93 protein-coding genes, 2 pseudogenes and 1 riboswitch are annotated in these 102,778 nt (G+C 72.5%); of the genes and pseudogenes, 43 read left to right on the top strand and 52 right to left on the bottom strand.

Going from position 1 to position 102,778, the window contains the following annotated elements; genetic code table 11:
• Positions 1 to 173: 173 nt before the first annotated feature.
• Entirely contained in the window at positions 174 to 548 is a 375-nt protein-coding gene (locus ITJ40_RS13620; protein ID WP_194667583.1) for a DUF6804 family protein, read from the top strand.
• Here the strand turns inward: ITJ40_RS13620 and ITJ40_RS13615 are convergent.
• Both ITJ40_RS13615 and ITJ40_RS13610 read right to left on the bottom strand, forming a co-directional pair.
• Positions 511 to 1,299 carry an alpha/beta hydrolase gene (locus tag ITJ40_RS13615; RefSeq protein ID WP_194667582.1) on the bottom strand — a complete coding sequence of 263 codons (789 nt, stop codon included), beginning with the start codon at positions 1,297 to 1,299 and terminating at the stop codon, positions 511 to 513. The two genes, ITJ40_RS13620 and ITJ40_RS13615, sit on opposite strands and share 38 nt — an antisense overlap.
• Positions 1,299 to 2,447 (bottom strand): glutathione S-transferase family protein, encoded by a 1,149-nt coding sequence (locus tag ITJ40_RS13610; protein WP_194667581.1) that lies wholly within the window; start codon positions 2,445 to 2,447, stop codon positions 1,299 to 1,301. Before ITJ40_RS13610 ends, ITJ40_RS13615 begins: the two co-directional genes overlap by 1 nt.
• Before the next feature lie 294 nt (positions 2,448 to 2,741).
• Between ITJ40_RS13610 and ITJ40_RS13605 the strand changes: the two genes are divergently transcribed.
• Complete coding sequence (locus ITJ40_RS13605) at positions 2,742 to 4,874, top strand: DEAD/DEAH box helicase (protein ID WP_194667580.1); 2,133 nt, start codon at positions 2,742 to 2,744, stop codon at positions 4,872 to 4,874.
• Between the two features lie 73 nt (positions 4,875 to 4,947).
• Here ITJ40_RS13605 and ITJ40_RS13600 read toward each other — a convergent pair whose 3' ends face one another.
• From ITJ40_RS13600 to ITJ40_RS13520, 17 genes are all read right to left on the bottom strand, one after another.
• Positions 4,948 to 5,154, bottom strand: a complete 207-nt coding sequence (locus ITJ40_RS13600; protein WP_194667579.1) for a hypothetical protein — start codon at positions 5,152 to 5,154, stop codon at positions 4,948 to 4,950.
• Positions 5,155 to 5,208: 54 nt separating this feature from the next.
• Positions 5,209 to 5,385: a hypothetical protein gene (locus ITJ40_RS13595; protein ID WP_194667578.1), complete on the bottom strand. Its 177-nt coding sequence runs from the start codon at positions 5,383 to 5,385 to the stop codon at positions 5,209 to 5,211.
• 50 nt (positions 5,386 to 5,435) lie between these two features.
• The gene (locus tag ITJ40_RS13590) at positions 5,436 to 6,794 is read right to left on the bottom strand and encodes an MFS transporter (RefSeq protein WP_194667577.1); all 1,359 of its coding nucleotides are present in this window, start codon (positions 6,792 to 6,794) and stop codon (positions 5,436 to 5,438) included.
• Between the two features lie 112 nt (positions 6,795 to 6,906).
• Complete coding sequence (locus ITJ40_RS17465; RefSeq protein ID WP_194667576.1) at positions 6,907 to 7,797, bottom strand: cupin domain-containing protein; 891 nt, start codon at positions 7,795 to 7,797, stop codon at positions 6,907 to 6,909.
• A 168-nt stretch (positions 7,798 to 7,965) separates the two neighbouring features.
• Positions 7,966 to 10,242 carry a bifunctional hydroxymethylpyrimidine kinase/phosphomethylpyrimidine kinase gene (locus ITJ40_RS13580; RefSeq protein WP_194667575.1) on the bottom strand — a complete coding sequence of 759 codons (2,277 nt, stop codon included), beginning with the start codon at positions 10,240 to 10,242 and terminating at the stop codon, positions 7,966 to 7,968.
• Positions 10,239 to 11,066, bottom strand: a complete 828-nt coding sequence (gene thiM, locus ITJ40_RS13575) for a hydroxyethylthiazole kinase (protein ID WP_194667574.1) — start codon at positions 11,064 to 11,066, stop codon at positions 10,239 to 10,241. The genes ITJ40_RS13580 and thiM overlap by 4 nt, the downstream gene beginning before the upstream one ends.
• Positions 11,057 to 11,148, bottom strand: a riboswitch (TPP riboswitch). (Overlaps the previous gene by 10 nt.)
• Positions 11,149 to 11,269: 121 nt before the next feature.
• A complete protein-coding gene (locus tag ITJ40_RS13570; protein WP_194667573.1) occupies positions 11,270 to 12,172 on the bottom strand; it encodes an Abi family protein in 903 nt (300 codons plus the stop codon).
• 266 nt (positions 12,173 to 12,438) lie between these two features.
• Positions 12,439 to 14,604 carry a S9 family peptidase gene (locus ITJ40_RS13565; RefSeq protein ID WP_194667572.1) on the bottom strand — a complete coding sequence of 722 codons (2,166 nt, stop codon included), beginning with the start codon at positions 14,602 to 14,604 and terminating at the stop codon, positions 12,439 to 12,441.
• Positions 14,605 to 14,893: 289 nt separating this feature from the next.
• Positions 14,894 to 15,265: a hypothetical protein gene (locus ITJ40_RS13560; protein ID WP_194667571.1), complete on the bottom strand. Its 372-nt coding sequence runs from the start codon at positions 15,263 to 15,265 to the stop codon at positions 14,894 to 14,896.
• Positions 15,266 to 15,402: 137 nt separating this feature from the next.
• Positions 15,403 to 16,872, bottom strand: coding sequence for a phosphotransferase (locus ITJ40_RS13555; RefSeq protein WP_194667570.1), 1,470 nt, complete (start codon positions 16,870 to 16,872; stop codon positions 15,403 to 15,405).
• A gap of 3 nt (positions 16,873 to 16,875) precedes the next feature.
• Positions 16,876 to 17,145: a mycoredoxin gene (locus ITJ40_RS13550; RefSeq protein WP_194667569.1), complete on the bottom strand. Its 270-nt coding sequence runs from the start codon at positions 17,143 to 17,145 to the stop codon at positions 16,876 to 16,878.
• A gap of 113 nt (positions 17,146 to 17,258) precedes the next feature.
• Entirely contained in the window at positions 17,259 to 18,545 is a 1,287-nt protein-coding gene (locus ITJ40_RS13545; RefSeq protein ID WP_194667568.1) for a D-arabinono-1,4-lactone oxidase, read from the bottom strand.
• Positions 18,546 to 18,678: 133 nt separating this feature from the next.
• Positions 18,679 to 21,732 carry a glycoside hydrolase family 2 TIM barrel-domain containing protein gene (locus ITJ40_RS13540; protein ID WP_194667567.1) on the bottom strand — a complete coding sequence of 1,018 codons (3,054 nt, stop codon included), beginning with the start codon at positions 21,730 to 21,732 and terminating at the stop codon, positions 18,679 to 18,681.
• A gap of 136 nt (positions 21,733 to 21,868) precedes the next feature.
• Entirely contained in the window at positions 21,869 to 22,837 is a 969-nt protein-coding gene (locus tag ITJ40_RS13535) for a carbohydrate ABC transporter permease (RefSeq protein ID WP_194667566.1), read from the bottom strand.
• Positions 22,834 to 23,850 (bottom strand): carbohydrate ABC transporter permease, encoded by a 1,017-nt coding sequence (locus ITJ40_RS13530; protein WP_194667565.1) that lies wholly within the window; start codon positions 23,848 to 23,850, stop codon positions 22,834 to 22,836. The genes ITJ40_RS13535 and ITJ40_RS13530 overlap by 4 nt, the downstream gene beginning before the upstream one ends.
• Entirely contained in the window at positions 23,847 to 25,202 is a 1,356-nt protein-coding gene (locus tag ITJ40_RS13525; protein ID WP_194667564.1) for an ABC transporter substrate-binding protein, read from the bottom strand. The genes ITJ40_RS13530 and ITJ40_RS13525 overlap by 4 nt, the downstream gene beginning before the upstream one ends.
• A 162-nt stretch (positions 25,203 to 25,364) precedes the next feature.
• Positions 25,365 to 25,625, bottom strand: a complete 261-nt coding sequence (locus tag ITJ40_RS13520) for a zinc-ribbon domain-containing protein (RefSeq protein WP_194667563.1) — start codon at positions 25,623 to 25,625, stop codon at positions 25,365 to 25,367.
• A 183-nt stretch (positions 25,626 to 25,808) separates the two neighbouring features.
• Here ITJ40_RS13520 and ITJ40_RS13515 point away from each other — a divergent pair, with 183 nt between their 5' ends.
• The 5 genes from ITJ40_RS13515 to ITJ40_RS13495 all read left to right on the top strand — a co-directional run bounded on the left by ITJ40_RS13515 (position 25,809) and on the right by ITJ40_RS13495 (position 30,958).
• Positions 25,809 to 26,297 carry an NfeD family protein gene (locus ITJ40_RS13515; RefSeq protein WP_194667562.1) on the top strand — a complete coding sequence of 163 codons (489 nt, stop codon included), beginning with the start codon at positions 25,809 to 25,811 and terminating at the stop codon, positions 26,295 to 26,297.
• A 31-nt stretch (positions 26,298 to 26,328) separates the two neighbouring features.
• The gene (locus ITJ40_RS13510; RefSeq protein WP_194667561.1) at positions 26,329 to 27,780 is read left to right on the top strand and encodes an SPFH domain-containing protein; all 1,452 of its coding nucleotides are present in this window, start codon (positions 26,329 to 26,331) and stop codon (positions 27,778 to 27,780) included.
• A gap of 58 nt (positions 27,781 to 27,838) precedes the next feature.
• Positions 27,839 to 29,035, top strand: coding sequence for an MFS transporter (locus ITJ40_RS13505; RefSeq protein WP_228512458.1), 1,197 nt, complete (start codon positions 27,839 to 27,841; stop codon positions 29,033 to 29,035).
• Between the two features lie 67 nt (positions 29,036 to 29,102).
• Positions 29,103 to 29,723: a transcriptional regulator gene (locus ITJ40_RS13500; protein ID WP_194667559.1), complete on the top strand. Its 621-nt coding sequence runs from the start codon at positions 29,103 to 29,105 to the stop codon at positions 29,721 to 29,723.
• A 20-nt stretch (positions 29,724 to 29,743) separates the two neighbouring features.
• Positions 29,744 to 30,958: an MFS transporter gene (locus ITJ40_RS13495; RefSeq protein WP_194667558.1), complete on the top strand. Its 1,215-nt coding sequence runs from the start codon at positions 29,744 to 29,746 to the stop codon at positions 30,956 to 30,958.
• Between the two features lie 12 nt (positions 30,959 to 30,970).
• Here the strand turns inward: ITJ40_RS13495 and ITJ40_RS13490 are convergent, their stop codons facing one another.
• A complete protein-coding gene (locus ITJ40_RS13490; protein WP_194667557.1) occupies positions 30,971 to 31,852 on the bottom strand; it encodes a Rieske (2Fe-2S) protein in 882 nt (293 codons plus the stop codon).
• Between the two features lie 235 nt (positions 31,853 to 32,087).
• On the opposite strand from ITJ40_RS13490, the gene ITJ40_RS13485 reads away from it, so the two are divergent.
• Both ITJ40_RS13485 and ITJ40_RS13480 read left to right on the top strand, forming a co-directional pair.
• Complete coding sequence (locus ITJ40_RS13485; protein ID WP_194667556.1) at positions 32,088 to 32,537, top strand: hypothetical protein; 450 nt, start codon at positions 32,088 to 32,090, stop codon at positions 32,535 to 32,537.
• A gap of 213 nt (positions 32,538 to 32,750) precedes the next feature.
• Positions 32,751 to 33,179, top strand: coding sequence for a hypothetical protein (locus ITJ40_RS13480; RefSeq protein WP_194667555.1), 429 nt, complete (start codon positions 32,751 to 32,753; stop codon positions 33,177 to 33,179).
• An 80-nt stretch (positions 33,180 to 33,259) separates the two neighbouring features.
• Here the strand turns inward: ITJ40_RS13480 and ITJ40_RS13475 are convergent, their stop codons facing one another.
• On the bottom strand, positions 33,260 to 33,991 hold the full coding sequence (locus ITJ40_RS13475; RefSeq protein ID WP_194667554.1) for a hypothetical protein: 732 nt from the start codon (positions 33,989 to 33,991) through the stop codon (positions 33,260 to 33,262).
• Between the two features lie 188 nt (positions 33,992 to 34,179).
• Here ITJ40_RS13475 and ITJ40_RS13470 point away from each other — a divergent pair, with 188 nt between their 5' ends.
• Complete coding sequence (locus tag ITJ40_RS13470; protein ID WP_194667553.1) at positions 34,180 to 34,752, top strand: DUF1453 domain-containing protein; 573 nt, start codon at positions 34,180 to 34,182, stop codon at positions 34,750 to 34,752.
• Positions 34,753 to 34,804: 52 nt separating this feature from the next.
• On the opposite strand, the gene ITJ40_RS13465 is transcribed toward ITJ40_RS13470, so the two are convergent.
• The 5 genes from ITJ40_RS13465 to ITJ40_RS13445 form a co-directional block, all read right to left on the bottom strand.
• Positions 34,805 to 35,701 (bottom strand): glucose 1-dehydrogenase, encoded by an 897-nt coding sequence (locus ITJ40_RS13465; RefSeq protein ID WP_304520192.1) that lies wholly within the window; start codon positions 35,699 to 35,701, stop codon positions 34,805 to 34,807.
• A 46-nt stretch (positions 35,702 to 35,747) separates the two neighbouring features.
• The gene (locus ITJ40_RS13460) at positions 35,748 to 36,041 is read right to left on the bottom strand and encodes a hypothetical protein (RefSeq protein ID WP_194667552.1); all 294 of its coding nucleotides are present in this window, start codon (positions 36,039 to 36,041) and stop codon (positions 35,748 to 35,750) included.
• Positions 36,038 to 36,322 (bottom strand): hypothetical protein, encoded by a 285-nt coding sequence (locus ITJ40_RS13455; protein ID WP_043582752.1) that lies wholly within the window; start codon positions 36,320 to 36,322, stop codon positions 36,038 to 36,040. Before ITJ40_RS13455 ends, ITJ40_RS13460 begins: the two co-directional genes overlap by 4 nt.
• A 102-nt stretch (positions 36,323 to 36,424) precedes the next feature.
• Positions 36,425 to 36,580, bottom strand: a complete 156-nt coding sequence (locus ITJ40_RS13450) for a hypothetical protein (RefSeq protein WP_194667551.1) — start codon at positions 36,578 to 36,580, stop codon at positions 36,425 to 36,427.
• Position 36,581: 1 nt separating this feature from the next.
• Positions 36,582 to 36,893: a hypothetical protein gene (locus ITJ40_RS13445; protein ID WP_194667550.1), complete on the bottom strand. Its 312-nt coding sequence runs from the start codon at positions 36,891 to 36,893 to the stop codon at positions 36,582 to 36,584.
• 68 nt (positions 36,894 to 36,961) lie between these two features.
• Here ITJ40_RS13445 and ITJ40_RS13440 point away from each other — a divergent pair, with 68 nt between their 5' ends.
• The 4 genes from ITJ40_RS13440 to ITJ40_RS13425 all read left to right on the top strand — a co-directional run bounded on the left by ITJ40_RS13440 (position 36,962) and on the right by ITJ40_RS13425 (position 43,890).
• On the top strand, positions 36,962 to 38,224 hold the full coding sequence (locus ITJ40_RS13440) for a phosphoribosylaminoimidazolecarboxamide formyltransferase (protein WP_370532060.1): 1,263 nt from the start codon (positions 36,962 to 36,964) through the stop codon (positions 38,222 to 38,224).
• A gap of 211 nt (positions 38,225 to 38,435) precedes the next feature.
• Positions 38,436 to 40,025, top strand: a complete 1,590-nt coding sequence (locus tag ITJ40_RS13435; RefSeq protein WP_194667548.1) for an aspartate aminotransferase family protein — start codon at positions 38,436 to 38,438, stop codon at positions 40,023 to 40,025.
• On the top strand, positions 40,022 to 41,395 hold the full coding sequence (locus ITJ40_RS13430; protein ID WP_194667547.1) for a lysine N(6)-hydroxylase/L-ornithine N(5)-oxygenase family protein: 1,374 nt from the start codon (positions 40,022 to 40,024) through the stop codon (positions 41,393 to 41,395). The genes ITJ40_RS13435 and ITJ40_RS13430 overlap by 4 nt, the downstream gene beginning before the upstream one ends.
• Complete coding sequence (locus ITJ40_RS13425) at positions 41,392 to 43,890, top strand: GNAT family N-acetyltransferase (RefSeq protein WP_370532059.1); 2,499 nt, start codon at positions 41,392 to 41,394, stop codon at positions 43,888 to 43,890. Before ITJ40_RS13430 ends, ITJ40_RS13425 begins: the two co-directional genes overlap by 4 nt.
• 87 nt (positions 43,891 to 43,977) lie before the next feature.
• On the opposite strand, the gene ITJ40_RS13420 is transcribed toward ITJ40_RS13425, so the two are convergent.
• Together ITJ40_RS13420 and ITJ40_RS13415 are read right to left on the bottom strand one after the other, a co-directional pair.
• Positions 43,978 to 44,436: an Hsp20/alpha crystallin family protein gene (locus tag ITJ40_RS13420; protein WP_194667546.1), complete on the bottom strand. Its 459-nt coding sequence runs from the start codon at positions 44,434 to 44,436 to the stop codon at positions 43,978 to 43,980.
• Positions 44,437 to 44,571: 135 nt separating this feature from the next.
• Positions 44,572 to 44,922 (bottom strand): hypothetical protein, encoded by a 351-nt coding sequence (locus ITJ40_RS13415; protein WP_194667545.1) that lies wholly within the window; start codon positions 44,920 to 44,922, stop codon positions 44,572 to 44,574.
• A 135-nt stretch (positions 44,923 to 45,057) separates the two neighbouring features.
• Between ITJ40_RS13415 and ITJ40_RS13410 the strand changes: the two genes are divergently transcribed.
• The 4 genes and pseudogenes from ITJ40_RS13410 to ITJ40_RS13395 all read left to right on the top strand — a co-directional run bounded on the left by ITJ40_RS13410 (position 45,058) and on the right by ITJ40_RS13395 (position 48,552).
• Entirely contained in the window at positions 45,058 to 45,750 is a 693-nt protein-coding gene (locus ITJ40_RS13410; RefSeq protein ID WP_194667543.1) for an SDR family oxidoreductase, read from the top strand.
• 84 nt (positions 45,751 to 45,834) lie between these two features.
• Positions 45,835 to 46,137: pseudogene (locus ITJ40_RS17110) on the top strand (MarR family transcriptional regulator); the annotation flags it as partial.
• A 292-nt stretch (positions 46,138 to 46,429) separates the two neighbouring features.
• Entirely contained in the window at positions 46,430 to 47,377 is a 948-nt protein-coding gene (locus ITJ40_RS13400; RefSeq protein ID WP_194667542.1) for an NmrA family NAD(P)-binding protein, read from the top strand.
• Between the two features lie 155 nt (positions 47,378 to 47,532).
• Positions 47,533 to 48,552, top strand: coding sequence for an NADP-dependent oxidoreductase (locus tag ITJ40_RS13395; protein ID WP_194667541.1), 1,020 nt, complete (start codon positions 47,533 to 47,535; stop codon positions 48,550 to 48,552).
• Here ITJ40_RS13395 and ITJ40_RS13390 read toward each other — a convergent pair.
• Positions 48,497 to 49,684 (bottom strand): YihY/virulence factor BrkB family protein, encoded by a 1,188-nt coding sequence (locus tag ITJ40_RS13390; protein WP_194667540.1) that lies wholly within the window; start codon positions 49,682 to 49,684, stop codon positions 48,497 to 48,499. The two genes, ITJ40_RS13395 and ITJ40_RS13390, sit on opposite strands and share 56 nt — an antisense overlap.
• A 91-nt stretch (positions 49,685 to 49,775) precedes the next feature.
• Between ITJ40_RS13390 and ITJ40_RS13385 the strand changes: the two genes are divergently transcribed.
• The 6 genes from ITJ40_RS13385 to ITJ40_RS13360 all read left to right on the top strand — a co-directional run bounded on the left by ITJ40_RS13385 (position 49,776) and on the right by ITJ40_RS13360 (position 57,539).
• On the top strand, positions 49,776 to 51,359 hold the full coding sequence (locus ITJ40_RS13385) for a CYTH and CHAD domain-containing protein (RefSeq protein ID WP_194667539.1): 1,584 nt from the start codon (positions 49,776 to 49,778) through the stop codon (positions 51,357 to 51,359).
• A 23-nt stretch (positions 51,360 to 51,382) separates the two neighbouring features.
• Positions 51,383 to 53,017 carry a carboxylesterase/lipase family protein gene (locus tag ITJ40_RS13380; protein WP_370532058.1) on the top strand — a complete coding sequence of 545 codons (1,635 nt, stop codon included), beginning with the start codon at positions 51,383 to 51,385 and terminating at the stop codon, positions 53,015 to 53,017.
• A gap of 118 nt (positions 53,018 to 53,135) precedes the next feature.
• Complete coding sequence (locus ITJ40_RS13375; RefSeq protein ID WP_194667537.1) at positions 53,136 to 54,317, top strand: inorganic phosphate transporter; 1,182 nt, start codon at positions 53,136 to 53,138, stop codon at positions 54,315 to 54,317.
• Positions 54,314 to 54,565, top strand: coding sequence for a hypothetical protein (locus tag ITJ40_RS13370; RefSeq protein WP_086522029.1), 252 nt, complete (start codon positions 54,314 to 54,316; stop codon positions 54,563 to 54,565). Before ITJ40_RS13375 ends, ITJ40_RS13370 begins: the two co-directional genes overlap by 4 nt.
• Positions 54,566 to 54,690: 125 nt before the next feature.
• Entirely contained in the window at positions 54,691 to 56,166 is a 1,476-nt protein-coding gene (locus ITJ40_RS13365; protein ID WP_194667536.1) for an NCS2 family permease, read from the top strand.
• 95 nt (positions 56,167 to 56,261) lie between these two features.
• Positions 56,262 to 57,539, top strand: coding sequence for an Nramp family divalent metal transporter (locus ITJ40_RS13360; protein WP_194667535.1), 1,278 nt, complete (start codon positions 56,262 to 56,264; stop codon positions 57,537 to 57,539).
• 18 nt (positions 57,540 to 57,557) lie between these two features.
• Here the strand turns inward: ITJ40_RS13360 and ITJ40_RS13355 are convergent, their stop codons facing one another.
• A complete protein-coding gene (locus ITJ40_RS13355) occupies positions 57,558 to 58,067 on the bottom strand; it encodes a GtrA family protein (RefSeq protein ID WP_194667534.1) in 510 nt (169 codons plus the stop codon).
• 189 nt (positions 58,068 to 58,256) lie between these two features.
• Here ITJ40_RS13355 and ITJ40_RS13350 point away from each other — a divergent pair, with 189 nt between their 5' ends.
• Complete coding sequence (locus ITJ40_RS13350; RefSeq protein ID WP_194667533.1) at positions 58,257 to 59,003, top strand: polyprenol monophosphomannose synthase; 747 nt, start codon at positions 58,257 to 58,259, stop codon at positions 59,001 to 59,003.
• 15 nt (positions 59,004 to 59,018) lie between these two features.
• Here the strand turns inward: ITJ40_RS13350 and ITJ40_RS13345 are convergent, their stop codons facing one another.
• Positions 59,019 to 59,870: a DUF429 domain-containing protein gene (locus tag ITJ40_RS13345; protein ID WP_194667532.1), complete on the bottom strand. Its 852-nt coding sequence runs from the start codon at positions 59,868 to 59,870 to the stop codon at positions 59,019 to 59,021.
• 114 nt (positions 59,871 to 59,984) lie between these two features.
• On the opposite strand from ITJ40_RS13345, the gene ITJ40_RS13340 reads away from it, so the two are divergent.
• Positions 59,985 to 61,502, top strand: a complete 1,518-nt coding sequence (locus tag ITJ40_RS13340; RefSeq protein WP_194635966.1) for an aspartate ammonia-lyase — start codon at positions 59,985 to 59,987, stop codon at positions 61,500 to 61,502.
• Positions 61,503 to 61,578: 76 nt separating this feature from the next.
• Here the strand turns inward: ITJ40_RS13340 and ITJ40_RS13335 are convergent, their stop codons facing one another.
• The 4 genes from ITJ40_RS13335 to ITJ40_RS13320 all read right to left on the bottom strand — a co-directional run bounded on the left by ITJ40_RS13335 (position 61,579) and on the right by ITJ40_RS13320 (position 66,191).
• A complete protein-coding gene (locus ITJ40_RS13335) occupies positions 61,579 to 62,490 on the bottom strand; it encodes an apolipoprotein A1/A4/E family protein (protein WP_194667531.1) in 912 nt (303 codons plus the stop codon).
• A 43-nt stretch (positions 62,491 to 62,533) separates the two neighbouring features.
• Positions 62,534 to 62,671: a hypothetical protein gene (locus tag ITJ40_RS13330; protein ID WP_194667530.1), complete on the bottom strand. Its 138-nt coding sequence runs from the start codon at positions 62,669 to 62,671 to the stop codon at positions 62,534 to 62,536.
• 40 nt (positions 62,672 to 62,711) lie between these two features.
• Entirely contained in the window at positions 62,712 to 63,590 is an 879-nt protein-coding gene (locus ITJ40_RS13325) for a fumarylacetoacetate hydrolase family protein (RefSeq protein ID WP_043582790.1), read from the bottom strand.
• 84 nt (positions 63,591 to 63,674) lie between these two features.
• Positions 63,675 to 66,191 carry an ATP-dependent DNA ligase gene (locus tag ITJ40_RS13320; protein WP_194667529.1) on the bottom strand — a complete coding sequence of 839 codons (2,517 nt, stop codon included), beginning with the start codon at positions 66,189 to 66,191 and terminating at the stop codon, positions 63,675 to 63,677.
• A 36-nt stretch (positions 66,192 to 66,227) separates the two neighbouring features.
• On the opposite strand from ITJ40_RS13320, the gene ITJ40_RS13315 reads away from it, so the two are divergent.
• Entirely contained in the window at positions 66,228 to 67,253 is a 1,026-nt protein-coding gene (locus tag ITJ40_RS13315) for a Ku protein (protein WP_194667528.1), read from the top strand.
• 3 nt (positions 67,254 to 67,256) lie between these two features.
• Here ITJ40_RS13315 and ITJ40_RS13310 read toward each other — a convergent pair whose 3' ends face one another.
• The gene (locus ITJ40_RS13310) at positions 67,257 to 68,192 is read right to left on the bottom strand and encodes a DNA-3-methyladenine glycosylase (RefSeq protein ID WP_194667527.1); all 936 of its coding nucleotides are present in this window, start codon (positions 68,190 to 68,192) and stop codon (positions 67,257 to 67,259) included.
• Between the two features lie 58 nt (positions 68,193 to 68,250).
• Here ITJ40_RS13310 and ITJ40_RS13305 point away from each other — a divergent pair, with 58 nt between their 5' ends.
• The 5 genes from ITJ40_RS13305 to ITJ40_RS13285 all read left to right on the top strand — a co-directional run bounded on the left by ITJ40_RS13305 (position 68,251) and on the right by ITJ40_RS13285 (position 73,605).
• Positions 68,251 to 69,675: an FAD-binding oxidoreductase gene (locus ITJ40_RS13305; RefSeq protein WP_194667526.1), complete on the top strand. Its 1,425-nt coding sequence runs from the start codon at positions 68,251 to 68,253 to the stop codon at positions 69,673 to 69,675.
• Positions 69,676 to 69,798: 123 nt separating this feature from the next.
• Complete coding sequence (locus tag ITJ40_RS13300) at positions 69,799 to 71,004, top strand: PrsW family intramembrane metalloprotease (protein WP_194667525.1); 1,206 nt, start codon at positions 69,799 to 69,801, stop codon at positions 71,002 to 71,004.
• A 128-nt stretch (positions 71,005 to 71,132) separates the two neighbouring features.
• Positions 71,133 to 71,411, top strand: coding sequence for a DUF3072 domain-containing protein (locus ITJ40_RS13295; protein WP_012038756.1), 279 nt, complete (start codon positions 71,133 to 71,135; stop codon positions 71,409 to 71,411).
• A gap of 87 nt (positions 71,412 to 71,498) precedes the next feature.
• Positions 71,499 to 72,110: a recombinase family protein gene (locus tag ITJ40_RS13290; RefSeq protein WP_194667524.1), complete on the top strand. Its 612-nt coding sequence runs from the start codon at positions 71,499 to 71,501 to the stop codon at positions 72,108 to 72,110.
• Positions 72,111 to 72,219: 109 nt separating this feature from the next.
• Positions 72,220 to 73,605, top strand: coding sequence for a D-alanyl-D-alanine carboxypeptidase/D-alanyl-D-alanine-endopeptidase (locus ITJ40_RS13285; protein WP_194667523.1), 1,386 nt, complete (start codon positions 72,220 to 72,222; stop codon positions 73,603 to 73,605).
• A gap of 650 nt (positions 73,606 to 74,255) precedes the next feature.
• On the opposite strand, the gene ITJ40_RS13280 is transcribed toward ITJ40_RS13285, so the two are convergent.
• From ITJ40_RS13280 to ITJ40_RS13230, 11 genes are all read right to left on the bottom strand, one after another.
• Positions 74,256 to 74,984, bottom strand: a complete 729-nt coding sequence (locus ITJ40_RS13280; RefSeq protein ID WP_228512456.1) for a hypothetical protein — start codon at positions 74,982 to 74,984, stop codon at positions 74,256 to 74,258.
• Positions 74,981 to 76,177 (bottom strand): hypothetical protein, encoded by a 1,197-nt coding sequence (locus ITJ40_RS13275; RefSeq protein WP_194667521.1) that lies wholly within the window; start codon positions 76,175 to 76,177, stop codon positions 74,981 to 74,983. Before ITJ40_RS13275 ends, ITJ40_RS13280 begins: the two co-directional genes overlap by 4 nt.
• 53 nt (positions 76,178 to 76,230) lie before the next feature.
• The gene (locus tag ITJ40_RS13270) at positions 76,231 to 76,998 is read right to left on the bottom strand and encodes an ABC transporter ATP-binding protein (protein ID WP_194667520.1); all 768 of its coding nucleotides are present in this window, start codon (positions 76,996 to 76,998) and stop codon (positions 76,231 to 76,233) included.
• Between the two features lie 10 nt (positions 76,999 to 77,008).
• Positions 77,009 to 77,413 (bottom strand): hypothetical protein, encoded by a 405-nt coding sequence (locus tag ITJ40_RS13265; protein ID WP_194667519.1) that lies wholly within the window; start codon positions 77,411 to 77,413, stop codon positions 77,009 to 77,011.
• A 379-nt stretch (positions 77,414 to 77,792) separates the two neighbouring features.
• Positions 77,793 to 78,455, bottom strand: a complete 663-nt coding sequence (locus ITJ40_RS13260; RefSeq protein ID WP_194667518.1) for a response regulator transcription factor — start codon at positions 78,453 to 78,455, stop codon at positions 77,793 to 77,795.
• A complete protein-coding gene (locus ITJ40_RS13255; RefSeq protein WP_194667517.1) occupies positions 78,452 to 79,696 on the bottom strand; it encodes a sensor histidine kinase in 1,245 nt (414 codons plus the stop codon). Before ITJ40_RS13255 ends, ITJ40_RS13260 begins: the two co-directional genes overlap by 4 nt.
• A 77-nt stretch (positions 79,697 to 79,773) precedes the next feature.
• Positions 79,774 to 79,983 (bottom strand): DUF2945 domain-containing protein, encoded by a 210-nt coding sequence (locus tag ITJ40_RS13250; protein ID WP_194667516.1) that lies wholly within the window; start codon positions 79,981 to 79,983, stop codon positions 79,774 to 79,776.
• Positions 79,983 to 80,780 (bottom strand): SDR family NAD(P)-dependent oxidoreductase, encoded by a 798-nt coding sequence (locus tag ITJ40_RS13245; protein WP_194667515.1) that lies wholly within the window; start codon positions 80,778 to 80,780, stop codon positions 79,983 to 79,985. The genes ITJ40_RS13250 and ITJ40_RS13245 overlap by 1 nt, the downstream gene beginning before the upstream one ends.
• Positions 80,781 to 80,889: 109 nt before the next feature.
• Positions 80,890 to 81,447 (bottom strand): Dps family protein, encoded by a 558-nt coding sequence (locus tag ITJ40_RS13240; protein ID WP_194667514.1) that lies wholly within the window; start codon positions 81,445 to 81,447, stop codon positions 80,890 to 80,892.
• Between the two features lie 854 nt (positions 81,448 to 82,301).
• Positions 82,302 to 82,769 (bottom strand): hypothetical protein, encoded by a 468-nt coding sequence (locus tag ITJ40_RS13235; protein WP_194667513.1) that lies wholly within the window; start codon positions 82,767 to 82,769, stop codon positions 82,302 to 82,304.
• A 143-nt stretch (positions 82,770 to 82,912) separates the two neighbouring features.
• Positions 82,913 to 83,053 (bottom strand): hypothetical protein, encoded by a 141-nt coding sequence (locus tag ITJ40_RS13230; RefSeq protein WP_194667512.1) that lies wholly within the window; start codon positions 83,051 to 83,053, stop codon positions 82,913 to 82,915.
• Between the two features lie 770 nt (positions 83,054 to 83,823).
• Here ITJ40_RS13230 and ITJ40_RS13225 point away from each other — a divergent pair.
• The 5 genes and pseudogenes from ITJ40_RS13225 to ITJ40_RS13205 all read left to right on the top strand — a co-directional run bounded on the left by ITJ40_RS13225 (position 83,824) and on the right by ITJ40_RS13205 (position 87,386).
• Positions 83,824 to 84,726 (top strand): SMP-30/gluconolactonase/LRE family protein, encoded by a 903-nt coding sequence (locus ITJ40_RS13225; protein WP_194667511.1) that lies wholly within the window; start codon positions 83,824 to 83,826, stop codon positions 84,724 to 84,726.
• Between the two features lie 53 nt (positions 84,727 to 84,779).
• Positions 84,780 to 85,346, top strand: coding sequence for a type 1 glutamine amidotransferase domain-containing protein (locus ITJ40_RS13220; protein WP_194667510.1), 567 nt, complete (start codon positions 84,780 to 84,782; stop codon positions 85,344 to 85,346).
• Between the two features lie 47 nt (positions 85,347 to 85,393).
• Positions 85,394 to 85,912, top strand: a complete 519-nt coding sequence (locus ITJ40_RS13215) for a hypothetical protein (protein WP_194667509.1) — start codon at positions 85,394 to 85,396, stop codon at positions 85,910 to 85,912.
• A 9-nt stretch (positions 85,913 to 85,921) separates the two neighbouring features.
• Positions 85,922 to 86,530, top strand: a complete 609-nt coding sequence (locus tag ITJ40_RS13210) for a signal peptidase II (RefSeq protein WP_194667508.1) — start codon at positions 85,922 to 85,924, stop codon at positions 86,528 to 86,530.
• Between the two features lie 22 nt (positions 86,531 to 86,552).
• Positions 86,553 to 87,386, top strand: a pseudogene (locus ITJ40_RS13205) (aldo/keto reductase).
• A gap of 60 nt (positions 87,387 to 87,446) precedes the next feature.
• Here the strand turns inward: ITJ40_RS13205 and ITJ40_RS13200 are convergent.
• The gene (locus ITJ40_RS13200; RefSeq protein WP_194667507.1) at positions 87,447 to 88,178 is read right to left on the bottom strand and encodes a M50 family metallopeptidase; all 732 of its coding nucleotides are present in this window, start codon (positions 88,176 to 88,178) and stop codon (positions 87,447 to 87,449) included.
• Positions 88,179 to 88,451: 273 nt separating this feature from the next.
• On the opposite strand from ITJ40_RS13200, the gene ITJ40_RS13195 reads away from it, so the two are divergent.
• On the top strand, positions 88,452 to 88,979 hold the full coding sequence (locus tag ITJ40_RS13195; protein ID WP_194667506.1) for an adenine phosphoribosyltransferase: 528 nt from the start codon (positions 88,452 to 88,454) through the stop codon (positions 88,977 to 88,979).
• Positions 88,980 to 88,992: 13 nt separating this feature from the next.
• Here ITJ40_RS13195 and ITJ40_RS13190 read toward each other — a convergent pair whose 3' ends face one another.
• Positions 88,993 to 90,252 carry a cobalamin-independent methionine synthase II family protein gene (locus ITJ40_RS13190; protein ID WP_194667505.1) on the bottom strand — a complete coding sequence of 420 codons (1,260 nt, stop codon included), beginning with the start codon at positions 90,250 to 90,252 and terminating at the stop codon, positions 88,993 to 88,995.
• Between the two features lie 243 nt (positions 90,253 to 90,495).
• On the opposite strand from ITJ40_RS13190, the gene ITJ40_RS13185 reads away from it, so the two are divergent.
• The 3 genes from ITJ40_RS13185 (at position 90,496) to ITJ40_RS13175 (ending at position 95,055) form a co-directional block, all read left to right on the top strand.
• A complete protein-coding gene (locus ITJ40_RS13185; protein WP_194667504.1) occupies positions 90,496 to 90,984 on the top strand; it encodes a VanZ family protein in 489 nt (162 codons plus the stop codon).
• A gap of 103 nt (positions 90,985 to 91,087) precedes the next feature.
• Positions 91,088 to 93,364, top strand: a complete 2,277-nt coding sequence (locus tag ITJ40_RS13180; RefSeq protein ID WP_194667503.1) for an AAA family ATPase — start codon at positions 91,088 to 91,090, stop codon at positions 93,362 to 93,364.
• Between the two features lie 104 nt (positions 93,365 to 93,468).
• Positions 93,469 to 95,055, top strand: a complete 1,587-nt coding sequence (locus tag ITJ40_RS13175) for a DASS family sodium-coupled anion symporter (RefSeq protein WP_194667502.1) — start codon at positions 93,469 to 93,471, stop codon at positions 95,053 to 95,055.
• A 333-nt stretch (positions 95,056 to 95,388) separates the two neighbouring features.
• On the opposite strand, the gene ITJ40_RS13170 is transcribed toward ITJ40_RS13175, so the two are convergent.
• From ITJ40_RS13170 to ITJ40_RS13160, 3 genes are all read right to left on the bottom strand, one after another.
• Positions 95,389 to 97,263, bottom strand: a complete 1,875-nt coding sequence (locus tag ITJ40_RS13170; RefSeq protein ID WP_194667501.1) for a hypothetical protein — start codon at positions 97,261 to 97,263, stop codon at positions 95,389 to 95,391.
• Between the two features lie 124 nt (positions 97,264 to 97,387).
• The gene (locus ITJ40_RS13165; RefSeq protein WP_370532057.1) at positions 97,388 to 98,020 is read right to left on the bottom strand and encodes an HNH endonuclease family protein; all 633 of its coding nucleotides are present in this window, start codon (positions 98,018 to 98,020) and stop codon (positions 97,388 to 97,390) included.
• Between the two features lie 128 nt (positions 98,021 to 98,148).
• Positions 98,149 to 99,501, bottom strand: coding sequence for an MFS transporter (locus ITJ40_RS13160; protein WP_370532056.1), 1,353 nt, complete (start codon positions 99,499 to 99,501; stop codon positions 98,149 to 98,151).
• Positions 99,502 to 99,707: 206 nt separating this feature from the next.
• Between ITJ40_RS13160 and rpsO the strand changes: the two genes are divergently transcribed.
• Together rpsO and ITJ40_RS13150 are read left to right on the top strand one after the other, a co-directional pair.
• Complete coding sequence (gene rpsO, locus ITJ40_RS13155) at positions 99,708 to 99,977, top strand: 30S ribosomal protein S15 (RefSeq protein WP_012038735.1); 270 nt, start codon at positions 99,708 to 99,710, stop codon at positions 99,975 to 99,977.
• A 477-nt stretch (positions 99,978 to 100,454) separates the two neighbouring features.
• Positions 100,455 to 102,728, top strand: a complete 2,274-nt coding sequence (locus ITJ40_RS13150) for a polyribonucleotide nucleotidyltransferase (RefSeq protein ID WP_194667499.1) — start codon at positions 100,455 to 100,457, stop codon at positions 102,726 to 102,728.
• The last annotated feature ends 50 nt before the right edge of the window (positions 102,729 to 102,778 follow it).

Here is a 102,778-nt window from a genome sequence, read left to right as displayed (position 1 = left end):
CCGCTCCCGGCGCGCGCTGGCAGACCGGGCCCTCCGTGGTGTCCTGCCCGCTCCCGGCGCGCGCTGGCAGACCGGGCCCTCCGTGGTGTCCTGCCCGCTCCCGGCGCGCGCTGGCAGACCGGGCCCTCCGTGGTGTCCTGTCCGCTCCCGGCGCGCGCTGGCAGACTGGCCCGGTGACCCGCACCCCCGCCGCCCCCGCGTTCACCCGTCCGTCGCTCGCGCCCGGGCTGCTCGGCGCCATCGTGCTGCTGGCCGGGTTCGCGGTGATCGACGGCGAGTTCTTCACGGTGGTGCGGTTCGCGGTCGCGATCCTCGCGCTCATCATGATCGTGTTCTCGGTGCGCGCCCGCAGCTGGTGGAGCGCCGCGCTGCTCGCGGCCGTCGCCGTGATGTGGAACCCCGTCGTCGTGATCCCCGTCGAGGCCGTCACGTGGCAGTCGCTGCAGTACGTGGCCGCGATCGTGTTCATCGCCGCGGGCATCCTCGTGAAGGTGCCCGTGGAGGATGCCCCTACGCCGGGCCGACCCCGAACGCGCGCTCCTCGGTGAGCCCGCGCCGCAGGTAGGCGACGATCTCGTCGAGCGACCGGCGGGCGAGCCGGGGGTCGGCCGCCGGGTAGGCGAGCCAGCCCTGGTCGGCCTGCGGGATACGGATGAGCCGCGCCTTCGTCCCCGCGGCCTTGAGCGCCGCGACGCCCGCGACGACGTGGTCGATGCGCGCATCCGCGGCGCCGACGTGCACGAGCGCGTCCGGCAGCGGGTCGCGGGCGTGGCCCGGGCGGTCGGTGGATCCGGCGCTCGGCACGTCCCCGGACGGGCTGACGAGCACGAGCCGCAGCACGGCGGGACCGCCGGCGTCGCGGGCGAGCGCGGTGATGCGCAGCGCGCGGTCGGCGCCCGGGCCGTCACCGAGGATCCCGAGCCGCTCCGCCGTGCCGTTCCAGCCGGCCGCGTGGGAGGCGATCCAGGAGAGGCCCGCGAGCGCCTGCGCGTCGTCGTCGGGCGCCATCGTCACGACGACCGCGCGGAGGTCCTTCGCGAGCGTGGACGGCAGCCAGTCGCCGTCGTGCCGCGCGAGGACGACGAGCACGGGGGATCCGGTCGCCGAGCGGTCGTGCCCGGGCGGCGTCCACACGGCGATGTCGAGCGGCACGCCCTGCTGCCCGGCGGGGAAGCGCGTGACGTGCGTGCCCGCCGCGGGCGTGCCGCGGAGGGAGCGCGCGACGGCGGGGACGTGCCGGATCGCGAGGCCGAGCAGCCGACGACGCGGCGTGACGCGGGCGGCGGTGCGCGTCGCCATCAGGACGTGCTCGCGGATCCGGCGCCGGCCGAGCCGGGCACGGGCGTCCCGGACACCGCGGCGCGCGCCTCGGAGGGACGCGTCTCGCGCCCGCCACGGGGTACCGCACCGTGGCCCTCGGGCACGCGCTCGCCCTCGCGGACCGGTCCGGGAGGGGTGCCGTCGCCGAACGGTCGGCCGCCGAGCTCCTCGCGCCCGTGCGGCTCGAGCCAGCCCCACGTCTCGGGGCCTGCGGGCACGACGCGGGTCGGGTTGATGTCGGTGTGCGTCAGGTAGTAGTGCTGCTTGATCTGCACGAAGTCGATGGTGTCGCCGAACCCGGGCGTCTGGAAGAGGTCCCGCGCGTAGGCCCAGAGCACGGGCATCTCGTCCAGCTTCTGCCGGTTGCACTTGAAGTGCCCGTGGTAGACGGCGTCGAAGCGCGCGAGCGTCGTGAACAGGCGCACGTCGGCCTCGGTGATCGTGTCGCCCACGAGGTAGCGCTGCGTGGACAGCCGGTCGCTCAGCCAGTCGAGCCGGCCGAAGAGGCGGTCGTAGGCCTTCTCGTACGCCTCCTGGGATCCCGCGAAGCCGCAGCGGTAGACGCCGTTGTTCACGTCGCGGAAGACGAGGTCGGCGACCTCGTCGATCTCGGCCCGCAGCGCGACGGGGTAGAGGTCGGGCGCGCCCTCGCGGTGGTGCTCGGTCCACTCGGTGGAGAGGTCGAGCGTGATCTGGGGGTAGTCGTTGGTGACGACCTGGCCGGAGGGGATGTCGACGAGCGCCGGCACCGTGATCCCGCGCGGGTAGTCGGGGAAGCGCGCGAAGAACGACTCCTGCAGGCGCTCGGTGCCGAGCACCGGGTCGCGGCCGTCGGGGTCGAGGTCGAAGGTCCAGCTGCGGGCGTCGTGCGTGGGGCCGGGGAGGCCGAGCGAGATGGCGTCCTCGAGGCCGAGCAGGCGCCGGACGATCACCGAGCGGTTCGCCCAGGGGCACGCGCGCGCCGCGACGAGGCGGTACCGGCCGGCCTCGACGGGCCAGCCCTGCGAGCCGTCGCGGAGGATCCGGTCCTCGATGTAGTTCGTGTCGCGGGTGAACTCGCCCTCCTCGACATAGCGGCCGGGAGCGCCCGCCTCGTTGCTGCCTGCGGGCGTCGCCTGATCCGTCATGCATCCACCCTAGGCCGGGCCGCCCACGGCGACCGGGCCGGGCCGAGCCGCACCGCGCACAGCGGCGCACGGCACCGCCCGCGTGCCCTAAACTCCTCTACGTGCCCGTCCTCCCCGAGGCGGCCGGGCGCAGGCGGCGGACCCTCATCCCATCCCCGACCCGGAACCCCGGTTGCTCGAGGCAGGTCCCCTCGCCACCGTCCGACCGCACGCGTCACCGTGCGCGACGGGCTTACGTCCTTCCGATCCGGGAGCGCAGGCAGCGCCTGGCCCCGGCAGTGAACAAGGAGTTGCATGGCTCGCACCGGCCAGCGGCGGTCCTCCGCCCGCACGCGCACGATCGACAACGAGGGGCTCATCCCCGTGCTGGCGCGCGCCGTGCGCGAGATCGAGCAGGCCGCCCAGCGCGGCAAGCTCAAGCCCGTCAACCGCACGAAGTTCCAGGTCATCGCCGTGCTGATGCGCGAGGAGCGCACGCACGCGAAGGACCCGGCCACGCCGCTCAGCGACCCCGAGCGCGCCGAGACCCTCAAGCGCCTCGACGGCATCGCGAGCATCCTGGCCCGCACGGCCGCGCGCGACACCTCGGTGCTGCCGCTGCTGGATCCCGACGCCAAGCTCTCCGAGACCGCCCGCGCCATGCGCAAGCACATGCTGTTCGACGGCGGCGTGGAGATGGTCGTGGAGGAGGAGCCGGAGCCCGAGCCCGAGGATCCCGCGCTCGCCAAGCTCGTCGAGCGCCAGGTCGTGCCGCCCTCGGTCAAGGCCCGCGTGCTCGCGAACCCGTTCCTCGAGCCCGACCTCGACCGTCCGGCGCCCGCCGCGCCGCCCACCCGCCTCCTGGCGAACTGGGAGCTGCTCGGCCCGCTGTTCAAGTCGTTCGAGTACGGCGCCGGCGGCGGCATCGCGAGCATGGACCTGCCCGAGAGCCCGCGCATCGACCGCCTGTCGCCGCAGAACCTCGAGCTCATGCGCCACCAGGCGCGCTTCCTCGAGAGCGTGCGCCTCGGCCACCGCGAGTTCCTGCTCGCCGACGAGCCCGGCCTCGGCAAGACCGCGCAGGCGCTGCTCGCCGCGTCCGTCGCCGACGCGTACCCGCTGCTCGTCGTCGTCCCGAACGTCGTGAAGATGAACTGGAAGCGCGAGGTCGAGCGGTGGACGCCGCACCGCCGCGCCACCGTGATCCACGGCGACGGCGCGGGGCTCGACGCCTTCGCCGACGTCGTCATCGTCAACTACGAGGTGCTGGATCGGCACATCGGCTGGCTGCGCACGCTCGGCTTCCGCGGCATGGTCGTCGACGAGGCGCACTTCATCAAGAACCTGCAGTCGCAGCGCTCCAAGTTCGTGCTGGCGCTCGCCGAGAGCATCCGGCAGCGCCAGTCGAACCCGCTGCTCATGGCGCTCACGGGCACGCCGCTCATCAACGACATCGACGACTTCCGCGCCATCTGGCAGTTCCTCGGCTGGATCGACGGCGACAAGCCCACGTCGCGCCTCATGGCGGAGCTGGAGGAGGCGGGCCTCACGCCCGCCGACCCCGGCTTCTTCGCCGAGGCGCGGCGCGCGGTCATCGACCTGGGCATCGTGCGGCGGCGCAAGATCGACGTGGCGACCGACCTGCCCTCCAAGCGCATCGCCGACCTGCCCGTCGAGCTCGACGACGACCTGGGCCGGTCCATCCGCCAGGCCGAGCGCGAGCTCGCGGCGCGCCTCGTCAAGCGGTTCACGGCGCTCGTCGGCGCGCGCGGCACCACGGTCGCCGACGTCATGGACGGACCGGCGTCCGAGCGCGCGAGCCTCGTGCGGCTCGTGGCGCAGTCGGAGCTCGACGAGGCCAAGGCGCAGAAGACCGGCGAGAACGTCTTCACGATGGTGCGGCGCATCGGCCAGGCCAAGGCCGTGCTCGCGGCGGACTACGCCGCGCAGCTCGCCCGCTCCGTGGGCAAGGTGGTGTTCTTCGCGAAGCACGTCGACGTGATGGACCAGGCCGAGGCCACGTTCGCGAAGCGCGAGCTGAAGAGCGTCTCCATCCGCGGCGACCAGACCCCGGCCGCGCGCCAGCACGCGATCGACTCCTTCCAGAACGATCCCGAGGTCAAGGTCGTGGTCTGCTCGCTCACCGCGGCGGGCGTCGGCCTCAACCTGCAGGCCGCGTCGAACGTGGTGCTCGCCGAGCTCAGCTGGACGAGCGCGGAGCAGACGCAGGCCATCGACCGCGTGCACCGCATCGGCCAGGAGGAGCCCGTCACCGCGTGGCGGATCATCGCGGCGCAGACCATCGACGCGAAGATCGCGGAGCTCATCGACAGCAAGGCGGGCCTCGCGGCGCGCGCGCTCGACGGCGAGGACTTCGACGAGGCCGGATCCACGTCCGTGCAGCTCGACGCGCTGTCGCACCTCCTCGAGGAGGCGCTGGCCGCGTAGCCGACGCGGTCCGCACGCACGACGCCCCCGCGACCAGCTGGTCGCGGGGGCGTCGTCGTGCGTTCGGCGGGAGCTACTCGTCCCGGCGCCGCCGTTCGGCTGCTCGCCCGACGAGGTACGTGATGGGGAAGACGAGGACGGCGCTCACGAGCGCCGAGGCCAGGTGGTCGTTCGTGGGCGTCCCGCCGACCAGCGGCACCACGACGAGCTGCGACACGAGGACGAACGCGGTGAGGATCGCGGCGTCACGCAGCGCGCGACGGCCGGGGTAGGGGCTCATCCGATCAGGATGCGCGTCCCTGGTCGCCGGTGTGCGGATGCTCCCCAGCGCCGATCAGCCGCGCTCGGCCTTCTTGCGCTCGCGCTCCGCCTTCCGCGCCGCACGGCGCTCGCGGGCCACGGCGTCCTGTGCGTCCTGCGTCGGGTTCGAGCGCTTGGTGCCGATGACGGCGAAGGCGAGCAGGATCACCACGACCACCATCACGGCGGGCAACACGACAGACAGGATCACGGCGTCTCCTCGGCTCGGTGCTCCCGAGCGTACCGACCGGATCCGCCCGCTCAGTCCTCGAGGGCCGCGCCGCGGAGGTCCGGCAGGGTCAGGGCGGCGGCCGCGGCCAGCGCGAACACCGCCGCGAACACCCCGAACGGCAGCGCGACGCCGCCCAGCGCGACCAGCGGCGGCACGCACAGCGGCGCGACGATCGAGGCCAGCCGCCCGAAGCCCGCCGCGCTGCCCGCGCCCGTCGCGCGCACCCGGGTCGGGTAGAGCTCCGGCGTCACGGCGTAGAGCGCGCCCCACGCGCCGAGGTTCGAGAACGACAGGAGGGCGCCGAACACGAGGATCGTCGTCACGTCGTCGGCGGTGCCGAAGAGCCCGGCCGAGACGGCGGATCCGGCGAGGAAGACCGCGAGCGTCACGCGGCGCCCCCACCGCTCGACGAGCCAGGCCGAGACCGCGTAGCCGGGCAGCTGCGCGAGCGTGATCAGCAGCGTGTACTCGAACGAGCGCACGAGCGAGAAGCCCTGCGCGACGAGCAGCGTGGGAAGCCAGATGAAGGCGCCGTAGTAGGCGAAGTTGACGCAGGACCAGACGATCCAGAGGGAGAGCGTGCGCCGGCGGAGGCTCGCGCCGAAGAGGCGCTCGCGGGGCGCGGCGGGGGAGGCGTCGACGCTGTCCGTCGGATCCGGTGCGAGCTCGGCGGGGCTGTCGGCCCCGGGTGCGGGCGTCCTCCCGGCCGCCGCCTCCAGCCCGCGCACGACGCGCTCCGCCTCCGCGTGCCGCCCCTTCCCCTCGAGGAACCGCACCGACTCCGGGAGCCGCAGCCGCACGACGATCGCCCACACGGCGGGCACGGCGCCGAGCGCGAGCGCCCACCGCCAGCCGGCGTCGCTCGCGGGGATCACGAGGTAGCCGATGAGCGCCGCGGCCGTCCAGCCGACCGCCCACGCCGACTCGAGGATCACGATGACGCGTCCCCGGATGCGCGCGGGCGCGAACTCGCTCACGAGCGTCGACGCGACGGGCAGCTCGGCGCCCAGCCCGAGGCCCACCACGAAGCGCAGCGCGATGAGCGCGCCCACCGACATCGCGAGCGCTGAGACGCCCGTGGCCACCCCGTAGACCAGCAGCGTGAGGGCGAACACCTGGCGGCGGCCGATGCGGTCGGCGACCAGCCCGCCGACGCTCGCGCCGATCGCCATGCCGAGGAACCCGGCGGACGCGACGAGGCCGAGCTGCCCCGCATCCGCCTTCCAGACCACCGCGAGCTGCGCGATGACGAGCGAGATGAGGCCGACGTCCATCGCGTCGAGGGCCCAGCCGACGCCGCTGCCGCCGAGGATGCGCGAGTGCGCGCGGGTCCAGGGGAGGCGGTCGAGGCGCTGGGCGCGGCTGGGCCGCGAGGTGGTCGTGGTCATGGTCCTGGCTTCCGGGAGGGCGCTCGGGGATCGCGCGCCTCGCGGGGTGGGAGGAGGCGCTCGCGGTGGATCGAGCGTAGCGCCGGGGCGGGCAGCAGCCCGCCCCGGGACGTCAGAGCTGGCGGACCCGCTCCGCCAGGCGCTCGAACGACGCCGCGTGCGTGACCCGCAGCGCATCCCACGACGCCGTCATGTCGACGCGCTCGGGATCCGCGACCACCTCGGCGAAGCCGTGCTGCGCGCGCGGCACCGCGTCGCCCGGGAGCACGAGCGACTGGATGAAGGCGCCCGTGTCCTCGGAGAAGGTGAGCGTGTGGCTGGCGACGTTGCGGTGCCAGTCGTCCGACGGCCAGGAGAGGAACGCCACGTGGCGGGGCGCGACGCCCGTCTCGGCGGCCGAGACGTAGCTGCCGTAGTGCTCCTCGCCGGGCGAGAGGATCTTGTAGGAGCCGTTGTCGAGGTACACGAGCAGCGCCTCGTCGAAGGGCTTCTCCCCGAACATCGCCGTGTAGCGGAGCGCGTGCACGAGCACGGGCGCGCCGAGCGGCACGTGGAGCGCGGCGGCCGGCGTGGCGCTCGGCGTCGCGACGGACGACGGGACGGCGGGCTGCAGGAACTCCTCGTCGGTCACGTGCGCGCCCCACCCGGTCGCGGCGACGGGGTCGTCGCCGTCCTCCAGCACCGCGATGTGCTCCATCGGCGCGTGCGCGGTGGCGCCGTGCCAGTGCTCCTCGCCGGCCTCGATGTACACGGATCCGCCCGGCGCGACCTCGATCACGCCGCCGTCGCGCGTGCCCACCCGGGCGATGCCGGACGTGACGTGCAGGGTCTGCCCGAGGACGTGCGAGTGCCACACGGTGCGGGCGCCCGGCGCGAAGGCGACGGCCGCGACGACCGCGCGCTGGTCGGCGGTCTGCGGGGTGGAGAGCCAGCGGAGGCGGACCTCGCCCGTGAACTGGTCGGCGGGCATCGTGACGGCGGGGGTCTCGGCCTGGACGCGCATGCGGTGTCCTCTCTGTCGGGCATGCGGGATGCCCGGGTCGTGGAACGGGGAGCCCCGGCGCGGTGGTCGCGTCGGGGCACGGGCATCCTCCCGCGGGTGCGGTGGGGAACGCGGCCGGGCGTCCCCAGGGACGGATCCGCGGCGCGACCACAGCCGGGCGTCCGGCGATCAGCCGAGCGCCTCCGGGGCGCGGAAGAAGTCGCGCTCGTACGCCGCCGACAGGCGGGCGGCAGCGAGCATCGCCGGTCGCCGCAGCGGTCCCGCGAGCACCGCCGCCTCATCCACCAGCTCGCACGCGCGCCGCGTGGCCTCCGCGAACGCCGGATCCGCGTACGTCGCCAGCCACGCGCCGTACGGATGCGCCTCGCCGGCCGCCGTCGCCGCCCGGCCCGCCGCGCGGAGCCGCGTCCCGACGTCCGCGTAGATCGTGTAGCAGGGCAGCACGGCCGCGACCAGGACGGCGTAGTCGCTCGTCGCGGCGTGCGCGAGGAGGTGGTCGACGTACGCGCGCGTCACGGGTCCCGCGACCATCGGCGCCGGATGCCGGGACAGCCACTCCGCGTGCAGCGCCGACTCCGCGGCGATCGCGTCGGCCGCCGCCCGGGCCCACTCCACCTGCGCGTCCGGCGTCGGCGCGAGCTGGCTCGCCCGGGCGAGCACCCGGGAGTACGCGCGCAGGTAGATCGCGTCCTGCGCGAGGTAGTGCGAGAACCACGCCTCGGGGAGCGTGCCGTCGCCGAGGCGGCGGACGAAGGGGAGGTCGTCGATCTCGCGGCGGAGGTCGGCGGATCCCGCCCACATCTCCGCCGAGATCGGCCCGGCGTGGGTGCCGGCCGCGTCCCACAGCGCGCGCAGGTGGTCGAGCGGGCCCGCGCCGGCGCCGACCCGCAGGTCCTCGGCGTGCACGAGGGATCCGGTGAGCCAGGCCTTCGCCTCCGTGAGCGCCTCCCGCCAGCCGGCGCCGCGCGGGCGCAGCGTCGCGAGCGCGCTGGAGAGGGAGCAGCCGGTGCCGTGCGCGCTGGTGGTGGCGATGCGCGGGCCGTCGACGACGTGCACCGTCGGCTCCGCGCCGCCCGCGCCGGGGACGACGAGCGCGTCCGGGCAGTCGTCGACGCGGAGGTGCCCGCCCTTGACGATCACGCGGACGCCGTGGCGCGCCGCGAGCGTCCGCCCCTGCGCGAGCGCCTCCTCCCAGCCCTCGGCCTCGCGCTCGCCGAGGAGCGCCGCGAGCTCGGGCAGGTTCGGGGTGACGACGTCGGCGAGCGGCAGCAGGCGGCGGAGCGCCTCGGTCGCGTCCGCGTCGAGGAGCGCGTCGCCGGACTGCGCGACCATCACCGGATCCAGCACCACGACCGGCGGCCGCGTCGCGCGCAGCCAGTCGGCCACCTCGTCGACCACGGCGGCCGAGCCGAGCATGCCGACCTTCACGGCGTCGATCACGACGTCGTCGGACACCGCGTCGAGCTGCGCGCGCAGGAACGCCACGGGCGGCACGTGGATCTCCCGCACGCCCGCCGTGTTCTGCGCGACGAGCGCGGTGACCACGGCCATGCCGTAGCCGCCGTTCGCCGCGATGGACTTGAGGTCGGCCTGGATGCCGGCGCCGCCCGTGGGATCCGTGCCCGCGATGCTGAGGACGCGGGGGACGCGCGTGCGGTCGGCAGCCGCGGGGGGCGTGACCGGCTCGGGGGTCGCCGCCTCGACCGGATCCGCGCCGGTCGCGCCGGGAGCCGTCGCGGCGTCCGCCCCCGACCGCACCCGTGCCCACGCGTCCGCGAGCTCGCGCGTCGCCGCCTCGGGATCCTCCGCCGCGCAGATCGCCGACACGACGGCCGTGCCCGCTCCGCCCGCCGCGGCGATCGGCTCCACGTCGCCCACGTCCACGCCGCCGATCGCGACGCAGGGGACGGGGGAGAGGCCGGCGATGATCCCGAACCCGTCGTGCCCGAGCGGCGCGGGGTGGTCGGGCTTGGTGGTCGTGGGGCGGATCACGCCGACGCCGAGGTAGTCGACCGTGCCCGCCGCGAGCGCGCGCACCGCCTGGACGTGCTCGGGCGCGTTCGCGGTGAGGCCCACGACGAGGTGGCGGTCCGGGCTGGCCGCGTCGAGCATCCGCCGCACGAGGGCGGCCGGCACGTCCGACTGGCCCACGTGCACGCCGTCGACGCGCACGCCGCCGGCGAGGGCCGCGAGGACGACGTCGACGCGGTCGTCGACGAGCAGCAGCGGCCGGTGGGCGTGGGGGTGCGCGGAGGCGTGCGCGTCGATGGCCGCGGCCGCCTCGGTCACCGTCGCCAGCAGCTCGGCCGCGCTCGCGTGCTTGTCGCGGATCTGCACGGTCGTCGCCCCGCCCGCCACCGCCGCGGCGACGACCGCGGGCACGCCGCGCTCACCGCACAGGGCGGGATCGGTGACGAGGTAGACGGAGAGGTCGAGCGCGCTCACGAGAGGCGCTCGCGCCGGGCGACCAGCTCGGGCGTGACGGCGTCGAGCGCGTCGAGCAGCGCGACCGCGAAGGAGCCCGGCCCGCTCGATCCCTCGGCGGCGACCTCCGCGGCGATCGTGTAGACGCTCGTCGCGGCGACGGCGGCCCGCAGCGGATCCGGATCCAGCGACGCGAACGCCGCCATGACGGCGCCGAGGGCGCAGCCGCCGCCCGTGACCTTCGTCAGCAGCGCGTCGCCCGTGTGCACGCGCACGAGCCGCGTGCCGTCGGTGAGGTGGTCGACCGGTCCGGACACGGCGACGACCGTGCCGTACGTCCGGGCCAGCAGCGTCGCGGCGTCGAGCGCCTGCTCCACGTCGTCCGTCGCGTCGACCCCGCGGCCGCCCGCGCCGCCGGTCGCCAGCGCGATGACCTCCGACGCGTTGCCGCGCACGATGGTCGGCGACAGCGCGACGAGCTCGTGCGCGAGCCGCGTCCGCACGGGGAGGGCGCCGACCGCGACGGGATCCAGCACCCACGGCGTCCCCGCAGCGCGCGCCGCGTGGGCGGCCTCGACGGCCGCCTCCCGCTGCTCCGCGTGCGGCGTCCCGAGGTTGACGAGCAGGCCCGACGCGATCCGCGCGAACGGCCCCGCCTCGGTCGGCACGTCCGTCATGGCGGGCGCGGCGCCCAGCGCGAGGAGGACGTTCGCGGTGAAGCCGGTGACGACGGCGTTCGTGATGCACTGCACGAGCGGCGTGCGCTCCCGCAGCAGGCGGAGGAGGTCCGCCGATGCGGTCCCCGTCCCGGTGGTCTCGTGGGCTGATGGGCGCGCAGCGCTCATGTTGACATCCCTCCGCCGGTGCGAACCGGATCAGGTGCGACGGGTCTCATCTCAGCCCTCGTGGGCACCCCGTGTCAGGGATCCACCCTAGGGGCAGACGCGTCGCACCGCCGGGCCGACCGGCGAGGCCGGGACGCTCCGCGGTCGTGGTGGGGTCGATGCGACATGTGATCTCACGGACGAGGGGGCGACGAATCAGACGTTCATCCCGGAGCGTCTGAGTGGTCTGTCGGCCCTTCGGGTGTGGCCAGACCTCGCCAGAAGCGGCCCTCCCGCTCGTGGGTCTCGACCAGCACGGCTAGGAGAGGGAGGGCGACGTCGGCTCGGGTGAGCATGTCATCGAGCGACGCGATCACGTCAAGCACCGATCGAGGGCCGAACTGGCCCGCGAGCCGTTTGGCCTTGGTCCGAACGTTGTTGGGCGTCGGTCCGGCATCGACGATCGAGTGATTCCACAACCTGTTGTGATGGGCGCAGCGATTGCGGAGGTAGACGAAGGCCCTCACGCGATAAGCGAACCCGGCTTTCGCGACGCCGATGCTCGTCGCTACGGAGTCGGCGAGTGCCCCTTGTGCTCCCCGCTCGATCGCCTTGGACAAGGTCCCGAACGACCACGCTTCCACAGCGGACCACACCGGCAGTCGCCTGTAGTCGGCGTCCTCTCCTGCCTGCCCGCGGTAGCGGAGGATGTGCCGGTCCTTGCTGCGGTCGATGTCCCGGAGACAGGACTCCACGGTCGCCTCCCGACCCCCGACGTCCGTGTAGAAGTCCTGCTCGAGATACGTCTGATACGGGCCGTGCTCACGGCCGATGACATGTGCCACATGCGACCGCAGCAGGAGCTCGACCTGAGCGAGCGGCCGGACGAGAGAATCGCGCAGTGCCTCGTCGGCGACGTAGACCCCGCGGACGTCGTCGAATGCAGTCCCGTTCACGAAGTGATCGTCGCCGAGATGCGGAGCTCTCTGGAAGTAGCGCGCGTACCCCGAGAAGCGGTAGTAGTTGTGCGCCGCCAGGAACCGGGCGCAGTCCGATTCGTCGGGCACTATCAGGCCACGGCCGACCATCAGAGCGGTCTGATCGTGCCAGGACAGATAGGGCTTCATCGCACCCCTCGGAAAGAAAAAGGCCCCTCCCATTTGAGCATCGTGGAGAGGCTTGGGAGGGGGTCGATTGAGTCAATGATAGCCGATCCTTGGAACGGCGCGAGCCCGCCGGCTCGTTCTGGGGAGTCCCCACCAGTGCCCCATCTCGGCCCTCCTCGAAGCCGGACGCAGCGGCAGCCCCGGAGACCAAAATCACGCGGACACCGCCGCGCTGCTCGCGATCAGACAGCGCCCAGCGCGGCGGCAGGAGGTCGCGCCGTCCCGCGCTAGGCGAGCCCCGCCACGTCCAGTACCCACGCGTAGTCGGATGCGCGCTCGCGCCACGCGTCGTACCGGCCCGACTTGCCGCCGTGGCCGGCCTGCATCTCCGTGCGCAGCAGCACGGGCGCGCCGACCTCGCGGAGGCGGGCGGTCCACTTGGCGGGCTCGACGTAGAGCACGCGCGTGTCGTTCAGGCTCGTGACCGCGAGGATCCGCGGGTACTGCACGTCCTCGCGCACGTTCTCGTAGGGCGTGTACGACTTCATGTACGCGTAGACCTCGGGGTCGTGCAGCGGGTCGCCCCACTCGTCCCACTCGATCACGGTGAGCGGCAGCGACGGGTCGAGGATGCTCGTGAGCGCGTCGACGAACGGCACGCCCGCGAGGATCCCCGCGAACCGGTCCGGCGCGATGTTCGCGACCGCGCCCATCAGCAGGCCGCCGGCGCTGCGGCCCTCGGCCACCAGCTTCTCCGGGCTCGTCCACCCGCGCGCGATGAGGTGGTCGGCCGCGGCGACGAAGTCGGTGAACGTGTTCTTCTTGGTGAGCGTCTTGCCCTCGTCGTACCAGCGTCGACCCATCTCGCCGCCCCCGCGCACGTGCGCGATGACGAACGCCATGCCCCGGTCGAGCAGCGACAGCCGGGCGATGGAGAACGACGGGTCGATGCTCGCCTCGTACGATCCGTAGCCGTAGAGCAGGAGGGGCGCGGGCGTGCCGGGGTGCACGAGGCCGCGCTTGTAGACGACGGACAGCGGGATCTCGGTCCCGTCCTCCGCCGTCGCCCACTCGCGGGCCTGCACGTAGTCGTCGGGGTCGTAGCCGCCGCGCACGGGCTGCTGCTTGAGGAGCCGGAGCTCGCGCGTCGCGAGCACGTAGTCGTAGGTGGTGGCCGGGGTCGCGAGGCTCGTGTAGCCGAGGCGGATCGTGGGCTGCGCGAACTCGGGGTTGCCTGCCGTGCCGACCGTGTAGATCGGCTCGTCGAACGCGATCTCGTGCAGCTGCTCGCCGTCGAGGACGCGGTCGAAGGGGATCACGCCCACGCGGGTGAGGCCCTCGCGGCGGTACGAGATCACGAGGTGGTCGGCGAACGCGCTGGCGTCCTCGAGGCGCACCTCGTCGTCGTGGGGGATGACGACCTGGCGGTCGGTCGTGGAGGTCGGGTCGTCGGCGGGCACGTCGATCAGCTCGAAGTTGGTGGCGCCGTCGTTGTGCAGGATGAGGAGCCGGTCGCTGCCGTCGATGACCGCGTGGTCGACGTCGTACTCGACGCCGTGGCGGCGCGGCCACACCGAGCGGAACTGGCCCGTGGGATCCCCGGCGTCGAGCAGCAGCACCTCGGTCGTGATCTTCGAGCCGACGTAGATGGTGAGGTACTGGCGGCTGCGCGTCATGCCGAAGCCGACGAAGTAGCTCTCGTCGGGCTCGGTGAACACCTTCACGTCCTGCGACGCGGGGGTGCCGACGCGGTGGCGCCACACGGTGTCGGGGCGCCAGGCGTCGTCGACCGTGACGTAGAAGAGGTGGTCGCCGTGCGCCGAGAACGTGGCGCCGTGGCTGGTGCCGGGGATCTCGTCGGCGAGGTCCTCGCCCGTGGCCAGGTCGCGGATCTTGAGCGTGAACCGCTCGTCGCCCTCGGTGTCGGTGGAGTAGGCGAGGAGGGATCCGTCGGGGCTGACCTCGAACGCGCCGAGGGAGAAGAACTCGTGGCCGTCCGCCTCGGCGTTGGAGTCGAGGAGCACCTGCTCGCCGGGGATCGCGGCGCCGTCGGCCGCGGGCTCGATGGCGGGCGGCGTCCAGTCGTCGGGACCCGCGATGGGGCGGCGGCAGCGGATCGCGTACTGCGACCCCTCGACCGTGCGGGCGTAGTACCACCAGTCGCCCTCGCGGACGGGCACCGAGAGGTCGGTCTCCTGCGTGCGGTCCTTGATCTCTGTGAAGATCCGCTCGCGCAGCGGCTCCAGGTGCGCGGTCTGCCCCTCCGTGTACGCGTTCTCGTCCTCGAGGTGCGCGATGACCCGCGCGTCGTCCTTGTCGCGCAGCCACTCGTAGCGGTCCACGAACGTGTCGCCGTGGAAGGTGCGCTCGAACGGGCGCTGCTCCGCGACGGGAGGGGTGGCGGGGGAGTCGGATGCGGGGGAGGAGACGGCCGGGATGGCGGGGTCGGTCATCCCGTCAGCCTACCGACGGGGGCATGCGCACCTTCGATGAGTTCCGAAGGTGCGCATGCCCCCTGTCCTGCCCTCTGCTGCCGTCCGAAGCTCGTGCGCGCTTCAGTCCTCCGGTCGTGGACGTCGCCTTCGGATTGCGACGACCACGGCACCCACGACGATGAGCGCGCCACCGAGCACACCCCACCAGCTGCCAGCCCCATCAGTGGCTCCGTACGGGATCGACAAGAAGATCAATCCGATGCCCACGAGGGCGAGGAGGATCTGTCCGAACATCTGCCCCTTCCCCTCAGTGCCTAAATCTCGACGTCGCGTTCCAGAAATCACTGCACACCCCCTCGAGCGCTTCTCCTCCGTTGAACGCTGCCCCGAGGACAGCGAGCCAGTTCCCCGTCATCACACCACCGGCACCGGCGAATCCGGTTCCCGCGAGCCGCAGGTAGCAGCGCCGCTGACGGGCCTGCTCGTGCAACGTCAGGTGCGGGCCGTAGGTGGTGTGCACCGGGCGGCCGTGATCCATGTAGCAACCCACGGACGACGAGCAGTAGGTGGTCGGCTGCTCTCCCCACTGGTCGAGGACCTCGGCCTGTGCGGGGGCCGCAAGTCCGAACGTGAGCAGGCCGACCGCACTGATGCTCAGGATGACGCGTCTTGCACGCACAACTACCTCTTCTCGACGATCACGGATCGCCGTTCACTGCACCCTCATTGCCGCGGGTGAAAGATAAAAGGCATTTCGGTGTTGGCGTCGGAGAAGTGCACAGACCCGGCGCAGCACGCGCCCTGCATCCCAGAGGATCAGGAGGTGAGCGGCCCGGCCTCGCGCGGACCGGTCGCGCCCGGCGTCGTCACCGCGCCGAGCGTGCTCGAGCGGGTGGCGAGGCGCGCGACGGCCTGCAGCGGGATCGACAGCCAGCCGGGCCGGTTGCGCACCTCGTAGATCGCCTCGTAGACGGCCTTGTCGATCTCGAACGCGTCGAGCAGGGCCCGGTTCGCGCGGAGGTCGGTGCCGGAGCGGGCGATGTAGCCGTCGACGAACGCGCGGCGCGCGGCGGACGCCCACGCGGCGGCGGACTTGCCGGGGTGCGCGAGCGCGTAGGAGCCGGCGACGTAGTCGAACGAGCGGAGCATGCCGGCGACGTCGCGGAGCGTGACGTCGGGCAGCGAGCGCTCGTGCATCGGCCGCAGCGGCTCGCCCTCGAAGTCGAGGAGCACCCAGCCGCGGTTCGGCACCGAGAGCACCTGGCCGAGGTGGTAGTCGCCGTGGATGCGCTGCAGCTTCGGCCACTCGCCCTTCTCGGCGGCGTCGTACACGCTCGAGATGGCGTCGTGGAAGGCGGCGATCTCGGGGACCTCGCGCTCGGCCGTCGCGTGGCGGCGGCGGAAGCTGACCATGATCCCCTCGATGACGTCGGGCGTGGCCTCGACGGTGGGGAGCGCGGCGGCGAGCGTGGCGTGCACGTCGGCGGTCGCCTCGCCGAGCGCGCGGGCCTCGGCCTGGAAGTCGGCGTCGGCCTCGGCGGCGCGGAGCGCGACGCGCCAGGCGTCGGTCACGCCGGGGAGGAACTCCTGCGCGAAGGCGACGTGCCCGACGGCGCGTCCCTCCTCGCGGCCGGAGTCACTCCACTCGGCGAGCACGCTGCCCATGGTCTGCGGCACGAGCCGGGATCCGGCGCCCGCGATGGCCGACTGGAGCACGACGTCGGGGTTCTCGCCGTGGTGCAGCGCGCGGAAGACCTTCACGATCATCGGGTTCACGGCGTGGCCGTCCGCCGAGACCATGTCGTAGATGATCGACGTGTTCGACTGCTCGCCCGAGAGCACATGGGATCCGACGACCGTCGCGATCTCGACGCCCGGCTGGCGCTGGCCGCGCGCGGTCGCGCCGAGCGACGTCTCGTCGACGTCGGCGTCGCGGTCGTCGAGGATGGTGCGGATGAGCGCCCATGCGTACGCGGGGTCGTGCGGGCCGTCGTAGACGTGCAGCTCGACGCCGTCGTCCTCGACGGTGGTGCCGATGTGGAAGGGCTTCAGCTCCTCCAGCGGCGCCTGCCGGTAGGTGAGCGGCACCTGGTACAGGACGGGCTTGGCGCTGCCGTGGTCGATGATCAGATGCGTCTCGATGCGGGCGAACCAGCCCTCGTCGCTGAAGCTCCAGCCGCCGATGCGCTCGAGGCGCGGCTCGGTGCCCTTGGAGGCGAACCAGCGCTGCTCGCGCATCCACGCCGCGAGGAAGTCGGGGATGACGCTGAGGTCGTGGTGCTGCATGGCTCAGACCACCTTCGCGGTCACGTCGGCGAGCGACGGGTTGGTGGCGGAGGAGCCGTCGGGGAACAGCACCGTCGGCACGGTCTGGTTGCCGCCGTTGATGGCCTCCACGAGCTCCGCGGTGCCGGGCACCTGCTCGATGTCCACCTCGTCGTAGCCGATGCCCGCGCTATCGAGCTGGGCCTTCAGCCGGCGGCAGTAGCCGCACCAGGTGGTGGAGAACATCGTGATCCGCCCGGGGGCAGGTACGTAGGAGGAGGTCTCGGGCGCCATGGTCCTCACCCTACGCGCCGTTCTCGACGCCGACCCGGGATCCGCGGCGCGCGAGCGGGTGCTCGGCGCGTCGCGGATCCCCTGGTGCGGTCCCGGTCAGCGGCGGATGCGGCTCAGCCGAGGAGCGAGCGCTGGAACCACGCGTTGCGGAACTTGCCCGCGGGATCGAGGCGCTCGGCGAGGGCGAGGAAGTCGCCGGATCGCGGGTACAGCGGGGCGATGTCGGCGGCCTGGGCGGTGAAGACCTTGCCCCAGTGCGGGCGGGCGCCGAACGGCCGGATCGCCGTCTCGACGTCCACGAGCAGCGCCTCGACAGCCGCCTGGTCGCGCTTCCACGTGAAGTGCAGGCCGATGGTCGTCTGCCCGAACTGGGGGCTCAGCCACAGCCGGTCCTCGGCGACGGCGCGCAGCTCGCACACGAGGAGGATCGGGCGGATCCGGTCGCCCATGTCGCGGAGCGCCCGCACGGCCTCGACGGCGCGGTCGAGCGGCACGTGGAACTCCGACTGGATCTCCTCGCCGTCGCTCGGCGTGAAGCCCATCTTGAAGTGCGAGAGGCGGTCGGACCAGAGCCCGACGACCCCGAGCTGCGACGTGCTGTTCACCGGATCGATGCCGAGGATCGGGTGGCGCTCCTCGGTGGCGGCGGGCGCCCCGAAGTAGTCGGCCACGACGACTTCGTCCTCGGGCTGGCCGTCGACGTCGAGCTGCACGCGGCTCTTCAGCCACACCTGGTCGGTGGCCTCGCCGAAGCGCGTGAAGACGCTGACGCTGTACGCGCCGCCGAACACGTCCTCGAGGTTGGCGTCGAAGGCGTCCCACGAGAGGCCCTCGAACACGCGCTGGCGCACGAGGTAGGCGGGCTCGACGTCGAGCGTCACGCGCGTGACGACGCCGAGCGCGCCGAGGCCCACCACGACGCCGTCGAAGTCGTCGTCCCCGCGGCGGTACGTGACGGTCTCGCCGTCGCCCGTGATCAGCTCGAGCGCGGCGACGGCGGTGCCGAGGTTGCCGTTGCCGATGCCGGATCCGTGGGTCGCGGTCGCGATGGCGCCGCCGACCGAGATGTGCGGCAGCGACGCGAGGTTGTGGATCGCGAGGCCCTCCTCGCCGAGGAGCTCGGCGAGCTTCCCGTAGGCGAGGCCCGCGGAGAAGGTGGCGGTGCTGGCGTCGCGGTCGATCACGAGGTCGGCCGGCAGCTCGGCGAGCGAGACCAGCACGTCGGAGTCGGCGATGTCGTTGAACGAGTGGCGGGATCCGAGGACGCGGATGCGCGTCGCCTCGCGGACGATCGTCCGCAGCTCCTCGACGCTCGTCGGCGTGCGGACCTCGCGGGCCGTGTACGCGTAGTTGCCGGCCCAGTTGGTGCCCGCGGTGCCCTGCTCGATGGTGTCGGTCATGCGTCCTCCTCGCGCCCGCCATCGGACGCCGTCATCTCCAGCTTGCTCGCCCTCCGGCCGGAGGGTCCGCGATCGTGCACGGTCCGGCCGCGCCTGGCGGCGGCGGACGCGGGGAGCGCCCGCCGCCGGTCCGTCAGCGGCTGCGGATGGTGAGCTCCAGCGTGCGGGCCGAGGGCCACAGCTGGTGCTCGGGCAGCACGTCGAGCCCGCACGCGCGCGAGCCCAGCCCGTGCTGCGCGGCGTCGATGTGGAGGTGCACCGCCTCGCTCGCGGGCAGCTCGTGCGGGTGCGTCGCGCGGTCGAGCTCCTGCGGCGTGTGCCGCGAGGCCGTGAAGCCGGGGCGGCGACCGGCGCTGTCGGGCCGGGCCCGGATCACGATGCCGCCCTCGCCGTCGAACGTGCCGAGCTCCAGCTCCCGCAGGTCGCTGCGGTGGCCGGTCTCCTGGGGCATCGAGTAGACGGCGCCCAGGTCGTCGACGAGCGACGAGAACCGGCCGACGAGCGCCGCGCGGCGCGAGTCGGGGTACGACTCGAAGGGGCCGGTGCCGAACCACTCCGCGTTGGTGACGCTCGCGGGCAGGTCGAACAGGATCCCGACGCGCGGCCACGTGATGGCCCAGCCGGCGCTCGGCACGATGTCGACGCGCACGTCGAGCGCGCCGTCGGCGCCCTCGGTCCAGCAGTACGTCGTGTCGACCGAGTCGAAGGACTGCGCCGCGCTCGTGCGCACGACGACCGTGAGCGAGCCGGAGCCGACCTTCACCGAGCGGACCCGGTGCGTCAGCCGGTCGAGGCCCGCCCCGCGCCAGCGCGCCTCGCTCGACGGGCCGGGGACGCCCTTGCCGAAGGTGAGGCGCGGATCCGCGAGCTCGTAGGAGCCGCTGCTGTCGCTGCGGTCGTTGTCGGTGGGCGCGCGCCACAGCTCGAGGCGGGGGCCGTCGACCTCGAGCGAGCCGAGGCGCACGAGGCGGCCGGTGGCGAGGTCGAACTCGCCGTCGCCGAGGGTCAGGCGCGTGGCGCCGGATGCGGGGTAGGTCTCCTCGTCGGCGTCGACCCAGCGCGCGGGCACTGCCGGGCGGGGTGCGGGCGTGAGGTCGAACTGCTGGACGGCGACCACGTGGCCGGCCTCGGCCCACGGCTCGTCGTCGCGGAGGATCGCCTGCACGGTCAGCCACACCTCGGCGCCCTCGGTCGCGAGGTCGCCCGCGTCGAGCGCGTCGGCGGGCAGCGGGATCCGGACGGTGCCGCCGGCGACGACGGGCTCGACGTCGAGGACGCCGGTCGCCACGTCGTCGCCGTCGACCGCGAGCACCCAGACGAGGCTCGCGTGCGCGGTGGAGATCGAGTGGTACCGGTTCTCGACCACGAGGGACGCGGATCCGCCGTCGCGCTCGAGCCCGAACGCGATCGGCTGCACGACGGCCTTGTACTCGGCGAGGCCGGGCGTGGGGGTGTCGTCGGGCAGCACGAGGCCGTCCATCACGAAGTTGCCGTCGTGCACGACCTCGCCGAAGTCGCCGCCGTAGGCGTAGAACGCCTCGCCGTCCGCGGTCTCGGTGAGGATGCCGTGGTCGCGCCACTCCCACACGAAGCCGCCGTGCAGGCGCGGGTAGCGGAGCACGAGGTCCTCGTACTCGCCGATCTGGCCCGGGCCGTTGCCCATCGCGTGCACGTACTCGCAGAGGATGAAGGGCTTGGTGCGCTGGCGCATGCCCTCGCCGGGCGTGCAGCCGAGCAGGTCGCCCGGGATCACGTCGCTGCCGATGGACTCGGTCTCCTGCAGGTTCGAGTACATGCGCGAGTAGACGTCGGTGTACTCGCCCGTGTAGTCGCCCTCGTAGTGCACGGGGCGGCCGGGGTCGCGGCGGTGGACCCACGCCGACATGGCGGCGAGGTTGCGTCCCGTGCCCGACTCGTTGCCGAGGGACCACATCACGATGGAGGGGTGGTTCTTGTCGCGCTCGATCGTGCGCTCGATGCGGTCGAGGTAGTGGTCGGCGAAGCGCGGGTCGTCGCTGGGGTTGCCGACCCAGCCGCCGAACTCGAAGCCGTGGGTCTCGAGGTCGCACTCGTCGATGACCCAGAAGCCGAGCTCGTCGGCGAGGTCGAGGACGCGCGGGTGCGGCGGGTAGTGGCTCGTGCGGATCGCGTTGACGTTGTGCTGCTTCATGAGGAGCATGTCGGCGCGCGCGTGCTCCTCGTCGAAGACGCGGCCGCGCTCGGGGTGGGCCTCGTGCCGGTTGACGCCGTGGAAGACCACGCGGCGGCCGTTGACGAGGAACAGGTCGCCCTCGATGCGCACGGTGCGGAACCCGAGGCGGATGGAGAGCGCCTCGACGTTCGTGCGGAGGAAGCCCTGGTACTGCGTGGGGCTCTCGGCGCTCCACGGCGCGACGTGGTCGACGTGCACGGGCGCGACGTCGGCGGGGGTGTCCCACGTGACGTGGATCCCCAGGTCCTCGACCTCGAACGTGACGGGGTACGCGCTGGGCTCGGCGTCGACCTCGACGTGCACCGTGCCGGCGCCCGTCTCGTGGTCGTACTCGGCACGCGTCCACGCGTCGTCGATGCCGCCCGTGGGGCGCCCGAGGAGGGTGACGTCGCGGAAGATGCCGGGCATCCACCACTGGTCCTGGTCCTCGAGGTAGCTGGCGATCGACCACTGGTGCACGCGCACGGCGAGCACGTTGGATCCGGGGCGCAGCGACGCGGTGACGTCGAACTCGTGCGAGAGGCGGGATCCCATCGCGGTGCCGACCTCGTCGCCGTTCAGCCACACCTTGAAGGCCGACTCGACGCCCTCGAAGCGGAGCACGACGCGCTCGAGCGACTGCCAGTCCGTGGGCACGTCGATATCGACGCGGTAGTCGCCCGTGGGGTTCTCATCCGGCACGAACGGCGGCTCGACGGGGAAGGGATACTGCACGTTCGTGTAGGCGGGCAGGCCGAAGCGGCCGTCCTGGCCGAGCACCCAGTGGCTCGGCACGGGGATCTCGTCCCAACCGGAGTCGTCGAACGCCGGGTCGGCCATCTCCTCGGAGAGGCCGCGGGGGGTGGGGGAGAGGCGGAACCGCCAGTCGCCGTTCAGCACGATGCGCGGGGCATCCGAGTGCAGGCAGGACCGGGGGCGGCGGGCCGCGCCCGTCGTGGGGGCGAAGTCCTCGAAGTAGGGGAGGGCGTGCGTCATGGGCTTCCTTGCGCGTGGGCGGGGGCGGCGACGTGCCGCGCATCCATCATCGTGGGTCCGGGGGCGACGCGCCGAATGCGCGGACGGCCGGGCAGGTCGCCCCGCCCGGCCGTCCGCGATCGGTCGCGTCGGGGGATCAGCCCTTGACCGCTCCGTCGGTCAGGCCGCCGCGCCAGAACCGCTGCAGCACGATCATCGCCGCGATGAGCGGGATGATCGAGACGAGCACGCCGCCGGTGGTGAGCTGGTAGAACTCCGGCAGCCGGTCGACCTGGCTCCGCCAGTTGTTGAGGCCGAGCGTGATCGGGTACAGCTTCGTGTCGGCCAGCATGATCAGCGGCAGGAAGTAGTTGTTCCAGATGCCGACGAGCTGGAACAGGAACACCGTCACGAGCGCGGGCGTCATGGACCGCAGCGCCAGGGTGTGGAAGATGCGCAGCTCGCTCGCCCCGTCGATCCGGCCCGACTCGATCACCGCGTCCTCCACCGACGCCTGCGCGTAGATCCGGCAGAGGAACAGGCCGAACGGCGAGACGAGCGACGGGATGAGCACCGACCAGTACGTGTTCGCGATCCCCATGCTGCTGAACAGCAGGAACAGCGGCAGCGCGGTCGCCGTGCCGGGCACGAGCACCCCGCCGAGGATGGTGCCGAACACGATGTTCGACCCCCGGAACTTGTACTTGGCGAGCGCGTACCCGCCTGCGGCGGCGAAGTACGTCGCGACGAGCGCGCCCACCCCGGCGTACAGCACCGAGTTCATGAACCAGCGCACGAAGATGCCGCCGTCGTAGGTGAACACCATCGTGAGGTTCTGCCAGAGGTTCATGTTCGCGAACAGGAACCCGTTGGTGCTGAACAGGTCGGCCGTCGTCTTCGTGGCGGCGACCACGATGTAGTAGACGGGGACGAGGAAGTACAGCGCGACGAGCGTGAGGACCGCCGTGACGATGATGCGGGTTGCGGGCTTGGTGCCCGCGCCCGGGGCGCTGCCGTTCTTCGACGGTCGGCTCACCTTCGACTCGGCGGCCTGGGCGAGCCGCTTCTGCTCCGCCTTCTCCGCGGCGCTCTCGGTGGTGGTCGGTCGTGCCTCCGTGGCGGTCATGCGCGTGCCCCCTTCTTCCTCGCTGCGGCGGCTTCCCGCTCCTCCTTGGGCTTCCTGTTCGTGAACGCGAGGAAGACGAACGACAGCACGAACGCGGCGAGGGCGATGATGACCGCCTGGGCCGCGGCGACGCCGTAGTCGTTGTACGCGAACGCCGTGGTGTACGCCGACAGGTTCGGCGTGTACTGCGAGTCGATCGCGGGGGCGGAGGTGGCGAGCACCTGCGGCTCCGCGAACAGCTGCAGCGTCCCGATGATCGAGAACACGGTCGCGAGCACGAGCGCCGGCCGGATCAGCGGGAGCTGGATCGAGAACGCCGTGCGCCACGCGCCCGCGCCGTCGATGCGCGCGGCCTCGTAGACGTCCCCGGGGATCGACTTGAGCTGGGCGATGATGATGAGCATGTTGTAGCCCGTGTAGGTCCAGGTCACGATGTTGGCGATGGACCACAGCACGGTGCCCGCGCCGAGGAAGTCGAGCTGGATCCCGAACATCTGGCCGATGTCGATGATGGGCGACAGGCCCGGGATGTAGAGGAAGCCCCAGAGGATCGTCGCGATGACGCCCGGCACGCCGTACGGCATGAAGTACGCCGCCCGGAAGAACTGGGGCCACTTGGCCGACGCCGACTCGAGCAGGAGCGCGAGGATCGTGCAGAGGATGATCATCACCGGCACCTGCACGACGCCGAACAGCAGCACCCGGCCGATGGACGCCGTGAAGGCGTCGTTCGCGAGCGCCAGCGCGTAGTTCTCGAACCCGGCGAAGACGGTGGTGACGCCCTGCTCGCCGAACAGGCCCTGCCGCCGCACGGTCGTGAACGACTGGAACACCGCGTAGATGATCGGGAGGATGAAGGTCAGCAGGAACACCGCGAGGAACGGCGCGAGCATGACCCACGGCGCGATGGTCTGCGACTTCTTCAGCTGGCCCTTCGAGACGCCCGAGCGCGGCGTGCGGGCGGGACGGGTGGCGGCGCGCTCGCCGCTGGCGGGACGCGTGTCGACGCTCATGCGGAGGCCGCCTCGACGCGCAGGCCCTTGTTCTGGAAGGCCTCGATCACGGCCTCCTGCGCGAGGGGGAGGGACTCGACGAGGGTCTGGCCGCTCGTGAGCTTGCGGCGGAACTCGTCCTGCAGGGTGTTCAGCGTGAACTGCGTGAGCGGGCACCAGGTCCAGTCGAGGTTCTGCTCCTTCGCCGCGGGGGCGAACACCTCCTCGTTGTAGCTCTGGCCGCTGAACCACTCGCTCGGCTCCTGCCGGGATGCGCCGATGTAGTCGGGCGACGGCGACCAGCCGATGCCGGAGTTCTTGATCATCGCGTCGATGCCCTCCGGGGAGGTCGTCATCCACGTCATGAACTTGAGCGCCTCGGCCGGGTGCTTGCTGTTCGCGAGCACGGCCGCGGTGGATCCGCCGAGGTAGCTGGAACCGTAGGCGCCGTCGAAGCTCCACGTCTGCATGGGCGCGACCTTCCACTTGCCCTCGCCGCCGGAGACCGACTGGATGAGGGCGTCGCCCCAGCTGGCGCTCGTGACGCCGAAGACCTTGCCGTCGGCGGCGGCCGCGGTCCACGGCGGGGAGAAGGCCGAGTACGAGGTGTTGACCACGTCGTCGTCGATGGCCTTGTCGAAGAACGCGGCGACCTCCATCGTGCGCTCGTCGAGCATGTCGACCACCCAGCGCTCGCCGTCGACCTTGAACCAGTTGGCCCCGGCCTGCGTCGCGTAGGAGGTGAAGACGGAGGCGTCGGCGACGGGGAAGCAGTCGAGGTAGTTGCCCGCGCCGGTCTTGCGCACCTCGGCGCCGAGCGTCGCCCAGTCGTCCCAGGTCGCCGGCGGCTGGCCGCCCACCTGGTCGAGGAGCTCGCGCTGGTAGTAGAAGGCCATGGGGCCGGAGTCCTGCGGGATCCCGAACACGCCGTCCTGGAAGCTGACCTGCTTCCACAGCGCCTCGTCGTAGCGGTCCTTGTACTCCTCGACGCCGTAGCGGGTGAGGTCGACGAGCCCGTTGGCGAGGAGGAACTCGGGCAGCTGCCGGAGCTCGACCTGGCCGATGTCGGGGCCGCCGCCGGCCGTGATGGCCGAGTACATCTTCTGGTAGCCGCCCGCGTTGCCGCCGGGGATCCAGACGGCCTCGACCTGGATGTCGGGGTTCTGCGCGTTCCACACGTCCGCGACCTTCTGCAGGTCCTTGAGCCACGCCCAGTAGGTGAGCGTCACCTTCTCGCCGGCTGCGACGGCCGGGATGACCGGATCGGAGTTGACCAGCCTCCCGCCCGGTGCCGAGCACGACGCGAGGGCGAGCGTGCCCGCGGCGGCGGCCCCCACCCCCAGTGCCTGTCTCCTGCTGATCGAATGCGTCATCGCATCCCTCCCGTCGTCGTTGATGGCAGATGGGCCGGAGCCCACGGCCACTCTAAGCGCGCGACGAAACTTATTCCTCACCCCTGGTCGGGATTCCCGGCAACCCGGCGGGCGCAGGGGGGAGCGCCCCGACCGGGGGCGATGCCGACCTCGCCGCGTCGATCAGCGGCGGGCGCCGCGGTTCCGCACGGCCCACTCGAGCGCGTGCATCGCCTGGCCCTTCCGGAGGGGCGTCTCGAGCCCGCAGGTGGGGCAGACCACGCGGTACGTGGAGCGCAGCGGGATCAGCGGCACGAGGAAGAGCGTGAGGCGGACGGTGCGGTGCAGCACGCGCTGGGGAGCGGCGACGCCGCAGCGGAGGCACGCGAACGTCACGATCACGATGAGGGCGTCGCGCGCCCGGGTGCCGACCAGGAGGATCACCTCCCGAGGCTACGCGCCGGGGAGCGGAGCATAGGGCGTCGGCGGCCCCCGGACGAGGACGCGACGCTTCGCGGATCACCCGGTACGGTCGAACCACACGCCCACGGCAGATCGGCCCCGCATGACCACGCACCACGACGGCGCGCACGTCTCGGCAGCGGCGGCCTGCCCCGGAGCGGCCGCGTGATCGTCTTCGTGGTCGTGGGGGCCGTCGGCCTCCTGCTCCTCCTCTCCAGCATCGTGCTCGGCGACATCCTCGACGCCATCGGCGGCGGCGACGGCCTCGTCTCCGGCGTCGCGCTCGGCGCGGCCCTCGCCATCTACGGCGTCGGCGGCGTGCTCGCCGACCAGGCCGGCATCGGCTCCGGCGGCGCCATCGCGATCGCGGTCGCCCTCGCTCTCGTCGCCCTCGTGGTCGTGCAGCTCACCGTCCGCTTCGTCGCGAAGCAGGAGAGCGGCGGCTCGTACTCGCCGGTCGGCATGATCGGCGTCGTGACGTCCCCGACCTCGCCCACCGGCGGCGAGGTGCGGCTCGAGCACATCCGCGAGCTGGAGCGCCGGCTCGCCATGAGCGACGCGCCGCTGGCCGTCGGCACCCGCATCCGCGTCGTCTCGGAGGACGGGTTCCGCGTGCGCGTGGAGCCCGACGCCGACGACGCCCCCACCACCTAGCAGCATCCGTCCCAACGAGAGGAACCATCCCGTGGACCTGATATCCGGCGGCACGACAGCCATCGCCGTCATCGTCGTCATCGTCATCCTGGTGGCGCTGGTGGCGTTCATCGCCTCCCGCGTGCGCCGCGTGCCGCCGAACCAGGCGCTCGTCATCGTCGGCCGCAACGCCGAGCGCAGCGAGGGCGGGGCCGGGTTCTCCAGCCCGCAGAAGGTCATCATCGGCGGCCGGACCTTCATCTGGCCGATCTTCCAGGAGGGCTTCACGCTCTCCCTCGAGCAGTACCAGACGAGCGTCACGGCCGAGGCGCGCGACGCGAACTTCATCAACACCGCGGTCGTCGCGACCGTCAACTTCAAGGTGACGGGCACCGAGGACGGCGTCCGCCGCGCCGTCCAGCGCTACCTGCTCCAGCAGGACGCCCTGCCGGAGATCGTGCGGCAGTCGCTCGAGGGCGCGATCCGCGGCCTCATCGGCGACCGGCCCGTCGACGAGCTCGTCAAGAGCTTCTCCGTCGTCGCGCAGGAGGCCGTGAACCAGACGAAGAACGACCTCGCGGAGCTCGGCCTCCAGATCGAGACGCTCAACGTCCGCGAGATCACGACGCCCGGCAGCACCTACCTCGACGACCGGGCCCGCTCGAACGCCGCGCGCGCCCGGCAGATCGCCGAGGTCGCGGAGGCCGAGAACAAGCGGATCTCCGCGCTCGCCGCGATCGAGAACGACCAGCAGACCGCCGAGCGCCAGCTCGAGCTCGACCTGCGCCGCGCGGCCATCAAGGCCGACACCGACCGCGCCAACGCCACCGCGTTCGCGGCCGGCGAGCTCGCGAAGGCCGAGCAGGACCGCCTGGTCGCCGACCAGGAGCGCACCGCCGTCGCCGCGCAGGCCGAGGTCTCGAAGGAGCGCCTGCGCATCGACGTCGAGCTCCCGGCCGAGGCCCGCAAGTACGCGACCGTCCAGGACGCGCAGGCGGCCCGCGACGCCGAGAAGGCGAAGGTCGACGTGGAGGTCTACCAGCGCACGCAGAACGCCGAGGCGGCGAAGACCGCGGCCGTGAACGAGGCCGCGTCCATCACCGCGCTCGGGAAGGCGAACGCCGACGCGATCCAGGCCCGCGGCCAGGCGGAGGCCGAGGCGGCCGCCGCGCTCGCCGAGGCGCAGAACAAGCTGTCGCGCGAGGCGCTGCAGGCGCGCATCATCGCGTCCATGCCGGAGATCGCCCGCGAGATGGCGGCGCCGCTGGCGAACGTCGACAACATGACGATCATCTCGGCGGACGGCGCGAACGCGCTCAACCGCTCGGTGGCCGAGAACATGGCGACCCTGCCGAAGCTGCTCAAGGACACCACGGGCATCGACGTCGCCACGGCGCTGAGCTCGTTCCTCGGGTCGACCGCTGCGGGCGCGTCCGCCGGCGCCGGGTCCGCCTCCACGGATGTCGGCCCCACGACGGCCGCGTCCGAGGGCGCCGGGATCTGATCCCGGTGCCCGGGCTCCTCGGGGCGCACGCCGCCCCGGGGGCCCCGGCGTGAGACGCATGAGCCCGTTCCGGGCGCTGTGGGGCGCGAACGCGCTCTCCAACCTCGCGGACGGGCTCGTCTTCGTCGCCATGCCGCTCGTCGCGGCGGGCCTCACCGACGATCCCCGGCTCGTGGCGGGACTCGCGACCACCTACGCGCTCGTGCGGCTCGTGGTCGCGCTGCCGGTGGGCGTGCACGTCGACCGGCTCGACCGGCGCACGCTGCTCGTGGTCGCGAACGCGCTCCGCGGCGTCGCCGTGCTCGCCCTCGCGGTGTCGCTGCAGACGGGTACCGGCTCCCTCGTGGTGCTCTACGCGGTGATGGCCGTGGTCGGCGTGCTGGAGAGCGCGGCCGACGGCGCCGCGGTCGCCCTGCTGCCGTCGCTCGTGCCGCGGGACGGCCTCGACCGGGCCAACGCGCGCATCGCGGGGACGCAGCTCGTGGCGGACGAGTTCGTGGGGCCGCCGCTCGGCGGGATCCTGTTCGCGCTCGCCGCCGCCGTGCCCGTCTACGCGACGGGCGGGCTGTGGCTCGCGGCCGGGGCGATGGCGCTCGCGCTGCCGCGCCGGGCCCCAGCCGTGCCCGCGCCCGCCGCGGACGGTCCGCGCGCCTCCGTCGTGCGCGAGGCCGCGGAGGGCGTGCGCTGGCTGGCGCGGCACCGCGTGGTCGGATCCCTCGCCCTCATCGGCGGCCTCGCCAGCGTCGGCTACATGCTCCCGTTCTCGGTGCTCGTGCTCTTCGCGCGCGATCGCCTCGGGCTCGACGCGGCCGGCTACGGCGTGCTCCTCGCGGCGTCCGCGCTCGGCGGCCTGGCAGGATCCGCGATCGCCGCGCCCCTGCGCTCCCGCCTCGGCGCCCGCGGGACCATCACGGCGGCCCTCGCGCTCGGCTGCGCGAGCCTCGCCGGGCTCGCGGTCACGCGGGATCCGGTCGTCGCCGGCGTCCTGCTCGCGCTCTACATCCTGCACGCGGTCGTCTGGAGCGTCTGCGCGACCTCGCTCCGCCAGCGCCTGGTGCCGGATCCGCTGCTCGGCCGGGTCGGCGCCGCCGGTCGCGTGCTCAGCCTCCTCGGCCTGGCGGTCGGATCAGCGCTGGGCGGCGCGCTCGCGACGACGGGCATCGTGGTGCCGACGATCGCGGGGGCCGTCGCCTTCGCGGGCTGCGCGGCGGTCGCGGTCGTCGCGCTGCGCGGCACGAGGGACACGACGGCCTGACGCCGGTCCGCGGCCTCGGCTGTGGAGGACGGCAGCGCCGCGCTCGCGGCATCGCGAGCATCGAAAGATGTCTTTCGATGACCGGTCCGACCCGCGGCGCGTCACCGGCGCCGCCGAGCTGCGGGCCCTCGCGCATCCCCTGCGGCTTGCCATCCTCGAGGAGCTGACGATCGACGGCCCGCTCACCGCCTCGCAGCTCGCGCCCCGGGTCGGGGCCTCGCCCAGCCTCTGCTCCTTCCACGTGCGGCACCTCGCGGCGCACGGGTTCGTCCGCGAGAGCGCCCGGCCGGGCGGGCGCGCACGGCCCTGGGAGGTGACGAGCGAGGGCCTGCACCTCGGGCCGGAGGAGGTGCCGGGGCCGGGTCCGCAGGGGAGGCCGGAGGAGGACCCGGAGGAGCGGCGGGCGGGCGAGGTCCTGCACCGCGTCCTCGTCGAGCGGTGGCTGGCGCGGTACGGCACCTGGCGGGAGACGGAGCCGGGATACCCGGACGACTGGCGCACGGCCGCGGTCCACGACCAGTACGGCTACTGGATGACGCCGGCGGAGCTCGGGGAGCTGCGGCAGCGCATCGAGGACATGATCCGGCCGCTCCACCGCGAGCGCCGCACGGATCCCGCGTCCCGGCCCGCGGGCGCTCTGCCTGTCGAGCTGCTCCTGTTCGGCTACCCGATGCGCCCGTCCCCGTGACGGGGACGGGCTCGCGGCCGATGGCCCGGCTCGTACGGGATCGGCGCTCGCGCATCTACCTGGGCGGGCAGGTCGTCTCGATCTTCGGCGACACCGCCCTGTTCCTCTCCGCGGCGGTGTGGGTTCGGGAGCTGACCGGATCCGACGGGGCCGCCGCCTCGACCTTCCTCTTCCTCGCCGCGCCCGCGCTGGCCGCGCCGTTCGTCGGGCTGCTCGTCGACCGGGTGCGCCGCCGGCCCCTGCTCGTCGCCGTGAACGCGGTGACCGGTGCCGCGGTCCTGCTCCTGCTGCTGGTGCGGGACGCCGGCGACCTGTGGCTCGTCTACGGCGTCTTGGCGCTCTACGGCGCCGCGTCCACGATCATCTGGTCGGCGCAGTCGGCTCTCCTGCCCGCGATCGTCCCGGAGGAGCTCCTGGGCGACGCCAACGGCCTGCTCCAGACGGTCCAGCAGGGGGCGCGCGTGCTCAGCCCGCTCGTGGGCGTCGGCCTGTTCACGGCGTTCGGCGGAGGGGTCGTCGCCGTCGTCGACGCCGCCTCGTTCGCCGTGGCCGTCGTCGCGCTGCTGCTCGTGCGGGTCGACGAGCCGACCCCGTCCGCGCGCGACCGCACGATGTCGGTGCGGGCGGACATCGGCGCGGGCTTCGCGCGCGTCCGGGCGGATCCGGCGCTACGTGTCGTCGTGGTCGTCTGCGCCGGGGTGTGGGCCGCGTTCGGCCTCTCGGAGAGCGTGGTGTTCGCCGTCGTGAGCCAGGGGCTCGGCCTCGATCCGTCGTTCCTCGGCGCGACCTCCAGCCTCCAGGGCGCGGGCGCCCTCGTCGGCGGCGTGCTGTCCGCGCGGCTCATCCGGTGGCGCGGGGAGCTGCGGGTGGCCGGCGGCGCATCGGCGACGCTCGCCGTGGGCTTCCTGCTCTGGATGGTGCCGGACGTCCCGGCGGTCCTCCTCGGCTCCCTCGTCCTCGGCGCCGCCCTGCCTCCGCTCGTCGTCGGCTGCACGACCCTCGTCCAGCGGCGGTCGCCCGACGGGCTGCGGGGCCGGATCTCCTCGGCGTTCGACATGGCGCTGACGGTGCCGCAGACGGCGGCGATCGCGCTCGGCGCCTCCGTCGTCGCGCACGTGCCGTACCGTGCGCTCCTCGTCGTGATGTGCGTCGTCCTCGCGGGGGCCGCGGCGGCGCTCCTGCACGCCGGCCCGCGGGTCGATGCGGGACCGCTCGGCCCGGATCCGGCCGGCTGACGCGTCGGCGCGTCACCCCGCGTTCGGCAGCCGCACCTCCACGAGCCCGCCCGTGACGCGCGTCTCGAAGCGGGGCTGCGGCGCGGTCGCCGGGCCGTGCACCACCTCGCCCGTCCGGAGGCTGAACACGCTGTCGTGCCACGGGCAGGTGACGCACGCCTCGCCCGTCCTCGGGTCGCGGCCGAGCTCGCCCTCGTGGAGCGGCGCGGAGAGGTGGCTGCACGTGTCGCTCAGGGCGTCCACCGTCATGCCGTCCCGGCGCACGAGCACCGGCAGGCCCGCGACGTCGCGCTTCGCGAGGCGGCCGTCGGGCAGCTCGTCGAGCCGGCCGAGCTCCTGCCAGCCGGCGGGGAAGCGGTGCGGCACGTCCTCGGCGTGGTTGGCGCCCGCCGCCTGGCGGTAGGCGAGGTGGCCGCCGAGGAATCCGCCGGCCGAGACGAGCCCGAGGCCCGCGAGGCCGAGCAGCTTGCCGCTCGTCTGCTTGCCGCGGGCCCGCTGGATCCACGAGAGGCCGTACAGGCCCGTCGCCAGCGCGTTCGCCGCCGAGTGCACGATGCCGACGCGCATCTGCTGCTCGTGCAGCTGCGACCAGTCGGCGTAGCCGGAGACGATGGACGGCGCGGCGCTGAGGATCCCGACGCCCACGAGCGCCTGGCTGGCCTTCGCGTTGCCTGGCAGGAGGTCGAGGACCGCGGAGGAGACCCACGCGCCCGTGGGGATGAGCACGGCGACCGGGTGCAGCGGATGCCCGAACGGGACGCCGTGCAGCAGGTCGGCGAGGGCGCGCGGCTTCAGCAGCGCCGTGACGACGCCCTTCACCCGGTCGACGATCGGATCCAGCGCCTCGGCGTCCTCGATCCTCGTGATGGCCGCGACGAGCTTCAGCTCCCTCATGGGTCTCCTGCCGGTTCCGGCGCCGCCGTCGGCGCTCTCCTCCCAGGCAACGCCCGCGAGCGAGCAGTGACAAGGCCGAGCGGGCTCCGATGCCTTGTCGGACACGGTCGGCGCGCGTCAGGCGTCCCTCTCAGCGTTCCCGCCCGCCCGTGCACGGGCGGCACGCCGGAGTGGCGCACGTCGTTACGGTTCATCTACTCTGCGGCGATGGTCGCCGCGGTCCACTAGGAGTCCCATGTCCTCTCGCCTCGAAATCACCCGACCCTCCACGACCCGCCGCCTCCTCGCGACGGCCGCCCTGGCGGCGGTCCTCGGTCTCGGTGTGTCGATGTCCGCCCCGGCGGGCTCGGCATCCGCAGCCCCCGCCGCCTCGTCCTCGTCCTCGTCCTCGTCCTCGTCCTCCACAGCGGGGGCGGACCCGATCGCCGCGAGCCAGGAGCAGATCATCAATCGCGAGTTCCACGTCACTCCGCGAACGGTCGCGAAGCTCGTCGCGGGGACGCTCACCCCCAAGGCTCTCGCGGGGCTGATCTGCACCCAGATCCACTCGGGCATCCAGTGCGCGAAGCGCATCACCCACTTGCTCCAGGGCTACACGCACTCGACGGACCCGCGCACGTGCGCCCGCGGTCAGGGCTACATCGTGTCGTACCCCATCACGCTCCGTTCGCGCTGCGAAGGCTGACCGAGGGAACGGGCGGGAGGATCTCCTCCGGCTCGTTCCGCGTGCGGCGACGCGGGCGGGGCCCCTTCTCCGGCGTCCGTCTGCCGTCCGCCCCCGCACGGCTGCCCCGCGGATGAGGCGGCACCCGTCCCCAGGCGGTTCGGCGCAGGGCAGCGCGTCGCGACGGTTCGATCGCTCCCCGGCGACGGCCGCCGCGGAGAACAAGGAGTCCACATGTCCTCTCGCCTCGCGATCATGCACCGACCCGCCGCCCGGCGCGTCCTGGCGACGGCCGCCCTCGCAGCGGTCGTCGGCCTCGGCATCTCGGTGTCCGCCCCGACCGACCCGGCATCCGCGGCGCCCGCCGCGGTGTCCTCGTCCTCCACCGCGGACGCCGGCTCGATCACGGCGAGCCAGGCGGGACTCGTCAACCGCTCCTTCTTCGTCACGCCGTACGACCTGGCGCGACTCTCCTTCGGGCAGACCGACTCCTACAAGCTCGCGGCGCAGATCCGCTCGGCCAACCGTTCGGGGAAGGCCTGCGTGACGATCGTCTCCTACGTCCTCCGGGGCGGACAGGGGTCGGTGAACTGGCACACCTGCAACATCACCGGCGGATACACCGTCGTGTTCCCTGATCTCTTCCAGTCGCACTGCGGCTGACGGTCACGCGGCACCCACCGGCCGGAACGTCGGCGGCGGCGCGCTCCCCGGCGCTTCGAACATCGCCGAGCGCCCTGCGTTCAGGCGTCGGGGTCGTGCGCCGCGTGCCGGGACGCGACCGGCCGGCCGGCCCGCGCCGCCCGGTAGCCCGGGGCCCGCAGTCGCCGCGTCCACGGGTAGGTCGTGTCCCCGGGCGGGGCAGCGAGCACCGGATCGGCGCGCGTCGCGGTGTCGAGCGGCCCGCTCGCGTCGTGGGCCAGCTCGATCCGGGCGACCACGTGCCACCGCCCGCGCGGCGTCGCCTGCACGAGCCGCATGCCGACGGGGCGCGACGCGAGGGTCCGTCCGAGGTCGGCGGCCCCGGCCGGCAGTGCCGGATCCGCGTCCACGAGCACGCCGACGAGCACCGGCCCGGCGGTTCCGCGGTACGGCATGAGCGTGGTGAGCCGCGCCCCGGACAGCGCGCGCCGCGGCGCGAGGAGGAACCGGCCGCCCGGTGACAGGCCCGTCGACGCGAGCAGGACGTCGACCGTCGTCCCGCCATCGCCCGGGATCCGCAGCGCGAGCCCGAGCACGTCCGGGAGCGCCGAGGGGAGGCCGCCGCCGCGCGAGGAGCGGGCGTCGATCGCGAGCGGGCCCTCGAGCCCGTCGAGCCACGCGAGCCCGGATGCGCTGCGGCCCGCGACCGGCGTCAGCGTCCCGGAGAGCGCGACGCCGTGCGGATGCAGCGGGCGCGGTCGGCGGACGAGGCGGACGGCGGAGACGGCCGCCGCGAGGATGTTCCCGCCGATGCGGGCCGTGGTGCCGGGCATCTGCCGACCCTATTCCGGTGCGGGCTCCGCGTCCCGCTCGCGTCCGGGCCGCACCAGCTCGTGGGCCCGCGCGAGGAGGCGCTCCAGCTCGGCCGCGTCGCTCGCGTCGAGATGGGGGAGCGCGCGCGTCAAGCCGTCGCCGATCGGCGGCCGCTTCCATGGGGCGTCCCGACGGGGAAGGGGCTCGCGTGGACGTCACGGACGCGCTCGTCTCGGTCGCGCTGATCCTGCTCGTGGTCCGCCAGCTCCGCGGCAGGCGCATGACGCTCCTCAGCCTGGCGTGGCCCGTGCTGCTCGTGGTCTGGGCGGGTGTCGAGTACCTCGGCGCCGTCCCGCCGTACGCGTCCGACCGCGCGCTGGTCGCGGGCCTCGGCGCGCTGGGCGCGGCGCTGGGCGTGACGTGCGGGCTCCTCACGCGGGTGGAGTCGCGCGCCGGGGTCGTCGTCGCCCGGGCCTCGTGGCTCGCGGCGGCCGCGTGGATCGTGGGCATGGGCGGCCGCCTCGCCTTCGGCCTGCTCGCCCTCCACGGAGGGGAGCGGATCATCGCCGACGCGAGCGTCCGCCTCGACCTGCACGCGGCCGGCCCCTGGTCCACGGCGCTCATCACGATGGCCCTCGCGGAGGTGGCGGCGAGGACCGGCGTGCTCGTCACGCGGCATCGGGCGGTCACGCGGCGCATCGCGGCGGAGCCTCACGACGGGCGGAGCGCCCCCGCCATCGCGCGCACCGCCCCCGCGGACGACGGAGGGCCGGAGGGGTGATCCCCTCCGGCCCTCGAGCGAGCACGTCCGACGGCCGCCGGACGACGGGTCGCTACGGCGTCGGCATCCCGCCGTTGACGTTCAGCGTCTCGCCGATCACGTAGCTCGACTCGTTGGAGGCGAGGAACACGTAGGCGGGCGCGAGCTCGGCCGGCTGGCCGGCGCGACCGAGCGGCGTCTGCTCGCCGAACTCGGGCAGCGCGTCCTCGGGCTGGCCGCCCGCGGTCTGCAGCGGGGTCCAGATCGGGCCGGGCGCGACGACGTTCACGCGGATGCCCTTGGGCGCCAGCTGGCCGGCGAGCCCCTTCGAGAACGCGTTGATCGACGCCTTGGTCGTGGCGTAGTGCACGAGGTTCGGCGACGGCGCGTAGGCCTGGATCGACGACGTGTTGATGATCGACGAGCCGGGCTTCAGGTGGGGGAGCGCGGCCTTCGTGATCCAGAACATCGCGTAGACGTTGGTCTTGAAGGTCAGGTCGAACTCCTCGTCCGAGATGTCCTCGAGCGCGTCGACGTTCTGCTGCTTGCCCGCGTTGTTGACGAGGATGTCGAGGCCGCCGAGGCCCTCGACCGCCTTCCGGACGAGCTCGCGGCTGAACTCCGCGGTCGCGATGTCGCCGGGGATGGCGACGGCCTTCCGGCCGGCCTCCTCGATGAGGGCGACGACCTTCTTCGCGTCCTCCTCCTCCTCGGGGAGGTAGGAGAGCGCGACGTCCGCGCCCTCGCGGGCGTAGGCGATGGCGACGGCCGCGCCGATGCCGGAGTCGGCACCGGTGACGAGGGCCTTGCGTCCCTCGAGGCGGTTCGAGCCGCGGTACGTCTTCTCGCCGCGGTCCGCGGTCGCGTCGAGGTCGGCGTCGAGGCCGGGCCCGTCCTGCTGCTGCGCCTTCGGCTCGATGTCGGCGTACATCTTGGTCGGGTCCTGGAACGTGTACTGGTCGGTGCTCATGTGTCTCCTGGTGCTGTGTCCTGCGTGCGGGATGGGGAGGGGTGGATCAGGCCGGCGGGGTGTCGTCCAGGTCGATGTCCTGGCCGGCGAGCTCGTTGTCGGCGAGCACGGGCTCGGCCTCGCCGTCGACGCCGAGGACGTCTGCGGTGGGCTCCGCGTCGGCGCCCATGACGGCGTCGTCGTCGGGCTCCTCGACCGGCTCGTCGGTGTCCGGGAGGACGGTCTCGCCGGCGACGGCGTCGTTCACGACGGTGTCGTTCGCGAGGGCCTCGGTGTCGAGGACGGTGTCGTCGCCCGTGGAGTCGTCATCGGGGGTGGCGGTGGCGTCGGTCACGGTCACGCACCGGCCTCGGGCTTGGGGTGGCCGGGGATCGAGTCGCCGCTGAGGTTGAGCTCGTCGGGATCCACGTCGATCTCGCCGACGTCGTCGGGTCCGCCCGATCCGGGGAGCACCTGCACGTCGTCCGCGGCGGCGGGGACGTCGTCGGAGACACCCTCGCTCTCCGTGATCTGCTGCTCCTGCTTGACGCGCGTGTCGTCCTCGCTGGGCGAGATGAAGTCCTTGTCCTGGTTGGTGTCTGAGGTGTCCGCGGGCTGGAGGCGCGGGTCGTCGGTGTCCATGCATCCGACGCTACGCTCGGCCTCCGGAAGCGTGTGGTGGCGTTCAGGCAACGCGCATGTGAGGCGTCCGGGACCCGTCGTGACGGTGCATCCCGGGGTGGATCACTGGTCGTCCGGTCCCTCGCCGAACGGGTCAGGGGCGTCCTCGCGGGCGTCCTCCTCCGCGGCCTCCACGCGCTCGGCGACCGAGTCGGCGTCGAGGGGCGCTGGCTCGGCGAGCGGGTGCCGCGGGGCGTCGGCGGCAGCGGGATCCGTCACGTCAGCGGCCCTCGGGGTCGACGTGCCCGGCGGCGTCGTCGGCCGGCGCGCTCATGTGCGAGTCGGCGGCGGTGACGGAGCGGTTGTCGGGCATCGCGGGATGCTCGGCGCTCGCAGGATCCGCGTCCTCCACCTCGAGGGTGTCCTCCTCCGCGTGCCCGTAGGCGGTGCCGTCGGGTTCGCGGACGGCGTCGCCCACGCCGGCGGGAGCTCCGTCGGGGGAGACCACGTCGTCGATGGTCACCAGCCCGTCGGGATCGCCGGGTCCGCGCCCGGTGCGGATGCCGTCGGCCTGGTCGTCGCGATCGCTCATGCTCCCCACCCTACGAGCGGCGGCCCGTCCGCGTCCGCTCGCGCGGGTGTGCACGGAGCCGTCGGCGGGTGCCGGCGCCTCGGTTGACTGGCCTCTCGCCTCCCGAGCCTCCTGCGTCCTCGACGGACGCGCCTCGGAGCGCGACGACGAGCGCGGGAGGCGACGGCCACATGGACATGCGATACGGGATCAACCCCCACCGGGCGCCGGCGCGGATGACGGCAACGGGTCCGGGCGAGCTGCCGTTCCGGATCGTGAACGGCGACCCGTCCTACGTCAACGTGCTGGACGCGCTGAACGCCTGGCAGCTCGTCCGCGAGGGCGGCGTCGCCCTCGGGTCGGCGGTCGCGGCGTCGTTCAAGCACGTGTCCCCGGCCGGCGTCGCGCGCGCCGGGGCGCTGGACGCGGTGGTCCGCGCGGACTCCGGGCTCGACGCCTCCGAGGGGGTCGACGACGTGACGAGCGCCTACCTCCGGGCGCGGGACGCCGACCCGAAGTCGTCCTACGGGGACGTCGTCGCCGTCAGCCACGAGGTGACCCGCGACCTGGCGACGCGCCTGGCGGGGATGGTCTCCGACGGGATCATCGCGCCGGGGTTCGCGGACGGCGCCGTCGAGATCCTCGCTCGGAAGAAGCGGGGCGCCTTCCTCGTCCTGGAAGCCGACGCGGGCTTCGTCCCGCCGCCCGAGGAGTCGCGGGAGCTCTTCGGGGTGCGTCTCACGCAGCCGGCGGACCGCGTGGCGATCGACCGCGGTCTCCTCGCCGCCGCGGACGGCGCGCCCCTGCCGGAGCGCGCCGTCGACGACCTGCTGCTCGGCATGGTCGCGCTCCGCTACACGCAGTCCAACTCCGTGGCCTACGTGCGGGACGGCGTCACGCTCGGGATCGGCGCCGGGCAGCAGTCCCGCGTGGACTGCACGCGCCTCGCCGGGGCGAAGGCCGACACCTGGTGGCTGCGGCGCCTCCCGGTCGTGCGGGACATGGCGTTCCGGGAGGGCGTCGGCCGCCAGGAGCGGATCAACTGGCGGATCCGGTGCATCGAGGGCGACATGACGGCCGACGAGGCGTCGCGCCTCGCGGGTGTCCTCGTCGGGCCTGCTCCCGACCTCGACGACGACGACCGGCGCGCGTGGATGGCCGGCCTCGACCGGGTGGCGTTCGCGTCGGACGGGTTCCTGCCGTTCCGGGACAACATCGACCACGCGCGCCGGCACGGCGTGCGGTACCTCGCGGAGCCCGGCGGCTCGGTGCGCGCCGACGAGGTCGCCGCGGCCTGCGCCGAGCACGGCATCACCCGGGTGCGGACCGGGCTGCGCCTGTTCCACCACTGACCCCGGCCCCGGGTGCGTCGCATCCGTCCCATCTCCTGTGCCCGGCGCCCCCGAATCGGGGTCGCGCCATCGCCCCGCGGAGGGTCCCCGCGAGTCGTCATGGGCCGGGTTGCGTTCCCGCGTCGGCGCCCTCATATTAGGTGAGCCTTGCCTAACCGGGCTGGGTGCTCGTGACCCGGACACGGCTCCCCATCGAACCGACGAAGGACCCATGACCCTCTCCCCGCACGCCTCCCTCCCGTCCGATCCGACCCTCGACGACGCTCGATCCGCGGACGCCGCCGCCGCTGAGCTGTTCTCCGACCGCTCCCTCCCCGGCTGGGACGCCGCCCTCCGCGCCGCCGCCACCCACGTGCGCTCCGCGGCCCGCCGCGCCGACGGACCGTTCACGGGGATCACGCCCGAGCGCCTCCGCGGATCCTTCGCCGGCCTCGACCTCGACCGCCCGCTCGGCGGCCTCGACGACGCCCTCGACGAGCTCGACGACCTGTACCTCCGCGACGCCGTCTGGTTCCACGACCCGTCGTACGTCGCGCACCTCAACTGCCCGATCCTCATCCCGGCCATCGCGGGGGAGCTCATCCTCTCGAGCGTCAACACGTCGATGGACACGTGGGACCAGAGCGCGGGCGCCACCCTCATCGAGCGCGCCCTCATCGACTGGACCACGGGCCGCGCCGGCCTCGGCGACGACGCGGACGGCGTCTTCACGAGCGGCGGCAGCCAGTCGAACCTCCAGGCGCTGCTGCTCGCGCGCGACGAGGCGGCGGCCGTGCACTCGCTGGCGCCCGCCGACCGGCAGCGGATGCGCATCCTCGTCAGCGACGTCGGCCACTTCAGCGTCGAGAAGAGCGCCCGGATCCTCGGCCTCGCACCCGACGCCGTGGTGCGCGTGCCGAGCGACGACGCCAAGCGGATGCGCGTCGACGCCCTCGAGCGCGAGCTCGCGCGCTGCTACGCCGCCGGGCTCCTGCCGATCGCCGTGGTCGCGACCGCAGGCACCACCGACTTCGGCAGCGTCGACCCGCTGCCCGCGATCGGCAACGTCTGCCGGCGCGAGGGGATCTGGCTGCACGTCGACGCGGCGTACGGCGGCGGGCTCCTCACGTCGCTCCGGCACCGGCACCTGCTCGACGGCATCGAGCGCGCCGACTCGGTGACCGTCGACTACCACAAGACGTTCTTCCAGCCCGTGAGCTCCAGCGCGCTCCTCGTGCGCGACGGCCGCACGCTCCGGCACGCGACGCTGCACGCGGACTACCTCAACCCGGCGGATCGCGCGCACGAGGAGATCCCCAACCAGGTCGACAAGTCGCTGCAGACGACCCGGCGCTTCGACGCGCTCAAGCTGTGGCTGACGCTGCGGACGGTGGGCGCCGACGGGGTGGGGCGGATGCTCGACGACGTCATCGCGCTCGCGGACCGCACGTGGTCGGCGCTCCGGCGGGATCCGGCGCTCGAGGTGGTGGTGCGGCCCGAGATCAGCGCGCTCGTGTTCCGGTACGTGCCGGCGGGGGAGCGGGACGGATCCCCGGGGCCCGATGCGGGAGCGCGCTCCGACGCCGTCAACCGCGGGATCCGGCAGGCGATCCAGGACTCGGGTCGCGCGATGGTCGCGGCGACGCGCGTCGACGGGCGGGCGCACCTCAAGCTCACGCTGCTGAACCCGGCGACCACGGACGCCCACATCGCGGAGATCGCGGGGATGGTCGTGGCGGCGGGCGATGCGCTCGACGCCGGCCTCGGCGATGCCACGGCTGCCGGCGCGCCCGCCGACGCCGTCGCGGAGGCCGCCCGATGAGCGCCGCCGCCGACCGCGTCCGCGACGTCGTCGCCGTGGGCCTCGGCCCCGCGAACCTCGGGCTCGCCTGCCTGGCGGATCCGCTCGACGACCTCGACCTCGTCGTGCTCGAGCGGAAGCCGCGCTTCGACTGGCACCCCGGCATGATGCTGCCGACCGCCCACCTGCAGACGCCGTTCCTCGCCGACCTCGTGACGCTCGCCGATCCGACGTCCCGCTTCTCGTTCCTCGCGTACCTCAAGGACACCGGGCGGCTCTACTCCTTCTACATCCGCGAGGACTTCTTCGTGCTGCGCAGCGAGTACGTCGCCTACTGCCGGTGGGCGGCCGAGCGCGCGCGGGGCATCGAGCTCGACCGCGACGTGCGGGCGATCCGCTACGACGAGACCGAGGGCGCCTACGTCGTCGAGTCGGTCGACGCCGCGGGCACCGCGCACGTGCACCGCGGCCGGAACCTGGTGGTCGGCGTCGGCACCCCGCCCTGGCTGCCCGAGGCCGTGCGCGACCTGCCGGGCGTCGTGCACAGCTCCGGCTACCTCGGCGCCAAGGACCGGCTGCAGGAGCGGGACGCGATCACGGTGGTCGGCAGCGGGCAGAGCGCGGCGGAGATCTACCGCGACCTGCTCGAGGACGTCGACTCCCGCGGGTACCGCCTCGACTGGATCACGCGCTCGCCGCGGTTCTTCCCGCTCGAGTACACGCGGCTCACGCTCGAGATGACGAGCCCGGAGTACAGCGACCACTTCTTCGGCCTGCCCGCCGACGCGCGCGACGTGCTGCTGCGCGAGCAGCGCAACCTCTACAAGGGGATCGACTCGGAGCTCATCGACGACGTCTTCCACACGCTCTACCGGAAGCGGCTCGCGTTCGACGCGCTGCGGGCCGAGGGGCGGCTCTCGGCAGGCGGCGACGCGGGATCCGGCGTGCCCACCCGGCTGCTCACCAACGCCGAGGTCGTCGCGGCGCGGGGGACGCCCGACGGCGGCGCGGTCCTCGGGCTGCGGCACGCCGAGACGGGCGCCGAGCGTGACTGGCCCACGGGCGCGGTGGTCATGGCGAGCGGGTACGACGCGCGGGCCCCGCGGATCCTCGACGGGCTCGGCGACCGCGTGCACCGCGACGCGCAGGGGCGGCTCGACGTGGCGCGCGAGCACACGGTGGACGACGCCGGCACGCTCTTCGTGCAGAACGCCGAGGTGCACACGCACGGCTTCGTCGCGCCCGACCTTGGGATGACCGCGCACCGCAACTCGCGGATCCTGCGCGCCATCACGGGCCGCGAGGACTACGCGGTGGAGGAGCGGATCGCGTTCCAGGAGTTCGGCCTGCCGGAGGACGCGCCCGTGGCCGGATCGGGGGTGCTCGCGTGAGCGCGCCCGCGCCCTCCGTCGAGGCGCCCGCGGCCGCTCTCGCCCTCGACCTCCGCCCGCTCGACCCGGACGCCGACGCCGCCCTCGTGCACGCCTGGGTCACCGCGCCGCGCGCCCGCTTCTGGCAGATGGAGCACGCGACCCTCGACGAGGTGCGGGCCGAGTACCGGTCCATCGCGGCGGATCCCCGGCGCGAGGCCTGGATCGGCCTCCACGACGGCGTCCCCGCGTTCCTCGTCGAGGCGTACGACCCGGCCGACGATCCCATCGGCGCGCACCTGGATCCGCTCCCCGGCGACCGCGGCATGCACCTGCTCGTCGCCCCGCCGGCCGGCGACCCGCTGCCCGGCTTCACGACCGCGGTCATGCGGCACGTCGTCGCGCACCTGCTGCGCGATCCGGCGGTGCGGCGCCTCGTCGTCGAGCCGGACGTGCGCAACACCGCGATCCAGCGCCTCAACGAGCTCGTCGGCTTCCGGCCGCTCCGGGTCGTCGACCTCGGCTCGAAGCACGCGCTGCTCAGCGTCGCCACGCGCGACGACGCCCTCCTGCACGCCACCCCCACGGACGGACACGCCATGACCCTCACCCACGACCACCCCCTCGACGCCCACGCCGAGGCCCGGCCCGCCGCCGCGGCGAGGACCGCCGCGCCGGATCCGCGCGTGCACCCCGCCGCGCACCTCCGCCCCGACGTGTGGGCCGCCGCGACCCGCCACCTCGTCCGCAAGGCGCTCGCCGAGTTCGCGCACGAGCTGCTCATCGCCCCCGAGCGCGTGGAGCCGGAGCGGCCGCCCGGCGCGCCCCGCCGGCCGCACGACCCGCGCGACTGGGCCGGGTACCGCGTCGCGAGCGCCGACGGCCGGAGCGCGTACGCGTACCGCGCCCGGATCCTCGAGCTCGACCACTGGGACGTCGACGAGGCGAGCATCCGCCGCACGGTCGACGGCGAGCCCGCCGAGCTCGATGCCACCGACCTCGTGCTCGACCTCCGCGACCGCCTCGGGATCACGGACGAGGTGCTGCCCGTCTACCTCGACGAGATCCAGAGCACGCTCTCGGCCGCCGCGTTCTCGCGCCTCCGCGACGTGCCCGACGCCCGCGGCCTCCTCACCGCGTCGTACGCGGAGGTCGAGTCGACGATGGACGAGGGCCACCCCTGCTTCGTCGCGACCAACGGACGCATCGGCTTCGACCTCGACGACCACGACCGGTACGCGCCCGAGGCGGGGGAGGACGTGCGGATCCTCTGGCTCGCCGTGCACGAGCGCCTCGCGCACTTCGCCGCCGTCGACGGCCTCGACCGCGAGGCGTTCCTGGACGCCGAGCTCGGTGCATCCGCCCGCGCCCGCTTCCGCGCACGCATGGCGGACCTCGGCATCGACCCGACCGAGCGCGTGCTCGTCCCCGTGCACCCGTGGCAGTGGGAGAACGTCGTCACGGTGACCTTCGCGGGCCTCGTCGCCCGGCGCGACATCGTGCTCCTCGGCACGGGCGACGACGAGTACGGCGCCCAGCAGTCCATCCGCACGTGGGCCAACCGCACGAGCCCCGAGCGCTGCTACGTGAAGACATCGCTGTCGATCCTCAACATGGGCTTCACGCGCGGCCTCTCGCCGGCGTACATGGCGGTCACCCCGGCGATCAACGACTGGGTGCACGCGCTCGTCACGGGCGACCCGGAGTTCGCGCGACTCGGCTTCGGGATCCTCCGCGAGGTCGCCTCGGTCGGCGTGCGCGACGCGCGGGTCGAGTCCGCCCTGCCGCCCGGTCACTCCCACGGGAAGATGCTGTCCGCGCTCTGGCGGGAGTCACCCGTCCCCGGCCTCGCGGAGGGCGAGCGGCTCATGAGCATGACGAGCCTGCTGCACGTCGACGCGCACGGCGACACCGTGCTGGGCGCGCTCATCGACGCGTCCGGCATCGGCGCGGCCGCCTGGCTCCGCCGCTGGCTCGACGCCTACCTCGTGCCGCTCGCGCACGCGCTGATCGCGCACGACCTCGCGTTCATGCCGCACGGCGAGAACGTGATCCTCGTGCTCCGCGACCACGTCGTCGTGCGCGTGCTGATGAAGGACATCGCCGAGGAGGTCGCCCTCTTCGACACGGAGCGCGAGCTGCCGGAGGACGTCCGACGGATCCGCATGGAGATCCCCGAGGAGGAGCGCACCCTCACGGTCTTCACCGACGTGATGGACGGCTTCCTCCGTTTCGCCGCCGCGCTCCTGGAGGACCGCGACGACCTCGGCCCCGACGGCCTGTGGCGCGTGGCGGCGCAGGCGCTCGCCGACCACGAGCGCGCGCACCCGGAGCTCGCCGAGCGCTTCGCCCGGTTCGACCTCTTCGCGCCGTCCTTCGACCGCTCCTGCCTCAACCGGCTGCAGCTGCGCGACAACCGGCGGATGGTCGACCTGCAGGCGCCGGTGATGCAGATCCACGGCTCGCTGCGGAACCCGCTCGCGATCCATCGAGGACTGCGGCCGCGCATCGGCTGATGGAGCCCGCACACACGAGGAGCCGCCGCCCGCGGATGCGGACGACGGCTCTTCGTCGTGTGCGGCGTCAGGACGCTGCCGGGCGGATCAGCTCGCGGCGTGCGCGCCCTGCTCGACTGTCAGCGTCCGGCCCTCCTGGCCCTGCTGCTCGTCGGACGTGACCGCGATCTTGCGCGGCTTCGCCCGCTCGCTCACGGGGATGGTGACGCTCAGCACGCCGTTGGCGTAGTGCGCCGAGATGCGCTCCGTGTCGATGCCCTGGCCGAGCGTCAGCTGGCGGAGGAACGTGCCGGCGACGCGCTCGCGCGTCAGCCACCGCACGTTCTGGTCGCCGGCGAGGGTGCGCTCGGCGCGGATGGTGAGCAGCTGGCCGTCCACGTCGATGTCGACCGATCCCGGGTCGATGCCGGGCAGGTCGGCGGCCAGCACGTAGGTGTCGCCCTCGCGGTGCAGGTCGATGGGCATCGGACGGTTGGCCTGGCGGGTCTCGGCCAGCGCGCCCATGGCGCGGTCCAGCTCGCGGAACGGATCGAAGGTCATGTTCATGCTCGACTCCTCTGATGATCAGCGGTGATGATCTCTGGGGTTGAGCCCCCTCGGCTCAACCACGTCGAGATTAGCACTCGGGGTAGGGGAGTGCCAAGCCGTTCGCCGAGGGCGAATGCAGCTCTCATCACCTCTTCAGGAGCGACGGCGGAGGTCGCGCTCCATGCGCCCGATGAGCGTCCAGACCGCGCGCGAGAGGTCCGGGTGCTCCAGCGCGATGCCGCGCAGCAGCCGGTACTCGAAGCGCGCGACCACGGCGGGCTCGGCCGACGGGTGCCGCACGCGGGCGAGCTCCTCGGCCATCCCGTCGGCCTCGAGCGCGTCCTGGCGGAGGGTGGCGACCACGTGCTCGTCCACGGTGGGCAGCTCCGGGATCACCTCCCACGGGTCGTCGCCGTCCCGGCAGCGGTGCTCGATCACGGCGTCCAGCTCGTCGCGGGCCTCCTGGCGCAGCACCTCGAGGCTGGCGGGGAAGCGGGCGTGCACGGGCGGATCCTCTCGGGCGGCGGGCCGACGCGCCGGGCGGCCGCCGTCCCCTCACGCTACGTCATGCTCCCGGCGGCGCCCGTGGGATGGCCGGATGCCGTCGGTAGCCTGGAGGCCCGGCCACCAGGAGGATCCATGACCGACCCCGCCCGCCCCGTCGCCCTCGTCACCGGAGCCACCCGCGGCATCGGCCGTGCCATCGCCGAGGACCTCGCCCGCACCCACCGCGTGATCGTGCACGGCCGCGACCGCGACGCCGTCGACGCGCTCGCCGCCTCGCTCCCCGACGCCGTCGGCTGGCCGGCCGACCTCGCCGCGGGTGGCCTCGCCGACCTCGCGCCCGATCTCGAGCGCCTCGACGTGCTCGTGCACTCCGCCGGCGTGATCGGCGGCGACGCGGTGGCGGAGACGCCCGTCGACGAGTGGCGGCGGGTCTTCGAGATCAACGTGTTCGCGGTCGCCGAGGTCACGCGCGCGCTCCTGCCCGCGCTCCGCACCGCGAAGGGCCAGGTCGTGCTCGTGAACTCCGGATCCGGCTTCACGGCGAACCCCACGGGCGGCGTCTACGCGGGATCCAAGTTCGCCCTCCGCGCGCTCGGCGACGCCCTGCGCGAGGAGGAGCGCCCGCACGGCGTGCGCGTCTCGAGCGTGCACCCGGGCCGCGTCGCCACCGACATGCAGCGCGAGCTCCGCGCCAAGGAGGGCGGCGAGTACGACGAGACGCGCTACCTCGAGCCGGCCTCGGTCGCGCGCGCCGTGCGCCTCGTCGTCGACCAGACCCGCGACGGCACGCTCGAGTCGGTGTCGCTGCGGCCGTTCGGGGGCTGATCCGGCGGTCTCCCTGCGTTCGGCATCCGTCGCGGGAGGAGATCGTATTTGCGCAAGACGATCTCATGGGGATACGTTCTCCGCATGAGCTCATCCGCTAGGACCCGCGACCAGGACCTCGCCGACGTGGACGCCGCGGGCATCGACTGGGGCTCCGGCGGCATCGAGACCCAGTTCGGCTGGTCCGTCCAGGCCGTCTACCAGGGCTTCGTGCGCACCGCGCAGGCCGCCGTGGCCGACGTGCCGGGCGGACCGCGGGGCTACCAGGTGCTCGTCGCCATCACCACGGAGGAGCCCTCCTCGCAGCTCGCGCTGGCGCAGCGCCTGGGCATCGACAAGACGCAGATGACCTACGTGATCGACGCGCTCGCCGCGGGCGGGCACGTCGAGCGGCAGCCGCATCCGCGGGATCGTCGGATCCGGCAGGTCGTGCCGACCGACGCCGGACGCGCCCTGCTGGCGACGGCGCGCGTCGCGCTCGGCGAGGTCGAGGACGGCCTGATGCGCGACCTCGCCCCGGCCGAGCGCACGGCGCTCCGACGCCTCCTGGCCCGCGTCGCGATCGGCATCGGCCAGGCCGCCGGCCCCGCCGCCGAGCACTCCGACACGGCGAGCCGGTCGCCGCCCCCCACCGCTCGCGCCGCTCGGCGCGCCGCACCACCGCAGATGGAGAACCCGCATGAGCACCTCTACCCCCGCATCCGCCTCCGCATCCGGCCCCGTCGTCGTCGCCGGCGCCACAGGGGACCTCGGCCGCCGCATCGTCCGCGAGCTCCTCGCGGCCGGCGCGCGCGTCCGCGTCCTCACCCGGCCGGGCAGCACGCAGGCCGCCGAGGCGTGGGGCGACGACCCGCGCGTCGAGGTCGTCGAGGCCGCGTACACCCACCGGGCCGCTCTGATCCGCGCGGTCGCCGGCGCGCGCGTCGTCGTCTCCGCCGTGAGCGGCGCCCGGGCCGTGATCGTGGGAGCGCAGCGCGCGCTCCTGACGGCGGCGGTGGCGGCGGGCGTGCCGCGCTTCATCCCGTCGGACTACTCCTCCGACTACCGGCGCGTGACCCCCGGCAGCAACCGCAACTTCGAGCTCCGGCGCGAGTTCGCGGCCGACCTCGACGCGGCGCCGATCCGGGCCACCTCGGTGCTCAACGGCGCCTTCGCCGACATGCTCACCGGCCAGGCGCCCATCGTGCTGTTCGACCGGCGCCGCGTCCTCTACTGGTCGTCCGCCGACCAGGTGCTCGACTTCACGACCAAGGACGACACGGCGCGCGTGACGGCGCTCGTCGCGCTCGACGACGACGCGCCCCGCGTGGTCGAGGTGGCGGGGGACCGGGTCACGGCGCGGGACCTGGCGCGGATCATGACGGAGATCACGGGCACGCCGTTCGCGCTGCAGTGGGCGGGCAGCACGGGCGTCCTCTCCACGGCGGCCAAGGCGATGCGCCGCATCGGCCGCGATGAGCAGGAGACGTTCCCGGCCTGGCAGGGGATGCAGTACCTCGTGAGCATGTACAGCGGCGAGGCGGAGCTCCTCCACGTGGACCGCGAGCGGTTCGGCGCGCACACGTGGACGAGCGTGCGTGACGTGCTCGCCGCGCACGTGGCCGACCGGGGCGCGACGACGGCGTAGCCGAGCCGGCGGCGACCGCGACGCGCCCGGCCGTCCCGTCACGAGGCCACGGCTCGCTGGGTGCCGCGTCCAGCGAGCGGTGGAAGGGTGGGGCCGCGCCACGAGCGCCGCGGGCCGGCCGTCCGACCGCCCGCACCCGAGAACGAAGGAGACCCATGTCTGCACGCAGCATCCAGTGGCAGCTGGCGAAGCGCCCCACCGGCGAGCCCACCCCCGACGACGTCCGCCGCGTCGAGGTCGACCTGCCCGACCTCCAGGACGGCGAGGTCCGCGTCGAGAACGAGTTCATCTCCGTGGATCCCTACATGCGCGGGCGCATGAACGACGTGCCGTCCTACGTGCCGCCGTTCCAGCTCGACGAGACCATGACCGGATCCGCCGTCGGCCGCGTCGTCGAGTCCCGCTCCGACGACCTCCCCGTCGGCACGCTCGTCAGCCACATGCTCGGCTGGCGCGACGTCGCGCAGGGCCAGGCCGGCGGCTTCCGCCCCGTGCCCGAGGTCCCCGGCGTGGCATCGTCCGCCCACCTCGGCGTGCTCGGCCTCACCGGCCTCACCGCCTACGTCGGCCTCACCCGCATCGCGTCCATCCGGGAGGGCGACGTCGTCTTCGTCTCCGGCGCGGCCGGCGCGGTCGGCTCCATGGTCGGCCAGATCGCCCGCCTCCTCGGCGCCTCGCGCGTCGTCGGCAGCGCCGGATCCGCGGAGAAGGTCGAGCGCCTCACCTCGCACCTCGGCTTCGACGCCGCGTTCGACTACCACGGCGGCGACCTCGAGGCGAAGCTCGCGGAGGCGGCGCCCGACGGCATCGACCTCTACTTCGACAACGTCGGCGGCGACCACCTCTCCGCGGCGCTGGGCGCGCTGAAGGACGGCGGCCGCGTCGCCAACTGCGGCTCGATCTCGACCTACAACTCCACGGGCGAGGAGATCGCGATCCGCAACACGGGCCGCATCGTCACGCGCGGCCTCACGCTCCGCGGCTTCACCCTCGGCAACCACCAGGACCTCGCGCCCGAGTTCGCGTCGAAGATGGGCCCGTGGCTCGCCGAGGGCCGCATCACGGCCGACGAGACCGTGATCGACGGCATCGACCGCGCGTTCGAGGCCTTCACCGGGCTCATGCGCGGCGAGAACGTCGGGAAGATGGTCGTGCGGACCAGCGCCTCCGCCTGACCCGCACCTCCCTCGTGTCGTCCTCGGGGAGCGTCGCCGGGGCATCCGGCCGGCGCTCCCCGGAGGACGTCGCGTCCTGTCCCGACCGCGCCTCGCGCAGGCGCCGCCCTTCGTCCTCGAGGAGGGCGCGGCGCCGGGCGAGCCGGTCGGCGCGGGTCGTGTCGCGCACGGGCAGCCGGAGCGCGTGCTCGGCCGGGATCCCCGCCTGCAGCTGCCGGGCGCGGATGATCTCCACGTCGAGCTCGCCGCCCAGCACGAGCGACAGGTTGCCGATGTAGAGCCACAGCAGCAGCACGATCACGGCGCCGAGCACCCCGTAGGTCGACTCGTAGGTCGCGATGGTCGTCACGTACCAGACGAAGCCCGCGGTGCCGAGGCCCCAGGCGACGATCGCCACGAGGCTGCCCCAGGTGAGCAGGTCCACGCGGCGGCGGCGCAGGTTCGGCGTCGCGGCGTACAGCACCCCGATGATCCCCGTCAGCAGCACCACGAGCAGCGGCCACTTCACGACGGCCCAGACCACGAGCGTCGTGTCGCCGATGCCGATCTGCTGCCCGAGCGCGCGGGCGCCGTCGTCGGTGAGCAGCAGCATGCCGACCATCACGACGCTGACGACGAGCAGCGCGACCGTCACCCCGAGCATCAGCGCCCGGTACTTCACGAGCGGCCGCCCCTCCTCGGTCTCCTGCACGCGGTTCATGGCGCGGCCGAACGCGGTGACGTAGGCCGCGGAGGTCCAGAGCGCGCCCAGGAAGCTCACCGTGAAGGCGATGCCCGAGCGGGGGCCGTCGGCGAGCTGCTCGACCGGGTCGCGGATCACGTCGACCGCCGAGTCGCCCAGCACCGCCGTGAGCACGCCGAGCACGCCCTCGACGCCGGCGCGGGTGTCGCCGACGACGCCGATCAGGCTGAGCACCGCGACCGCCGCCGGGACGAGCGACAGCGTGGAGTAGAAGGTGAGGCTCGCGGCCATGTCGATGCCGCGGTGCTTCATGAACCCGTAGACCGCGCGGCGGCACGCGTACCAGCCGAGCTCGCGGCCGATGCGCTGGCGGCGGTGGAGCGCTGCCTCGTCGAGCTCGACCTGCGGCGGGGCGTCGTCGGGGGCGGCGCGGCGCGGGCGGATGGGCATGCCAGCCAGTCTGACCCACGCCCGGCGCCGGGGCGCTCCCGGCGACGGTCGGCGGCTGGCCGCGTCCGGCCGGGTGCGCTACACAGGGGGGATGGTGCACACATCCTCCGTCGAGATCGAGCGCAAGTACGACGTCCCGGAGGGGATCCTCGTCCCGGACCTCGCCGGCATCGAGGGGATCGCCGAGGCGCGGACCGCGGAGCCCGTGACGCTCGTGGCGGTCTACCTCGACACCGCCGACCACGCGCTCGCCGACCGCCGCATGATCCTCCGCCGCCGCGAGGGCGGGCACGACGCGGGCTGGCACGTGAAGCTCCCGGCCGACGGCGGCGAGGGACGCACCGAGCTCGGCTGGCCGCTCCGGGACGGCGACGACGACGACGGCGCGATCCCCGACGCGGTGCTCGACCAGGTGGCCGTCCACGTGCGCGGACGCGAGCTCACGCCGCTCGCGCGCCTCGAGACCGTGCGCACGACCGTCACGCTGCACGACGCCGACGGCCGGGCGGTCGCCGAGTTCGCCGACGACCGCGTCACCGGATCCGACGTCCGCGGCGGCACCGTGCGCGCCTGGCACGAGTGGGAGGTCGAGCTGCTGCCCGACGCGCCCGCGAAGCGGAAGCAGCGCACCGCGCTCCTCGACCGCATCGAGCGCCACCTCGTCGACGCAGGCGCCCAGCCCTCCGACAGCGCCTCCAAGCTGGCGCGGGCGCTCGGGGCCGACGCGCTGGGGCGGCAGGCGCCCGCGGGTCCCGCCCTGCCGGATCCCGCGACGCTCACCAAGGAGAGCCCCGCGTCCGACGTCGCCCGCGCGGTCCTCGCCCGGGGCGTCCGCGACCTCGTCGCCGCCGACCCGCACGTGCGGGCCGACGAGCACGACGCCGTGCACCGCATGCGCGTCGCCGTCCGCCGTCTCCGCAGCGCGCTCCGCACCCACCAGGACGTGATCGACCCGGCGGCCACGGCGCCCGTCCGCGCCGAGCTCACCGCGCTCGGGACCGTCCTCGGCGGCGCGCGCGACCTGGAGGTGCTGCGCGACCGCGTCGTCTGGTCGGTGGTGGAGCACGACACGGAGACCGTGCCGGACCACGTCGGGGATGCCCTGCACGACGTCCTCGACGAGCGGTACCGCCGCGCCCGCGAGCGCGTGATCCGGGCGCTGTCGTCCGCGCGCTACCACGCGCTCCTCGACGACCTCGACCGGCTGGTGGCGGATCCGCCCCTCACGCACGACGCCAGCGCCCCCGCGGGCCCCGCCCTGCACGCCGCCCTCCGCCGCGACGCCGAGCGCGTCGGCCGCCGGGCGGCGGTCGCGCAGGAGGCGGTCGGCGAGGCCGCGCGCACCGAGGCGCTGCACGAGGTCCGCAAGGCGGCCAAGCGCCTCCGCTACGCGGCGGAGGAGGTCAGCGGACGCACCGTCCAGGTCCTCGGCCGGAAGACGATGCGGCTCGCGACGGCGGCCGAGGAGGTGCACGACGAGCTCGGCGAGCACCGCGACGGCCTCGCCATGCAGCGCGTGCTCCGCGACGAGGCGAGGCGCCTCGCGGCGCGCGGCGAGGACGCCTTCGCGCTCGGCGTCCTGCACGAGGCCGAGCGCCTCCGCACCGAGTCCGCCCTCTGGCGGGCCGAGCGGGCGATCGAGCGCCTGCTCGCGACCGCCGTCCCGGGAGCGTGAGGGCGGACCGTAAACTCGATCGGGTGACCCCCGACGCCGATCCGCCCACCCCGGCGTACGACCCCTCGGAGCTCGACGTCGCGGTCACGGGCGGCACGGTCCGCGGTGTGCGCGAGCGCGGGATCGAGGCCTGGCGCGGGATCCCGTTCGCGGCGCCGCCCCGCGGCGACCTCCGCTTCCGGGCGCCGCAGCCCGTCGTCGGCTGGGAGGGCGCGCGGTTCGCGCAGCACTTCGGCAAGGTCGCGCCGCAGGTCAGCGCGGGCGCCTTCATGGGCGCGCCGCAGGGCACGCCGATGGGGGAGGACTGCCTCACCGTCAACGTCATCGCCCCGTCCGGTCTCAGCCCCGACGCCGCGCGCGTCAACCGCGAGTCGCAGCTGCGGCCCGTCATGGTCTTCATCCACGGCGGCGCGTACGTCGTCGGGTCATCGCGCGAGAACCCCGTGCAGGGCGAGGGCCTCGTCCGCCAGGGCGGCATCGTCTACGTCAGCTTCAACTACCGGCTCGGCGCGCTCGGGTACCTCGACTTCAGCCGCTACTCCACCCCCGAGCGCCCCATCGAGTCGAACCTGGGCCTCCGCGACCAGGTGCAGGCGCTCCAGTGGGTGCACGACAACATCCGCGCGTTCGGCGGGGATCCCGACAACGTCACGGTGTTCGGCGAGTCCGCGGGCGGCAACGCCGTCACGACCCTCATGGCCGTCCCGGCCGCGCACGGCCTGTTCGCGCGCGCCATCGCGCAGAGCTCGCCGACGAACGCGGTCTACCCGGCCGAGCAGACCGCGCGCTGGGCCGGGGAGTTCGTCGGCCTCCTCGCGGATCGGGCGGGCCGCGCGCCCGACGACGCCGAGGCGGTGCGCCTCCTCACCTCGGCGAGCGCGTCCACCCTCGCCGCGGCGGCGAACGAGCTGATGGTGCGGACACCCGACGAGGAGCCCGGCACCATCACGTTCAGCCCCGTCATCGACGGCGACGTGCTGCCGGAGCGCCCGCTCGACGCCTTCAAGCACGGCCGCGCGGCCCGGGTGCCGCTCATCATCGGCACGAACGAGCGCGAGGGATCCCTGTTCACCGGCCGCCTCGACATCCTCGCCACCACGCCGTCGCGCATCGACGCCGTGTTCGCGAAGACCGACGAGGCCCACCGCGAGGAGCTGGCCGCGCTCTACCCCGGCCTCCCGAAGCGCCGGGCCGCGCTCGACTTCGGCGGCGACTACGCGTTCTGGTTCCCGTCCATCAAGGTCGCCGAGCGCCACGCCCGCTACGCGCCCGTGCACTTCTACCGCTTCGACATCGCCCCGCGCCTGGTGCGCCTGATGGGCCTCGACGCCACGCACGGCCTCGAGCTGTTCGCGCTGTTCGACCGCATGGACTCGATGCTCGGCCGCGGCATGACCCTGCTCGGCGGCCGGCGCGCGTTCGTCGCGGCGGGGGAGCGGATGCGCATCGCCTGGCTCCGCTTCGCGCAGGACGGGACCGTCGACGAGTCGTGGCCGCCCTACGTGGGCGGCGACGACGAGGCGCCGGGCGCCGGTCCGTCCGCCTCGGCGGCGTCGGGGGAGCGCGCGACCCTCGTGTTCGACGTGGTCGACCGGGTCGAGCACGACCCGCACGCCGAGCGCCGCGTCGCGTGGCGCGACTTCGTGCCGCACATCTGAGCCGGCCGCCACCGCGGGAGATGTTCACCTGCCCGACATCCGGCGGTCGCCCGTTCGAGACGGCCGTGTGCAGGCCGTTAGGATCGACGACTGTGACATCCGCTCGAGGGATCCGGTAGTGGATCTCACCCTCATCGTCGTCCTGGTCATCGCCCTGGCGCTGTTCTTCGACTTCACCAACGGCTTCCACGACACGGCGAACGCGATGGCGACCCCCATCGCGACGGGTGTGCTGAAGCCGCGGGTGGCCGTCGCGATCGCCGCGGTCCTCAACCTGGTGGGCGCGTTCCTCAGCACCGAGGTCGCGAAGACCGTGTCCGGCGGCATCATCCGCGAGGGCGACGGCGGCGTGCAGATCACGCCGACCATGATCTTCGCGGGGCTCATGGGCGCCATCGTCTGGAACCTCGTCACGTGGCTCCGCGGCCTCCCGTCGAGCTCCAGCCACGCGCTGTTCGGCGGCCTCATCGGCGCGGCCGTCGTGGGCGCGGGCCTCGGCTCGGTCGACTTCGGCGTCGTGCTGTCGAAGGTGATCCTCCCGGCGCTCCTCGCCCCCGCGATCGCCGGCCTCATCGCGTACACGACCACCAAGCTCGCCTACTCGATCACGCGCCGCTCGAGCGGCCCGAACGAGCGCGGCGGCTTCCGCTACGGCCAGATCTTCACGTCGTCGCTCGTGGCGCTCGCGCACGGCACCAACGACGCGCAGAAGACCATGGGCATCATCACGCTCACGCTCATCGCGGGCGGCTTCCAGGCGGCCGGCTCCGGCCCCGAGTTCTGGGTCATCGCGGTGTGCGCCGTCGCCATCGCGCTCGGCACGTACATGGGCGGCTGGCGCATCATCCGCACGATGGGATCCGGCCTCACCGAGGTCAAGCCCGCGCAGGGCTTCAGCGCCGAGGCCTCGACCGCGGCCACGATCCTCGCGTCCAGCCACCTCGGCTTCGCGCTCTCGACCACGCAGGTCGCGTCCGGATCCGTCATCGGCTCGGGCCTCGGCCGCCGCGGCGCGTCCGTGCGCTGGAACACGGTCGGCAAGATCGCGCTCGGCTGGCTGCTGACGCTGCCGTCGGCCGCCATCGTGGGCGCGGTCGCCGCCCTCGTCGCGAGCACCGGCACGGTCGGCTTCGTCATCGACGCGGTCGTGGGTGTCGCCGTCATCGTCTGGATCTTCTGGCGCTCGCGTCGGAACGCGGTCGACGCGCGCAACGCCATCGTCGAGGTCGACGCCGCCGGATTCGCGGTGCGCGGACGCAAGGCCACCAAGGCCGCCCGGAAGGCCAGGGAGGCCGCATGATCGACTGGAGCGCGTTCCTCGTCGTCGCCGTGGCGGCCCTCGTGGGCGCCGTCGCGGTGGTGTGCCTCTTCTCGCTCGGCGTGCGGCTGCTGGCCGTCGGCACCGAGTACGACGACGAGGGCGACAAGGTCTCGGTGACGGGCATCCGCCCGCAGGCCGCGACCGTGGGCGGCTACGTCTGCTTCGCCCTCAGCGGCATCGCCGTGCTCTACGGCGTCTACCTCATCGTCCCGGCCTTGCACTCCTGACCCGCGTGCGCGGCGGCCCGGGCTGGTCCCGGCGGCGCGCCCGCCCCTAGGCTCGATCCCGTCCCGACAAGGTCGTCGGCTCCTCCCCTCCCGTCGTCCGACCCGACCCCTCGCGGAAGAAGCCCATGACCGAAGCGCGCACGTCGTCCCCTGCCCCCGAGACCCGCGGAGGGCGCGGCGCGCTCGACCGGTTCTTCGAGATCACGAAGCGCGGATCCACGTACGCGCGCGAGATCCGCGGCGGCGTCCTCACCTTCGTGACGATGGCCTACATCGTCGTGCTCAACCCGCTGATCCTCGGCGGCTTCAGCGCCGACCAGGCGACGCTCGACGTCGAGGGCAACTGGCTGCGGGCCTCGCAGGTGGGCGCCGCGACGGCCCTCACCGCGGGCGTCATGACGATCCTGTTCGGCCTCGTGGCGCGCCTCCCGTTCGCGTTCGCGGCGGGCCTCGGCATCAACTCGTTCCTCGCGGTCAGCGTGGTCGGGGAGGTCACCTGGCCGGAGGCGATGGGCCTCGTCGTCATCAACGGCCTCGTGATCGTGCTGCTCGCCACCACGGGCCTGCGCACCCTGATCTTCCGGGCCGTCCCGCGGGAGCTCAAGACCGCCATCACGGTGGGCATCGGCCTGTTCATCGCGTTCATCGGCTTCGTCGACTCCGGCTTCGTGCGCGGCACGGGCGTGCCCGCCTCGCCGCTCGCGCTCGGGATCGACGGGTCCATCGCCTCGCTGCCGACCGTGGTCTTCATCCTCGGCCTCGTGATCATGGGCGTGCTCATGGCCCGCCGCGTGCCGGGCGCGCTGCTCATCGGCATCGTCGCGACCACGCTGATCGCCATCGTCGTGGAGCAGGTCTTCCACATCGGCCCGTCGAACACCTCCGGCGCCACCGGCTGGAACCTCAACGCGCCCGTGCTGCCCGGCACGCCCGTGTCGCTGCCCGACCTCGGCCTCGTCGGCGCGTTCGACTTCGGCGCGTTCGGCCGCATCGGGATCATCTCGAGCCTGATGCTCGTCTTCACGCTCGTCTTCACGAACTTCTTCGACGCCATGGGCACCATGACGGGCCTCGCCAAGGCGGCCGACCTGTCGGACGAGCGCGGCGACTTCCCCCGCCTCAAGGGCGCGCTCGTCGTCGAGGGCTTCGGCGCGGTCGCGGGTGGCGCCACCTCGAGCTCGTCGAACACCGTCTTCATCGAGTCGGCCTCGGGCATCGGCGAGGGCGCCCGCACGGGCCTCGCGTCGATGGTCACGGGCGTGCTGTTCCTCCTCGCGATGTTCTTCACGCCGCTCACGCAGGTCGTGCCGCTCGAGGTCGCGGCCGCCGCGCTCGTCATCGTCGGCACGCTCATGGCGTCGCAGATCCGCGACATCGTGTGGACCGACTTCTCGGTCGCGCTGCCCGTGTTCCTCACCGTCCTCGTCATGCCGCTCACCTACTCCATCGCCAACGGCATCGGCGTCGGCTTCCTCTCCTGGGTGCTCGTGCGCTCGTTCTCGGGACGCGTGCGCGAGGTGTCGCCGCTGCTCTGGGTCGTCTCCGCGGGCTTCCTGGTCTTCTTCGCGCGCGGCCCGATCGAGCAGCTGCTGGGCGTCTGATCCCCGGCGTCGCGCGGACCTCGGCGGCCGCGCGACGCCCAGCCGTGCGTAAGGTGGGACGGGACCCCCTTTCGACGACGCACGGGAGCCCGCTCATGACCGACCTCGACACGCGCGGCGACGTCCGCGAACCCCAGGAGTCGGCCAAGCGCTGGCGCATCGTCGGACCCGGCCTCGTGGTCGCGGCCACCGGCATCGGCGCGGGCGACCTCGTCGCGACGCTGGTGGCCGGATCCCGCTTCGGCTACGCGCTGCTCTGGGCGGCGGTCCTCGGCGTGATCATCAAGATCTTCCTCGTGGAGGGCGCCGGCCGGTACTCGCTCGCGACGGGGAGGACCATCTTCGAGGGCTGGCGCACGGTCGGCCGCTGGACCACGTGGTACTTCGGGCCGTACATCCTCATCTGGGGCCTCGTCTACGGCGCGGCCGCCATGAGCTCGTCGGCCCTGCCGCTCGCGGCGCTCTTCCCCGGCGTCGACCTGAAGGTCTTCGCCATCGCGTGCGGCCTCGTGGGCGCCGTCGTGGTCTGGTTCGGGCGCTACTCCGCGTTCGAGAAGATCATCGCGGTGTTCGTCGGCCTCATGTTCGTGACCGTCGTGGGCGCGGCCATCGTCACCCTGCCGAACGTGCCGGCGCTCCTCACGGGCCTCGTGCCCACGATCCCCGAGGGCGGCCTCGTCGTCGCGCTCAGCATCGCGGGCGGGGTCGGCGGCACCATCACGCTCGCCGCCTACGGCTACTGGCTGCGCGAGAAGGGCTGGGTGGCGCCCCGGTGGATGAAGGTCATGCGCATCGACAACTCCGTCGCCTACGTCATGAGCGGCGTCTTCGTGCTCTCGATGCTCGTGGTCGGCGCGGAGCTCCTCCACTCGGCCGACATCGCGCTGGCGGACGGCGAGGGCGGGCTCGTGCAGCTCGCCGACGTGCTGGGGGAGCGCTACGGCGCCTTCATGACGTGGTTCTTCCTGCTGGGCTTCTTCGCCACGTCGTTCTCGTCGATCCTCGGCGTCTGGAACGGCGTGTCGCTCATGTTCGCCGACTTCCTCGGCACCGTCCGCGGCCTCGACGTCGAGGACCCGCGCCGTCGCCTCGGCGGCAGCTACTACCGGGCGTTCATCCTCTGGCTGACCATCCCGCCCATCGGGCTGCTGTTCCTCGACCAGCCGATCGGCCTGATCATCGCGTACGGCGTGCTGGGCGCGCTCTTCATGCCGTTCCTCGCCATCACGCTGCTCGTGCTGCTCAACACCGACCGCACGCCGCGCGCGTGGCGGAACCGGCCGCTCAGCAACACGGTGATGGGCCTCTCGGCGCTGCTGTTCGTGGTGCTCGGCGTGCAGCAGCTCGTGACGGAGGTCGGGAAGCTCGTGTAGCCGGTCGCGGCGACCCGCTCAGTCGGCGGACGCGGCCTGGCGGACGGCGGGGGAGCCGTCGGCCGCGGTCTCGGCGGCGGGCGTCGGCGTCCGGAACACCACGAGCCGGTACAGCGTGAAGTTCCACACGAGGCCGATGAGCACCGCGGTGGCCTTCGCGATGTTGATCTCGAGGAACTCCTGCTCGGCGCTCGTGCCGAACATCAGCAGCGAGCGGCCGAAGGTCGTGTCGAAGCCGCGCTCGAAGAGCCAGATGACGCCGCTCTGCAGGAGCAGCGAGCTGAAGCCCGTGACCGCGAAGAACTTGAGGAAGCGCCTGATCGTCACGGGCTCGCCGTGCCGGAACACGAAGAAGTGGTTGAGGAAGTACGAGATGGTGATGCCGACCGTGACCGAGATCAGGTTCGCGGCGAGCACGGGCATGTGCGCCACGAGGATCAGCGCGTTGAGCAGCACGAAGTCGAGGCCCGTGTTGAGGAGCCCCGCGATGAGGAAGCGGACCCGGCGGTCGGCGAGGAGCTTCGTCACGCTGATCCTCCCGGGCGGTCGCCGGTCGGTTCGGCGGATGCGCTCGGCGTCTGGGCGCCGGGCCACCCGAAGTGTAACAAGGAGATAACGGGCGACGGCCGTCCCGCGCGGTCGGATCCGCGGTCGCTGGCTAGACTCGACGAGGCCCGGATCCGGGTCATCCCCCGATTCGGAGACGGAACCACCAGCTTGAGCAGTCTCACGATCGTGATCCCCACCTACGAGGAGGCGCGCAACGTCGGGGAGCTGCTGCCCCGACTCGCGGCCATGGCGGCGGAGAACCCCGACTTCCGGATCACGGCGATGATCGTCGACGACTCCTCGCCGGACGGCACCGCCGACATCGCCCGGTCGCTCGCGCCGAGCGTCGAGACGGACACGTTCCACGTGCGCGTCGAGACCCGCGCGGAGAAGGCCGGCCTCGGGGCGGCGTACATCTGGGCCTTCGAGAAGCTGCTCGGGTCCGACGAGCCGCCCACGCACATCCTGCAGATGGACGCCGACCTCTCCCACGACCCGTCCTACATCACCGAGATGCTGCACCGGGTGCGCGGCGGGGCCGACCTCGTGGTCGCGTCGCGCTACATCCGCGGCGGGGCCACGCCCGACTGGAACCTCAAGCGCCGGTTCCTCAGCGTCGGCGGCAACCTCTACACGCGCCTGTTCCTCGGGTCGCGGATCACCGACTACACGGGCGGCTTCAACCTCTACGAGACGCACCTGCTGCGGCGGATCACGCCGTCCACCATCACGACGACGGGCTACGGCTTCCAGATCGAGATGAAGCAGCGCGCGCTGAAGCTCGCGAAGCGGCCCACCGAGGTGGCGATCGTGTTCATGGACCGCACCGAGGGCGAGTCGAAGATCCCGAGCGACACGCTCGTGAAGAACCTGCTGCTCGTGCTGCAGCTGCGCTTCGGGCTCCGCCGGAGCTGACGGCTCGCGTCGCGCTCAGGCCTCGGGCGCGGACAGCGGATCGCCGGGCGCGCGCTGGTGCGGACGTGCCGGCGCGATGATCGTGCCGCGGCGCCCGCGCGCGTCGACCACCGGGTCGGTCGCACCCAGCACCTGCGAGCGCGCGACCCCGTGCCGCGCCCAGTACGCGGCGGTCCACGCGCAGATCAGGCCGTCGAGCAGGTCCTCGAGGTGCTTGTGCTGCCGCTCCACGATCGCCGGGCCCTCCGCGACGAGCGCGGCCGCGCGCGGGTGCGTCGCCACGTCGAGCGGCGGATCCGCGTGCGCCAGCCCGGCGACCGCGTCGAGCACCAGGCGGAACTCGGCGGCGCGCGCGGGCCGGCGCTCGGCGGTGGGGAGCAGCGGCGCGAGGCGCTTGTAGCGCGGCTTCATGGAGTCGAACCCGAGCTCGGGCGCGCCGACGAGCGTCGTGTAGGGGTAGCACTCGAGCATCGTGCGGGCGTCGGCGTCGCGCGCGGCGACCGACCCGTCGTCGTACTCCCAGCCCGCGTCCTCCAGCCGCCGCCGCAGCGCGACCGCGCCCTGCGCGGGCAGGCCCTGGTTCGACGGGTAGGCGGCGATCCCGAGGCGGCCGTAGCGGGACGCGACCTCCTTCTCGGCGAGCCGGCTGCCGGTGGCGTTGGCGACGACGAGCGGCCCGTCGACCGCGGCGACCGCGCCGGGGCCCTCCCAGCGGGCGACCCAGGCCACCACCTCGTCGATCCCGCGGGCCGTCGAGAGGTCGAGAACGCGGCCCGACGCGTCGATGCAGGCGAGCCCCGTCTCGCGCGCCGGGCGGGCCGCCGTGCCCTCCGCCCAGGCGAGGTCGATCCCGAGGAAGCGGCGCATCCGACGAGCCTACCCGCGGGCCCGGGCGACCTCGGCGGGGGCCCGGGCCGCTAGTAGGGTCGAGGGATCCTCATGCCACGAGCCACGAGACGACGAGACGACGGAGCCTCCACCATGACCGCTGCCAGCCCGAACGACGACCGCATCCCGACCCCGGACGGCCACCCCGTCCGGACCGAGACCGACAGCCTGGGGAGCATGGACGTCCCCGCCGACGCCTACTGGGGGATCCACACGGCGCGCGCGCTCGAGAACTTCCCCATCAGCCTGCGGCCGTTGAGCGTCTACCCGGAGTTCGTCGTCGCGCTCGCGCAGGTGAAGCAGGCCGCGGCCCGCGCCAACGTGCAGATCGGCGTGCTCGACGCGCGGAAGGCCAAGCAGATCGACGAGGTGTGCACCGAGATCATCGCCGGGCACCTGCACGACCAGTTCGTGGTCGGCGTGATCCAGGGCGGCGCCGGCACGAGCACCAACATGAACACCAACGAGGTCATCGCGAACCGCGCCCTCGAGCGGGCCGGCCACGCGCTCGGCGACTACCAGCACATGCACCCGCTCGACGACGTCAACCGCAGCCAGTCGACGAACGACACGTACCCGACCGCGCTCAAGGTCGCGCTCATCCACTCGCTGCTGCAGACGCTCGATGAGCTCGACCTGCTGCGCCGCTCGTTCCTCGCGAAGGGCGCCCAGTTCTCGCAGGTGCTCAAGGTCGGCCGCACGCAGCTCCAGGACGCCGTGCCGATGACGCTCGGCCAGGAGTTCCACGGGTTCGCCACCACGCTCGGCGAGGACCACGCGCGGCTCGGCGAGCTCGTGCCGCTGCTGTCGGAGATCAACCTCGGCGCGACGGCGATCGGGACGGGCATCACGGCGGATCCGAACTACGCGGCCGCCGTGCGCGGCCACCTCAGCGCCATCACGGGCTACACGCTCGTGACCGCGAGCGACCTCATCGAGGCGACGAGCGACGCGGGCGTCTTCATGACCCTGTCCTCGACGCTGAAGCGCGGCGCCATCAAGCTGTCGAAGATCTGCAACGACCTGCGGCTGCTGTCGTCGGGGCCGCAGGCGGGGCTGGGCGAGATCAACCTGCCGCCGCGCCAGGCCGGGTCGAGCATCATGCCGGGCAAGGTGAACCCGGTGATCCCCGAGGTCGTCAACCAGGTCGCGTTCTCCATCGCGGGCGCCGACGTGACGGTGACCATGGCGGCCGAGGGCGGGCAGCTGCAGCTCAACGCGTTCGAGCCGGTCATCGCGCACTCGCTGCTGCAGTCGCTGAGCTGGCTGCGGAACGCGGCGAAGACGCTGCGGGTGAACTGCATCGACGGCATCACGGCCAACACCGAGCGGCTCGCGGCGCAGGTGGAGTCGTCGGTCGGCGTCGTCACGGCCCTCACGCCGTACATCGGGTACGCGGCGTCCTCCAGCCTCGCGAAGACGGCGCTGATGACGAGCGCGTCGATCCCGGACCTCGTCGTCGAGGCGGGGCTCATGACGCGGACGCAGGTGGAGAAGATCCTCGCGCCCGACCGGCTGTCGGGACTCGAGCCCGTGACGGCGGCCATGTCCGTCATCACGCCGGAGATGCTCGCCGCGCATGCGGCCCAGGAGGGCGGTCAGGCCGACTGACCCGGCCCAGACGACGACAGCGCGCCGCGGCCCGAGGGCTGCGGCGCGCTGTCGCGTGCGGGTGTCGTGCTCGGCGTCAGGCGTCGTCGCCCGACGTGCGGGCCGGGGTGGTGCCGGTCGCGTCGTCGGCGGGCGCGGCGTGCGCCGGCTCCTCGCGGTGCACGGATCCGGCGATGTCGCCCGGCGTCGGCACGTGCGGGGCGTCGGCGGGCTTCGGGGTCGTCCTCGGCTTCGGGGTCGCCTTCTTCGCGGCGGCCTTCGGCTTCGCGGGAGCGGGGGTGGCAGCGGCGGGCTCCGCGGGGGCCGGGGCCTCGTCGTCGGCGCCGTCCCGGGGGATCGCCACGGGACCGGTCTCGTCCTCGTCGTCGAACGACGCGAGCGCCTCGTCGCGCGCCTCGGCCGCGGTGAAGACGGCACGCCGGCCGGCCTCCTCGCCGCGCTCGCGGAGGTCCTCGGCCGTGGCCTGGACGCGCGTGCGCGCCTCCTCGGCCCCCTCGACGACGCGGTCGCGCACGTCCTCCGCGGTCTCGGCGACGCGGTGGCCGACCTCGGTGGCCTGCTGGCCGACGCGATCGACGACGTGCTTGGTCTGGTCGGCCGTGCGGGTGCCGAGGTCCTTGGCGGTGTCGCCGACCCGGCCCGCGATGTCCTGCGTGGTGCTGCCGACGCGACCGGCGACGTCCTGCGTGGTGGTGCCGATGCGCTCGCCCACGGTGTGCGCGGTGCGGCCGACGGCTACGGCGGCGCCCTGGACGGCGTGGCCCACGAAGTCCGCGACCTCGCGGGCGGTCTCGACCGTGCGCTCGACGACGACCGGGCCCTTCTCGTCGAGCACGGTCTGCGCCTGGCGGACGCCGCGCTGCACGGGCTCGCTCGCCCACACGGAGCGCGACGTACGCGCGATCCCCTCGTAGCGCTTGCGTCCGGCGCGTGCGCCGAGGACGTATCCGGTGCCGATGCCGGCGAGGAAGAGGAGACGGTTGATCATGCGTCGAGCCTAGACGCGGCGCACGTGCATCGGCCGGGAGCGGCTACGCGTCCGTCTCGCCCCGACGGCCGGTGGCGTCGTGCAGCTCGTCCGTCTCGGGATCCACGGCGTCGGGCGCCTGGACGTCGGCGTCCTCCGGGATCGAGTGGTCGTGGATCGGGTCCTGCTGCTGGTCGGTCATGCGATCGACCCTACGCGCGGCGCCGGATGCCCGGCTCGACTCAGAGGATGCGCGTGTGCGTCGTGAGCGAGCCGATGCCCTCGACGGAGACCGTGACGGTGCTGCCGTCCTTGAGGAAGATCTGCGGATCGCGCGAGTAGCCGGCACCGCTCGTCGTGCCCGTGGAGATGAGCGTGCCGGGCAGGAGCGTGGAGGAGGTGGAGAGGTACGAGACGAGCCGCGCGACCGTGCGGACCATGCCGCTCGTGCGGCCGTCCTGCACCGTCTCGCCGTCGAGCACCGTGGTGATGCGGAGGTCCTGCGGATCCGGCACCTCGTCGCGCGTGACGACGACGGGACCCGTGGGGGAGAAGCCGTCGAAGCTCTTGCAGCGGCTCCACTGCTGCTCCGAGAACTGGAGGTTGCGGGCCGTGATGTCGTTGACGACCGTGTAGCCGAAGACGTGGTCGAGGGCGTCCGCCTCCGACACGTCGCGGGCGGCCTTCCCGATGATCACGCCGAGCTCGACCTCGTAGTCGACCTCCTCGCTGAGCGAGCGCGGCCAGCTCGTGGTGCCCTCGTGACCCGAGAGCGAGTTGGGCCAGAGCGCGAAGACCGTGGGGGCGGAGGCGCTCGTGATGTTGAGCTCCTCGGCGTGCGCGGAGTAGTTGAGGCCCACGGCGTAGACGGCCGGCGGGCGGAGGATCGCGGACGCGTGCGTCAGACCGTCCACCGGCGTGGTGCTGGTGCGGCTGGCGACGGCGCGCTCGACGGTCGCGCGGACGCGGGCCATCTCGTCGTCGCCGCGCTCGATCAGGTCCTGGAGGTCGCGCGGGGAGTCGTCGAGCACCTCGTCGAGGAAGAGCGCCTCGCCCTCGGAGACGATCGCGGCCAGTCGGGGGGTCACGCCGTCGTCGGCGAGCAGGTGGGCGAACTTCATGACCCCGAGCGTATCGGGCGCGTGTGAACGGACGCGGTTGCGGTCATAACGTGCATGGGAAGGTCCGCCTCACCTGCCGGCGGATCAGCCCTCGCGGACGACCTCCTCGGGCGACTTGTCGTGCCGCCAGCCGCGCCACGACGCCTGGCGGAGGCGACCCGTCGCGGTCCACTCGGCGAACTCGACCTCGCCGACGAGGCGCGGGGTGATCCAGTGCGCGTCGCGGGCGTCGGCGGCCGGCACGTCGGCGAAGGGGCTCGTCTTCCGCGCGAGCGGGCGGAACCGGCGGAGGACCTCGGCGAGGTCGCGCTCGGTGAAGCCCGTGCCGACGCGGCCCGCGTACTCGAGGCCGTCCGGGCCGGGGACGCCGACGAGCAGCGAGCCGATGCCGGATGCGCGGCTGCCGGATCCGGGTCGCCACCCGCCGACCACGACCTCCTGCGCCCGGTGGTGCTTGATCTTGATCCAGGCGCTCGAGCGTCGCCCCGACTCGTAGGGCGCGTCGACGCGCTTGGCGACGACGCCCTCGAGGCCGAGCTCGCGGCTGGTGGCGAGCGCCCCGTCGAGGTCGCCGTCGAACGCGGGTGGGACCTGGATCCGGCCCCGACCCGGTGACCGGACGGCGTCGAGGAGCGCGGCACGGCGATCCCGGTAGGGCTCCTCGACGAGCACGCGGTCGCCGATCGCGAGCGCGTCGAAGAGCATGAGGTGCACGGGCGCGGCCTTCCGCGCACGTGCGATCTCCTTCTCGCCCGTGAGGCCGAGGCGCGTCTGCAGCAGGCCGAAGTCGGGGCGGCCGCCTGCGCCCAGCACCACGATCTCGCCGTCCAGCACGGCGTCGCCGACGTGGAGCGCGTCGGGCAGCTCGGCGAGCTCGGGGAAGGCGGGCGTGAGGTCGACGCCGTTGCGGCTCGTGATGGTCGCGCGGCCGTCCGCGACGACAGCGATGGCGCGGTAGCCGTCCCACTTCATCTCGACGGCCCACTCCTCGTCGGGGTCGAGGCCGGCGCCGGTCGCCGCCGTCGCGAGCATGGGCGCGGGGGCGGCCGCGGATCCACCGCGACGGCGGGCGCCGACGCGCGTGCGGCCGCCCGCCTTCTCGAGCGACGCGGGGCGCGCCGGCTTCGCGTGCGCCGTCGCGGGCGCGTCGGCCGGCTCCATCAGGTGGATCAGCCAGTTCGCGTCGGCCTTGCCGTGCCCGCCCGTGTGGATGAGCGCGTAGCGCCGCGGCCCGTCGATGCCGGTGCCCGGGCCGCGCCCGTGCAGCGTCGCGATGACCTCCTTGCCGTCGCGCCACTTCTCCAGCTCGAAGGTGCCCGCGTCCCAGATGGTCACCTCGCCGCCGCCGTACTCGCCCGCGGGGATCGTGCCCTCGAAGGATCCGTACTCCAGAGGGTGGTCCTCGGTCTGCACCGCGAGGTGGTTCGTGCCGTGCTCGGTGGGCACGCCCTTGGGGAGGGCCCAGCTCACGAGCACGCCGTCGTGCTCGAGCCGGAAGTCCCAGTGCAGCGCGCGGGCGTGGTGCTCCTGGATCACGAAGGAGCTGCCCTCCGAGGGCGCAGGGGACTCCGCGGGCACCGGCTCGCTGGTCTTCGCGGCGTCGCGCTTGGACCGGTAGGTCGCGAGGCGGTCGTCAGCGGGCGCGTCGTCGGCGGGGTCCTTCCGGGTGAATCCCGCGAGCCGCTCGCGCGTCGGCTCCAGGCTCTCGCGGTGGCCCTCGTCGACGGCGGCGAGCGGATCCTGGCGCGTCCGCATCCGCGTGATCACCTCGTCCAGCTCCAGGTGCCGGAGCGTCGGCGACGCGAGCTCGCGCCAGGTGCGGGGCACCGCGACCGTCGGCCGGGAGCGCCCGCGCAGCGAGTACGGCGCCACCGTCGTCTTGTTGGGGTTGTTCTGGCTCCAGTCGACGAGCACCTTGCCCTGCCGGAGCGCCTTCTTCATGTCGCTCACGACGAGATCGGGGTGGTCGGCCTCGAGCGCGCGGGCGAGCTCGTGCGCGACCTCGGAGATGGCGTCCGCGTCGTGGCTGCCGTCGAGCGCGGCGTAGAGGTGGATCCCCTTCGATCCGCTCGTCACCGGGTACGGGTCGAGGCCCATGTCGCGGAGGATCGCCCGCGCGGCCTTCGCGACCTCGACGCACTCGGGGAGGCCGGCGCCGGGGCCCGGATCCAGGTCCAGCACGAGCCGGTCGGGCCGGCGCTCATCGCCCGTGCGGCCGAAGCGCCACTGCGGCACGTGCAGCTCGAGCGCCGCGATCTGGCCGAGCCACGTGAGCGTCGCGACGTCGCCGACGAGCGGGTAGTCGTTCGCGTGGTCCCTGTGCTGGATCGCCCGCCGCTGCACCCAGTCGGGCGTGTGCGCGTCGAGGTCCTTCTGGAAGAACATCTTGCCCGGCTGCTCGTCGGTGCCGACGCCGTCGACCCAGCGCTTCCGCGTCACGGGCCGGTCGCGGAGGTGCGGGAGCATGTGCGGCGCGATGGCGGCGTAGTACGCGATGACGTCGCCCTTGGTCGTGCCGGTGGCCGGGTACAGCACCTTGTCGAGGTTGGTGAGCGTGATCCGCCGCCCCTCGACCTCCACCTGCTGCTTCGCGCCCGCCATCGCTCCAGCATGGCCCCGCGGGTGTTCACTCGACCCATGAGAGCCATCTGGAAGGGCGCCGTCACCTTCGGCCTCGTCAACGTGCCCGTGAAGGTCTACAGCGCGACGCAGGACCACGACGTGCCGCTGCACCAGGTGCACGACGCCGACGGCGGGCGGATCCGCTACCAGCGCCGCTGCGAGGTGTGCGGCAAGGTCGTCGACTACGCGCACATCGACAAGGCGTTCGACGACGGCGACCGCACCGTCGTGATCACCGAGGAGGACCTCTCCGCGCTGCCCGAGGAGAAGAGCCGCGAGATCGACGTCGTCGAGTTCGTGCCGAGCGACCAGGTGGATCCCGTGATGCTCGACCGCAGCTACTTCCTGGAGCCGGACTCGTCCAGCCCGAAGTCGTACGCGCTCCTCCGCCGGACGCTGCAGGAGACCGACCGGACGGCGATCGTGCACGTCACCCTCCGCCAGCGCACCCGGCTCGCGGCGCTCCGCGTGCGGGGCGACGTGCTCATGCTGCAGACGCTCCTCTGGGACGACGAGGTGCGCGAGGCCGACTTCCCGTCGCTCGACGCGGCGCCCAAGGTGTCGCCGCGGGAGCTGAAGATGTCGGCGCAGCTCGTGGAGGGCTTCGCGGAGGACTTCGACCCGTCGAAGTTCGGCGACGAGTACCAGGAGCAGCTGAGGACCCTGATCGACGCGAAGCTCGCGCAGGGCGACTCGCTCGACACCGACGCGACGTTCGGGGAGGGCGACGCAGACGACGACGAGGGCGAGGGCGGCGAGGTGCTCGACCTCATGGACGCGTTGAAGCGGAGCATCGAGCGGAGCCGGGGCGGGGGATCCGGGGCGAAGAAGAAGGCGCCGGCGGCGAAGGCGGGCGCGAAGGGGAAGGCGTCCGCCGCGTCGGCGAAGGCGGGCGGCGGGAAGAAGGGCACGGCGAAGAAGGGCACGGCGAAGAAGGGCACCGCGAAGAAGAGCCCCCTGAAGAAGACCCCCGCGAAGAAGAGCCCCGTGAAGAAGGCGGCCGCGACGACGAAGCCGCCCGCCGAGCGGAAGAGCGCCTAGGCGTCAGCCCGCCGTTGGCATCCCGTCGGTCATCACGCGCCAGAGGTGCAGCGTCGCGTACGAGCGCCACGGCGACCAGGCGGCGGCGCGCGCGTCGAGGGCGCGGGCCTCGTCGGGGAGCCCCAGCGCTGCGGCAGCGCGGCGGACGATGAGGTCGCCCGAGAGCAGGATGTCCGGCTCGCCGAGCGCGCGCATCGCGACGTAGTCCGCCGTCCAGGGGCCCACGCCGTGGAACGCGACGAGCGCGGCCCGGAGCTCCGCGCGCGGCATGCCGGGTTCGATCACCAGCTCGCCGGTCTCGAGCCCCTCGGCGATGCGGATCAGCGTCGCCGTGCGCCGGGCGGGACCGCGCAGCAGCTCGGCGCCGTCGCGGGCGATGCGGGCGGCGGTCGGCGGCAGGCGGGTCACGGAACCGTGCGCGACCGACGCGGGCAGGTCCTCGCCGAGGTCGGCTGTCATGCGGCCGTGGGTGGCGCGGGCGGAGGCGACGGAGATCTGCTGGCCGACGATGGTGCGGAACAGGGTGGATCGCGGATCCAGCGTGCCCGGGATGCGGAGGCCCGGCGTCGCCCGCACGGCGGCGGCGAGCGCGGGGTCGCGGGCGAGGTCGGCGTCGATGCGGGCGGCGTCCACGTCGAGGCCGAGGAGACGGCGCGTGCCGGCGAGGAGCTCGGCGGCGTCGGCGGCGTGCTCGACGCGGGTGGTGACCTCGACGCGCGCGTCCGCCACGTCGCCGCGCTCGGCCTCGGGCAGCCGCACGGTCACCGTCCCGGCGCCGTGCGCGAGTCGCGCGGACTGCGTGAACGACGTCGCGTCGCCCTCCTCGGCGCCCGTCACCGCGTGCCAGGAGAGGAAGCGGATCACGCCGCCGCCGTCGAAGGGACCGGGGACCTCGAGCACCGTGCGGTCGACGTGCGCGGCGGCGCCGGGGGAGTCCATGCCTCCAGCCTGCCCGACGCCCCCGACGGCGGCGGGCGCGCGACCTAGGGTGGATCGCATGATCGACGACGTGGTCCTCGCCCCTTCCGCCGACGCGGACGCCGACGCCGTCCGCGCGGAGCTCATGCGGGCCCTCGGCGATGTCGTCGCGACCGACCCGGCCTCCCTCGAGGACGCGCGCAGCGACCGGTCCGGCTATCGCAGCCCGGCCGCGCCGATCGCCGTCGTGCGAGCGACCGAGGTGGATCACGTCGTGGAGACCCTCCGCATCGCGCACGCCACCGGCACGCCCGTCGTCACGCGCGGCGCCGGCACGGGCCTCGCGGGCGGCGCCACGGCGACCGCGGGCGAGATCGTGCTGTCGGTGCGGGGCATGGACCGGATCCTCGAGGTGAGCGACGCCGACGAGCTCGCGGTCGTCGAGCCCGGCGTCCTCAACGACGACCTCAACGCGCGGCTCGCGCCGCTCGGCCTCTGGTACTCGCCGGATCCCGCGAGCAAGGCCATCTCCACCATCGGCGGCAACATCGCCACCAACGCGGGCGGCCTGCTGTGCGCCAAGTACGGCGTTACCCGCGAGGCCGTCCTCGCGCTCACGGTCGTGCTCGCCGACGGCCGCGTGATCGACACCGGCCACCGCACGGTCAAGGGCGTCACGGGGTACGACCTCACCGCGCTGATGATCGGCTCGGAGGGGACGCTCGGCGTCATCGTCCGCGCCACCGTGCGCCTCCGCCCGCTGCCGACCGCGACGCCGGCGACGGTCGCCGCCTTCTTCCCCGACGCCACCCGGGCGGCGGCCGCGGCCTCCGCGATCACGGCCGCGCGCATCCGGCCCGCCGCCATGGAGCTCATCGACGCCGGCGCGCTCGAGGCCATCGACGCGTTCCTCGGCACCGACCACTCCACCCGCGGATCCGCGCACCTCCTCGTGCGCTGCGACGGCCCCGACGCCGCAGCGGAGGCCGCGCGCGTCGTCGAGGTGGTGGTCGCGGGCGGCGGCACGGCCGACGTCACCGACGACGCCGACGAGGGCGAGCGCCTCCTCGCGATCCGCCGCGCCTTCCACCCGGCGCTCGCTGCCCGCGGCCGCGTGCTCATCGAGGACGTCGCCGTGCCACGGTCCCGCCTCGCCGACATGCTCGCGCGCATCCGGGAGATCGAGCAGGAGACGGGCCTCGCCATCCCGACGGTCGCGCACGCGGGCGACGGCAACCTGCACCCCAACTTCTGCATCCCCGAGGACCCGACCACGCCCGACGGCGACGCGACGGGCATCCCCGACGACGTCTGGCGCGCCGCGGACCTCCTCTTCCGCGCGGCCGTCGACCTCGGCGGCACGCTCACGGGCGAGCACGGCGTGGGCCTCCTCAAGCGGCGCTGGCTCGCCGACGAGCTGGGCGACGACGTCATGGGGCTGGCCGCCGGGATCCGCCGCGTCTTCGACCCGCGGGGGATCCTCAACCCGGGCAAGGCAACCTGAACCCCGGCAAGGCGGCCTGATCAGACGGCCATCCGGTCGCGTGTCCGCGCGCCGATCCGACCCGGACGGCGGGCGGTCCCGTCGCTAGGCTGGCGGAGCCGATCCGCCGAAGAGAGGGCCGTCGTGACCGACCCGTCCGTCCCCGTGACCGTCCACCGCCCCTCGCCGACCTCCCCGCCGCCCTCCATGGAGCTGCCGACGGCGCACGCGCCCTCCCGCATCACCGCCTCGGCCGTGCTCGGCGTCGTGGGCGTCGCCGTCCTGCTGCTCGTCGGCCTCCTCGTCGCCGCGTACCTCGTGCTCAGCCTCGGGATCCAGGCCGTCGCGATCTGCGCGCTCCTCGCCCTGATCCCGCTCGCCGGCGTCCTCCTCGCCATCCGCTGGGTCGACCGCTGGGAGCCCGAGCCGCGGCTCGCCCTGCTGTTCGCGCTGCTGTGGGGCGCGGCCGCGTCGGTGGCGATCGCGCTGCTGTTCGACCTCGTCGCGCAGTACGCGCGGCTCGCGATCGGCGTGCCCACGCGCTACACGGAGTTCCTGCAGCTGGCGGTCCAGGCTCCCGTCGTCGAGGAGTCCGCCAAGGCGATCGGGCTGCTCCTCATCTTCTGGGTCGCGCGCCGCCACTTCGACGGGCCGGTGGACGGCGTCGTCTACGGAGCGACGATCGCGGCCGGCTTCGCCTTCACGGAGAACATCGTCTACTTCGGGGGCCCGCTCGTCTCGGGCACGACCGGCACGCTCGTCGGCACCTTCGTGCTGCGCGGCCTCTTCTCGCCGTTCGCGCACGTGACCTTCACGATGATCACCGGCATCGCGATCGGCTACGGGGCCCGCCGCGGTCCGGGTGCGGCGCTCGGGTTCGGCGCGATCGGGCTGGTCGGCGCGATCGTGCTGCACGCGCTCTGGAACACGGGCGTCACCATCACGGGCGACTTCCTCTCCTTCTACGTGCTGCTGCAGGTGCCGATCTTCGCGTTCCTCGTGACCGTCGTGATCCTCCTGCGCCGCTACGAGATCCACCTCACGCGCCGCCGCCTCCGCGAGTACGCGGCCGTCGGCTGGTTCACGCCCGCCGAGGTCGAGATGCTGAGCACCTGGCAGGGGCGTCGTCGGGCCCGGCTGTGGGCGCGCACACGCGGCGGCGAGGCGGGCCGGGCGATGGGCCTGTTCACGCGCGACGCCACGCGGCTCGCGTTCGCCCGCCAGCGGATGCTGTCGGAGCGGCCCGCCGCGTCGGGCCGATCCGAGGCCGGCCACCTCGACGACGAGCGGCGCCTGCTGCGCGCCGTCACCGAGCACCGCGAGGCGCTCCTGCGCGGCGGTCGGCGCTAGCGATCCGGCGCTGGCGATCCGGCGCTGGCGATCCGGCTCTGGCCGCCCGGCGTCGCGGCCGACCCGGCACCCGTCCGGTGTCGCCGGTCGCGAGTAGCGTCGGAGGCACCACACGAGGAGGCACCACCATGAGCGATGCGAACCAGGACACCACCGGCGGCGACGAGAAGGAGATGCTCGGCTCCTCCACCCCCACGCCGCCGCAGAGCGCCGAGAAGGACCCGAGCACGTGGGTCACGGGCGACGAGCCGATGACGGGCGCGCAGCGCAGCTACCTCGACTCGCTCGCCACGCAGGCCGGCGAGGAGATCCCCGCCGACCTCAACAAGGCGGAGGCGAGCGAGCAGATCGAGCGCCTGCAGGAGAAGAAGGACACGGCGTCGCCGCAGTCCGACGACGCGAGCTGATCGCAGCATGAACGGGACGGACGGGTGCCGCACGGGCGCCCGTCCGTCGTCGCGTGACGCGGGGGCGCACGCAGGGAGGGAGCACGGATGACCACGCTCGTCGGGTACGTCCGCGTCGCGCGCTCCGAGGAGCCGTACCAGGACCAGGTCGATGCCCTCGATGCGGCCGGCTGCGAGCGCATCTTCGTCGACGTCGCCGGCGGTCGCCGGGCCCCGCGACCGGGCCTGCAGGACGCGCTCGACTACCTCCGCGAGAACGACGAGCTGCTCGTCGTGAGCCTCGACCGGTTGGGGCCCGGCGCCGCCGACGTGGTGCGGATCCTCAACGGGCTCGAGGCGCGCGGCATCGCCTTCCGCGCCATCCGCGACGGGCTGGAGGCCGGCACCGCTGCCGGCCGTGGGCTGTTCGCGGCCACGCTCGCGCTCGCGACCGTGGAGGCGACGACGGAGGCCGAGCGGCACCGCCGTCGCCGCGCCGAGGAGGCCGCCGCACCCGAGCCGGCTACGGCGCCCGCCGCGCCCGCGTCGCCGTCCCTGCCCAAGGGCATCACGCGCCGGAAGCTCCTGATCGCCGTCGAGGAGCGCTCGAAGGGCCGCGACACCGCCGAGATCGCCCGCGTGCTGGACGTGAGCGAGCGCGTCGTCACGCGCGCGCTCGCATGGGCCGAGTCGGGTCGCCCGGGCGGCATGCTGCGCTGATGCCGGGGCCGGCCGCGCGCGCCGGGCCGCGCGACCTGGTCCGCGCGACGGAGCGCGTCGGCACCCGCGGCCGAGGCGCGCGGCCCGGACATTTCCTACTGTGAGGAGCATGACCGGATCCCGTCCCGCGCCCGCCCGACGACCCGCGCGCCGCTCCCGGGTCCTCCGTCGTCGTCGCGACGCCGTGCTCGCGGCCGTCGTCGCGACCGCGGTGGTCGGCGCCGGCCTCGTCACCGGGATCCTCCCGTCCCCCGCGGGCGGCGCCTCCGCGGACCCCGCGTCGTGCACCGTCGACGCGCTCACGGGCGGCTGGTCCACCGGCACGCTGCACCTCTCGGCCGCGGAGGTCGACGGCGACGCGGGGCGCACCGTGCTCGACGTGCGTGGCGACGTGCCTGCCGCGACCGCCAGCACCATGAAGGTCCTCACCGCGGCGGCGGCCGTCGAGGCGCTCGGCCCCGACCGCCGCATCGCCACGCGCGTCGTGCAGGGGGCGCGCGCCGACACGGTCGTCCTCGTCGGCGGCGGCGATCCCACGCTCAGCCGCCTGCCGTCCGGAACCGAGGGCGTCTACCCCGACGCCCCGCACCTCGACGACCTCGCGCGCCAGGTGCTCGAGGCCCGCCGCGCCGATCCCGATCTCGCCGGCGTCCCCCTCCGCCGCCTCCAGGTCGACAGCGGCCTGTTCACCGGGCCGGCCTGGCTGCCGGAGTGGCCGCTCGAGGCCAGGCGAGGCGGATCCATGTCCAACATCACGGCGCTGATGGTCGACGGCGACCGCGACGACCCGGCCGAGCCGTACTCGCGGCGCGGCGAGAAGGCGGTCGCGCGCGCGGCCGACGCCTTCGCGGCGCTCCTCGGCGACGGCGTGGCGGACGACGGCCCGCTCGTGACCGCGGCGCCCGGATCCGCCGTGCTCGGCACCGTGGAGTCCGCGCCCGTCCGCGACCTCGTCGGCTACATGCTCACCCACTCCGACGACACGCTCGCCGAGACCCTCGCGCGCCTCGTCGCTATCGAGACGGGCGCGGGCAGCGCTGCCGCCGACATCCAGCGCGGCACGCCCGCGGCCCTCGCCGCCCTCGACCTGCCGACCGACGGGATCGTCCTCGTCGACGGCTCCGGGCTGTCGGACGCGAACCGCGTGCCGGCCGCGCTCCTCACGCGGCTGATGGTGCGGATCGCCGAGCACCGCGGCGACCTCGCCATCGTCGACGCCGGGCTCGCCGTCGCCGGTCGCACGGGCACGCTCGCGGAGGGCGGCCGGTTCACGGGCGAGGCGGACGCGGCGGCCGGCCGGATCCGCGGCAAGACGGGCACGCTCGAGCGCATGCACGGCCTCACCGGCATCGCCGACGCGGAGGACGGCACCGAGGTCGCGTTCACCATCTGGGCGGAGGACGTGGACCCGTCCGTCCCCGCGGAGTCCGCCCGCGCCGAGATCGACGCGCTCGCGACCGAGCTGCACCGCTGCGGCGGCGCGCTCGGCTCCTGACCCGGTTGGTGCCGGCTGACGTCGGCTCATCCACCCGCCATCATCGACGAGGCCGACCTCTTCGCCCCGCGGCGTCCACGCGGCCAGGACGGACCCCTGTTGGCGACGGTGGAGAACCTCGTCCGCCGCGGCCACGACCGGGCATCGGAGTCACCATGGCGTCCCAGCGCACGGCGACGCTCACCGAGGACGTCCTGACCGAGTGATGCACCCGCTGCGGTGGCCGCCGTTCCGGCGGCAGTCAACGCGGGCCCGGTGGCACCGGAGGACGCGGTCAACACCATCGTCGATGGGATCGCTGCGTGCACGAGGACGCCGACCGCCGAAGCGTGAACCTCGATGCGGAAGAAAGACCCGAGGAGCACAGACAAGGCCACCGCTCAGGCGATACAGCACGCACGGTCGTTCCAGGCGCAGATGACCAAGTGCCTCGTGCAGCGCGGCGTGACGGCATGACCAGCCACGACCGGCGACTTCGTCACCCTGGCGTTCGATCGACGGCAGCACTCGACCACGTTCACGCAAGCCGAGAAGTCACCTCGAGCGGCACGCCATCCTCGGGAGATGGCGACGACGTGGACCTCAGCCTGTCGCAGCTGAGGTCCTCATCGTCAGTCGACTTCCTTGCTCCCTCGGCGGCAGTAGTCGTCCTAGCCCGTAGCGCGGCCTGAGCGTCGGGGGCTATGGTCTCGCACCTGGCGGCGCTTGCTCGCGTGATGAGAGGAGCGCAACAGCGCCCTGCGGCCTATGCCTTCCACGCTGAACGTTCCGCGACGACCTCCGGACGCTGCCAATAACCCGCCGAACCAGATGCCGAGGGCCACCATGAACGCGGTGAAGGAGTCATCGGGCTGAACGACAAGGGTGATGAATGAATTGCTCGTCGAGGTGGCGGTGAGAAGGACGTAGGGCAGGATGGCCCAGGCTGACGGTATGATCCAGCCCAAGGAAGAACCGATCACACTGGCGCCGATGAACCCGGCACCGATAAGAGCGATGAGGTTGCGTATGACCGTTACCGGTCCGAGGTCGTAGCCTCCCGTCTGCTGTTCGCCGACAAGAGGTGCGTAGAGATACGCGGCTATTCCAAGCGGAATCGCTGCTGCGGCGGTGAGGAGCACGTAGTTGCAAGCGCGATATTTCGCGAGTGAACGACTCGCCTGTCTCTCCTGGGCCGACATCGAAGACATCGATGTTGCCTGGATGATGACCGCAGGGATCAGAGGTAACTGTGCCGCAATGGAGACCAGGTATCCAGCGTTCGGATTGAGTGCGTAGTAGACAGGACCACAGAGCACAATCAGGGCGCCAACGATGATGGAGGCAGCTATGTTGGTGCGCCAGCGCCGAGTGCGAGTGAATGACAACATGGCGCTCACGGGAGGTCGGCAAGCTCTAGTCGGCAGGAAAAGTACTTGCTCGCGACCGAAGAGAACCACGTCTGTGCGTCACTGAGCGACAGGGCATGCAGGGTGTCATATGCAGGGTCTCTTGGTACGTCGCCATAGTAGGGGTCGTATTGAGAGAGCCATATATCAACTTGCTCATTGACACGCGCGTTCGCCTCGGATCCGCACTGGCCCGTGCCGCCATAAGCCGATACGTATCGGGACACGGCGAATTTCAGATCTTCATCAGTGGCCCACTGCTCAAGGTATACGCTGCGTGCACCATCTGAGGGATTGTCCCCGAACCCCTGAACATTCTGCTCGAGGCGGTCAGCTACGAAGCCTGTGCCTGAAGTGATGCTTGCTAGCCGAGAGAAATGCTCCTGCAGTGGAACTCCTGCCGGGGCATAACCTGGGTTGAGGCACAGCGTGGGCGAATCGCCTACGCAGGTGAAGACTCCCGGATTGCTGGCCGTCGTGGTTTGACCGTTCGCAGCGACCACGGTTCCACCAGCGAGAACTGCGACAAGTAAAGAACCGAGTGCGCTTAGCGCGCCGGCTCGGGATATACGTCGGCTGAGCATTGTAAGCAGGAGGAGCAGGGCCGAGAGGCTCAGGAAGAAGACAGATTGTGCAGCAAATGTGGAATTGACCGGTTGAATGAATATGTCGTCGAGTCTGCTGGCGGCTGGGTATAGGGAAAGAACTCCGTTATGAGCTCCTGTGAGCGTGAGGGCAATATATCCTAAGTAAAAAAGCAGTGCCACACCGGGGCCCACGTACCAGCGGTACGGTGCAAGCGTTCCAATTGTGTAGCCGAGGCTGCTGGCCAGGACGAGGGCGCAGAAGAGGCTGATGATCCACACGATCGGTACCGAGCCGTAGTAGCCCTGCAACTGAGCCCAGACAGCTATGAGTCCGAAAGCTAGCCAAAAGCCAGCCCCGAGAGGGGTGATGACGGCGACGGCGTGATATGAGCGTACCTGGAGTTCGCTTCGCGTTGCAGAGGCCTGACGCTGGCCATTTGCTCGTTGCCAACGGTTGGCTTCGGTGGCCGCGGATCCTGCTGCGATCAAGCCGGTGAAGATCGACGCGGAAGTGAAGCCTGTGATCAGGTCCGGCCAGAGCAAGAATCCAGGTCGAGTTGCATTGATGGCAACAATCACGCCGATGATCGTAATCAAGGCCAAGCCCAGGGTGACGGTGCTGCGAAATAGGGTCGCCTTAAATGTTGCCCTCACGACGCTGTGCCCGCACTTGCGCCTACGATACTCAGGTAGCCTGCTTCGAGTGGACTGTCGTCGCCGTTCATGGTTTCGCCACGCTGGGCTAGTTCGGCGGGAGTTCCGTCGAAGAGCGCAACTCCGTCGGCCACCACAATCACTCGATCGGCAATTGCGTCGACATCGTCTGTCAAGTGCGTGGAGACGACTATTGCTTTGGATTGTGCATTGGACTTAAGGTACTTGCGTACCAAGCTCCGTTGTTCGGGGTCCAATCCGACCGTGGGCTCGTCCAAGAGAACGATATCGGGATTGCTGACGAACGCCTCGGCTATACCGACGCGTTGTTGGAGTCCTCCGGACAGCTTCGCTACTGACGTTTTTGCGTGATCAGTGAGCCCAAAGGCGACCAGTGCCTCCTGGGCGGCGCTGCGGGCTTTGGGGGAGGATAGTCCCTTGAGCCATGCCACATATTCAAGAGTATCGATTACCGTGAATCCGGAGTAAGATTCCCACTTCTGCGGCAGGAAACCAATGCGAGCGAAGTAGTCACGTAGTGGTAAGTCCGATCCGACAGGGCGGCCTTGAAGTTCCAGGTGTCCATCGAGAATGTCGCGCGGAGATGCTAAGTGTTCTAGCAGGGTCGTCTTGCCGGTGCCGTTGGGGCCCAGGACCATCGTGATCCCCTGCCGCAGAGTGATGTTGAAGTTTTTATAGATAATGCGGCTACCGCGCCCGAGGGTGATATCTACTGCTTCGAGTACGGGCTGATCATTATCCATGCGGGCGAGTCTAGCAGTGGCTGAGCGTGACTGTCGGGCTTACCCGCTGGGCTGCGCCGGGTGCGTAGAGCCGAATCTCGGTGTAGTACTGCCCGGTCCCGCCGCCGTCGCAATTGGTGTTGTAATGGGTCATTGTGAAGCTGGGAGTCTGCGGAATGTATTGGTTCGCCACGCGCACATCCGGGGTGCCATTGAAGTTGCGGACGAGGCGGAAGTCTGCACCAGACGCCTGTGAGCAGGTTGCCGAGCCGCCGGAGTAGATAACGCCACCGTTGACGAGCGTAGGAGTTCTCGGGGATATGGAACATCCGATGTTCAGTGAGCCGGAATTGTCGGCGAGGGCGGGCGCGGCGCCAGCAAGGCTGGCGAGAACGGCGAATGCCGCGACAAGGCTGATTTTCCTGCGCGTGACCATCAGATGTACTCCTTTGTGAGGGTGATCGGATAGGTAACACTCCTCTAGGGCACTAGAGGTGCGAGTGGGCCGCGAATCCACCGATGTCAATCTGCTCAATTCGTGTGTATGATCCGTGGCCCTCTTGGATGCGGCCCCAGTGCCTGCGGTTGCGAGACGGGGTCTTCGGCATGGCTACGTGGCGCGGTCCTGAGGGCCCGAGCGCCCCCGTGAGATGGACGCGCCAACTCCTCCTTCGCCCGGCCGACGAACGACGACGCGGTGCTAGCCGGAGTGGAGCGGTCAGTGGAGGACTTCGCCAAGGTGGTCACGGCGTCCCGTACCTGCGCGTCCTCGAGAGGATGGCGCCGGGTCTTGCCGCCGTCGTCGGCAGCGCCGCCTACGCCCCCGCGCGCTCCACGAGCCGGTGGTCGTGCGCGTGCACGACGAGCTGCACGCGGTCCCGGAGCGCGAGCTTCGCGAGGATGCTGCTCACGTGCGTCTTCACCGTCGACTCGCTGACGAACTCGAGCGCCGCGACCTCCGCGTTCGACAGCCCGCGCACCACGTGCCCGAAGACGTCCTTCTCGCGCGCGCTCAGCGACCGGAAGGCGGGCGGCGCCGGGGGCGCGGGCGCGGCCGTCGCATCCGAGGTGAACAGCTGCGTGAGCTCGTCCGGCGCGAGGACGGCGCTGCCCGCGTGCACGGCGCGGATCGCCGCCGCGAGGAACGCGGGCGTCGCGTCCTTCAGGAGGAAGCCGCTGGCGCCGCCGCGGATCGCCGTCGCCGATGCGCGGTCGAGCGCGAACGTGGTGAGCACGATGACGCGCGGGGGAGCGTCCCTGGTGCCGTCGAAGAGCGCGCGCACGGTCTCGAGGCCGTCCATCACGGGCATCCGCATGTCGAGGAGCACGACGTCGGGCCGCACCTCGTCGATCACCGCGAGTCCCTGCCGCCCGTCGCCGGCCTCGCCGACGACCTCGAGGTCGGGCTGGGCGTCGAGGGCGACGCGCACGCCGCCGCGGAACAGCTCCTGGTCGTCGACGAGCACGATGCGGATCACGGGCGGCCTCCTGGCACGGCGATGGGATGGGCGGCCGGCAGGGGGATGCGGGCGCGGGCGGTGAACAGGTCGTCGACGGGCTCGGCCTCGAGGTCGCCGCCGACGGCGGCGAGCCGGGCGCGCATGCCCTCGACCCCGGTGCCGACGCGCAGGGACTCGAGGCCGAGGTGGGCGCCGCTGGCGGGGACGTCGCCGCGCCGGGCGACCGGGTTCTCGACCTCGAGCACGACGTCGGCGGCGCGCCATGTCTCGCGCAGGCGGATCCGCCCGCCCGGCTCCCCGTGCCGCATCGCGTTGGTCGTCATCTCCTGCGCGACGCGGCGGATGACCACCTGGCGCGCGGGGTCGACGGGCCGACGGATCCCGCGCACCTCGTGTGCGAGGTCGACGCCCGCGGCCCGCACCCGCGCGACGACCGCGTCGAGGTCCTCGGGCCCGTCGTCGGCCTCGGCGACGCTCGTGCCGCTCAGCACCTCGCGCACCTCGGCGAGCGAGCGGCGGGCGGTGTCGGCGATGGTGGCGGAGACGCCGCGAATCCGCTCCTCGTCGTCGAGGAACTGCACCGAGTCGGCCTGCGCGATGATCACCGCGAGCGAGTGCCCGACGATGTCGTGCACGTCGCGCGCCATGCTCGCCCGCAGCGTCTCGGCCTGCGCGAGGTCGACGGCCTTCACCGCGGTGTCCTCGGCCTGCACGCGGAGGCGCGACTCGGCGGTGCGGGAGCGGATCACGCGCACCACGAGGCCGGTCAGCCACGCGAGGAGCAGCATCAGGACGGGTGCCGCGACGAAGATCATGGCGCCGAGGCCGCCGGGGCTGATGAGGAGCGAGTAGCGGGCGCCCGTGTGCAACAGGTACACCGTGGCCATGGCGCCGCCGACGACCGCGGAGGCGCCGCCGATCACCGCCGTCGCGCGGGATCCTCGTCGGGCGGTCGAGTACAGCACGAGGAGGAGGGCGAGGTCCGCGAAGCCGGGACGCTCGCCCAGCTGCCACTGCGCCAACGCCATCACCCAGGCCAGCCCGAGCGCGACCCCCGGGAACACCGAGCGGATGGCGACGACCAGGACCACGAGGGCGGCGACGGGGAATCCCGCCTCCTGCACGTCCACCGGCGGTCTCAGGGCGAGGCCTGCGAGCACGAGGCCGACGACCGCGTCCACGAAGAGCTCGATGCCGTCACGGTGCCGGGGCGCCCGCGTCGACGTCGAGCGCGTCGCGGCGGCGGTCCCGGTGTCCATCGGCCACAGCCTAGGCGCGGCCCCGCGGACGGGTCGCCCCTCGCGGGTACCGGTCGCCGGTACCCGCGGGGGAGGGCCTACTTCTTCTTCGTCAGCGCGGATCCCTTGTGGGCCGCGGTCTTGCCGGACTTGTCGCTCTCGACGATGTACGCGGGCTCGTCGCTCGACGCGGTGAAGTGCTGCCCGTCGTGCTGGAAGTCCTTCGTCTTCTCCTCGACGACCTTCCCGTGGGTCTCGCCCTGCGGCGTGTTCCAGGTGACGGCATCGCCCTTCGAGAGGCCGGCCATCAGATCGTCGCCACCGATCCGGAGTCGACGCGGTAGTTGGATCCGTTCACGAACGACGCGAGGTCGGAGCAGAGGAACGCGACCACGTTGGCGACCTCGGCGGGCTCGCCGCGGCGCTTGAGCTCCATGTAGGGGCGCTCCTCGTCGAGGAACGACTCGATCGCGTCGTCCGTCGAGGTGCCCAGCTGGTCAGCGCGCTTCTCCATCATCGCGTCGGTCATGGGCGTGTGGATGAAGGCCGGCGAGACCGCGTTCACGAGCAGGCCCTCCTTCGCGTAGCTCCGCGAGAGGCCCTTCGACAGCGCGAGGATCCCGGCCTTGGCGGCGCAGTAGGGGAGCTCGTCGTCGTACGGCTGCACCGCGTCCTCGGAGGCGAGGAACACGATCCGGCCCCAGCCGCCCTTCCGGAGCGACGGGAGGAACTGCTTCACGAGCCGCACGGGACCGAGCAGGTCGACCTCGATCGTGTTCGTCCAGCCCTCGTCGTCGATCTCGTGGAAGAGGCCCTGCGCGCCCGTGATGCCCGCGGACTGCACGAGGATGTCGATGTCGCCGACGGCCCCCTGCACCTTGTCGTGCAGCGCGGCGAGCGACTCGACGCTCGTCACGTCGGCCGCGAACGCGTGCACGCGGTCGCCGCCGTCGAGCTGCGCGGCCGCCTCGTCGAGCGATCCCTGGTCCTGGTCGCTGAGGACGACGGTCGCGCCCTCGGCGAGGAGGATGCGGGCGGTCTCCCACCCGATCCCCGAGTCGGCGCCCGTGATGAGCGCGGTCTTGCCTGTGATCCCGAGGTCCATCCCGGTCTCCTCACTGCCCCGTGGGGCGGTCGTTGCGGTGCGATGCGCCGCGTCCGGGGACGCGACGAGGGCCGCACCAGGTGGTGCGGCCCTCGGGATCGTGCTGGTGCTACTTCGCGGAGCCGACGCGGCGGTTCTCCGCGGAGACCATCCACGCGTACTGCTCGAGCGCGGTGATGAAGCAGTGGAGCAGGTCCGCGGTGGTCGGGTCCTCCTCGTCGACGTCGTCGTGGACCTCGCGCATGGTGTGCACGGCGGCCTCGAGGCGCTGGGTGACGAGGTCCACGGTCTCGGCCGTGTCGACCTCGCCCTGCGGGTACTCGGGGAGCGTCGTGGTCTCGGCGACGGTGTCGCTGCGGCCGTCCGGCGTGGCGTGCAGGGCGCGCATGCGCTCGGCCAGGTCGTCGCTGAACTCGCGGGCCGACTCGATGATCTCGTCGAGCTGGAGGTGCAGGTCGCGGAAGTTCTTGCCGACGACGTTCCAGTGCGCCTGCTTGCCCTGGATGTGCAGCTCGATGAGGTCGACGAGCACCTTCTGCATGTTCTCGTGCAGCTGCTGGCTCGCCTGGAAGCCGCGCTCGGCGTTCTGGCGCTTGGTCTTCTTGGAGCCCTCGGCCTGCGTGGCCTTCTCGGATGCGCTGGTGGGGCGGTCGACGGTCGTGGTCATGTGCGACTCCTCGTTCTGGTCGTTCGTGGGGTCGGGGGTTCCCGATCCGTGCGGGGCGGCGTCCGGTGGGATCCTGCCCCGCGGGCCGGGCGCGCTCGCGCACGTCATCCGGCCTCCTCTCGACGGTACGCCCGCCGGATCCTGTTCGCACGAACGATGAGGGCGCTCACAGACTGCCTTCAGGGTCGGTGCCCTCCCGTCCCGGTGGGTAGTGGCGCTCACCGCGATCCGAGGTGCGGCAGCCGTCGGGGACCGATCCGACGACGAGCGTCTCGAACGGATCGCGTTGCTCGCCGGCTTCCCGCGGAGGCGTGTGCTCCCACGAGACAGGCAGATCATCGTCCTGGGCTTGCTCACGTTCTCCGTGGGGACGATGCTCTTCTCCCGTACCGCTCCCCTGGTCCACCGACCAGTGTGTAGGGCACCTCGCACCTCGCTGGCGATGGCCGCGGACGCCACATGCCGCACGCGTCGTCGAAGAGGGCGCGTGCGCAGCTGCATCACATGACGATCACCGTCGATTGTCCGATCGGCGACCGCGCGGCAGCCACCCCCTGCGGCTCGCCGGCGATGGGTCTCTGCGTCAGGAGGCTGCGATGCATGGGGCTCGGCCGGCGAGCAGGCGCTGTCAGCACCTCGCGGAGTGGCCCATGTACGGCGAGGTGCCTGCGGGCATCCAGCTGATGACGTGCCCTCTGCCTGAGCTGCGCCGATGTCATGGAGACCATGGCTGTCGAAGGAGTCCGCGTCGCACCGGCTGAAGCGGCCGGCCCGACGCGAACTCCTCCGCGCCTCTCGATCGAGCGATGACGAGGCTCGTCATCCTCCGAGCTGAGACGACAGGGCGCCGGTCGTCATCCCGGAATCCCATAGGTCTGCCACTGGATGTTCTTGTTCCTCACGCCGTCCGGCAGGTTGTAGCAGGCCCCGTACGACTGCTCCTCCCAGGCGGGAAAGGCATCTTCGGTGATGATGCGCACCCGGGCGTTGCTCACGTAGATCGATTCGGCGTTGTTGCGGATCTTCTGACCGTAGCCCTGGGAGCCGAACCTCGTGCTGTCGAAGGTGTCGTTGACCCACCCCTCGAGCGCGTTCTCGTACGAGTAGACGCGTGATGCGGTACCGCCCGCGCCGCAATTGAATCCCCAGAAGATCTCGAACGCGGGTACTGGTCTTGCGGCCTGGGCTGCGGTTGCTCCTGTCAACGTGGACAGCGCCACGCCTGCTGCTACCGACAGGGCGGCGATCGTGCGCGATCGCTTGCGGTCCCGCCTTCCGGCGATGCTGGCAGACGTGCCGCGAGGCTGGGGTGATCGGTCCATGAGATGTTTCTCCTTCTCTTCCCGTTTTTTCCGGGCCGGTGAGGTCCGGCACGTTGTGGTGCTCGTGCACCGGATCTCGATCACCGGCAAGCGGTCGCTCAGCCGGCGCTGCGTCACAATCCCGTGCAATCGGAGGTCGACCATTACGTGTTGTGGTTGCGGACGCCGTCCGGCAGGTTGTAGCAGGCGCCCTGCGGCTGCTGTTCCCATGCGAGGTGGCGGAAATCGCCGACCACGTGAATTCGTACATGGGCGTTGTTGACGGAGATCGACTCGGCGTTCATGCGGACTCTCTGACCGACGCCCCGGTCTCCCCAGGTGGTCTCGTCGAACGTGTCATCGACCCACCCTTCTCCCGAATTCTCCCCGCGTAGACACGTGATGGTGTACCGCCGGCGCTGCAGTTGAACCCCCGGAAGATCTCGAAGGCTGATGACGCGGCGTATGCGGCGGTGGCTCCCGTCAGTGTCGACAGCGCGACTCCTGTGGCTATCGGCATGGCGGCGACTGCGCGCGACCGCCGTGAATCGCGGGATTCGGTGTGTGGCAGTACGAAGGTCGCTGTGCGTTGCGATCGGTTCATCTCGCAGCATTCCCCTCGCATTGTGGTCTCTGTCGATAAGAAACCAGTGATGCCTGCCACGCCGCGCCGGTCGCGTGCGTATTACGCCGGACGCTAGCACGGGAGATGGGCCCGCTCGGGAGTTGAGAAAAGACGTGTCGATCATGTGATCGTGTGGTATGCGCGCACGCCTCCGGCCTTCGTGCCGATCGCGGCGCTGGAGGGTGACTTTCCCGACGGAGCGTTGCGCAGATGCGCGCCACGGCCGCGGTCACGCGCCTGTGATCGGGAGGTCCCAGCGGCTCTGCCATCTCCCACGCCACTGGCACCGGACGAAGCTCCTCACGCAGACGGTAGGTGCCACGAGCATCCCTTCGCATCCGGGGCGCTCACCGAACACCGGATGTCCCTGCACCAGGGGGTGGCGCTCGTCAAGTCCGACGAGCGATCCTCCACCGGGACGCCCGGCAGCGCCGGTGCTTGGCTGGTCCCATGACCGTCCTCACCTCCGACCTCCGCGTCCTGCGCGGCGCCCGCGCGATCCTCGTCGAGAGCCTCTGGTGGGATCCCGCCGGCGACGTGATGTGGAACGACATCACCGCGGGCACGCTGCACCGGAGCCCGTGGGCGGGCGCGGTCGACGGATCCGACGACACCGTGCTCGAGCTGCCGCCACCGCTCGCGTCCTTCCAGCCGGCCGACGACGGCGGGTACGTCGCGGGGCTCGGCGACCGCATCGTGCTCGTCGACCGGGAGGGCCGGATCACGCGCGAGCTCGCCCGGGTCGAGCACGCGCACGGCGGCATCCGCATGAACGAGGGGAAGGTCGATCCCGCGGGCCGCTTCGTCATCGGATCCATGGACGTCACCGACGGCGAACCCGACGCGGCCGTCTACTCGATCGACGGATCCGGCACCCTCCGCACGCTCCTCGGCGGCTTCGCGGTCACCAACGGCTTCGAGTGGACCGACGGCGGCCGCACCATGGTGCTCGCCGACACCGGGCAGCAGGCCGTGTACCGCGCGCCCTACTCGGCCGACGGCGAGCTCGGCGACCTCGAGCACTGGATCCACGGCGAGATGAGCGACGGCCTCACCCTCGACGTGGACGGCTACGCGTGGAACGGGATCTACGGCGCCGGCAAGGTCGTCCGCTGGGCGCCTGACGGATCCAAGGACCTCGAGATCGAGGTCCCGGCGCCGAACGTCACCTCGGTCGCCTTCGCGGGACCCGACCTCCGCACCCTCGTCATCGGCACGGCGCGCGAGAACCTCACGGAGGAGCAGCTCGAGGAGCACCCGCTCTCCGGCGGCGTCTTCGCGATCGACACCGCGGTCTCCGGACGACCCGTGAACGTCTTCCGCACCGTGGTCGACGGAGGCGCGCGAGCGTAGCGTCGAGGAGGCCGTCCGACCGGGCGGCGACACTCTCACGAGGAGGAACGCACATGACCGGAGAGAGCATCCAGGGCCGCACGGTGGCCTTCCTGCTGACGGACGGCTTCGAGCAGGTCGAGCTGACGGAGCCGTGGAAGGCCGTCCAGGAGGCCGGCGGGAAGCCCGTCCTGGTGTCCCCGAAGTCGGACACGGTCCAGGGCCTGAACCACATCGACAAGGCCGACACGTTCGACGTGGACGTGCAGGTGAAGGACGCCGACGCGGCCGACTACGACGGCCTCGTGCTGCCCGGCGGCGTCGTGAACGCGGACGACCTCCGCGTCGACGTCGACTCGGTCGCCTTCGCCAAGGCCTTCTTCACGGCGGGCAAGCCCGTCGCGTCCATCTGCCACGCGCCGTGGATCCTCATCGAGGCCGGCGTGGTCGACGGACGCCGCATGACCTCCTACCCGACCCTCGCCACCGACCTCCGCAACGCGGGCGCCGAGTGGGTCGACGAGGAGGTCGTGGTCGACAGCGGCTTCGTCACCAGCCGCAACCCCGACGACCTGCCCGCGTTCAACGCGAAGCTGATCGAGGAGATCGCCGAGGGCGAGCACGACGAGCAGCACGCCTGACCCGTCCGCCTGACCCGGGCGGACCGCCGCGCGCCTAGGGTGAGGGCGTGACCACGCCCTCACCCGACGCGCGCTTCCGCCAGTCCACGCCCGCCCCGCGCGCCATGCGCGTCGCCGCGTTCGTGATCGCCGCGGCGGGCCTCGTGCTCCTCGTGGCCACCGGGGGCGCCGCGCTCGGCGTGGTCGTCGCGGTGCTGCTCGTGGTGGCGGGCGCGATCGTCGGCTCGCTGCGGATCCGGATCACGCTCGACCCCGACGAGGTCGAGGTGGCGCTCGTGCCGCTGAGGCGCATCCGGATCCCGTACTCGGCCATCGCGGACTGCACGGTGGTCGACCACCTCCGCCCGCGGACCGTCGGCGGCATCGGCGTGCGGTCGCTCCCGGGCGGCGGCGCGGCGATCCTGCTCGACGCCGGACCGGCGGTCGCGATCGAGGCGGCGGACGGCACGCGCCACCTCGTCCGCAGCACCTTCCCGCGCGAGGCGGCCACCCGGATCCGCGACCGGGCCGCGACCGCGCCCCTCGCGGACGCCAGCCCGGAGGATCCGGCCGCGCCCACCGCCTAGGCTCGCAGCGTGACCACCGCACCCCCCGCCGCTCGCCACCCCCGCCTGTCCCGCCCCGTCGTCGTGGCGCTCGCGGTCGTCGTGGTCGTGGTCGGCCTCGTCCTCGACCAGCTCAGCAAGCGCTGGGCGGTCGACGCGCTCGGCGGCGGCCAGACCATCCCGCTGTTCCCCACCGCGCGCTTCGCCCTCGTCTACAACCCGGGCGTCTCCTTCGGCATGGGCGCCGACGTGGGGCCGCTGCTCACGGTCGGGATCATGGCGCTGTCGCTCGGCCTCGCCGTCTGGGTCGGCTGGCAGATCCGCCACCGCGCGTCGCTCCTGCAGGTGCTGCTGCTCGCGGCCGTGCTCGCCGGGGCGCTCGGCAACCTCTTCGACCGCATCACGCGCGCGGAGGACGGGCCGCTGTCCGGGCACGTCGTCGACTTCATCGCCGTCGAGTGGTTCGCGGTCTTCAACGTCGCCGACATCCTCACGGTCTGCGGCATGATCGCGTGGGCCCTGACGACCGTGTTCGGGCGCGACCACGCAGCGGACGCGCGGGACGCCGAGGAGGACGACTCGGACGCCGCCGCCGCCTCGCCCGCCGACGCCGGATCCGCCCCCGCTGACCGCTCCTGACCCCTCGGCGTAGCGTGAGGGGATGACCACGATCCCCACACTGGAACTGTCCGACGGGAACCGCATCCCCGCCATCGGCCTCGGCACGTACGGGCTCAACGACGACGCGGGCGCCGAGCTCGTCTCCGGCGCGATCGGCGCCGGCTACCGCCTCCTCGACACGGCCCTCAACTACGGCAACGAGGCTGCGGTGGGCGACGGGATGCGCCGCTCCGGCGTGCCGCGCGAGGAGCTGTTCCTCACCACCAAGCTGCCCGGCCGCCACCACGGCTACGAGGAGACGCTCGCGTCGTTCGAGGAGTCGCGCGCGTCGCTCGGCGTGGACTACGTCGACCTGTACCTCATCCACTGGCCCAATCCGAGCGTGGACAGGTACGTCGACAGCTGGCGCGCGTTCGTCGAGCTGAAGGAGCGCGGCCTCGTCCGCTCCATCGGCGTCTCCAACTTCACGCCCGCGCACCTCACGCGCCTGCTGGACGAGACGGGCGTGCTGCCCGTCGTCAACCAGGTCGAGCTGCACCCGACGTTCGCGCAGGCGGATCTCCGCGCGTTCCACGCCGAGCACGGCATCGTGACGGAGAGCTGGTCGCCGCTCGGCACGCGCGAGCAGCTCATGCAGGACCCGGCCGTCGTCGCCGCCGCGTAGGCGCACGGCGTCACCCCCACGCAGGCCGTGCTGCGCTGGCACGTCCAGTCGGGTGCGCTGCCGATCCCGCGGTCCACGGATCCCGAGCGCCAGCGCCAGAACCTCGACGTCTTCGGCTTCGAGCTCACCGAGGAGGAGGTGCGCGCGATCGGCTCCGGCACGCAGTCGCGCCTCTCGGACGGCGACCCCGACACGCACGAGGAGATGTAGCGCGTCCGGCCGGCCGTCGCGACCCCGTGGGCGCGGCGGCCGTGGCGTGCGCCGGGCCGGTCAGCGGCCGAGGAGCGCCGGGATCCCGAGCAGCACGACGCCGGCGACGAGGCAGGCGGCGGCGACGAGGACGAGCACCCCGACCCAGAGGATCCCCGGCAGATGCGTGAGCCGCCCGAGCTGGTCGGCGTCCGACGCATCGCCGCCGCGCCGGGAGCGGGCCCGCTGCAGCTCGAGGGTCGCCCGGACCGCGCCGAGCAGCAGGAACAGCGCGAGCGCGTGCGCCGCCACGCCCTGCACCACGATCGGCGCGGCACCCGCGACGACGCCGACCACGACCCCGGCGACGAGGCACGACCACAGCCCGAACCAGTTGCGCACCTGGATCACGACGAGCGCGAGCAGCAGGAGCCAGAGCCACAGCACGGCAGCCGACCGCCCGGATCCGGCGAGCCACGCCGCGCCGAGGCCCGCGAGCGCCGGCGCCGGGTACCCCGCCAGCAGCGTGATCACCATCCCGGGCCCGCGCGGCCGGCCGACGCTCACCGTGAGGCCCGAGGTGTCCGAGTGCAGCCGGATCCCCGCGAGCCGACGCCCGCTCAGCGTCGCCGCGAGCCCGTGGCCGCCCTCGTGCACGATCGTCACGGCGTGCCGGGTGAGCCGCCACGCGGCGGGCACGAGCACGAGCGCCGCGGCGAGCGCGACGGCGACGAGCGCCGGCCCCGTCTCGAGCGGCGCCTCCACGGCGGTCGCGCGCGCGACGACGTCGCGGACGATCTCGACGGGGTCCATGGGCGCTCCTCCGTGGGCGGTCGCGGCGCCGGAGGGCGACCGCGGCCGCCAGCCTAGGAGCGCGTCGCTGGGGAGCGCCCGTCCGACCGGGGGCCAACCCGACCGATCACCTCAGCGGGCGGGCGTCGGCCGCCGACCGTCGTCACGGTGCTCCGCGACCCGTCCTGCGCGGCGCCGTCGACCTGCACGCTGATCGTGCCATCGCCCCACGCTACGCGCGCCCCGAACCCCACGACGGACCGCCGCCGCCCGCCCACCGGCTACCGTTGTCGGGTGCCCGACACCCCCGTCTCCGACCTCGTCCGCTCCCTGCTGCTCACCGTCCCCGACTTCCCGCAGCCCGGGATCCTCTTCCGGGACCTCACGCCCGTGCTCGCCGACGGCACCGCGCTCCGCGCCGTGGTCGACGACCTCGTGGCCGTCGGCGGTCCCGTCGACGCCGTCGCGGGCGTCGAGGCGCGCGGCTTCCTCCTCGCCGCGGCCGCCGCGTACGCGTCCGGCGTCGGCACGCTCGCGGTCCGCAAGGCCGGCAAGCTCCCCGGCGAGGTGCTCCGCGAGACCTACGCGCTCGAGGACGGCGAGGCGGCCATCGAGCTGCACCCGGGCCAGCTGATGCCGGGATCCCGCGTCCTGCTGCTCGACGACGTCCTCGCCACCGGCGGCACCCTCGAGGCCGCCGCCCGCCTGCTGGAGCGCGCCGGCTACGAGGTCGCCGCCATCGGCGTCGTGCTCGAGCTCGAGGGCCTCGGCGGCCGGGCGCGCCTCGGGGGCCACGACGTGCACGCGATCCTCTCGCTCTGACCCGCCCGCGCGATCAGCGCCAGAGCCGCCGGGTCGCGATCTCCGCGCCCTGCGCCAGGCTCTCCAGCTTCGCCCACGCGATCTGCGGGTGGATCCGCCCGCCGAGCCCGCAGTCGGTCGACGCGATCACGCGCTCCCGGCCCACGAGCCGCGCGTAGCGCTCGATCCGGTCGGCCACGAGCTCCGGGTGCTCGACCACGTTGGTCGCGTGCCCGACGACGCCCGGCACGATGAGCTTCCCGTCGGGCAGCTCGACGTCCTCCCACACGCGCCACTCGTGCTCGTGCCGGGCGTTCGCGCCCTCGAACGAGTACGCGCCCGCGTCGATGTCGAGCATCGTCCGGACGATGTGGCGGAACTCGATGTCGGTCGTGTGGGGCCCGTGCCACGAGCCCCAACACAGGTGGAAGCGGATCCGCTCCTGCGGCAGCCCGCGCAGCGCGTGGTTGAGCGCCTCCACGCGGATGCGGGTGAACGCCACGTAGTCCGCGACGCTCGGCTCCGGGTTGATCTGGTCCCAGTTCTCCGCGATCGACGGGTCGTCGATCTGCAGCACGAGCCCGGCGTCGATGATCGCGACGTACTCCTCGCGCATCGCGTCGGCGCACGCCCAGATGAACTCCTCCTCGGTCGCGTAGTGCAGGTTGCCGATGCGCGATGCGCTGCCGGGGGAGAGGGACGTGAGGAACCCCTCCTCGTACCCGTTCGCGTCGAGCGCGTGCTTCAGGTGCGCGATGTCGGCCTGGATCGCGGCGTGCCCCGTGTAGGAGACCGGCCCGGTGGCGCTCGGGAACTCGATGGGCGCGTCGCCCACCGTGATGCCGCTCGAGGGATCGCGGTAGGCGTCCGCGAAGATCGTCCAGTCGCGGCGGTCGGGGAAGGTCGTCAGCCGCACGTGCCCCGGCGAGCTGCGCACGGGCTCGGAGGAGAACGGGCCGCCCGGCACGAGCTCGAGCCCGCTGAGGCGCTGGAACGAGTAGGACCACCAGGCGCCGTAGTCGATCGCGCTCGACATGGCCTTGCCGTACTCGCCGTCCCCGGGCACGGTGATCCCGACCGCGCGCTGGCGGGCGACGAGGCCGTCGACCGCGTCGGCGAGCACGGCGTCGAGGCCGTCGTCCGCCGGGGCCGGGGCCGGCGCGGCCGATGCGTCGCCGCCGACGAGGACGGCCTTCCTGCTGTCGGCGCGCGCCGCGTTGGCGGCGATGAGCGCGTCCGTCCGCGGCAGGCTGCCGGCGTGGGACGTCTGGATTCCGTCGGTGCTGTCGAGCATGGGGACCTCCGCGGGTCTCTCGTGCCGTCGGGCGGCCGGTCACGACCGCCCGCGGCGAGCGGGAACTGATCGCAGGCGGTGTCCGGCCGCGGATGCGGGTGGGACGCGAGGCTTCGCGGGGTGCGCTGCACGCACATGGTCCCACCGGCTCATCCTCGAGGACGGGAGGGGCGCAACAGGGCGTCACGGAACCGGCACCTCCGGCGGATCCGCCGCACAGGGGCCGGCCCGGATGATGGACGGATGCTCCTCCGCCACCCCGTCCTCGGAACCGCCACGGGCCTGTACCTCGGCCTCGTCGCATGGATCACGCTGTCGCCGGAGCCCTACGACCGCCGCATCGACGGCTACCTCTTCCGCGCCCTCCGCGCGCTGCACCGGCACGACGGCACGTCGTGGATCACGTACTCCTTCGTGGAGGGCGCCGCGAACGTCGCGATGTTCCTGCCCGTCGGCATGTTCCTCGTGCTGCTCCTCGGGCGGTCGCGCTGGTGGCTCGCGATCGCGCTCGGCGTCGGCCTCTCGGCGCTCATCGAGACCGCGCAGGCGTTCCTCCCGGCGCGCGTCTCCGACGTGCGCGACATCGTGCACAACGGCCTCGGCGCCCTCATCGGCGTCGTGGTCGTCCTGATCCTCACGGCTCGCTCCGAGAACGCCCGCCGTCGTGCGCTCCGCCAGCGCCCGCGACCGGCGACGACGGGCCCGCAGCGCCTGGTCGGCACGCGTCGCTGACCCCCGCGCGGGTCGCTCGCTGACCCCGTCGGGAGCCGGCCGGCGGTCAGGCGGAGCCCCCTCGGCTCGATAGGATTGACGCCGGATTCCAAGGGGTGTGCAGGTGACCGGTACGGAGCTGGAGCGCGAGCGGGCGTACGTCACCCGCCTCTACGGGCGACTCGACGCGGTGCGGGCGGAGACCCGGGATCAGCTGACGGCGGTGCGCGACAGCCCCACGGGCGGCACGCACCAGAACCGCTCCGAGCGCGACGCGTTCGCCCGCATCTACGAGGACCGGCTGCAGGCGCTCCGGGAGGTCGACGAGCGCCTCGTCTTCGGGCGCCTCGAGTTCGAGGGCGGCCACCTGCCCGAGGACGAGCCGCGCGACGGCACCGCCGCGCGGACGGCCGGCGACCGGGATCCCGTCTACCGCTACATCGGCCGCATCGGCCTCCGCGACGACGACCTCCAGCCGCTGCTCCTCGACTGGCGCGTGCCGCAGGCGAGCGCGTTCTACCAGGCCACCGCCGCGACCCCGCTCGGCGCCCGCGCGCGCCGCCACCTCACGACGCACGGCCGCGAGGTCGTGCACGTGGAGGACGAGGTCTTCGACCCCACGCTGCTGGACGAGGGCCGCACCAGCCTCCAGGGCGAGGGCGCGCTGCTCGCGGCGCTCGGCGCGGGCCGCACCGGCCGGATGAACGACATCGTCGCCACCATCCAGGCCGAGCAGGACCGCATCATCCGGTCCGACCTCCGCGGCGTCCTCGTCGTGCAGGGCGGCCCCGGCACCGGCAAGACCGCGGTCGCGCTGCACCGAGCGGCGTACCTCCTGTACTCCCACCGGGACCGGCTCGCGTCCTCGGGCGTGCTCGTCGTCGGCCCCAGCCGCTCGTTCCTCCAGTACATCGAGGCCGTGCTGCCGTCCCTCGGCGAGACGGGCGTGGTGCTCGCGAGCGTCGGCCAGCTCTACCCGGGCGTCGACGCCGCCGGGGAGGACGCGCCCGAGGTCGCGGCCGTCAAGGGCGGATCCGAGATGGCGGGCCTCCTGCAGCGCGCCGTCCGCTCGCGCCAGGTCGTCCCCACCGAGGCCGTCACGCTCGACGTCAACGGCGAGCGCATCGTCGTCGAGCCGTCCCTCGTCGCGAACGCGCTCCGCCGGGCGCAGGACAGCCGGAAGCCGCACAACGAGGCGCGGGTCGTCTTCAACAAGGCCGCGCTCGGATCCCTCGCGCAGCTGCTCGCGTCGCAGATGCGCCGCAACGGCAGCGCGCTCGACGACAGCGACCTCGCGATGCTGCGGGAGGACCTCCGTACCTCGTACGACGTGAAGGTCGCGCTCAACACCGCCTGGCTGCCGCTCACCCCGGAGAAGCTGATCCAGGACCTCTACGCGCGCCCGAACTGGCTCGCGTCGCTCACCCCGCGCTGGAGCCCCGAGAAGCGCGCCCTCCTCCGCCGCGACCGGGACGCGCCCTTCACGATCGCCGACGTGCCGCTGCTCGACGAGGCCGCCGAGCTCCTGGGCGAGTTCAGCGCGCAGGCCGACGCGAGCGCCCGCGAACGCGAGCAGCAGCGCCTCCGCGACATCGAGAACGCCGAGCAGGCCATCGAGAACATGGGCGTCGGCGGCATGGTCACGGCCGAGCGCCTCGCGGAGGGCTTCGCCGAGCAGGCGGCGCGCCGCACGACCGCCGAGCGCGCCGCATCCGACCGCACCTGGACCTACGGCCACATCGTCGTCGACGAGGCGCAGGAGCTCAGCCCCATGCAGTGGCGCGTGCTCCTCCGCCGCTGCCCCCTGCGCTCCTTCACCATCGTGGGCGACATCGCGCAGGCGAGCTCCGCGGTCGGCGTCGGCAGCTGGCAGGACGCGCTCGGCCCGGTGCTCGGGCGCGAGTGGCGCCTCGAGGAGCTCACCGTCAACTACCGCACTCCCGCCCGGATCGCCGAGGCCGCCGAGCGCATGGCCATCGCGCACGGCCTCCCGGTCACCCGCTCGCGTGCCGTCCGCGAGGGCGAGCACCCCATCGACACGGTCGAGGTGGACGCCGACGAGGTCGTGTCCGCGGTCGTCGACGTGGTCGACGAGGAGCGCGAGGGCGTCGACCAGGGCACGCTCGCGGTCATCGCCCGTGACGACCGCGTCGAGGAGCTGCACCGCGCGCTCGCCGAGCGATTCGGATCCGCGGTCGGCATCGGCGTGGGCGGCCTCGGCCGGCCCATCGCGGTGCTCGGATCGCAGGAGGCGAAGGGCCTCGAGTTCGACGTCGTCGTCATCGCCGAGCCCGACGAGATCCTCGCGCACACCTCGCGCGGGGCGGCGGGCCTCTACGTCGCCATGACGCGGCCGACGCAGCGGCTGCACATCGTCACGTCCACGGGCTTCGCCGCCTGATCCGCGGCACCGCCCGGCGCATCCCCGGCCAGCGCGCGGCGCTCGCGTGAACACTATGAAGACAAGTGGCACGTAGCCGCGCACGCGCGGAGGATGGGCCGGTCATGACCCCTCCTCCCGCAGCCCCCGGCCCCTCGTCCGCACCCGGCACCGGGACGGATCCCGGCCCCGGGGGAGCGCCGCGAGAGGCGGACCCGGCGCCGGACGGGGTCGCGTCGGTCGCCGCGTCCGCCTCGCCCGATGCCGACGCCGCCGCCGCCGCGGCCGCCCGCCGCGCCCGCCGGTCGCGCGTCATCCAGGTCGTCGTCATCGTGGCCGTCGCGGTCGGCATCGCGCTCGTCCCGCCGCCCGCCGGCGTCGACCCGCGCGGCATGCACATGGCCGGCATCTTCGTCGGCACGGTCCTCGCGCTGATCCTCCAGCCGCTGCCCACCGCGCCCGTCGCGCTGGTCGGCCTGGCGGTCGCCATGCTCACGGGCACCATGACCACGGACGGCGAGGCGCTCGTCGGCTTCGCGAACCCCACCATCTGGCTCATCGTCGCGTCGTTCTTCATCGCCGACGGCTTCCTCGTCACGGGCCTCGGTCGCCGCATCGCGCTGGTCTTCGTGTCGCGGCTCGGCGGGTCCAGCCTCGGCCTCGCGTACGGCATGGCCCTCACCGACCTCGTGCTCGCGCCGGCGACGCCGTCGAACACCGCGCGGGCGGGCGGCGTCGTGTACCCGATCGTCGCGTCGCTCAGCCGGGTGCAGGGTTCCACGCCCGAGTCCGACGCGTCCCGTCGTCGCCTCGGCTCGTACCTCGCGCTCACGAGCGTGCAGGTCAACACCGTCACCTCCGCCATGTTCGTCACGGCCATGGCGGGCAACCCGGTCGCGCAGAAGGCTGCCGCCGACCTCGGCATCGAGATCACCTGGGGTGGCTGGGCGCTCGCGGCCCTCGTCCCGGGCCTGCTCAGCCTCGTCGTCGTCCCGTGGGCGATGTCGCGCGTCTACCCGCCGACCCTCACCCGCACGCCCGAGGCGCCGGCGCACGCGCGCGAGGAGCTCCACGGCCTCGGCCCGCTCTCGGGCCACGAGCGGATCATGGCCGGGACCTTCGTGCTGCTGCTCGTGCTCTGGTGCGGCGGGTCCCTGCTCGGCATCCCCGCGACCGCCGCGGCGTTCGGCGGCATCGCCGTGCTGCTCGTCACGGGCGTCCTCAAGTGGTCGCACCTCGCCGCGAACGCGTCGGCCTGGTCCACGCTCATCTTCTTCGCCGTGCTCGTCGGCATGGCCGACCAGCTGGACGCGCTCGGCGTCATCGACCTGGTGGGCGGGGCCGTCTCCGGATCCGTCGGCGGCCTGCCCTGGCCGTGGGCGTTCGCGGTGCTCGCGCTCGTGTACTTCTTCTCGCACTACCTGTTCGCGTCGAACACGGCGCACATCGTCGCCATGTACGCGGTCTTCCTCGGCGCCGCGGTCGCGACCGGCACGCCGCCGCTGTTCGCCGCGCTCGTGCTCGGCTTCATCGGCAACCTCTTCGGCGGCATCTCGCACTACGCGTCGGGGCCGTCGGGCGTGGTCTTCGGATCCGGCTACGTCACGACCAAGGAGTGGTTCCGCGTCGGCTTCGTGATGGCCGTGGTGCTCATCGTGATCTGGGGCGTCGTCGGCACCGCGTGGATGGGCGTGCTCGGCCTCCTGGCCTGACCGCCCGATCGCCCGACCGCCCGACCGCCCGAGGGCAGGGAGATGGGCCGACCCGATGACGGGCCGGCCCTGCGGTCGTGGTCCCGGCGCCGAGACCCCTCTCCATGCGCCGTCCGTGCGACCGCTCTCCCCATGACATCCGGACCCGTGGTGCATCGCGTCTCTGGTGGTCCGGCGCATTGCAGTGTCTTCGGACCGGGCGCACGATCGGTTGGGCCTCATATGTGACGGCTGCCTGCGTACGAACGCGGTGCATTTGGCGATGACACGAGCATGCCCATCACCTCCGTCGGTTTGCGCCAGACGAAGTTTTCTTTCGCTGATTATCTACTATTAGGTTTGCGGGTTGGTTAGATGTCGACCGATGTAGCCAATGTAGATTTTTCCACTATTCGTAAAATCATCAAAGTAGTGCATTCGAGGGGCAAAGGTGTCTCGCCAAGTCGGCTTGAAGTGCGCTTCCATTAGGGCCACTTCGTCCGCATGTGCTTCGGCCGGAATTGGCAGCACGCGTTCCGCGCGCCACTTGGCATTGTTCAAAACCGTATCGCTCTCCCGCGCGGCGTGCTGACTTGGCGGGCATTTCGCGCCCTCAATATCGTCAGCCTTTAGGTACATGTGCACGTTTCCGGCATAGCCGGCCTTACGGGCCTGGGTATAATCGTAAAGAACGTGAACGTGCTGCCAGAACGCCTGTGCATACACACCTGAGGGGTACCGGCGATCGATCTCGACGGCACCATCATCGCTTCCAGTGAACACGATGACCTCGGCCGCGAGATGCGCTTCGTCGCCAGGTGTGAGAAGTTGAGTGAGCATTTCAACGGATTCTGGAGGGGACCATGTATCAGATTCCGGCTCAACATATGCCTCTTGAGGGCGCTCTGCTGCCGTTAGGCGTCGTCGAAGGACAGTGTTCTCTCGATCGGCCTTAGTGTGAGCCTCGAGGGCGACGGCCCACTCCAATTCCATATCGTCACGTTCAATACGCAGGCGCGTCGCCTCTGCTTGAAGACTTTCTACTTCCCCCGCGGCCTCGGTGAGCTGTTCCGACGCGACAGATACCTCCGCGACTTTAGCTTCTATAAAAGAATCGAGCTCGTCGAGTTGCTCCGGCGCCTGTATGAACTCAATGCCTAACCAGCGCCTGAAAGAGGCGGCCACGCGAGTGCGCCAGCGAGGGTCGACAGTCAGGGGAGCGACCTGCTCCACGACCTTGGGCGCTACCTCGGCAAGGGCCTGTTGTGTAGATGACCTATTCGCTTCGACAAGTGCCTGAACCCGGGCTGCTCGTTCTACTGTGGTCTCCGCGCGTCTCAAGAGCTCTACCATGCGTTGAACGTCCGTTGGGAGCCCGGCTTCGACATGGCGGCGCCTGGCTGCTTCTCCATGTCGACGTTGCAGAGACTCCGATACGCGCCTTTTCTCAAGTGAACTGGTGAGCGTCGGTAAGGTAAGCCATTTGTGGCGGATGCCGTCGCTAGCGTTGTCTACATCGACCTGCGGAAGATATGTCCGGATGTGTCCAGGGCTGATCGTGTGGCTTGCCGCCATGGACCCTATAAAGTCATCGACAGCATCTGAATAGACAACATACGTGGCCGTGACTCCGACACTTTGCTGTGTGAGACTTTTGACCACCTCTCTCCAGGCATCGTCTAAATCACGAGCGGGAGACAGTGCAACTACTACAGAAGCAGTTCGAAGTGGATCAGTGATGGCGGCGATTAGCTCGGGCATCTGGCTTGAACGAACGACAACTGGCGTGCCCGTCAATTCTGTCAAATGATCCGTGACCGCGTACGTGTCGAGGAGCGATCGCACGACGCGCGGAGGCGCAACCTTTGCCAACGCTGTTTCGCGATCGCTTCCGATAAGATCAACTTCGACGACGATGACTTGAGACTTACGCTTTCCGGAGCTTACGGATCCGGCGTAGAGCGTGACCCCCCACTGGCCTTCCCTATTTGTTTCAGTTATTCGATAGAGCCTACGTGGGGAAAATTGATCGTGGTCTGCGTGGACGACAAGTAGCTCAACTGTTGAAGATATGCGGTATCGGCCTGGGCCGTCCCAATCCAACGATGTGGAGCGACCTCGTCGCCCTCTCCTTTTGTCAGTCAGCCACGAGCGAACCTGTTCTTCGGTGACCGCTACGGCATCGTATTCATCGCTGAGACGTAAAATTGACCGGTATCCGGTTGCCATGAGAGCTCCTGGTCTGGGGTAAAAGTGTCGCTTCGGGTACCACAATTAGAGCCGCGCATGACTGGGTTGACGAACCCCAAAAGAGGGGTATTTGGTGCTTCCGGGGCCTGGGGGAGTCCTGAGTTCAGCGCACGGGCGCCGGCCAGCCCGCGTCGTCGGAGGTGAGGAGCGGCACGTCGCCGCACCCGTCGAGCACGCGCGCCATCGCGTCGTGCTCAGCCCGCGTCACGCTGAGCTCCGTGCGCACCTTGATCGACACCTGCCGCGCGACGAGCGCGCACGCATCGGCGGGGTCCTCGGGCAGCCAGGCGTCGGCCGTCGCGTCGGACTTCGCGTTGTTCTCCGCGGCGGACGCGGCGACCAGCTCCAGCGGGTCGTTCGCGAACGCCGCGCGGTAGTCGGCGTCCCAACGCCACGCGCCGGACGACCACGCGTCCGACAGCGACACCACGTGGTCGATCTGCACCGCCTCGGGATCCCGCGACCGGTCGAACGCCACGCGCGCGCCCGAGTACGGGTCCTCGAGCACGCCCGCCTGCACGACGCAGCCGCGCGTCCCGCCGCGGATCTCCGCGTCGGCGAGGTCGCGCCGGAGCACGTCGTTGCGGGTGTCGCAGCCGTTGCGGTCCACGTCCGTGCGCCACGCGAAGGACTCGCGGTCGTAGCCGGCCACGCGCTCCTCCGTCCGCACCTCGAGCCCGTCGAGGGCGAGGCGCGCGGATCCGGTCGACCCCGGCTCCGCCCCCAGCCCGGTCACGGAACCGCCTCCGGCACCCGCGGAGCTGGCCCCCTGGTCCCCGCGCCACTGCACGAGGCCCGCGACGATCACGATCGCAAGCGCCGCCAGCGTCACCAGCACAGGCGTCTTCCCTCTCCGTCGCCGCGTCACGGGGTCGGGTTCCGGGAGTCGTAGCGCTCGAACGACGGCAGCGCGCGGATGAGGATCCACACCACCACCGCGATCAGCAGCCCGCCCACGAGCGACGGCACCCACAGCGCGGCGAACAGCGTGACGATCCCGATGTACGCGTCGCCGAGCCGCGGCCCGCCGGTCACCACGACGATGAAGATGCCCTGCAGCCGCCCGCGCATGTTGTCGGGAACCGCGGTCTGCAGCATGGTGTTGCGGAAGATCGAGGAGATGTTGTCGGCCGCGCCCGCGAGCGCGAGCAGCACGGAGGCCGCGACGATGCCCGGGATGCTCGCGTCCTCGATGCGCGACCCGATCCCGTGCAGCACGCCCGGCTTCGAGGCGAGGAGCAGCACGAGGCCGAAGCCCGCGGTGGCGAGCCCGTACGCGACGATGGCCCAGCGGATCGCCCGGCCGTGGCGCGTGACCCGCCCGACGGATCCGCTCAGCACGCTGCTCACGAGGCTGCCGACCGCGCCGGCCGCCGTGAGGATCCCGACGGTCACCGGCCCGCCGCCCAGGACCACGGCGCCGACCGCGGGGAACAGCACGCGCGGCTGCCCGAGCGTCATGGCGATGATGTCGACGATGAACGACATGCGGATGTTCGGCGCGGTCCGCAGGAACCCGAGCCCGTACCTGATGGATGCCAACCCCGGCCGCTGCACCTCGCCCTCGGGCGCGATCCGCGGGAGCGCGAGCACGCCCGTGAAGGCCGCCAGGAAGAGGACGGCGTCGACCGTGTAGGTCCACTGGAACCCGACCGACGCGACGAGCACGCCCGCGAGCGCCGGCCCGACCGTGACCATGACGCCCAGGCTGATCCCGCCGAGCGCGCTGGCCGCGGGCAGCAGGCGCGGCGGCAGGATGCGGGGGAGGATCGCCTGCCGGCTCGTCCCGATCACCGTCGCCGCGACCGCGTTGAGGATGCTCAGCGCGTAGAGCGACCACACCGTCTCCGCATGCGTCCACGCGAGCGCGGCCAGCAGGATGGTGGAGCCCCACGCCACGCACGACGCGATGAGCGCGACCTTCCGCCGGTCGAACGCGTCGGCGAGCATGCCGCCGTAGAGCCCCGCGACGATCATCGGCAGGAGCGACAGCACGCCCACGAGCGCGACCGAGCCGGTGGATCCCGTCAGCTCGTACACGTGCAGCCCGATGGCCACCACGGTCATCTGGCTGCCGATGCCGGCGATCGCGTTGCCGGCCCAGAGCCGCGCGAAGGCCGGGCTCTCCCGGAGCGGCGTCAGGTCGACGAAGTGGCTGCCGCGCACCTGCCGTTCGTCGGGGATCGGGATGGGGGAGGTCTCGGGCGGGGTGCTCACGTGTCGTTGCGTCGTCTCTCTGGAGTGGTTTTCCACGCTAGCCGAGATCACCGACGTCGCCCCCGCGCGAGGCGCCCGGCCGCCCGCCGGAGCGGCCCAGCCCCTCTGGTATGCTCGTGCGGTTGCCGTCTGAACGGCCGCGGATCAAGAGAGCTCGCACATCCTGTGACGGGCGCCGCGCAACGAACACGAGAGGGGATCATCACATGGCTCTGGAAGCAGACGTCAAGAAGGCGATCATCGACGAGTACGCGACCCACCCCGGTGACACCGGATCCCCCGAGGTGCAGATCGCGCTCCTCACCAAGCGGATCACGGGCCTCACCGAGCACCTCAAGGAGCACAAGCACGACCACCACACGCGTCGTGGCCTGCTCCTCCTGGTCGGCCAGCGTCGCCGTCTCCTCGGCTACCTGTCCAACGTCGACATCGAGCGCTACCGCGCCCTGATCGCGCGCCTGGGCATCCGCCGCTGACACGCATCACGCGTCGCTGATCGCATCGCTTGCGAAGCAGACGGGCCGTCACCCTCCGGGGTGGCGGCCCGTCCGTCGTTAAGGCGAGCGTCGTCCGCCCGACACCCGGCGATCCCCGTCATCCCGGGCCCGCGAGGGCCCGGGTGCTACCATGGCGGAAGTGATCCAGCGGACGCCCAGCGTCACGATGCGATCACGACAGATGGAGCTGGCCGGCAGGAGCTGGTCGTTGGTGGTGGTATTCCGAGTCGCTCGGAGCATTCCCACTGATGGCCAGACATGCGCCCGCCGCCGTCGGCCACCGGCCGGCGAGCGGAACCAGCCGCGCACGTGCACCCGGGATCCGCATCAGGCGGACTCCGACGTGTCGCCTCGCCCGCTCCTCCTCTGTCGCAGGAGGTCCGCATCCACACGGGATGCAGGACGAGCGCCCGACGGGCGTCGCCGAGAGGCGCAACACGAAGGAGAGAGACCTCAATGGAAGGTCCAGAGATCAAGTTCGCCGAGGCAGTCCTCGACAACGGCAAGTACGGAACGCGCACGGTCCGGTTCGAGGCCGGCCGCCTCGCGCAGCAGGCGCAGGGCGCGGTCGCCGCGTACCTCGACGAGGACACCATGCTGCTGTCCGCCACCTCGGTGGGCAAGCACCCGAAGGACAACTTCGACTTCTTCCCCCTGACCATCGACGTCGAGGAGCGCAGCTACGCCGCGGGCAAGATCCCCGGCTCGTTCTTCCGCCGCGAGGGCCGCCCCTCCACCGAGGCGATCCTCGTCTGCCGCCTCATCGACCGGCCGCTGCGCCCGTCGTTCATCACGGGCCTCCGCAACGAGGTCCAGGTCGTCATCACCGTCCTCAGCATCGCTCCGGACGAGTTCTACGACAGCCTCGCCATCAACGCGGCGAGCGCCTCGAGCATGCTCTCGGGCATCCCGTTCTCCGGCCCCATCGCGGGTGTGCGCCTCGCGCTCATCGGCGACCAGTGGGTCGTCTTCCCGAAGCACTCGCAGCTCCAGGAGGCCGTCTTCGACATCACCGTCGCCGGCCGTGTCGTCACCGACTCCGCGGGCAACGAGGACGTCGCGATCATGATGGTCGAGGCCGAGGCCACCGAGGGGGCGTGGGACCTCATCCAGGCCGGCGCCACCAAGCCCGACGAGGCCGTCGTCGCGCAGGGCCTCGAGGCCGCCAAGCCGTTCATCCGCCAGCTCGTCGCCGCGCAGGCCTCGCTCGCGCAGCAGGCCGCGAAGCCCACGGTCGACTACCCCGTCTTCCTCCCGTACGCGCAGGAGACCTACGACGCCGTCAGCGCGCTCGCCCTCGACGAGCTCGGCACCGTGTACCAGACCGCCGACAAGATCGAGCGCCAGGACGCGGACGACGCCCTCAAGACCCGCACCAAGGAGGCCGTGGCCGCCAAGGTCGAGGCCGGCGAGCTGCCGCAGTCGGCGCTCACCGAGTTCTCCGCGGCGTACAAGTCCGTCACGAAGACGGTCGTGCGCGGCCGTATCCTCCGCGACGGCATCCGCATGGACGGCCGCGGCCTCGCCGACATCCGCCCGCTCGACGCCGAGGTGCAGGTCATCCCGCGCGTCCACGGGTCGGCCATCTTCCAGCGCGGCGAGACCCAGATCCTCGGCGTCACCACGCTGAACATGCTCAAGATGGAGCAGCAGATCGACTCGCTGAGCCCCATCAAGAAGAAGAAGTACCTGCACCACTACAACTTCCCGCCCTACTCCACGGGTGAGACCGGTCGCGTCGGGTCGCCGAAGCGTCGCGAGATCGGGCACGGCTTCCTCGCCGAGCGCGCCCTCGTGCCGGTGCTGCCGAGCCGCGAGGAGTTCCCCTACGCGATCCGCCAGGTGTCCGAGGCCCTCGGGTCCAACGGATCCACGTCGATGGGCTCCGTCTGCGCCTCGACCCTGTCGCTGCTGAACGCGGGTGTGCCGCTGCGCGCGCCCGTCGCCGGCATCGCCATGGGCCTCGTGTCCGACACCGTCGACGGCCAGGTCCGCTACGCGGCCCTCACCGACATCCTCGGTGCGGAGGACGCGCTCGGCGACATGGACTTCAAGGTCGCCGGCACGTCGGAGTTCGTCACGGCCATCCAGCTGGACACGAAGCTCGACGGCATCCCCACGTCGGTCCTCGACGGCGCGCTCAAGCAGGCGAAGGAGGCCCGCACGGCCATCCTCGGCGTGCTGAACCAGGCCATCGACGGCCCCGACGAGATGGCCCCGACCGCGCCCCGCGTGATCTCGGTCAACATCCCCGTCGACAAGATCGGCGAGCTGATCGGCCCGAAGGGCAAGACGATCAACGCCATCCAGGACGAGACCGGCGCCGACATCTCCATCGAGGAGGACGGCACCGTCTACATCGGCGCCGTCGACGGCCCGTCGGCGGAGGCCGCGCGTGCGCAGGTCAACGCCATCGCGAACCCGACGAACCCCGAGGTCGGCGAGTCCTTCCTCGGCACCGTCGTCAAGATCGCGACCTTCGGCGCGTTCGTCTCGCTGCTGCCCGGCAAGGACGGCCTGCTGCACATCAGCGAGGTCCGCAAGCTCGCCGGCGGCAAGCGCGTCGAGAACGTCGAGGACGTGCTCGGCGTCGGCCAGAAGATCCTGGTGGAGATCACCAAGATCGACGACCGCGGCAAGCTGTCGCTCGCTCCCGTGCTGGAGGAGTCCGCCGATCAGGAGGGCCGCGACGCCGCCAGCCACGGCTCCGAGGCGCCCGCGGAGGGCTAGTCCCCGCCGCAGCACATGAACGAACCGGATGCCCGTCCCACCTCGGTGGG

Source organism: Clavibacter sp. VKM Ac-2872, assembly GCF_015351105.1.
Lineage (GTDB): Bacteria > Actinomycetota > Actinomycetes > Actinomycetales > Microbacteriaceae > Clavibacter.
The sequence above is the reverse complement of the archived record's forward strand: the minus strand, read 5'-3'. Positions and strand labels throughout refer to the sequence as shown.

Coding starts and splice junctions, on each gene's coding strand:
- ITJ40_RS13615 (WP_194667582.1), bottom strand. CDS start 1,299: ATGGCGACGCGCACCGCCGCCCGCGTCACGCCGCGTCGTCGGCTGCTC.
- ITJ40_RS13610 (WP_194667581.1), bottom strand. CDS start 2,447: ATGACGGATCAGGCGACGCCCGCAGGCAGCAACGAGGCGGGCGCTCCC.
- ITJ40_RS13605 (WP_194667580.1), top strand. CDS start 2,742: ATGGCTCGCACCGGCCAGCGGCGGTCCTCCGCCCGCACGCGCACGATC.
- ITJ40_RS13600 (WP_194667579.1), bottom strand. CDS start 5,154: ATGAGCCCCTACCCCGGCCGTCGCGCGCTGCGTGACGCCGCGATCCTC.
- ITJ40_RS13590 (WP_194667577.1), bottom strand. CDS start 6,794: ATGACCACGACCACCTCGCGGCCCAGCCGCGCCCAGCGCCTCGACCGC.
- ITJ40_RS17465 (WP_194667576.1), bottom strand. CDS start 7,797: ATGCGCGTCCAGGCCGAGACCCCCGCCGTCACGATGCCCGCCGACCAG.
- thiM (WP_194667574.1), bottom strand. CDS start 11,066: ATGAGCGCTGCGCGCCCATCAGCCCACGAGACCACCGGGACGGGGACC.
- ITJ40_RS13570 (WP_194667573.1), bottom strand. CDS start 12,172: ATGAAGCCCTATCTGTCCTGGCACGATCAGACCGCTCTGATGGTCGGC.
- ITJ40_RS13565 (WP_194667572.1), bottom strand. CDS start 14,604: ATGACCGACCCCGCCATCCCGGCCGTCTCCTCCCCCGCATCCGACTCC.
- ITJ40_RS13555 (WP_194667570.1), bottom strand. CDS start 16,872: ATGCAGCACCACGACCTCAGCGTCATCCCCGACTTCCTCGCGGCGTGG.
- ITJ40_RS13550 (WP_194667569.1), bottom strand. CDS start 17,145: ATGGCGCCCGAGACCTCCTCCTACGTACCTGCCCCCGGGCGGATCACG.
- ITJ40_RS13545 (WP_194667568.1), bottom strand. CDS start 18,545: ATGACCGACACCATCGAGCAGGGCACCGCGGGCACCAACTGGGCCGGC.
- ITJ40_RS13540 (WP_194667567.1), bottom strand. CDS start 21,732: ATGACGCACGCCCTCCCCTACTTCGAGGACTTCGCCCCCACGACGGGC.
- ITJ40_RS13535 (WP_194667566.1), bottom strand. CDS start 22,837: ATGACCGCCACGGAGGCACGACCGACCACCACCGAGAGCGCCGCGGAG.
- ITJ40_RS13530 (WP_194667565.1), bottom strand. CDS start 23,850: ATGAGCGTCGACACGCGTCCCGCCAGCGGCGAGCGCGCCGCCACCCGT.
- ITJ40_RS13525 (WP_194667564.1), bottom strand. CDS start 25,202: ATGACGCATTCGATCAGCAGGAGACAGGCACTGGGGGTGGGGGCCGCC.
- ITJ40_RS13505 (WP_228512458.1), top strand. CDS start 27,839: ATGAGCCCGTTCCGGGCGCTGTGGGGCGCGAACGCGCTCTCCAACCTC.
- ITJ40_RS13500 (WP_194667559.1), top strand. CDS start 29,103: ATGTCTTTCGATGACCGGTCCGACCCGCGGCGCGTCACCGGCGCCGCC.
- ITJ40_RS13495 (WP_194667558.1), top strand. CDS start 29,744: ATGGCCCGGCTCGTACGGGATCGGCGCTCGCGCATCTACCTGGGCGGG.
- ITJ40_RS13490 (WP_194667557.1), bottom strand. CDS start 31,852: ATGAGGGAGCTGAAGCTCGTCGCGGCCATCACGAGGATCGAGGACGCC.
- ITJ40_RS13485 (WP_194667556.1), top strand. CDS start 32,088: ATGTCCTCTCGCCTCGAAATCACCCGACCCTCCACGACCCGCCGCCTC.
- ITJ40_RS13480 (WP_194667555.1), top strand. CDS start 32,751: ATGTCCTCTCGCCTCGCGATCATGCACCGACCCGCCGCCCGGCGCGTC.
- ITJ40_RS13475 (WP_194667554.1), bottom strand. CDS start 33,991: ATGCCCGGCACCACGGCCCGCATCGGCGGGAACATCCTCGCGGCGGCC.
- ITJ40_RS13465 (WP_304520192.1), bottom strand. CDS start 35,701: ATGAGCACCGACCAGTACACGTTCCAGGACCCGACCAAGATGTACGCC.
- ITJ40_RS13455 (WP_043582752.1), bottom strand. CDS start 36,322: ATGGACACCGACGACCCGCGCCTCCAGCCCGCGGACACCTCAGACACC.
- ITJ40_RS13445 (WP_194667550.1), bottom strand. CDS start 36,893: ATGAGCGATCGCGACGACCAGGCCGACGGCATCCGCACCGGGCGCGGA.
- ITJ40_RS13435 (WP_194667548.1), top strand. CDS start 38,436: ATGACCCTCTCCCCGCACGCCTCCCTCCCGTCCGATCCGACCCTCGAC.
- ITJ40_RS13430 (WP_194667547.1), top strand. CDS start 40,022: ATGAGCGCCGCCGCCGACCGCGTCCGCGACGTCGTCGCCGTGGGCCTC.
- ITJ40_RS13420 (WP_194667546.1), bottom strand. CDS start 44,436: ATGAACATGACCTTCGATCCGTTCCGCGAGCTGGACCGCGCCATGGGC.
- ITJ40_RS13410 (WP_194667543.1), top strand. CDS start 45,058: ATGACCGACCCCGCCCGCCCCGTCGCCCTCGTCACCGGAGCCACCCGC.
- ITJ40_RS13400 (WP_194667542.1), top strand. CDS start 46,430: ATGAGCACCTCTACCCCCGCATCCGCCTCCGCATCCGGCCCCGTCGTC.
- ITJ40_RS13395 (WP_194667541.1), top strand. CDS start 47,533: ATGTCTGCACGCAGCATCCAGTGGCAGCTGGCGAAGCGCCCCACCGGC.
- ITJ40_RS13390 (WP_194667540.1), bottom strand. CDS start 49,684: ATGCCCATCCGCCCGCGCCGCGCCGCCCCCGACGACGCCCCGCCGCAG.
- ITJ40_RS13385 (WP_194667539.1), top strand. CDS start 49,776: ATGGTGCACACATCCTCCGTCGAGATCGAGCGCAAGTACGACGTCCCG.
- ITJ40_RS13370 (WP_086522029.1), top strand. CDS start 54,314: ATGATCGACTGGAGCGCGTTCCTCGTCGTCGCCGTGGCGGCCCTCGTG.
- ITJ40_RS13365 (WP_194667536.1), top strand. CDS start 54,691: ATGACCGAAGCGCGCACGTCGTCCCCTGCCCCCGAGACCCGCGGAGGG.
- ITJ40_RS13360 (WP_194667535.1), top strand. CDS start 56,262: ATGACCGACCTCGACACGCGCGGCGACGTCCGCGAACCCCAGGAGTCG.
- ITJ40_RS13345 (WP_194667532.1), bottom strand. CDS start 59,870: ATGCGCCGCTTCCTCGGGATCGACCTCGCCTGGGCGGAGGGCACGGCG.
- ITJ40_RS13340 (WP_194635966.1), top strand. CDS start 59,985: ATGACCGCTGCCAGCCCGAACGACGACCGCATCCCGACCCCGGACGGC.
- ITJ40_RS13335 (WP_194667531.1), bottom strand. CDS start 62,490: ATGATCAACCGTCTCCTCTTCCTCGCCGGCATCGGCACCGGATACGTC.
- ITJ40_RS13330 (WP_194667530.1), bottom strand. CDS start 62,671: ATGACCGACCAGCAGCAGGACCCGATCCACGACCACTCGATCCCGGAG.
- ITJ40_RS13325 (WP_043582790.1), bottom strand. CDS start 63,590: ATGAAGTTCGCCCACCTGCTCGCCGACGACGGCGTGACCCCCCGACTG.
- ITJ40_RS13320 (WP_194667529.1), bottom strand. CDS start 66,191: ATGGCGGGCGCGAAGCAGCAGGTGGAGGTCGAGGGGCGGCGGATCACG.
- ITJ40_RS13315 (WP_194667528.1), top strand. CDS start 66,228: ATGAGAGCCATCTGGAAGGGCGCCGTCACCTTCGGCCTCGTCAACGTG.
- ITJ40_RS13310 (WP_194667527.1), bottom strand. CDS start 68,192: ATGGACTCCCCCGGCGCCGCCGCGCACGTCGACCGCACGGTGCTCGAG.
- ITJ40_RS13305 (WP_194667526.1), top strand. CDS start 68,251: ATGATCGACGACGTGGTCCTCGCCCCTTCCGCCGACGCGGACGCCGAC.
- ITJ40_RS13295 (WP_012038756.1), top strand. CDS start 71,133: ATGAGCGATGCGAACCAGGACACCACCGGCGGCGACGAGAAGGAGATG.
- ITJ40_RS13290 (WP_194667524.1), top strand. CDS start 71,499: ATGACCACGCTCGTCGGGTACGTCCGCGTCGCGCGCTCCGAGGAGCCG.
- ITJ40_RS13285 (WP_194667523.1), top strand. CDS start 72,220: ATGACCGGATCCCGTCCCGCGCCCGCCCGACGACCCGCGCGCCGCTCC.
- ITJ40_RS13270 (WP_194667520.1), bottom strand. CDS start 76,998: ATGGATAATGATCAGCCCGTACTCGAAGCAGTAGATATCACCCTCGGG.
- ITJ40_RS13265 (WP_194667519.1), bottom strand. CDS start 77,413: ATGGTCACGCGCAGGAAAATCAGCCTTGTCGCGGCATTCGCCGTTCTC.
- ITJ40_RS13255 (WP_194667517.1), bottom strand. CDS start 79,696: ATGGACACCGGGACCGCCGCCGCGACGCGCTCGACGTCGACGCGGGCG.
- ITJ40_RS13250 (WP_194667516.1), bottom strand. CDS start 79,983: ATGGCCGGCCTCTCGAAGGGCGATGCCGTCACCTGGAACACGCCGCAG.
- ITJ40_RS13245 (WP_194667515.1), bottom strand. CDS start 80,780: ATGGACCTCGGGATCACAGGCAAGACCGCGCTCATCACGGGCGCCGAC.
- ITJ40_RS13240 (WP_194667514.1), bottom strand. CDS start 81,447: ATGACCACGACCGTCGACCGCCCCACCAGCGCATCCGAGAAGGCCACG.
- ITJ40_RS13235 (WP_194667513.1), bottom strand. CDS start 82,769: ATGGACCGATCACCCCAGCCTCGCGGCACGTCTGCCAGCATCGCCGGA.
- ITJ40_RS13230 (WP_194667512.1), bottom strand. CDS start 83,053: ATGAACGCCGAGTCGATCTCCGTCAACAACGCCCATGTACGAATTCAC.
- ITJ40_RS13225 (WP_194667511.1), top strand. CDS start 83,824: ATGACCGTCCTCACCTCCGACCTCCGCGTCCTGCGCGGCGCCCGCGCG.
- ITJ40_RS13220 (WP_194667510.1), top strand. CDS start 84,780: ATGACCGGAGAGAGCATCCAGGGCCGCACGGTGGCCTTCCTGCTGACG.
- ITJ40_RS13200 (WP_194667507.1), bottom strand. CDS start 88,178: ATGGACCCCGTCGAGATCGTCCGCGACGTCGTCGCGCGCGCGACCGCC.
- ITJ40_RS13190 (WP_194667505.1), bottom strand. CDS start 90,252: ATGCTCGACAGCACCGACGGAATCCAGACGTCCCACGCCGGCAGCCTG.
- ITJ40_RS13185 (WP_194667504.1), top strand. CDS start 90,496: ATGCTCCTCCGCCACCCCGTCCTCGGAACCGCCACGGGCCTGTACCTC.
- ITJ40_RS13175 (WP_194667502.1), top strand. CDS start 93,469: ATGACCCCTCCTCCCGCAGCCCCCGGCCCCTCGTCCGCACCCGGCACC.
- ITJ40_RS13170 (WP_194667501.1), bottom strand. CDS start 97,263: ATGGCAACCGGATACCGGTCAATTTTACGTCTCAGCGATGAATACGAT.
- rpsO (WP_012038735.1), top strand. CDS start 99,708: ATGGCTCTGGAAGCAGACGTCAAGAAGGCGATCATCGACGAGTACGCG.
- ITJ40_RS13150 (WP_194667499.1), top strand. CDS start 100,455: ATGGAAGGTCCAGAGATCAAGTTCGCCGAGGCAGTCCTCGACAACGGC.